Origin of the sequence: Dyella marensis, from assembly GCF_900112865.1 — a bacterium.
Classification (GTDB): domain Bacteria; phylum Pseudomonadota; class Gammaproteobacteria; order Xanthomonadales; family Rhodanobacteraceae; genus Dyella_D; species Dyella_D marensis_A.
Map to the genome: position 1 here is coordinate 173,015 of NZ_FONH01000001.1, position 114,810 is coordinate 287,824.

Below are 114,810 nucleotides of genomic sequence, written 5' to 3' on the forward strand. Positions count from 1 at the left end.
AAGCCATCGCCGACAAATGAGAATCTATCTCATTTGGAAAATGGATGTCCAGATGGGCTCGCTTGAAGACGACGTATGGACACTATTGATGGTCGTGGAGCGCAACCGGTGCTTGCTTGCTCGAAGATCGAATCGGAAATGATTCCTTGGACATGGCCATGCTGCTTGTGCCGCGGAACGTCACCTGGAACGAGGCAATCGTCATGCCGAGCGCAGAAAAACCGCGTCCCGTGCAGGTCGCGAATGCGTACTGTGGCGCCTGCACGCCTCGGCGCTCGGGCATTTTTGCAAACGCCTGGACCTGTTTCAGGCCGCCCGCACCAGTGATTTCACATGGCCACCACATCACTGAATTTCCTGGCCAGGAAAAACGTGATGCACCTCACAAGCGATCCGTGCTCCTGGCCCGCCCCCTGCATATTTCACATCGAGGCCAGCAGCCTCGGCTTTGCAGGGGAAAACCACATGGAACAGATCGTCGAATGCCTGATTGCCGGAGGACCGCAGCACGGACTGGTGCGCCGGCAGCTGTGGGATCCGGATTGCCCGGCGCCGCCGGTGCTCGCCTCGGTCGACGGCGAGCTGTGCACCGCCGCGGCCTGTCGTCCCGCCGGTCCATGCAACAACCGCTTCCTGCTGCTGCATCCGCACGCGACGGGCTCGGAAATCATCTCGATGATGGCGGTGCTCAACGGACAGGCCTGCAGCGCCTACATTTCCGTGAAGCATTGAGCGATGCGCACGACGGCTCAGGCCGTCATGTGCATCAGCACCGCCCGGTCGATCGCCTGCATCAGTTCCGCGCGGCCATAGGGCTTGGCCAGGCGCACCACGTTCCCCGGCAGATCCTTTGGCGTCTCCGCATAGCCCGAAGCCAGGATCGCCGGCAGTTGCGGCCACTGCGCGCGCACCTGGGCCAGCAGCTGGTGACCCGGCACGACGGGCATCATCTGGTCCGTAATCAACAGGTCCACCTCTACACCGCCGAACAACGCCTCGAGGGCTTCGTTCGCGGACGATTTCTCGTAGGTGAGATGGCCCATGTCCTCCAGCACCGCCGCGGTGGTGGCCAGGATCAGCGGATCGTCGTCCACCAGCATCACGCGCAATTGCCCGTTGCGCGAAGGCTCGTCCATCGGCGAAGGCGGCGTTTGCGAAGGCGCTTCCGCCGGCGCCACCGGCAGCCAGATCTCGGCCCGCGTGCCCTTCCCCGCTTCGCTGTGCAGGACCAGCCGTCCGCCCGACTGCTCGGCCAGCCCGTGCACCATCGACAGGCCCAGGCCGGTGCCCTTGCCCACGCCCTTGGTGGTGAAGAACGGCTCGGTGGCGCGTTCGAGCGTGGCCGCATCCATGCCCTGCCCCCGGTCGGTGACCGACATGCAGACGTAGCGTCCGCTCGGCAGGCCCACCGCATGTCCCTCGCCGACCTGCACCGATTGCGCGGCCAGCGTGATGCGCCCGCCGGCCGGCATGGCGTCGCGAGCATTCATCACCAGGTTGAGGATGGCCAGCTCGAACTGGTTGGCATCCACCATCACGCGCTCCAGCGAGATCGGAAAAGCCAGGTCGACGCCGACCTGCGGCCCCAGCGAGCGCTCCATCAGGCTGACCAGGTTGCGCGTCAGCGGGCGCAGGTCCAGCGCCGCGGGCTTCAGCTCCTGCCGCCGCGCGAACGCCAACATGCGCCGCGTCAGCGTGGCGCCGCGTTCGGCGCCGGACAGCGCGTTGTTGAGCAGGGCCAGGCTCTGCGGATCGTGCTGCAGGCGGCGGATCAGCAATTCCAGGTTGCCGATGATCGCCATCAGCAGATTGTTGAAATCGTGCGCCACGCCGCCGGTGAGCTGGCCGACCGCTTCCATCTTCTGCGCGTGGAACAGCGCCTCGCGGGTCTGCGCCAGTTCCTGCTCGGCCTGGCGCTTGGCGGTGATGTCGCGGGTGATCTTGGCGTAGCCGATGTGGCGGCCGCGATCGTCCAGGATGCGGTCGATCACGATATGCGCCCAGAAACGGCTGCCGTCCTTGCGCACGCGCCAGCCTTCGTTCTCAAACCGGCCCAGCCGCGCGGCCGTGGCCAGGCCCCTGGCCGGCAGCTCGCGTTCGCGGTCCTCGTCGGTATAGAACGTGGAGAAATGCTTGCCGATGATCTCGCGCGGCAGGTAACCCTTGATGCGCTGCGCGCCGGCATTCCAGCTGGAGACCTTGCCTTCCGGATCCAGCAGGTAGATGGCGTAGTCGGTGACGCCCTGCACCAGGATGCGGAACTGCTCCTCGCTGCGCCGCTGGTTTTCCGCGGCCTGCTTCGCCGCGGTGAGGTCGCGCGTGAGTGCGGCATAGCCGACCCGGGCGCCGTCGTCGCCGTAGGCGGCATCGATCACCACCTGCGCCCAGTAGCGGCTGCCGTCCTTGCGCAACTGCCAGCATTCGGTCTCGAAGCGGCCCTGCTGGAGGGCCTTGACGAGGATTTCCGCGGGCAGTCCCAGCGCGCGGTCTTCGGGCACGAAGAAAGTCTCGAAGGGCGCGCCGAGGATATCCCGCACACCGTAGCCTTCGCAGCGCTCGGCCCCCTGGTTCCAGCTGCGCACCGCTCCCTCGGTGTCCAGCATGTAGATGGCGTAGTCGATGACTGGGTCCACTGGCGACCTGTGCGGATTCTCTTCGTTAGGGGCCTGGAATCGGCAACGGGCCGTCCCGTGCAAGCCACAGCACGGCAGCCTAGATATCGCCAAGTGACAGCAGCGTGACCCATCCGCCCCGCCCCGATCGCAGGCTTCGCTCGGCTCGAGCGTGCCGGACCATGGCAGGCCATAGTTCACCGGAACGCCCGCAAGCGCGAACATAGGCGTTCCATTCCCGGAGCCCAGCGATGCCAGCGTCCGCCCAGCCCCTCGTGCATGCCCCCCTCATCGCCTTCGACCTCGGCGAACTCGACGCCCTGCTCACCGGCCTCCCCGGCGACTTCCCGCCCCCGCTCTACCGCACCCTGGAAGAGCTGCACACCCGCCTCAGCGACTATCACCGCATCGCGGGCACCATCGTGCCGCGCGACGAACTCGCCGCACTCTACGAGGCCATCGTCGCCCCGCTGGACGAGGTGGAGGCGCAATCCCGCGCCCGCGTGCTGAGCGAATCGATGGAGCACTGGTGCCACGAGGTGAACCGCCAGATGACCCCGCTGCGCGAGGCGATCACCGGCGAAACCACCGATATCGCGGCATTCGACGACGAAGGCTGGGACGCCTGAGCGGGCGGCGCAGGTTTTTTCGCCCAAGCTGACTGCCAGCGAAATCCTGCCCTGGAGCCGGCCCGTTTTTTTGACAGCCCCTTCACTGCACATTTCAAAAAGTCCGCCTTCGCGCGTCTTGGCTTCCGTTCAAGCGGCTTGGACCGGAATCGTCATGAAGGCAGCAGCACACGAAGGGTGGATGGACGAGGTCGGCGCGGCGGTAGCGCCCCGCGCCGGAGCGCTGTTGCTGCTGCGCTCCTTCCAGGGCCGCTGGGACCTCGGCCACGCACCGGCGCCGCACCGGGTCCACGGCTTCCTCCGCTACACCCGCCACAGCCTTGCGCACCTGCCGCGCCAGCTGGCCTGGCTGCGTTTTCTCGATGGCTCGGAGGCGATGCGCCAGGCCGTGCGCGCCGATCCGGGCCTGTACGGCCGCTGGCACGTACCGTTCGTTTCGCGCGAACTCGGCCCCGCCGCGCGCCTGCGCATCCTCGAAGCGCATTACCGCTTCCTGCTCGAACGCTTTCCGCCGCGCCTGCGCGACAAGCTGCTGCGCGGCCACGACGTGCGCATCGGCACCCTGCGCCTGCGCGACGGCGCGCCGATCCACCTGCACCTGCGCAAGCCCGCCGTGCGCGCGATGGGCGAGCTGGGGCTGTACCTGGTCACCGGCGACAAGGAGGTGCTGTCCTCCTGCACCTTCACCTTCGGCGGCGAGGAAGGCCTGCTGATCGGCGCCATGCAAGGCGCCTGGTCGTTCCTGGGCCGCGGCCCGATCCGCGCATTCACCCGCGGCAGCCACGGCGTGCGCCCGAAGAACCTGCTGCTCACCCTGATGCGCGTGCTGTCGCGCCTGTACGGCATCGAACGCCTGCGCGGCGTCGCCCATGCCGCCCATCCGTTCGCCACGCGCATCCAGGCCGACTACGACGCCTTCTGGCTGGAGAACGGCGGCGCCCCCGGCGAAGACGGCTTCTACGAACTCCCCCGCTTCGGCGCCCGCCGCCCCGTCCGCCTCCTGCCCAGCAAGCGCCGTTCCGCACGCCGGCAGCGCGAACAGTTCCTGGACGAGGCACGCGCGATCTTCCTGCGCGCACTGGACTGGCGCCGCCCTTCGCAGCCATCGCCGGAAGGCCGGCGCAATGCCACGCGCATTCCGCCACTGGCACTGCGGCCGCGGGCCTGGGCGTAAGCGATCGCCAGGCGGCGTCAGAAGTCGTACACCCCAGTCACCATCGCCATCCGCCCCTCGCGCACCGGCACGAAGCTCTGGTCCGCATTGACCGCATACAGCGTGCGGTCGAACAGGTTGCGCAGCCCCAGGGTCAACCGCCAGCTGTCGCCGTAGTAGGTGACGTTGGCATCCACGCTGGCCTGCCCGGGCAGATCGAAATAGCCGCCGCCCTGCAGCCGGCCCACGCTGCGGCTGCGCGCGGCGATGCCGGCGGCCACGCCCCATGAACGCAGCGGTTCGCGCTGGAAGCGATAGCTGGCCCAGGCGCTGAGCAACTGCCGTGGCGCGGCCACGGGTTGCGTGCCGTCGTCGTTGCGGATGTGCGAGTTGGTGTAATTGAGCACGCCCTCGAGGCCGCGCGTGATCTGTCCGGCGAACTCCACTTCCAAGCCGTGGTTGGTCTGGCCGGGACCTGGCGTGGCGAAATACGGCGGCTCCGGGGCGATGTAGTCGACGCTGTGGTCCAGCGTGATGCGATACCAGGCCAGGTTGAGCCGCGCACGATGCTGGAACAGCTCGATGCGCGTGCCGGCTTCCCATTGGCGCGACTTCGCCGGCGGCAGCGGCTGGCCGTTGTCGCCCAGCAGCGAATTGGCCTGGAAACCGGTGGTGTGGTTGGCGTACAGCGCCACGTCCGGTGCGAGCTTGAACAGCACGCCGGCCTTGGGCACCCACTGGTCCTTGCGCAGGCGGCGCGGGCTGCCGTCGGCCCACGAGGTCGACAGCTCATATGAAGTGCGGCGCAGCGCCAGCAGCACATCCCAACGTTCGCCCAGGGCGATCTGGTCCTGCAAGAACAGGCCGGTCTCGGTGGTCCAGTCGCCGCCGCCGAGCGTCTGCACGGTGGTGGCCTCGTCCGTGCTCACCCGCGCGCTCGGCAGCATCGCATCGGCAAACAGGTTGTACGACTGCGACGGACCGGTTTTCAGCGTGTCGCGCTGGCGATCGCGGCCCGCCTTGGTGCGCGCGTAGTCGACGCCGAACACCACGGTGTGCGTGGTATTGCCCTGCTCGAACACGCCGGTGAGGTCGTTCTGCAAGGTGTAGAACGCATCCGAGTAGCGGAAGCTGCGCGCGGTCGCGTCGACGTCGCCGGTGAGATAGCCGTCGGTCAGCGACCAGCCCTGGCCGCTGGTGCGCTGCTTCACGTACTGGCCGCGGCTGCGGAAGGTCCAGTGGCTGTCGAGGCCCTGCTCCAGCGTGAACACCGCGCGGTTGGTGCGATAGGTGGAATGATCGCCCGGGTTGCCGGGCAGGATGCCGTAAGGCGACATCGCCGCCAGCGAATCGCCCAGCAGCACGGTGTGGTCCGGGCCGGGCACGCGATTGGTGACCAGTTCGTAGCCGAGGGTGAAGCGCGTCGCGCCGCGCTCCCAGCCGAGCGACGGCGCCAGGTACGCGCTGCGCTGGCCGCGATAGCCCTGCGCGCTGCGGTCCGCATGGTTGCCCGCGGCGACCAGGCGATAGGTCCAGCCGTCGTCGTGGCCGATGGCGCCGGCCAGGTCCAGGCCCAGGCGCGCGCCGTCGTAGCGGCCCAGCGACCAGCTGAGCTGGCGCACCGGATCGCTCTGCGGCCGCTTCATCACCACGTTGACCAGGCCGCCGAAGTTGTTGTTGACCGAGGCGTCGCCGAGGATCGCCTCGGGCCCCTTCAGCACTTCGATGCGCTCGATGCCGATCAGCGGCGGCAGGTCCTCGGTGCGCGCCACGCCGTTGGGCATGCCGTCGGTCATGCCGTTGCCGGCATTGAAGCCGCGGATGCGGAACAGCGCCGGGCCGTCGAAGCCGTCCATGTACTGCACGCCGGCGACGTTGCGCACGGCGTCGGCCACGGTCAGCGCCTGCTGCGTGTCCATCAGGTCGCGCGTGACCACGCTCACCGACTGCGGCACCTTGGCCAGCGGCGTATCGGTGCGCGTGGCGGCGCGGGTGGAGTCGGCCTTGTAGCCGACATCGCCCAGCAAGGTGCCCTGCACCTGGATCGCCGCGAGCGAGGCGACGATCGGCACGCTGGGCTTGGCCTCCAGCAGGCTGCTGCGGTAATAGCTGGCGGCCACCGGCATCGGGCGGCGCTTGACCACCACCGTGCCGGCGTCGACCGCCTCGTATTCCAGGCCGGTGCCGCGCAGCAGCGACGTCATGCCCTGCTCCAGCGTCAGCGCGCCCGCCGCGCCCTCGCTGCGCAGGTCCGCGATCGCCTCGCCGGCGGTGAGCACCTGCACATTGGCCTGCTTGCCGAAGGCGATCAGCGCGCCGGACAGCGGCTGCGCGGGAATGGCGAAATCCACCGTGACGCGCGGCGGAGCCGGCGCGGCCGACGCGGCGGCGATGGCGAGCGACAGCGCGAGGCCGCCGCCGAACCATGAAAGCGCACGCCGAGCCATGCGGTGTGGATTCCCCCAGGAACTCTCTTAAAGATCGAAGTCTGGCATGGGCGTGCGCGGACACCAAGGCCGCTGATGTGAAGAGCGCCGCCAAGAAACGCACGGCCGCAGCGGACAGGGGCTGCGGACGGGTAGCGGAGGCGTGCGGTCGCAGCCCTTCGCCGGCGGGGAGTTGGCGAAGGCACGCTCGCGTTCCATCCAGACCAAAGGCGCGGCGTGGACCGGCACCTCCGCTACCCGTCCGCAGCCCCCGTGCGAGGCGGCTGCGCTCAATGCAACTGCGCGCTCGACAGCACCACGTGGTCGCCGAATGCGCTCACCTGCACCGGGAAGACCCGCGGCAACGCCTCCACCCAGCGATCGATCGCATCGACCCGCACCGTGCCGGTGAAGGTCAGCGCGCCCACGCGCGGATCGGCGATCTGCACCGGGCGGCGGCTGTAGCGGTTGATGCTGGCCACCACCACGAACAGCGGCTCGTTGACGAATTCCAGCCGGCGTCCGCGCCAGGCGGTGGCGTCCTCCACCGCGATCGGGCCGATCGTCATACCGGCCCTGGGGTCGTACAGCACCTGCTGGCCCGCCGCGGCTTCCAGCGCATCGGTTGCGCCCGGCTGGCTGACCCGCACGCGGCCCTCGGTGACCGCGACGGCCACGCGGTCGCCGGTGCGGCGCACATTGAAAGCGGTGCCCAGGTCACGGATCAGCACCGGCCCGGCCACTACCTCGAACGGCCGGCGCTCATGGGTGACGTGGAAGAACGCCTCGCCGTCCTTCAGCTCGATCTTGCGCAGGTCGTCGGCATAGCTGGCGGTGATCGCCGAGGCGCCGCCGAGCGCCACGCGCGTGCCATCCGGCAGGTCCAGGTCGCGGTTCTGCCCCACTTCGCTGGCATACGGCTGCGGCTGCGCGCGATAGACGCGGTCGAGCATGCGCCCGCCGAGCACCGCCACCAGCAGCGAAGCCGCCACCGCGCCGATCCACAGCGGCCAGCGCACGTGGCGCTCGGCGGCACCGGCGAATTCGGCGACGAAGGCCTCGCGTGTGTGAATGTCGGCCTGGCCCAGCCGCTGGCCCAGCCGGCCGACTTCCTCGAAAGCGCGGGCGTGGCTCTCGTCCTCTTCCATCCAGGCCAGCCACTGCTCGATGGTGGCGTCGGAGGGATCCTCGGCGCGCAGGCGCGTCCACCACTGCGCGGCGGCCTGCGTCGGGCGATCGCCCGCGCCGGACAAAGTCATGGCCATCATGGCGTCTCCGAGGGTTGGATACGCGCGCGGCAATGGGCCAGCGCGTTGCTGACGTGGTAGCGCACCATGCGCTCGCTGAGTTTCATGGTCTGGGCGATGGCGCCGAAATCGCGCCCCTCGATCACGTGCATCACGAATGCCTTGCTGGTCTTGGCCGGCAGCTCCCGCAACGCCGCGCGCACTTCGCGCCACTGCTGCAGCGCCGAGGCGTGCTGTTCGGGAATGGGCTGGGCGAACCAGTCCTCGTCCGGCGCGTCGGCCGGCGCATTAGCGCGCACGGCCCGCATGCGCAGGCGGTCCACTGCCAGGTTGGCGGCGATGCGGAACAGCAGCGCGCGCGGCGCGGCGATGGGGTCGGCATCGCGCATCGCCAGCATGCGCACGTACACCTCCTGGGCCAGCTCCTGCGCGTCGGCGCGGGAGTTGAGGCGGGCCTGCAGGAAGGCGACCAGGGTGCGGTTGTGCTCGCGGAACAGCGCGGCGATCTGCGCGGCGCGATCCTCCGCGCCGGGCGCGGGATCCGCCGGGGCGACATGCCGGCCGGGGCTATCCATGCGCGGCTCGGCCATATTGAGAGGGTCTGGCGGTGTTCAAGGCACGGAACGTCGGTATGGCGGTGGAGAACAGCCTAGACGTTCGGTCCGGAGAATTTTGAAATGGAATGCCTGGGGCGCATGGCGCAGGTTGGGGTGAGCGCAGCGAACCCCAACAGGGCGTTGGGCTTGCCGGCCCGTTGGGGTTCGCTGCGCTCACCCCAACCTACGCGTGCCTCTCAGGCCCGGCTCCGCGTCCGGGCGGCCTTCTTCGCGGTCGTGCTGCGTTTGCGCGCCGCCGTCTTCCTCGTGGCGCTCTTGCGCGTGGCCTTCTTCGCCGTGCTCTTGCGCCCGGACGAACGCTTCGCCGTCCGCGTCTTCGCCGCCTTCTTCGCGGCCGCCGAACGCTCCGCCGCCCCCTTGGTCCGCGCGCCCTTCTTCGCCGCCGCCGAACGCGACGAGGCAGGACGCTTCGCCGCCGCCCGCTTGCCCTGCCTGGCCAGTGACTCGTGCGATGCGGCCGAGTGCCCTTCCCGCTTCAACGCCTGCTTGGTCGCGCGTGAACGCTTGGCCGAGGTCTTGTGCGGATGCTTCGCCGCACGCGCATCCTGCGCCGCCTTCTTGCGCGTGGATTTCTTCGCGGTCTTCTTCGCCGGCGCCTTCACGCCGGCGCGGCGCGCCTTGGACAGGCCGATCGCGATGGCCTGCTTGGCCGAACGCGCGCCGTGCTTGCCTTCGCGCACATGCTCGATCTCCTCATGGACGTATTCACCGGCCTGGGTGCTGGGCGCCTTGCCTTCGCGCTTGTCTTTCGCGGCGGCTTTTCGGGTTTTTGCCTCGGGCATGGCGATGATCTCCACGGATTGAGAAGTGCCGACCGGTGTAGGACACATGCCGTCGACATCGGGTCGACATCGCGTCAAACCCGTGCGTGCAACGCATATCTGTTCAGTCTTGCAGCGTGTCCGCACGTGTGATGAGCGCACGCCATGCGCATGTACTTCTTTCACGCTCGCGAAAAATTTGCGCGATGCAAACACCGCGCGTTGCAGGCTAGGCACGCCATGACACCGTTCGCCCAGGTGGCACGGATGTTGCGGCGACGAAAGCGCGCGCTGCTTCAAGGCAGGCGCGATCCCCCTTCGGCCACAGACAGAGAGAAGCCTAATGACCTCCAAAGAGACAGCAGGACAAGCCATGCCTCTTCGCGGTTTCGCGCGGATGGACCCACAGCGGCAGCGCCAGGTGTCCTCGCTCGGCGGCCGCACGGCCCATGCCCGCGGCAGCGCCCATGAATTCACCAGCGAGGAAGCCCGACTCGCCGGTCACAAGGGGGGCAAGGCGGTCAGCGAGAACCGCGAGCACATGGCGGCCATCGGCCGCATCGGCGGCCGGCGGCTGCGCGCACAGCGGGAATCGCAACCGTCCTGAGCATCCTCAGCACGCCCCGGCCATCCCCACCCACGACGGATCGGAGAGCGTCATGCCTAAACGCAAGTTGTTCCTCTCGGTCCTGGCGTCGACCGTCCTCGCGCTGGCCTGCCCCTGGGCAGCCAGCGCCAGCGAGGGCTCGGCCACCGACCAGGCCTTTCTTACCCGTGCCGCCGCCGACGGCAGCGCCGAAGTAGCGCTGGGCCAGCTGGCACTGCAGAAATCCGCTTCGCCGCAGACCAAGCAGCTCGCCCAGCACATCGTCGACGACCACACCAAGGCGAACGAGCAGCTGGTCGCCCTGGCGCGGCAGAAGCAGATCACGGTCGCGCCGGAGCCCGATGCGGCCGCCAAGCAGAAGCTGGACAAGCTGCAGAAGCTCGATGGCGATGCCTTCGATCGCGCCTATGCGCAGGCCATGGTCAAGGATCACCAGCAGGCCATCCAACTGTTCACCAAGGCCTCGACCGGCGCCACCGACAAGGACGTGAAGCAATTCGCCGCGCAGACCTTGCCGGTGCTGCAGGACCATCTGCAGATGGCGCGCCAGCTGCGCCAGGCCGGTCGCGACGACCAGATGCAGGGCACGCCTGGCTCGCCGCGCTCGCCCATGCAGGAAACGCCGTCCTCGACGCAGCCGCCCAGCGCGCCGCCAAGCGGACCGCCCAGCAGCGGCCACTGATCATCTCTAGCCATCCGGCCGGCGCCTGCGCCGGCCTTGGAGAACGTCATGAAGCATCGTCACCAGCATCCCTCCTACCAGCAGCGCGGCGGCTACGGCGTGCATGACGAGGAGTGGCGCTACGGGCAGCGCGGCGGCGGCCCGTGGCAATCATCCGGACGCCGCGAGCAGGGCCAGAACCCGCAAGGGCGCCGCGCCGGTCCCAGCCAGCGCGACTACGACCGCTATGGCCCGCAAAGCGATTACCTGTCCGCCACCGCCGAAGGCTATGGCGACATCGACGAAAACTACCTGCCTCCCGCCTGGGACGAGGCCGGCCCGCAGCACGGCGGCTATCGCAATACCTTCGCCAGCGACACCACCGGCTACGGCTATGGCAACGAGCGGCCGGCGCCGTCGCGCGAACGCTGGCAGGACGACTATCCGCGCGGCTTCGCCGGCTACGGCAACGATCGCGAAGGCCGGCTGCAAGGTCCCTACGGCACGCGCCGTGACTATGGCCAGCGCGAATCCTTACGCTTCGGCCAGGGCTACGGCTCGCCGTCCGGCGGCGCATCCTGGGGCGGTCCGCGCTGGAACGATCCGCAGCATCGCGATTACCAGGCCGACTACGGCCGCCGGCAATACGCCCGCAGCCCCACCGATTTCATGGACGAGCGCTATCCGTTCGGCCGCGACTACGGCGCCGGCCCCAGCCACTATCGCCAGGGTCCGAAGGGCTATCAGCGTTCCGACGAGCGCATCAACGAAGACGTGTGCGAACGGCTGTCCGAAGATCCGCACATCGACGCCAGCGAGATCGAAGTCAGCGTACAGGGCGGCGTGGTCACCCTTACGGGCACGGTGCCTTCGCGCTACATGAAGCACCTGGCCGAAGATTGCGCGGACCGCTGCTTCGGGGTGAAGGACGTGGAGAACCGCGTGCGCGTGCAGCAGCAGGATCATCGCGACGAAGAGCTGCGCAGCAGTACCGCGGGTGCCGGCACTTACGCGGGCACCGCTCAAAAGCATTGACCAATGCTCGTCATTCCGGCGCAGGCCGGAATCCAGTGACGGCAGAATTCGATGGTCGCCAGAACGCTAAGAAGCGACCCCATGGAGCGAACCGCTCCATCTGACGCATCGCCACTGGATTCCGGCCTACGCCGGAATGACGGCCAAAGGTGAGGACGCCCCCACCACTACGCATCGATCCGCCAAGACCTTTACTCCGTCGCGGTGCGAAATCACCAACAGCATCGTGCCGGGCAGCTGGCGCTTGAGCATCGCCAGCACGTCGATCTCCGCCGCTGCATCCAAGGCCCCGGTCGATTCGTCGAGGATCGCCAGGAACGGCTTGCGCAACAGCACCTGCGCCAACAGCAGGCGTTGCAGTTCGCCGCCCGACAACTGGCTGGAACGGTCCCGCAACGCGATGTCCAGCCCCTGCTCGCTCGCACGCAAGCGCCGATCCAGGCCCACCGCCGCCAGCACCTCGTACATGCGCTCCTCGCTGGCCAGCGGGTCGGCCCAGCGCAGGCATTCGCGCACCGTCGCCTGCCATGGCCGCACATGCTGGCTGACAAAGGCGGCATGCCGCGCATAGCGGCGATACGCCGCAAAATCGAGCACGCGATCGCCGATCCGCGCGGCGAATTCGGCCGGTTCGATCAGCCCGGCCATCACATCGGCAAGGCTGCTCTTGCCGGCACCGGAATCGCCGGCGATCAAGGTCAGCTCGCCCGGCGCCAGCACCACGTCGCGCACCTCGTCGCCATGCAGCGCCACCGCCGAGCGCACCCGCTCGATACGCAGCGTCGCGCCCGCCGGAAAGCCTGCGGGTGGCCCGGCCGCCACCGCATCTCCCGCCAGCCCCGCATAGCGCCGCCACAACTCGAACGCCGGCGCCGCCGAGCGCAGCTGCCGGAAACTCTGCCGCGTCGACACCAGATACGGCAGCAGGCGCCCCAGCAGCAGGCTCACCGCGATCAGCGCGGCCTGCCCTTCGCCCTGCAGCCGATGCGCGAACACGAACATCGCCGCGATGCCCAGCGCCGCCAGCAGCTCCAGCCACAAACGCCCGGACGCCAGCATGTCCTGCTGATGTTCATAGCCGCGCGCCAGCTCGCGCGTCACCTCGGCATACGCCGCCTGCTCCACGCCCTCGCGGCCGAACGAGCGGATATGCCGCAGCCGCCGCGGAAAATCCTCGCTGAGCCAGAACAGCCGCGTCAGGTCCGCTACGTACTTGCGGCTGACCCGCGCCTGCTCCTGCCCGCGCGAACGCGACACCAGCACGCCCAGCGCCGCCAGCAGCGGCACGGCCAGCAGCAGCGGCGGCGAGATCCAGAAGGCGAAGGCCAGGCTGATCGCGCAGGTGAGGCCGGCGACCCACAGCTGCAGCAGGCCGCTGAAGCCCTGCATCATGATCTCGATGTTGTAGGTGAGCACGTTGGCGATCTCGGCCGAGGTCGCATCGGCCAGCGCGGCCAGCGGCGCGTGGATCAGATGCCCGTGCACGCGGCGCCGCAGGTCCGCGCCGTAGTCGCCGGTCAGGCGCGCGGCCAGCAGCGAGGACCACCAGCGCAGTCCTGCCAGCGCCAGCGCAGCCGCAAAAAAAGCCGCCGCCTGCACATCCACGCCGCGGCGCAGATCGAAACCGCTCTCCACGCCCGACGTGCCCAGGCTGACCAGCGGCACCAGCAGCACCGCCGCCAGGCTGCCGGCCAGCGCCGAGGCCACCGACAGCGCGACATAGACGGCCATCTGCCAGCCATGCCGGCGCTCCAGCGTGCCGGCGAAGGCATCCGGCAGCAGCCGGTCGACGAAGGCGCCCGCGCTCATGCGTCCAGCCAGGCCGACAACGCGGCCACCGCAACATCCGGATGCCGCGCGCGTGCCAGGCGATACGCGCCCACGCGGGCGCAGCGCCGGCAGAACTCGGCCCATCCGGGCAGGCCGGCCGCATAGGGCTGGTCGGCGGTGAGGCGCGCGATGGCCTCGTTGGGGGATAAGGGCGTCAGCAGACGCTCGGCCGGCTGGTCGCTCAGCAGCATCACGCCGGCAAGTTCCAGCGGCGCGGACGCCAGCTGTCCACGGCCGTCGCGCAAGTCGATTTCGTATTTCTCGGCGCCGCTGCGGCGGCGGATGGTCGGCGACTGCCGGATCCATTCGCGCACGCCTTCGTCCTCGACGAAGCGGCAGGCGTCGTCCTTCACGTGCAGGTAGTTGGCGACACCGCTGGCGAGCAGATGGCTCGGCTCCACGAACACCGCATCCTCGGCCAGGAAATCCAGCCCGCCCAGCAGGCTGTGCAAGGCCAGCGTGGACTTGCCCGCGCCGCTTGCGCCGAGCAGCAGCACGCCGCGTCCGTCGCGTCCCACGCAGGCACCGTGCAAAGGCACCAGGCCCTGCGCGCGCTGCGCCAGCACGAACACCGCGAACTCGATCAGCTCGTAGCGCACGTGATACGGATGGCGCGCCAGCATCGCCGGTGAGGCCACCACCAGGGCCTTCCTTTGCGCCGGCGCGATCATGGCGTAGTGCGCCGCATCCATCACGCCGCCGAGCAGGCCGGCGCCCGAGCGCATGCGCACCGGCGGCGGCGCTTCCAGGCTCGCCGCATCGACGTGATCGGCCAGGCGCAGCTCGATGCGCAAGACCGGCCCCGGCAGCGGAAAACGATGTTCCGGCAGGTCGCCGTACGCGGCCTCGATCAGCGCCAGCCAGGCCTCGTCGTCCGCCTCGAAGCGCACCTCGGCGCCGAGGATGCGCTTGCTCACGGCATGGCGCCGCGCGGCCCGCTCGCGGAAAGGATCGATCGCGTCGTCGCACGGCGCGGCGGGCGCGGCAAGGGCCAGGTGGGTCAAGCGAAGCTCTCCGGGTTCGCGCGGCGCGATGCGGTCCGCATGTCGCGTGAGTGCCGCCGGGGCCGCGGAAAGTTGCCGCAGCGCCTTGTATGCGACGAGCGCAACCGAACCGGCATGGCGCGGCACTCACGCCCAGCGACAACGGAACGCCGCGTCCGCGCGGCCCGCTCCCCGGCGACCACAAGGCCCCACCCTCATGCTCAGAATCCAGGTCAGCCATTCCTACTTCCTGCGCTACGACCGCAAGCAGTGGGAACGCGGCAAGCCCTATCCGCCCCTCGCCACCCTGCAGGTGGCCTCGCTGCTGTGGGACCTGGGGCATGAAGTGAGCCTGTTCGACGCCATGCTCGCCGACGGCGTGGAGGACTACGCTGGCTCGCTGACCGCGGCCTCGCCGGACGTGGTGGTCATCTACGAGGACAACTTCAACTACCTCACCAAGATGTGCCTGAACCGGATGCGCGAGGCGGCCTGCCAGATGATCGCCGAGGCCCGCGCCCACGGCGCCCGCGTGATCGTCGCCGGCTCCGACGCCTCCGACCACCCCGAGGCCTTTCTCGCCGCGGGCGCCGAGGCGGTGCTGGTCGGCGAGGGCATCGCCGCCCTGCTCGAACTGGTCGGGCGGCTCAACGAAGACCTGCACATGGATATCGCGCCGTGGACCGCGGGCCTGCCCGGCGTCGCCGCGCTGGCCCAGGGCCAGCAGCGCCTGACCCGGATCGGCGCGCAGCCGCCGGATCCGCGCCTGGGCGGGCATCCGGCCTGGGACCTGGTCGACATCGAGCGCTATCGCGCGCTGTGGCAGGAGCGGCACGGCTATTTCAGCCTGAACATGGCCGCCTCGCGCGGCTGCCCGTTCCGCTGCCACTGGTGCGCCAAGCCGATCTGGGGCAACCACTACAAGCAGCGCGGCCCGCGCGACGTGGCCGAGGAAATGATCTATCTCAAGCGCGCGTACGGGCCGGACCATATCTGGATGGCGGACGACATCTTCGGCTTCCACGTCGACTGGGTCGCCCAGTTCGCCGAGCATCTGCGGGAAGCGGACGGCTCGGTGCCGTTCACCATCCAGACCCGCGCGGACCTGTCCAGCGACCGCATGGTCGCGGCGCTGGCCCAGGCCGGCTGCGCCGAGGCGTGGATCGGCGCCGAGAGCGGCAGCCAGGCGGTGCTGGACCGGATGAACAAGGGCACCACCATCGCCGAGCTGATCTGTGCGCGCGAGCGCTTCCGCCAGTACGGCGTGCGCGTCGGCTTCTTCGTGCAGCTGGGCTACCTGGGCGAGCAGTTGGAAGACCTGAAGGCCACGCGCGCGCTGATCGAGCGCGCCGCGCCGGACGATATCGGCGTGAGCGTGTCCTATCCCCTGCCCGGCACCAAGTTCTACGAACAGGTGAAGGCGCAGTTGGGCCGCAAGACGCATTGGCAGGACAGCGGCGACCTGGCGATGATGTTCCGCGGCGCCTACGACAGCGAGTTCTATCGCCGCGTACGCGATCTGCTGCACGAGCAGGTCGTGCTGCAGAAGGCGCATCCGCGCAACCATCCTGAGCAGGATGCGCATGCGCTGGCGGACCTCGACATACGCTGGGACGCCCTGATGGCCGAGGAACACCGCTATCGCCGCGCCGACGCCACGCCGGCGCACGACCTGGCCCTGCCCGCCGGCCGCACGGCCAGCGCCTGAGCGATGCCCGTGCTCACCGTTCCGTCCGAACACCTGTCGATGCCGCCGCCCGCACCGCTGCCTCCGCTCAAGCAGGTGCGCGCCGGACTGCGCCGCGCCACCGAGGCGCTGGCGGAGGAGCTGGCTCTGGTCCGTCCCGGCGGCGTGCTGCCGCAGTGGAGCGAACTGGAATGGCGGCTGGCGTCGGCGGCCGCGGTCGCGCACGGCGTCGCGCCGCTGCTGCACCGCTTCTCGACCTGGCAGAAAGTGGAATGGCGCCGCTTCCTGGATCGCCAGCGCCAGCATGTCGCCGAGCGCCATTTGCGCATCGAGGCGCTGCTGCGGCGCGCCGATGCCCTGTTCCGCGCCGCCGGCGTGCCTGTCCTCGCCCTCAAGGGGGCGGCCCTGCACGGCCTGGGGCTGTATGCGCCGGGTGACCGCCCGATGGCCGACATCGACCTGCTGGTGCGCGTCGGCGACGCGGACCGGGCGGCGGCGCTGCTGGGCGAACTCGGTTATGCCGAGACCTTCGCGCAGTGGAAGCATCGCGTGTTCAAGCCGGTCGAGGGCGGCGCGGTGGCGGGCCTGGGCGAGCATCGCGACACGCCGGTGAACATCGAGCTGCATACGCACATCCACGAGCGCCTGCCGACCTCGATCGTGGACATCACTCCGCAGGTGTTCCCGTCCTGCCCGCGCCCGGGCCTGAATCCCTATCCCTCCAACGGCGCGCTGATGAGCCACCTGCTGCTGCACGCGGCCGGCAATATCTGCGGCCGCACGCTGCGCCTGCTGCACCTCAACGACATCTCGCTGCTGGCCACGCGCATGACGCTGGCCGACTGGGAGGTGCTGTGGTCCGCCGGCCCGCCGTGGTGGGCGCTGCCGCCGCTGCGGCTGGTGGCGCGCTATTACCACAACGCGGTGCCGGCGGCGGTGCTGCGGAAGCTGCGCCGCGATTGCCCGTGGTGGCTGCGCGCGGCGTCGCGGCAGCAGACGCTGACGCGGGTGTCGTGTTCGGATCTGTGGCTGCAGGCCTTTCCCGGGATCGAGTGGTCGCGCACGCCGCTGGAGGCGTTGCGCTATCTGCGCCATCGCTTCGTGCCGGACCAGGAAAGCCGCAAGGAACGGCAGGACATGGTGCGCACGCAGTTGTACCTGCAGGGGCAGACCTGGGTGACGCGCTCGCATGGACGAAGGCTGCTGCGGCGGCTGGCGGGGGCGGTGCCGCGGATGGATACGTTGTATGTGGTGCGCAAGGCGCTGGAGACTGTGGATTAACACCAACGTCTGGTGATGAATCCTTCTCCCTCCGGGAGAAGGTGGCGGCAGCCGGATGAGGGTGCGGGCGGAGCGGTGCACATCACTCTTGCGCTCCGCCCGAACCCTCACCCCAACCCCTCTGCCGAAGGGAGAGGGGCTCTAAGTGAGGCTCCGATACAACGCCTCGAACCGCTCCCCCGTATAGACCGCATCCTCATCCAGTGCCCGACGCTGCGCCTCGCGCGCCAGGCGCAAGCGCAGCTCCTCATCTTCCAGCACCTGCCGCATCGCCGCCGCCAACGCCAGGTGATCGCCCACCGGCACGGCAAGCGCCGCCATCGGCGACCACTCGACAAGATGTCCCACCGCCGTGCCCACGGTCGGCACGCCAACGACGGCGGCCTCCAGCAATACCAGCGGCCCGGCCTCGTGCAGCGACGACATCACCAGCAGGTCGGCGGCCTCCATCAGCGGGCGCAACTCGCGCTGGGTCCTGAAGCCGAGGAAGTGCACCTGTCCGTCCAGCCGCAGCTCACGCGCCAAGCGCTGCATCTCGCCGTCGAGCGTATCCACGCCAACGATGTCCATGCGGAACGGCACGCCTTGCGCCGCCAATGCCGCCAGCGCGCGCAGCAAGGTCGGCTGGTCCTTCACGCGATTGAGGCTCGCCACATGCAGCAACCGAGCCGTTCCCGGCTCACGCCGACGCGGTGGCAATGGCGGCCACGCCGCTATGTCAACGCCCAGCGGCAAACGTTGCGCTGCCACGCCCAGCGCCTGCAATGCATCGAGGATCGGCGCGCTCGCCGCCGTTACCGCGGCGGCCGCGCGCAAGGTCACCGCTTCGCGCACGCGGCTGATCCAACGCTGCCGCCCGCCATAACCGATCGCCGGCAACGCTATCAATTCGCCGCCGGCGATATGCACCAGCCCCGGACGCCGCAGCAGTTTCGCCGCCGTGATCGCGACCAGGCTGCAGGTGCCCGAGAAGATCGCCTGCACCGCATCGAACGGCGCGCGCCGGTGCTCGGCCGCGATCGCCGCCACCGCGCGCGAACGCTGCCGGCCATCGCCGATGTTGTGGATGGTCGCGCCGCGCAGCGTCCAGGTCGCCGGCTGGGGCTCCTGGCGCAGCACGAAGACGTGCACCTCGTGGCGTTGCGACAACTGCCCGATCAGCGCCAGGAAGGCGGGAATGACCCGCTCCTCGCCGCCGCGATCCACACCGCCGGGGAGCACCAGCGCCAGCTTCATGCGGCCTCCCATGCTGCTTCCCCCGGTCGCCCCGCCAGCAGCGCCGCGTAGGCCTCCGCCCAGCGCCGCCCCACCGCCGCGAACGACAGCTCCGCCTCGAAATGCGCACGCACGTCCGCCCGGGTCGGGCCGGCGGTGGCCATCGCCACCAGCGCGTCCGCCAAGCGTCCCGTATCGCCGCACGGCCACAGCCGGCCGACGCGGCCCTCGCCGGTCAGCGCGCGGAAGGAAGGAATATCGGTCAGTACCGGCGTCGCGCCGCAGGCCATCGCCTCCAGCGCCGCATAGCCGCAACTCTCGGCGCGCGAACCGCTGACGAACAGGTCGGCGGCGCGCTGCAGAGTCTGCACCTGCTCATGCGGCACGCGGCCGAGCAGGTGCACGCGCCCGGTCAACCATGGATCGCGCGCGATCCGCGCCTGCACTTCATCGAGCAACGGCGCGCTGCCATACGCACACCACAGTTGCAGGTCCGGCAGGCGCCGCGCAGCGAGCGCCACGCCGTCGAGCACGGCCAGCGGATCCTTGCCGGCAGCCAGATGGCCGACCCACAGCACACACGGATAACCATGCAGACCCGTCGCATAGCGCGCCTGGGCGCGATCGCCCATGCTGAAACGGCAGCTGGATTCGGGTATCGCGAACACCCGCAGGCCCGGCTTGAACAGCTTCGCGTCCACGAACGGCTGCGCCTGCGCCGGCGCGGTGAAGGCCACGCCCGCGGCCGCCGCGTACCAGCGCCGCCACTGCGCGCGCCGCCACCAGGGCGGCGGACGGTTGGCGTGGTCCTGCAGCAGGATCGGCAGCGATGGCAGGCGCCGGGCTAGCGCAAGCGCCTGCGGCGCGAAGTTAAGTCCATGCACATGCGCCAGCTCGGCGCCAACCCCGGCGAGTGCTGCAGCAAGGCGCCGGCCCCCTTCCTTGCCGTCGAGCGGAAGAAAACGGTAATCGACGCCATCGCGCACGAACTGCGCCTCGCGCATCGAGTTCTGGATCACCGACACCCGCACGCCGGCCGAGGCGACCGCATCGGCCACATCCGCCAGCGTGTGCCAGTGCGTCGGCAGGTGCTCCGGCTCGATCTCCGCCGGCGCCTGCACCAGGTTGAGCTGGGCGACGTGCACGCGCGCGCCTACAGGCTCGACACCTGCGGCATGCGCAGCTTCACCCAGCGGTTGGCCAGGTCCAGCTCCCACGGCTGGTCGTAGCGGCGGTAGCGGTAGCGCCACGAGGCCATGGTGCGCAAGCCGTGCTTGGCCCAGCGCGGCGTGCGCATGTCCTGCACGGTGGGATAGCGGCAGCGCAGCACCGTCACGAAATCGTGGATGCGCTTGCGCAGCTTGTCGGTGAGCCAGGGCGCGTCGGCGTGGCAGGCGTAGTCCACCCACTGCGGCTGCGCCCATTCTTCCGGCGTGGCGGGAAACACCACCGGCTCGCCGTTGAGATCCAGCAGCGGCATCGACGCGCGCTTGCCGCGGTCGGTCTCGTGCTTGGCGCTCTCCGGCAGCGGCGTGTAGATGTAGACGATGATTTCCGAGGCAGGGTTGATCCGCTTCAGTTCGCGGATGAACTCGAAGGTGTGTTCGGTTTCTTCCTCGGTGTCCACCGGCGGCGCCACCATGAAGGACAGCTCCGGAATCACCCCGTTGCGCCGGCACAGCTCGGCCACCTCCAGCGTCTGGTCCGGCCGCGTGCCCTTGCGGATTTCCTTGAGCATCTTGCCGCTGGGCGATTCGGCGCCGATGTAAGCCATCTTCAGGCGGCTCTTGCGCACCAGCTTCCAGGTGCTCTCCGACAGGTTCAGCAGCGCATCGGCGCGCGCATAGCACCACCACGGCATCTCGAGCTTCGCCATCACTTCCAGCAGCGGGATCATCTCCACTTCGCGGTCGAAGAAGTTGTGGTCGAAGAACTGCACCGAGTCCGCGCCCAGCTCGTACTTCAGGTATTTCAGCTCGCGCTCCAGCCGCTGCGCCGCCGGCAGCGCCGTGGCGCCGCCGAACATCGCGTTCACGCCGCAGAAGGTGCAGCGGAAGCGGCAGCCCAGCGCCGCCTGGTGCCCGGCGGTGCGCCGGCCGAGGAAGGTGCGCGCCAGGTACTGGCGCGGGTCGCCCAGCTTGTCGTACGGCAGCTGCAGCGCGGGATCGCCGGGCACGAAATGGCGGCTGGGGTTGTGCACGTGTTCGTCGCCGCGCTTCCACGACAGGCCGGCGATCTTCTCGATAGGCCCCTGCCCGCCCAGCGCACCGACCAGCTCGGCCATGGTCTGCTCGCCTTGCGCGCGGATCGCGTAGTCCACGTACGGCGCGGCCAGCGCGGTGTCGGTATACAGCGTCGGGAAATAGCCGCCCCACACGATCGGCACCTGCGGATGGCGTTGGCGGATCGCCTGGGACAGCTCGATCGACGGCGCCAGCTGCGGCCCGCCCATCACGCTCAGGCCCACCGCATCCACGCCGCCCTGGTCCAGCGCGTGCAGCGTAGTGCGGATGAAATCGCGATCGACGTTGCCGTCGATGACGCGGCTGCTGCCGCGACGGTCCAGCGCCGCGGCCAGGTTCAGCAGCGCCAGCGGAAAGCGTGCGCTGGAGCGCGAGGTGATGGTGGGGTTGATCAGCAGGGTATGGGGCATGGCGTGGGCGCTTCAGTACCGGCGCAGGCGAAAGACCAGCGCCACCGGCACGTGCAGGGCGATGGGATCGAAATGCGCGCCGGCGGGAATGTCGGCGGGATCGAGCATGGGTTCGCGCACTTCCTCGATGACCAGGTCCAGCGCCGCGCAGGCGCGGTGCCAATGGCTGTACAGATGCGGCGTATGGCGCGCGGCATAGCGCTCGCCGCCCGCCTTGAAGTCGCGCAGCCAACCCAGCGCATGGCCGGTCGGATGGAAATCGCTGCACAGCAGCGTGCCGCCGGGCCTGGTCGCACGGCGCAGCTCGGCCAGTGCGCGCGGCAGGTCCTCGATATGCCCGAGCACCAGGCCGCTGACGGTGAAGTCGGCCCAGGCATCGTCGACAGGCAGTTCGACCACGCTGCCGCGCAGCAGGCTCAGTTCGACTTCCGGGCGCAGCTCGGCCAGCTCGTCATAGGCGCGATCGAGCATCGGCACCGACAGGTCCACGCCGGTGAGGCGCGTGGCGCCGCGGCGTGCGGCGTGGCGCAGGTAGCGGCCGCTGCCGCAGCCGGCATCGAGTACCGCGTGCTCGCGCAGATCGGCCGGCAACAGCGCGAGCATCGCGCGCTCCTCCGCCTGCATCACCGGATTGTGCGCATGCGCCGGATAGCTGGCCGCCCACAGCGCGTAGGCGGCTTCGGGTTCGAGGATCAGCGGGCGCGTCATGCCTGCGCTCCGGCTAGCCGGGCCGGCGCGGACTCGGCAAGCTCCAGGCCCGGTTCCAGCGTGAGCAGCGCGGGATCGGCCAGCGCCTGCGCCAGCAGCTTGGGGCGGCCATCGAGCATCACCGGCACCGCGGCCACGCCGGCCGCGTCGAACCAGTCGGCGAAATCCGGATCGGCGATGCACGGCATGCCGAGGCGCGCCACCGCGCGCAGCTCGGCGCGGCTCAAGCGCACCAGGCTGTCGGCGGGCGCGCCGCCGGTATCCGCCACGATCACCAGGTCGGCGGGGGCACCCGGCACGAGCCGGCCATGCAGCGGCAGGCGCAACACGTCGGCGCTCTGGTACGTCGCCAGCGCCAGCAGTTCGGCGCTGCCGAGGCCGCCGACGACCGCGGCGACGCACAGTTCCTCCAGCAGGTCGCGCGCGCCGCTCAGGCGCGAATCGCTGCCCAGCGCCAGGCGTCCGGCCGCCTGCAGGCGGCGCGGATCGAGCGTGCGCCCCAGCAAGGTCAGATTGCTCGACGGGCACCACACCACGGACGCGCCGCAGGCGATCACCTTGTCGATGTCCTGCTCGCCCAAGCCGACGCCATGCGCCATCACGGTGCGCGCGTCGAGGCAGCCCAGTTGCTCCAGTTGCGCCAGCTCGCCCCGCGCCACCGCATCGGTGCCTTCGGCCAGGTGGATCAGCCAGGGCGCATCCGGCGGCGTCGCCTCGAAGCTCGCGCGCACCGGCGGACCGAAGGCCCAGCCCAGCGCATAGGCCCAGCCGTGGCCGCGCAGCAAGGTCACCGGGAAATCCGCCGCGTCCAGTTCGGCATGCCAGGGATCGTGGTGCGCCACGCAGGTGACGCCGGCCAGCAGGTTCTTCAGTGCACCGTGGCGCAGCCGCAAGGCCTTGGGCGTCTGCAACGCGGCGGCCACCGCCGGCTCGCGGAAATGCGCCTGGAACGCTTCGATCCAGGCATAGCTGTTGGGAAACGGCTGCTGTCGCGGCAGCGGCGGCACCGCATTGACCTGCAGGTGCTCGTGCGCGTTGACCAGGCCGGGAAATACCAGGTGGTCGCGCACATCCAGCGCAAAGCCGCGCGCGGATGGCGTGGCGGCGATGCGCCCGCCGCCGAGCGCCAGCGGCGCGCGCGTGGCGACGCCCATGTCGATCACCGCCGCGCCATGCAGGATCGCGTCCACGGGCTCAGCGCCGGCGCATCACGATCAGGAAGTGATCGCCCATGTCGCGCAGCAGCGGCAGCGCGCCCCAGCGATCGTCCAGCAGTCCCAGCCGTTCGTAGCGCGCCGGGTTGCGGCGATAGCGCTCGACCAGGTACGGCGGCGGCATGAACAGGCTCAGCGCGCGATAGTCCTCCAGGGCGAAATCGTCGGCGAACGCGCGGTAGAACTCGCGCGGCAGGTAATAGCGCGTCCAGATAGTGTGGCGGTTCATGCCCACCGCGGTGGCGCCGCGCGCGGCGCGCACGGTCGCACGGCGGAAACGGCCGCGCCGCAGATAGTGCGCGACCTCCCACGGGCAGATCCGGCCGATCACCGAGAACACCAGCGCGCCGCCCGGCCGCACCAGGCGCGCGCATTCGGCCGCGACGGCGGGCAGATCCAGCGCGCAGTTGAGCGGGCCGAAGTTGGAATACATGCCGTCGAACGGACCGTCGAACCGTTCGCCGGAGCCGTCCGCGATGCGCTCCAGCTGCTGCACGCCGATATGCGCGGCGTGCACCTCGCCTTCCAGTCCTGCTGCCGCGGCGCGCTCGCGCGTGCGCTCGACCATGCGCGGCGACCAGTCGGTGGCCAGCACACGGAAACCGCGCTGGCCGAATTCCACCGCATCGATGCCGGTGCCGCAGCCCAGGTCCACCAGCCGCGAGCCCGGTTCGAACAGGCGCTGCACCGTGTCCCACAGAGTCAGGCGCATGCGCTGGATCAATTCGTTGTTGCCGCGCGGGCCGTCATAGTCGGCCGCGACGCTGTCGAAAGCGCGCTGGGTGTCGAGCAGCCGTGCCTCGTCGAGGGCGGCGGGGTCGGCTTGATGGGGACTGCTCATTTCCAACGTGGATTCTCCTGACTGACCTCTGCGGTGCACATCACTGTTGCGCTCCGCCCGTACCCTCACCCCTGCCCCTCTCCCGGTGGGAGAGGGGTTCACCTCATCGTTCCAAATTGGAATCCTTCTCCCTCCGGGAGAAGGTGGCGGCAGCCGGATGAGGGTGCGGGCGGAGCGGTGCACATCACTCTTGCGCTCCGCCCGTACCCTCACCCCTGCCCCTCTCCCGGAGGGAGAGGGGATCACCTCACCGTTCCAAAGTGGAACCCTTCTCCCTCCGGGAGAAGGTGGCGGCAGCCGGATGAGGGTGCGGGCGGAGCGGTGCACATCACCCTTGCGCTTCGCCCGTACCCTCACCCCAACCCCTCTCTCCCACGGGGACTACCTTCGGGTCGCCGAGGAGAGGGGCTTTAACGTAAGTGCCGTTCACGCACTCATCGGTTGCCTCGCCCGCCGCCTCGCATCCAGCGCCACCGCCACGAACAACCCAAGCCCCAGCCCGCCCAGCAGCCCCACGCCCAGGATCAGCACGCGGTTGGGCGCGACCGGATGGTCCGGCTGGTAGACCGGCCACGGCATCGAGGTGGCGAAGGTGTAGTTCGCGCTCAGCCGGGCCACCAGGTCGGCGCGGCTCTGGCGCAGCTCGCGCACCTCGGTCTCCTTGCCGGCCAGCAGCAGGCCGGCGGCGACGGCGTTGTCCTTGCCGGCGGCGGCCGTGCGCTGCAGCTCGTCGCGCTCGGCCGTCGCCGCGCGCAGATCGTTCTGCACTTCGTCGAGGCGTTCGCGTGCCTGCGCCAGCGGCTCCTGCTGCAGGCTGCCGTGCACCGCCTGCAGCCGCGTCACCGTCGCCAGCACCAGCTTTTTCGCCTGCTCCGGCGAGGCGGCGCGCACGCTGAGCTTGATCAGGCCGGCATAGAACGACGGCTCGGCCTTGAGGCTGCCGCGGTAGGCGCCGGCCTCGGGCGACTTCGGCGCCAGGCCGACGCCCTGCACCACCTCGTCCTGGAAGGCGCGTGTCTGCAGGCGTTCCAGCACGCGCTGGAACGGCTCGGGCCGCGGATCCTGCCCGGTCGGCGCGGTGCCGACCTGGCCGACCTGCACCCAGGCGGTGGCTTCATAGCGCGGCTTGGCGAGGAAGGCGTAGGCGACGGCGAGCGCCAGTACCGCCAGCAGCGCGATGGCGAAGCCGCGCCACTGGCGCAGCAGCAGCCGCCACAGATCGATCAGATAGATTTCGTCATGGTGCATGGTGGTCCACTCGGGGCAGCGGGAAAGGAACCGGCCGTTGCGGCAGCCAGGCGGCGAACAATTGCATCAGCAGGCACAGCGCGATGAAGCCCGCGCTCATGAAGGTGTAGGCCTGCGGCGCGAACGGCGCCATCGCCGCCACGTAGGCCATGCGCAGGAAGATCAGCAGCGAGAACAGCGAGGTGGACGCGCGCAGGCGCCGCGCGCTCCACACCAGCATCGCGTACAGCCCGAGCATCGCCGCCACCGCGCCGGCCGGGCCGAGCGCCAGCAGGAACGGGAAATACTCGGTGCCCACATTAATGGTGGGCGAATCCAGCGGGATGCCGGTGCCGGCGGTGGCGATCGAGCCGCGCAGCGGCACCACCTGGTTCAGCAGGAAATCGGCGTTGTGATAGCCCTTGGCCAGGATCGCGGCGAAGTTGTACGGCCCCGCGGTGAGATACAGCAGCAGCCATTTGATGCCCGGCGGCGATTCGCGGTACAGCGCGCCGAACGGCAAGGTCACGCCCTCCAATGGCCCCGAGCGCAGGATGCCCAGCGCCGCGAACAGCACCGCGCCGACCAGCCCCAGCAGCAAGACCGTCGGCCACGGCAGGCGCAATTCGCTGCGGCGCCGCATCACCAGCACCAGCGCCACCGAGAACAGGCTGGCGAAGATGCGGTTGCGGTCGATCACCAGGATCGGAAACACGATGCCTGCCGCGACCAGCGCATAGCGCAGGCCGCGCTGGCGCACACACAGCAGACCCACCGGCGGCAGCACCCAGCACCACGCCGACAGATGCCGGATGTGCTCGCGCCCGCCTTCCATCTGCGCATAGGCCGAGGGCTTGTCCAGCAGCGGGATCGGGAACAGCGCCAGGTCCAGTACGCAGAACAGCGCCACCAGCGCGCAGAACGCGAACGCGACCAGCGCTTCGCGCGTGCCGGCGTACTCGCGCACGGCGATGCGCTCGAACGGCGGCAGGCGCACGCCGCTCAACGCATCCAGCGCCAGCATCGCCAGCGCCGCGGCGATCAGCAGCAGCACGCCGTCGAGATAACCCTCCGGCAGATCGTAGGTAAGCAGCGTCGCCCCGCAGGCCAGCAGCATCGGCAGGCCGAGATAGGTCGAGGGGCGGCGCAGCAGCGCTTTCATGCCCGCTCCGCCTCCGGATGCGCGGACGGCAGCCGCATCCTCGACACGCCGCGCAAGGCCAGGCAGGCCGCCATGCGCAGCGCCACGCGCAGCGGACGGCGCTGCAGGAAGGCGATCTTGGCGCCGATGTAGTGCGCCTGCGCCTTCAGCAGCTGGCGGTCCGGGCCGTCGAACAGCTCGACCCGGCGCAACGCCACCCGCCGCGACTCGGCCAGGTTGGCCACGCGCGTCGCCACGTGGCGGGTCTTGCTCAGGTTGGCATCGTGCAGGCGATAACCGCACACCGGCAGATCGATGAAGCCCAGCGCATCGCGCGCCACCAGGCGCAGGAAGAAATCCCAGTCGTCGATGCGCAGCTCTTCCGTCCATCCGGCGATGGCGCCGGGCGCGGTACGGCGCAGCAGCGCCACCGGCCCCCCGATCGCCCAGTGGCGGATTACCGCGCGGCGGATGCCTTCGTCAGTGGCGTACTGGCGCTTGTCCACGCGATGCAGGCCGCGCATGCCGCTGTCGTGCAGGCGGTTGCCGTAGCAGTCGACCACCACCGAATCGCCGACCACCGCCCACTTGCGCGGATGCGCCTGCAGATAGCGCACCTGCGCCTCCAGGCCGCCGGGCAGCAGGAAATCGTCGCTGGCGCCGAGCTTGAGGAAATCGCCGCGGGCGAGCGAGGCCAGCTCGTTCAGCGTGGCGGCCACGCCACGGTTCTCGCGGCGGCGGAAGATCACCGGCAGCTCGCCTTCGTGCCGCGCGATCCACTGCGAAATCTTGCCGGCGGTGCCGTCGACCGAACCATCGTCGACGATCACCAGCTCCTTGGCCGGATACGGATCCTCCAGCACGCTGTCCAGGCAGCGCAGCACGAAGCGCTCGTGGTTGTGCGCGGGGATGAGCACGGAGACCAGCGGCCAGCGGCCGTCGATCGGGGTCCGTTCGCTGCCCATGGCTACAGCCTCCTCAGGTAGCGCCGGGCCACCAGCAGGTTGAAGAAGAGATAGAACAGGTAATTCAGCGCGAACGCGTAGACCGCGCCGGGCAGCCCGTACCAGCGGGTGAACACGAACACCAGGCCCAGATAGCTGGCCGCGAAGACGAACTCCGACAGCACGAACAGGCCGGTCATGGCCTTGGCCAGCATCAGGTAGGACAGCACGAAGGAGCCGATCTTGATCACGTCGCCGATCAGCTGCGGCCCGTACAGCGCATTGGCCGCGGCGAAGTCGGCGCTGAACAGCGCGCGCGTGACCCATTCGCGTGCCACGTATACCAGCAGCGCCAGCACCGCCGCCGCCGGCAGCAGCTGGCGCCAGGCCTGGGCCAGTTCGCGCTTCAACTCCTCGCGCTCGCGCACCGCGGCCAGCCTGGGCAGGTAATAGACGTTGATGGCGGTGGTGAGGAACAGCAGATAGGCATCCGACACCCGCGTCACTGCCTGCCAGTAGCCGACCTGCTCCCAGCCGAACTGCGCGGCCAGGTGGTCGCGCACGGCGATATTGACCAGCGGCGCGCACAGCGCGGAGCTCAAGGTCATCAGCGAGAACGTCGCCAGCCGCACGATCATGTCGCGGTCGAAACCGGCGCGCAGCATGCCCGGCCGGAAGTCCGGGCTGCGCCACCAGGCCGGCAGCCCGATCGCCAGCCACAGCAGCTGGCCCAGTACCAGCGCGAGCAGCGCGCCGTACAAGCCCTGCTGCCAGGACAGCCACGCCGCCAGCGCGATGCTCAGCGCCGAACCCACCACCTGGATGAAGACCAGCCGGCGCACGTCCATGAAGCCGTTGATCACCGCCAGCAGATAGTTGCTGAAGGCGATGCCGACCTGGGCGAAGGCCAGCACGCGCAGCAGGCTTTCGTAGCGCACGTCGTCCAGCAGCCACAGCGCGAGCTGGCGGCTGAACAGCAGCGCCGCCAGCCCCATCAGCACCGCCGCGCACAGCGCATAGCCGAGCGCCGCGCGCAGCAGGCGCGCCAGGCGTTCCGGATCGTCGCGGTATTCGGCCACGTACTTGACGATGGCCGCGCTGATGCCGCCGCCGGCGAGCACCGCCAGCAGCGACATCAGGCTCATGAACTGGCCCAGCTTGCCGACGCCATCCGGCCCGGCCGCCCACGCCACCAGCTTGACCACCACCAGGCCGGCGACCAGCCGCGCGGCAGTGCCGATGGCGCTGTACAGGCCGGCGCGCGCGATGTTCATGCGTTGCCCTTGAACGCGCGGCAGGCGGCGATGACGCGTTCGACCGCGGCCTCGTCCAGCGCCGGATTCAGCGGCAGGCTCAGCACTTCCGCGTGCAGCCGCTCGGTCACCGGCAAATGGAGGCGATGCCATTCGGAATAGGCGGGCTGGCGGTGCGCCGGCACGGGGTAATGCACCTGGGTGTGGATGCCCCAGGCTTGCAGGTGCCGCTGCAGCGCGTCGCGGCGCCGGCAGCGCAGCACGAACAGATGCCACACGTGCCCGTCCTCGCGCGTCACCTGCGGCGGCGCGATCGCCGGGTGCACGATGCCTTCGCGATAGCGCCGCGCGATGCGGCGGCGGAGCAGGATCTCCTCGTCCAGGTGGGCGAGCTTCACCCGCAGCAGCGCGGCCTGCAGTTCGTCCAGGCGCGAATTCACGCCCTGGAACAGGTGGTGATACTTGGTTTCCGAACCGTAGTTGCGCAGCGCGGCGACGCGGCGCGCCAGCGCATCGTCGCTGGTGGTGACCGCACCGCCGTCGCCCAGCGCGCCGAGGTTCTTGGTCGGAAAAAAGCTGAAGGCCGCGGCATCGCCGAAAGCGCCGGCCTTGCAGCCGTCCAGCGCGGCGCCGTGCGCCTGCGCCGCGTCCTCGATCAGCAGCAGCCCGCGCCGGCGCGCCAGCGCGGCCAGCACCGGCATCTCCGCCAGCTGGCCGTAGAGATGCACGGCGATGACGGCGCGCGTGCGTGGACCGATCGCCAGCTCCACCCGCGCCGGGTCCAGATTGAACGTCACCGGATCGGGTTCGACCGGCACCGGCACCAGGCCGCTCTGGCTCACCGCCAGGAAGGTGGCGATGAAGGTGTTGGCCGGCACGATCACCTCGTCGCCTTCGCGCAGCACGCCCAGCCCGATGTAGGCGCGCAGGATCAGCGCCAGCGCGTCCAGGCCGTTGCCCACGCCGAGCGCGTGGCGCACGCCGCAGTAGTCGGCGAACTCGCGCTCGAACGCTTCCAGCTCGCCGCCGAGGATGTACCAGCCCGAATCGATCACGCGCGCGGCGGCGGCTTTCAGCGCCTCGGCATAGCGCGCGTTGACCGCCTGCAGGTCGAAGAACGGGACGCTCATGCGAGCACCCATTCGTAGAAATCGTGCACCGCGGCGCGCGCGCCGAAGCGTTCCTTCTGCGCCACCAGACCGGCGTTGAGCACCTGGCCGGCCTGCTCGGTGGAAATGCCGAAACTGAAATGGCGCTTGTGCGCGTAAGTGCGTTCGATCAGCTCGCCCAGCAGCAGGCTCAGCGCATGGCGTTGCCGGCCGGACTCCGAGGCGGCCAGGTATTGGGTGTGCACCGCCGGACCCAGGTCGTAGACCAGCGCCGCGGCCAGCAGTTCGTTGTCGTCGGCGACTTCGTGCAGCACGATCTGTTCGGGAAAGCGGCCTTGCAGCAGGCGCAGTTCCGCCAGCGTGTGCACCGGTGCGGCGTCATGCCTGGCCAATACCTGCACCAGCAAGGCATGGAAGGCGGCGAGGTCGCCGCCCGTGCGCACGGCCAGGCCTGCCTTGCGCGCCTTGCCGATGGCACGGCGCCGCTCCTCGGTGAAGCCGGGCGGTTCGCGCAGCGCGATCACCGACGACAGGTCGCGCCGCACCAGGCGCGCGCCGAGCCGGTGCAGCGCGTACAGGTCTTCTTCGGCCGGATAGGCATGGAATACATGCGGCACCGCCTTGTAGAGCAGCCGCCGCGCACCCTGCTCGTGGTAGTGCGCGCCGATCCGCTCGAACGCTTCCAGCGCCGCCTCGGCACGCAAGGCGTGCGAGCTGATCAGGCCGGCATAGGTGAGCCCGCCATGGCTGCTCACCTGCTCGCCGTCGCGGTTGGCGGGAAACACCGCCACCAGTTCGCCGTCCTTCTCGACCAGCAGCGAGGCGTCCTCGAAACGCCCGGCGTGATAGTCCATGTAGCCGCGCCGGTGCAGCAGGTTGCCGTTGCGCGAGCGCGCCACCAGCGCATCCCAGGCCGTGGCGTCGACGGGCGCGTAGGGCCTAACCGAGAGCATGAGCGCCCTCCCCGGCCGTGACGATGCGCAGGTCTTCGTCCAGTGCGGCCTCGGCCAGGCCGAAGCCGGCCTGGCCCATGTCGTTACCGTTGTAGAACATCAGCAGCCGGCGGCCGTGGCGCAGCAGCGCCGGATAGCACAGCGCGCGCGCATCCCAGCCGTCCCGCGACGGCTCGATGCCGAGCGCTTCGTCGTGGCGCTCCCACTGCACGCCGTCGTCGCTGAAGGCCACGCCGGGCTGATAGCGGCCGGCGCGATCGCCCCAGGTGAAGTACATGACGTAGCGGTCGCCGAAGCGATACACGCGCGGCCGGCCGATGCGGTATTCGTCGCCGCCGGGCAGCAGGCAGATGCGGTCGCCGCGCGGGATCGCGCTCAGGTCGCGGGTCTCGGCATAGCAGATGTGATAGCGCGGGAACGGCCGGCCGCCGATCGATTCCCAGTCGTCGCCCACTGCATACCAAAGGCGCCACAGGCCGTCGTCATAGTGCGCGCTGTGGATCGCGGCGATGGTGCTGCGGCGTGGCGCGCGATCCAGGATCGGCGTTTCCTGCACGCGCTGGAAACGTTCGCCGCCGTCGGTCGACAAGGCCAGTCCGCTGAAAGCGAGGAACTTGGCCTTGGCCACCTGCTGGAAACCCACGTAGAACAGATGCAGCCCCCCCGGCGCGGCGACCACGTCGCCCAGGATCATGCCGTTGTCGTCGAAGCAGCCGCCGCGGCCGATGTCCAGCACCGGCCGCTTGCTCACGCCCAGCACGCGCGTCGGTTCGTCCGCCGCCAGGTCGGCATAGCCGAGCCGGCTGACGCCGTCGCCGTCGCGAAAGCCCGCGTAGACGCGGATGCGCTCCTCGTCGAGCAGCCAGGGCGTGGGCGTCAGCGCGGAATGGCGCATCCAGCCGCCCACGCCGTGGCGCGCGGCATCGAATACCAGGCCGCGCTTGGTCCAGATCTGCCGGTTGCGAGCGGGCATGCGCGCTAGAACCTCACGTCCAGGCTGGACTTGTCCGGCAAGGCGCGCGCCGGCGAACCCACGTAGACCTTGCCCGGCTCGGTATCGCGCACCACCAGGGCACCGGAGCCGATCACATTGTCCGCGGCCACTTTCACGCCGTCGTTGAAGGTCGCGTTGACGCCGACGAAACTGCTTTCGCCGATCTCGCAGAAACCGGAAATCACCGCGTGCGAGGCGACGAAGACATGGTCGCGCACCACCGTGCGATGGCCGACGTGGTTGCCGCTCCACAGGATGCAGTTGTTGCCCACCCGCACGAACGGCTGGATCACGTTGTTCTCGAAAATAAAACTGTTCTCGCCGATCTCGGCGTTGCGCCACACGAAGGCGTGGCTGCTCACATAGCTGGCAAAGCGGTAGCCCTTGCCCTTGCCATCCAGGTACAGGCGCGTGCGCAGGCGGTTGAGGCCGGTGGCGGGAATGGCCACGAACAGCTCCGCCTCGCCCGGGGCGTAATGCGCGGCAAGGTCTTCGTAAGCCAGCACCGGCCGTCCTTCCAGCTCGGTCTCTCTGAGGTAGGCGCGCTCGACGCTGAAGGCGACCACGTCGTAGTCGCTGTCGTGCTCGAAATACTCGCAGGCGATCCGCGCCATCTCGCCCGCGCCGACCAGCACCAGCGGCCGGCTCATGCCACCGCGCCCCCGAGGCGGTGGAAGCCGTTGGCCTCGCGCAGGAATTCGTCGTAGTCGGTGATGTAGTCGGCCGGATCGTAGAACTGGTCGGCCAGCACCATCAGCACGCAGTCGTCGCTGAAGTCGTACAGCTCGCGCCAGACCATGTCGCCCAGCAGCAGGCCCTGGGCCGGATCGTTCAGCACCACCTCGACCGGCCCGGTGCCGTCGTCGAGCAGGATGGTGACCGAGCCGCGCACGGCCACCGCCAGCTGCTTGAGGCGGCGGTGCGCGTGACGGCCGCGGTGCACGTTCGGCTCGGTGGCGTACACGTAGTACACCCGCCGGATCTCGAACGGCACGTTGCGCTCCTGTTCCAGCGCCACCAGCATGCCGCCGTGGTCGCCGTGCTTCTGAAACTGGATGCGTTCGATGTCCATGGTGGCTGGCTCTGCGCTCGTGTGAGTACGACCTGTTCGAGGCTGAGTGCCGGTGGTGAGGGGAAAGGTTGCGAACGCTTCCCGCAGATGACGCAGGTTGGGGTGAGCCGCAGGCGAACCCCAACCTTGCGGAGCATGGACAGGCTCAAGTTGGGGTTCGCCTGCGGCTCACCCCAACCTATGCCAGCTTGCAACCTTTCTCGATCCAAGCGGCACATACGCCGCAGACACGACGCGCGGGGATCGCTGGATGGGTTCGAGGTACGAGGACAAGGCGGACATGGCGATGCCGGGCAGCACGCCCGCCATCGCAAGCCAGGACAAGCACGAACCGATCTCCCGCCCGCGCGGCATGGCGATCCTCCACTGGACCACGGTGTTGCTGCTGATTGCCGCGGCGGCGTTCGCGCTCACGCGTGACGAGGTGGCCGGCCGCGTCGCGCGGCAATGGCTGCTGGAAGGCCATCGCCATACCGGCCTGCTGGTGCTGTTGCTGGCGGTGCTGCGCATCGCGCTGCGTTTCCGCGGCGGACGCCTGCCGCAGGTCATTCACTCCAGGCTGGTACGCATCGCCGCCTGGCTCACCCATGCGGCGCTGTACCTGATCCTGCTCGGCCTGCCGCTGCTCGGCTGGGCGCTGAGCAATGCCGAAGGCAAGCCGGTGTACCTGTTCGGCGCCGTCCTGCCCGCGCTGGTCGCCGAGGACGAAGACCTCGCCGACGCCTTGCTGGTCTGGCACCAGGATGTCGCCTGGGCCCTGCTCGCGCTGGTGCTGCTGCATATCGGCGCGGCGCTCTATCACCACTTCGTGCGGCGCGACGACGTGCTGCGCTCGATGTGGCCCTGGCGTTCGCGCTGACCGCTCGTTGCAACCCCCTCTCGCAACACCACCCCTCGAAACATCAAGGAGGTTTCATGCTGTCTCTGCCGTACCGCCGGATGGCGCGCCGGACGCGGAACATGACCGTGCTGTACGGCGTGGGCGCCGCGTTCTCGCTGGCCTGCACCACCGCGCAGGCCATTCCCGTGTATGCCCGCCAGACTGGTTCCGCCTGCGCGGATTGCCATGCGGGCTCTTATGGTCCCGCGCTCACGCCCTACGGCATGCGCTTCAAGCTCAACGGCTATACCGACACCGACGGCAAGGGCTTCAAGCTGCCGGTGGCCGCGCAGTTGATCGGCACGCGCAACGTGCCCGCGCGCGGCGAGAGTTCCAACCGGCTCACCGAGGCGGACGTCTATCTGGCCGGCCGCCTGACCGACCAGGTCGGCGGCTATGTGAAGGTGAGCAGCAATAACGATGGCCACAACCGCTTCGACACCAAGCTGAGCGATGTCGACCTGCGCTTCGTGGCGAAGGAGCTGAAGCTCGGCGGCAAGGACCTCACCCTGGGCGTGAGCGTCAACAACAACCCCGGCTTCCAGGATCCGATCGCCGCCCTGCCCGGCGCCTCCTCGCTGGGCCCGCCCGGCGTCACCGGCACCGTGCTCAATCCGTCCAGCCCGAACGCGCCGGCCAACCGCGTGATCGGCGCTACCGTGTACGGCCTGTACGATTCCCGCTGGTACGGCGAGGCGGGCACCTACAACTCGCTGCAGCGTTCCACCCAGGACCGCCTGGGCTACAACCCCAATGGCGACCCGGGCAAGCTGCACGACACCGGCTACGTGCGCTTCGCCTACATGCGCGACCTGCGGCGCCAGTTCTTTTCCGCTGGCGTGGTCGCGCTGAGCACCAAGCGTGAGCTGCCGCGCACCGGCGGCCCGAAGGACAAGCTCACCGACCTGGGCTACGACCTGACCTACCAGTACCTCGGCAACCGCGAGCACATCGTGCAGCTGAGCTACGTGAACATCCTGGAGCAGCGCAAGTACGGCAGCCTGCCCACGCCGCTGGCCAAGCCGCGCGGCACGGTGCACGACCAGGTGGCGACCGCCGCCTATACCTTCAAGCAGAGCTATACCCTGCTGGTCTCGCACATGGTCAGTACCGGTTCGCGCGACGACGGGCGCTTCTTCCCCTATGGCGTGCCGAACACCACCGCCAACCTGATCAGCCTGTACTGGGCGCCGTTCGGCAAGGACGACTCGTACACCGCGATGGCCAACCTCAAGCTCGCCGCCAACTGGTTCCGCTTCACCCGCTTCAACGGCGCCAGCGACAACATCTTCGGCGCGCCCGGCACCAATGCGCGCGACTTCAATGCTTTTTCCATCACCGCCAGCGTGGCGTTCTGACCCGGATGACGACGCGTGAAGACTTCCAGCCTTAAGCGAAACTTTCGCAATCTTGCCCTCGGCGTACTTGCCTGCGCCTGGATGACTGCCTCGCCGGCCTTCGCCGGCGATGCCTCCGCCGGCTCCGACGTGTTCAAGAGCGAATGCGCCGAGTGCCACAGCATCAAGGAAGGCCGCAACAAGAAAGGCCCCAGCCTGTTCGGCGTGGTCGGCCGCAAGGCCGCGGCCGTGCCGGACTACGAGTACTCGGATGCATTGCGTGCGCAGTCCGCGTGGGTGTGGACACCGGAACAACTGCACAGTTATCTCGGCCAGCCGGCCAAGCGCGCCAATCCAGGTACGAAAATGAAATACGATGGGCTGAACGATCCAAAGCAGCTCGACGATCTCATTTCCTACCTGGGCACGCTCCACTGACGACATCGCTCGCCGCGCCATGCAACACCTCGCCGCTACGCTGGGCCCTGCCCGCCGTGGCGGCGATCTGCATGGCGCTGCCGCTGCATGCGACTACCGTCGGCGGCGGCACGCTGGGTGGCGGCATCGCGCTCAGTTCGCAGCTGGTCGACCGCGGCCAGGCCGTGACCAAGGCCACGCCGATCCTGCAGGGCCTGCTGTCGTGGACCACGCCGGACGGCTGGGCGCTGGGCGTTTCCGCCAGCGCGCAGGCGCGCACGCCGGGGCGGATGGTCGAGGCGATGGGCCAGCTGTCGCATTACTGGACGCTCTCCGACGACTGGTCCATGCAGGCCGGCGCGATCTATTACAAATATCCGGCCAGCAGCCGCTTCTTCGACCGCAGCGAAGCCGGCCTGCACTGGAGCTGGCGCGACGTGCTGACCGTCGGCGTCTCGGCTACCCACTTCACCCACGCCGACCATGAGCGCACCCGCGGGGGCGCCGACGCCAACTTTCATTGGCCGCTGACCGACGAGCTGTCCCTGTCGCTCGGCGCCGGGGTGGCCAAGTCCTATTTCGACCCCTACCCCTATTACCGCTACGGCCACGCCGGCCTGGCCTGGACCCGGGGCGCCTGGCGGGTCGAGCTGGACCGGGTCGCAGCGGATGTGAAGACGCCCCGCTACTGGCGCTCCCGCTCCCCCGAGGCGGAACCCTGGGTGGCGACCGTGCTTTGGTCCTTCTGACCGACTTGCGGCGGGTCGCGACCCGGGCGCAACCTTTTACCGTCCACCCGGCACCCATGACGACAGCCCCGCCGCTTTTCGACCGGTGAACTGACGACCATGAACGAAGCCGACATCGAAGCCGACGCCACCGACCGAGCGCTGCTGCAGCGCATGGCGGCCGGCGATCGCGTGGCGCTGGCCACGCTGTACCGCGGCTACAACGGCCGCCTGGGCCGTTTCCTGTCGCGCCTGACCCGACGGCCGGACGTGATCGAGGAAGTGATCAACGACTGCTTCTGGATCGCCTGGCAGAAGGCCGGCACGTTCCAGGGCGATTCGCGCGTGTCCACCTGGATCATGGGCATCGCCTACCGCTGCGGCCTGAAGGCGCTGCGCCAGCACGGCGACGAGCCGATCGAGGACGACGCCCTGTACGGCGACCGCGCGCCCAGCCACGACCCCAGCGAGGACCACGAGCTGCGCGACTGGCTGGGCAAGGCGCTGGACCGCCTGACGGTGGACCAGCGCGTGGTGCTGGAGCTGGTCTACGGCGTGGGCCATTCGCTCAACGACGTGGCGGTGATCATGCAGTGCCCGGTCGGCACGGTGAAGGCGCGGCTGTTCCACGCGCGAGTGCGCTTGCGCAATGTCTTGCCGGATCTTGCCGGCGAATCCTCAGCGCACGCCGGAGGTGCGCCATGACGTTTTCGATCAACGCCAGCCGGGATTGCGCCCGCGCCTGGGAAGCCATGCCCTGGGTGTTGCAGGGCCACGCTACGCCCGAGCAGGCGCAATGGCTGGACGCCCACCTCGCACAATGCGAAGCCTGCCGCGTGGAATACGCGCAGCAGATCCGCCTGCGCGATGCGCTGTCGCTGCCGGCCGATGTCGCGGTCGACGCCAACGCGGGGCTGAAGCACCTGCTCGACCGCCTGGACGCGCACGACGCCGAAGCGGCACTGCCCGCAAAGGCGCGCACGCACAACAGCTGGCTGCTGCGCGGCCTGGCCGCCGCGGTGGTGCTGCAGGCGCTGGGCATCGGCATGCTCGGCCTGAAGCTGTACCGCGAACAGGGCGCGGCCGACTACCGCACCTACAGCAGCCAGGACGCGGCCCCCGCGCCGGCCGGCGCGATCCGCGTGGTCCCCGACGCCGCCATGAAAGTGGCCGACTGGAACACGCTGGTGCATGCGCTGCACCTGCAGGTGGTGGGTGGACCCAACGAGGTCGGTGCCTACACCGTCGTCTCGTCCGGCACCGCCACCACCCAGGCCGAGGTGGTGCGGCAACTGCGCGCCGCGCGCGGCATCCGCATGGCCGAGCCGGTGGCCGCCGCGCCGTGAAGAAACTGCCGCGCGCCTGCTTCGCCGCCGCCATGGCGCTCATGCTGAGCGCCTGCGCTTCCGCGCCGGCGGCGTCGCTCGGACAACGTGCTTCGACGCCGGCGGCGTCGGCCGCGGCCTCGATGGACAGCCGGCGCGACATCGTGCTGGCCGTCGCCAATCCGCTCGATCCGCCGGGCACCCACGCCGGCTCCAGCCTGGTCGGCTATGTGCCGCCGGGCCATTACGGCGCCGGCCAGCGCGCGGTCTCGCAGCTGGACGATCTCAAGCAGCACTACGGCCTGCGCGAAGTGGTCGGCTGGCCGATCAAGGCGCTGGGCCTGTTCTGCATCGTGGTGGAGCCGCCCGCGGGCGCCGATCGCGATGCGCTGCTGCAGGATCTGGCCAAGGACGGGCGCGTGAAGCTGGCGCAGCCGCTGCAGAACTACGAGGTCTATGCCGACCCGCCGCAGCAGGGCGCGCACAAGTACAACGATCCCTATGCGGACCTGCAGCGCGGCTTCGTCGAAACCGACGCCGCGGTCGCGCATGAGGCCAGCCAGGGCGGCGGCGTGCACGTGGCCATCGTCGACACCGGCGCGGACCTGACCCATCCGGACCTGAAGGGCCGCATCGCCGACACCCACAATGCGGTGGACGACGACCAGGCCGCCTTCGACGGCGACGCGCACGGCACCGAAGTGGCCGGCATCATCGCGGCGATGGGCGACAACCACCAGGGCATCGTGGGCATGGCGCCGAAGGCGCAGCTCAGCGTCTACAAGGCCTGCTGGTATGCCGACCGCAACGCCGGCGCGCGCTGCAATTCCTTCACCCTGGCCAAGGCGCTGGCCGGCGTGCTGGACACGGATGCGCGCGTGGTCAATCTGAGCCTGGGCGGACCGGCCGATCCGCTGCTGGGCAAGCTGCTGGACGAGCTGCTGCGGCAGAAGCGCATCGTGGTCGCCGCGCGTCCGCCGGATGGCGACGCCAACGGTTTTCCCGACAACTCGCCGGGTGTGATCGTGGTGCGTTCCAGCGCCAGCACGCCCGCACCGCCGGGCGTCGTCAGCGCGCCTGGCAGCGACATCCTCACCACCCAGCCCAATGGCGGCTACGACTTCACTTCCGGTTCGTCGATGGCCGCGGCGCATGTCACCGGCATCGTGGCCTTGCTGTTGTCGATCGCGCCGGATCTCGACGCGGACTCGATCCGCAAGCTGCTCCTGCTGGACGGCGCCAGGCCCGACGGCCTGCACCAGGTAAACGCAGCCGTGGCGGTGCAGGCCCTGCGCACTTCGCTGCGCCACGCAGGATCGCCTTGAACGTCGGCGCGCTGCCGTAGCGCGCGCCGCGGCCCCTCCTCACCGCGCAGCGGCCCGAAATGACATGGCATGCGGATGCCAGCCGATTTATTCGTATGCGCCTGCGCGTTGTCGCATGCCCCGGGGCATGGCGCCATGCGTGCGACACCGTCGCGCGCATGCTGCGCGGCCTGCGCGTTGCGCACCTCCTTCCCCAATCAGCGCCCTTCTCATGACGACCACTTCCCGCCGCCAGTTCCTGCAGTTGTCCGCCCTCGCCATGGCTTCGGCTGCCGCCCCCTGGGCCGATGTCCACGCGCGCGCGCTGCCCAAGCCGGGCTTCCCGCCGCTGCCGGCGCACCGCCCCACCGGGCAGGAAGCGTTGGAGCGCCTGCTGCAGGGCAATGCACGCTTTGTCGCCGGCAAGGGTTCGGCCGCGTGCCGCACGCCGGACGATTTCGCCAAGGTCGCGCAAGGCCAGGCGCCGTTCGCCGCGATCATCGCCTGCGCCGATTCGCGCACCGCGCCGGAAATCATCTTCGACCAGGGCGTGGGCCAGCTCTTCACCGTGCGCGCGGCGGGCAATGTGGTGGCCGGCAGCGGGCCGGTGATGAAGGGCAGCATCGAGTACGCGGTGGCCGAACTGGGTGTATCGCTGATCCTGGTGCTGGGCCACAGCGAATGCGGCGCGATGAAGGCCGCCATCCAGTTCCGCCACGAACAGAACAAGCCGGCCGGCGCGATCGACGACCTGCTGGAACTGATCTATCCCGCCGTCGACCAGACCGTCGAGCAGGACGAAGAACTCAGCGGCAAGGCGCTGCAGAAGCAGGTCACCTACAACAACGTCAACAACGGCGTGCAGCGCCTGCGCGGGCTGGAGCCGATCATCGCGCCCGCCGTGCGCTCGGGTTCGTTGATGGTGGCCGGCGCGGTGCACGACCTGGCGACGGGCGTGGTGACCGTGTGGCCGAAACTGTCGTGACCGGCCGTCAAGCCGATTCGCCGATGGCATAAGCCACCGCGTCGGCCTTCAGGGAAAGCAGGATCCTGGAGGCCGGCAGGTAGGCGCAGCGCACCGCATCGCCCCTGCCCACGCGCATGAAGACCCGCTCGGTCACGGCGAAGTGTTCCCGCTCCTTGCCCGGCGGCACGGCAATGCGGATCGAATAGTTCATCGCACCCGCCTTGCCGCGCAGGGCGCTGCAGGCGTCGACGATGCCGTCGACGACGATCTTCACTCCCAGCGCAAGGTCTTCGCTCACGAGACGGGCCCGGCGGCGCAGCAGCCACAGGAACAGCATTCCCGCCGGCAACAGCGTGACGCCGAGCATCAGCAGGACCCAGCCGGCATGCTCGCGCCGGTGCCCGAGGAAGGGACCGAACAGCCCTGCGGCGAGAAACAGCACGCCCATGACCGCCATCAGACTGGACACGGCGATCAGCGTGCCGCGCGCGACGCGCTGCTCCGACCAGTAGGCCCCGACGGCTTCTCGCTCGCGCGGCGTGACTCGCACGCGCCTGCCGTATGCGTCGATGCCGGGTATCCGCTTGCGCTCCATGCCGCTATCCCTCGCCGGCCCGTTGACCCGGGCGGCGCGCACCATGACATGCGCGCCGCAGCTCGACAAGCCGCGCTAGAAATTCACGCGAAAACCCGCCGAGGCGCGCCAGCCGCCGGCCAGCGCATCGGTCCGCGAAGCGTGTCCCGCTTCGGCGTAGGCGCTCCAGGTCAGGCCGAACGCGACACGTCCGCCCAGCGCCACCTCGCGGGTGGTGGCATGCCGCGCCGGCAACACCAGCGGCAGCGAGCCGCCGTCGAGCGAGGCGGTGAGGTCCGGGCGATCGCCCACCGTATGCACCACCGCCACGCGCGCATAGGCATCGCCGGTCAGCGTCGGGCCCAGGAAAAAGCTCTGGCCGAACAGCACGCCGGCGCGCGACAGGAAGGTGTGGTTGCGGTCCGCGTCGAAACGCACGCGGTTGCTGGCCGTATAGCCGATCGCACCGATCGAACCGTACGCCGCCTGCACCTGCGGCTCGATATAGCCGCCGTGTTCGCCGCGGAAGCGGCGGCCCGCACGCACGGACACGCTGGAGGCGCGCGCATGGTAGCGGCCCGAGGTCACGCCGAAGGCATCGCGCGAGGTGTAGCTGTCGCTCAGCCGCCCGGTGCGCGCCGTCGCATCGGCGAACCAGCCGCCGCCGGCATTCCAGCTGCCGTAGATGCCGACCGAGTCGCCGCGCAGGTCGGCACTGCCGTTCTGCAGGTGGGCACGCGATTGCGCATGCGTGTACACCACGCCGATGGTGCTGCGGCCCTGGTCGGCATCCGCGCGCCACTCGGCGCCGGCGCTGACGTTGCTGGCGTCCTGCCGGTAGCTGCGGCCGTCGGCGCTGTCGCCCTTCAGGCTGCCGCTGTCGGTGTCGGCCCAGAACGCCGAACCGGTGGGCGCGTCGTCCAGGCGCAAGGCTTCGCTGCGACGGGAGACCGCACGTTCGTCGATCTGCCAGAGGTTGGACAGGGCGAGCATGGCATCGCCGGCCACCAGAACGCCGGTGGCCGGCGTGATCGCGGGTAGGCCGGAGGCATCGGTCGCGACCGTACCCGGGGAGGTCGAGGCGCTACCCGAATTGGCCGGCGATCCGCTGCTTGTGGTGCTGCCGTTGCCGGTGTTCGTTCCGGTGCCGGTGCCGGCATTGGTGCCGGTACCCGAACCCGTACCGCCGCCCGACGTGCTCGATCCATCGCCGGCGATGTCGATGCCGCCCAGCAGGATCTGCTTGCGGTCTGCGCTAAGGCTCACTCGTGGCGTGTAAGTGAAACGCACCAGGGCGTTCTGATACGTGCCGCTCCATTGGCCGGACAGCCCCGCCGCCGCGAGGAAACTCGCCGTGCCGCTCGCCGCCGCGCTGGCGTCGACGATCACGATGGGGCTGGCGGACAGGATCGAGGTGCCTTTCTGCAGCGTGCCCGCGTTGATCCACGAGGTATCGTCCAGCACCGGGTCGTAGGCAATGCGCACGTTCTGCGTGCCCTGTGCCGTGAACGAGGCGATGCCGCTGCCGAACACCAGCTTGTCCGCCGTGCCGTTGCGGACGTCGCTGAGCAGGGTGAACGCCGCGCCGTCGGCCAGGTTCACCGACGCGCCGCTGCCGGCGCTGCTGCCGACCTGCAGGGTGCGCAGGCTGTACGCCGGCACGCTGCCCGGCGCGAACGTGCCCCAGCTCGCGGCCAGGTCGATCGCGCTGCCGCTGCCCACGCTGAGGCTGCCGCTGCCGAAGTCGGCGGCCAGCGCGCCGCTGCCATTGGCGATCCAGCGCGCGCCGTTGTTCACCACCAGGTTGGTGGCGCCGACGCTGCCGTCGGTATCGGCCAGCACCAGGCCATTGAGCCAGGAGCCGGACGTATCCAGCTTGAGGTCGAGCGTGCCGGTGTAGCCGCCGCTGTTCGAGCCGGTCAGCACATCGCCCTGGATGGTGACCGCGTGGCCACCGCCCTGGTTGATATTGGTCGTCGCCGACGAGGCGGCACCGGGCCGGGTGACCACGCCATAGTGGCTGGCCGCCGTCGAGCCGGCCGCCTTGGCGATCGACAGCGCCCCGTTGAAATCCGCCGCACCGGTATTGAGCACGCCGTAGGTGGCGCCGGCCTTCTCCGACACCGTGATGTCCACGTCGCTCACGGCAGTGAACGACATGCCGTTGCGGATGCCGTAGGCCGAATGGGTGCCCTTCGTGCCGGTCGGCAACAGCCGTGCGACGGTGCCGGCGGTGGCCAGCGTCATGCGGCCGTTGTTGTCGATGCCCAGCACATCCGAGTCGCCCTCGAAGGTGCCGTTGGTGGCGGTCACGGTCAGGTTGCCGTCGAACCGCATGTAGCCGTTGCCGCCGTTGCCGCCGAAGTTGTAGGCGCCGACGGTGTCGCCGAAGCGGTTCGGACCGCCCTGCACCGTAATGGTGGCGTCGCCGAAGAATTCGGTCTTGGACAGGCGATGGCCGGCGTTGACACCGAAGGCGGTGCGGTTGCCCAGCGCCGTGATGGTGGTATTGCCGCTGACGCCGATATAGCCGTTGTTGCGGATGCCCATCACCGTCGAGCCGCGGGCGATCGCGTACAGCTTGAGGTTGCCGCCGATCTCGGTACGCGTGGACACGCTGGGATTCCAGATGCCGTTGACGTTGTCCGAGGGGTAGATACCGCTGGCGGTCAGGTCGACGTTGCCGCTGACGCGCAGGATGCTGCGGCCGTCGCCCATGATGGCGTAGTTGGTGTTGTTGCTGTCCGACTCGGCGGTGAGGTTGCCGTTGATGGTGATGCGGCTGCCATTGCCGGTGAGATAGATGACGCGGCCGTAGCCGGGCGTCGTCGCATGCAGCGTGGTATCGCCATTGATGGTGATGCTGGCGAAGTCGTCCGCCCACAGCGCATAGGCATTGCCGTAGATGCTGCCGTTGGCCTTGGAGTTCTTGTCGTTGACGCTGACGCTGATCGGCCCGTTCACGGTGACCGATTTCGGATCGGACTGCGGGCTGGACGCATAGATGCCCACCGCACTGCCGCCGGTAGTACCGGTGGCGGGCACATCGCGGGTGGCGTTGATGGAGACGTTGCCCGCGGTGGCGTCGATCACGGTGGACGACGACGACGAGGTGACGCTTACGCCGGTCACTTGCGTGTCGGCCGACTCCACGTTGATGGAGTCGCCACTGGCCAGCACATAGGTCGGCGTGCCGCCGTTGCTGGTGATGGTGTAGCCGGGGTTGTAGCCGCCCGTGCCGCCAGGCGCATCGTTGCTCGCCACGCCGGTGACCGGCTGCGTATAGACGGTGGCGGCGGCTTCGGCCGGCACCACCACGCTGGTCAGCGCCACGGCGACCGACAGCGCCAACTCGTGTTTTCTTGCCTGGAGCATGGCCCCGGCGCCCCCTTGCTTGTCCTGCGTCTTGCGCATGGTCTCGGTTCCGCCACCGATAAAACGTTGGACAAAGCACGCCATGGCTGGTCATTTCGGGCCAACCCGTGAACGAGCTTCATCGTGGACGGCGCCACCGCAGGCACCGCGTTGTCGTGCTGTCGGCGCAAGCCCTTGCGAACCAGCGGCACGTCCCCTGTAGAACGCGGTCGACGCTTACTCAACGGTGGCTTAAGTAGCACATCGCGTTGGCCAAATGCGCCGGCGTAAGTGCGGGCGTGATTCCAGTCACGCAGCGTTTTTCAGTGCGGTGAGCGGGCGCACATCCCGTGGAAAACCATAAAGCGTGTGGCAGATATCGAAAAGCAGTCGCGGGGCAGCGGCGGCACCGGGTTAGAATCCCGGCTTCAAGGAGCTTCTCGCCAAGGATCGACCATGAAGACACTCGCGCTTTCGTTCGCCACCCTCCTCCTGCTCGCCGGCTGCGCCGGCGGCGGCAGCGTGGACTTCTCCGTGGACAACCCCACGGATGCGCCGCTCAGGCTGAAGATCGACGGCGCCGACTACGAGATCGCCGCGCACCAGGCGAAAGCGCTCGCGCTGAAGGCTGGCGAACACAGCCTCGAGGCGCCGGCCACGGGCCCGCTGAAGTTCATCGTCTATGCCGGGCGCAAGGGCGGCTTGATCAATCCCACGCTGAGCGACTACGTGATCGTCAGCGAGACCTATGTCACCGAGGCCTCCAAGGCGAAGAACTTCATGCCCTCCGGCGGCGGCGCCTTCCAGCTCGACGGCGTGGCCTTCGACGGTCCGTTCCGCCACGTCGACGGCCTGTTCATCGACAACGACTGGCGCTTCGGCGTGCGCGAGGCGTTTCCCGATTCGCTGCGCGGCTACGATGCCGGCAACGGCGGCAATATCTTCCGCAAGATCTTCACCGCACCGGATTTCGTCGCCTATTACGAGCAGCGCACCGACCAGCCGGGCTTCTTCGAGAAGAACCGGCTGCATGGCACACCGGCCAGGCGCGGCCTGCCCGCACCCGCGCCGCTGCCGGAGTTCGCCGACCCGGCCACGCAGGCCGCCTCGCTCAGGCTGCGCGAGCTCTACGCGCAATACCTGCGCGCCACCGATCCGGCCGAACAGAAGCGGCTGCAGGACCAGTACTACCCGCTGATCTCCGCCTTCACCGCCGCCACCGCGTCGCTCGCCGCCACCCGCCCGGTCGCGGAGAACCTCAAGCAGAACGAGTTCGTGCAGCGCACGGGCGAGATCTTCGGCTGGTCGGCGCGCGTGGAAAACTGAAGCGTCCCGTGACGGTCCTGATCCGCGCCGCCACCGAACAGGACCGGCCGGCCTTGCGCGAACTGTTCCTGCAGGCGCGCAAGGCCACGTTCACCTGGCTCGACAGCGCGGCCTTCGCGCTGGAGGACTACGACGGCCAGACTCGCGGCGAGCGCGTGCTGGTGGCCGAAACCGGCGATGGCCACATCGCCGGTTTCGTCGCGCTGTGGGCGCCGGAATGGTTTATCCATCACCTCTATATCGACGCCGCGCGACAGCGCCAGGGCATCGGCCGCGCGCTGCTGCAGGCGCTGGGCTGGCCGGACCAGGCATTGCAACTGAAGTGCCTGCGCCGCAACGAACCGGCGCTGGCGTTTTACCTCGGGCTGGGTTTTGTCGAGATCGGCCAGGGCCGCGGCAGCGACGGCGAGTACGCGCTGCTCGCCTCCCGCCGCGCGCAGCCGCTGGCCTGAGCATCAGGCGACGCGTTGCGCGATCCGGCGCAGCGCCGTTTCCAAAGAGGTGGCCGCCCGCCGCGGCACGCCCTCGAAGGCGATCCAGCCCTCGTTGAAACCGTCGAGCATGCGCATGCGCGGCTCGGGGTGGTGCGCGCCCTGCTGGCGAAACAGCGCCTCCCATTGCCCGCGCGGAACAGCCGCCGCGCGCACCGGATGCCCGAGCACCGCGGCATACGCCTGCGCGATGTCCTCGGCGCCGTAGCGCCGGGGGCCTTCCAGCTCCTGGACCAGGCATCCGTCCCAGCCGCGCAGCAGCAGCTCCGCCGCCACCGCGCCGATATCGTCGACGGAAACCATCGGAATGCGGTGATCGATGGGCTGAAGGAAGCTGTGGATCACGCCCTCGCGTGCGCCCGGCAAGTCCCACGCTGCGTTTTCCATGAACCAGGCCGGGCGCAGGAACGCTATCGGCATGGGCAGCCGGCCCAGTGCCTGCTCCATCAGCCGCGCATTGTTCAGCAGGTTCGGCTCGGCCACGTGCGCACCGACGGTGGAAAGGAACAGCACCCGTCCCGGTCGCGCCCGCTCGATGGCGCCGCGGAAGCGCTCCGCCAGCGCGTGGATCTGCGGAAAACCCGGTGCGGGATCGTAGTCCGGCGGCATCATCAGGAACACGCCGTCGACGCCGGTGAAGGCGCGTGCCAGCGCGGCCTCGTCGTCGTAGCCGGCCAGCGCCACCTCGCAGTCCATGGCGCGCCAGCTTTCTCCTTTGGCCGCGTCGCGCACGACGGCGCGCACCGCGGCGCCTTGCGCGAGCAGCGCACGCGCCACCGCACCGCCGACCTGCCCCGTCACTCCCGTAATCGCATACATGTCGCGCATCTCCCGAAACAGGCGGCGCAGTGCCGCGTCGGGCTGCATTGTTCGACTTCGCCTTGGCTGCGGCGATAACATGAGTGTCATTACATCCATGACTCCTACGCATGAGCGGATTCGACGAACGCACCTTGGCCGGCCTGCGCGTGTTCTTCGCCGTGGTGGATGCCGGCAGCTTCGCAGGCGCCGGCGAACTGCTGGACATGTCGCAGCCCGGCGTCAGCCGTGCCATCGCGCGGCTGGAACAGCGCCTGGGCATCCGCCTGTTCGACCGCACCACCCGCGCGGTCGCCCTCAGCGAGGAAGGCCGCCGCTTCCACCGGCAGGTGACGCCGGTGCTGGCCGAACTGGAGGAAGTTGTCGACCAGGCCGTGGCCGGTGCGGTCGCAGTACGCGGCCGGTTGCGCGTCGGCCTGCTCGACCCGCTGTTCGCGCAACTGCTGCTGGCGCCGCGCGTGGAAACCTTCCTGGCGCGCTATCCGCAACTGCAGCTGGAACTGCTGGTGCGCGACCAGCCCGGCGACCTGGTGAGCGAAGGCATCGACCTGGCCATCCGCTTCGGCGAACCGCCCTCCTCGGCGCTGGTGGCGCGCAAGCTGCTGGAAACGCGCGTGCTTACCGTCGCCTCGCCCGCCTATCTGCGCCGCCACGGCCGGCCCGCCACGCCGCAGGAACTGGGCGAGGACCGCCATGCCTGCATCGATTTCCGCGACCCGGTCAGCGGACAACCTTATGCCTGGGAATTCCATCGCGGGCGCAAGCGGCTCAGCGTGCCGACCGGCGGGCGCCTGGTCGTCAACGACGTCGGCACCATGCTGCATGCCTGCCTTGCAGGCTATGGCGTCGCGCAGATGATGTCGCTGGGCATCGGCGAATTCCTGGCCAAGGGCAAGCTGGTGGAGCTGTTTCCGGATTGGCCGGACGAGCGCTTCCCGCTGTATGTGTTGTACCCGTCGCGCAAGCAGCTGCCCGCGAAGACGCGGGCATTCGTCGATTTCCTGGTGGAGCTGTGCGGCGCGGGCTAGCCGCGAGGCCCCGCACCGGACCGGCGATGCGCCTCGTCCATGCTCATTCCAGATGTTGAACAAGTCCTTTCGATGTCCCATGAATTGGAAAATTCAGGAGGAGTCTGGACGTCCTCTCGTCCAGCCTTTCCTCCCCCTACTTTTCATGGATAAGTTTTCTCATGCTCCGCTTCGTAGCACCGCTTCTCATCGCCGCGCTCGCACTGGCAGGCTGTACTGAATGGGTCCAGCGGGGAATTTCGCCTCAGCAGCGCGATCGCGAACTGGCCGCCTGCAAGGCGGATGGCTTTCGCAAGGTGCCTGTTGCCGAAGTCGTCGTGACCAATGCCAGCTATTACGAATTCTCCAGAGAGGTCTGCCACACCCAGAAGAATCGCAAGACCGGCGAGAAGTACAAACGGTGCGACTACACGCCGGGCTATTGGACGCCTCCCACGGAAAGCGTGGTCGATGCGAATTCCGACGCTCGCGATGCCATGGAAGACGATTGCATGTATCGCCGCGGCTATATCAAGAAGTAGCGACGCACCTGCTGCGTAACACCGCGGTGGCCAGCCGATGCAAGCGGCGGCCTGATCCCCGCTCCGGCAGGAAGCAGGCCGCCGCCTGGGGATCAACGATAGGCCTCGATCGCCGCCTTGATCAGCGCCAGGTCGTCGCGCATGCCGTAGTACGGCGGTGCGGAATAGCCGAAGCGCGTGATCACCAGTCCCGCCGAGGGAACCACGTAAATGCGCTGGCCCATGGTGCCGCTGGCGTAGAACCCGTCCTTCGGATAACCGGAATCGATCCGCCACTTCGCCTCTTCGCTGCGCCCGTCATTGGTCCAGAAGCCCGCGCCATACGGTGAGTCCAGGGTGGAGCGGCGCGACCAGTCCTTCCAGCCTTCCGGCAGCACGCGCTTGCCGTCCGGCGCGATGCCGTCGCGCAGGTACAGCCAGCCCAGGCGGGCGTAGTCGCGGGCGCTGGCATAGACATAGGTCGAGCCGACGAAGGTGCCGGCACCGTCGAACTCCATGGTGACCTCGCCCATGCCCAGCGGCCCGAACAGCTCGCGCCGCGCGAACTCGCGCAGGCCGGCGGGGCCGCCGCCTACCACGCTACCGATCCTGCGCGAGAGCAGCACGGTGTCCGCCGAGGTGTATTCGAAGCTGCGGCCCGGCGGTTCCTTCGCCGGCTGCGCGGCAGCGAAGCCAGCCATGTCGCCGTGCAGGAATTCCATCTTCGCCACGGGGCTGGAGGCCGATTCCGCCTCTTCCACCGCCAGACCGCTGCGCATGCGCATCAGGTCTTCCAGCGTGATGGCGCGGCGCGGATCGTGCTTGTCCTTCCATTCCGGCGGATTCAACGGCTCGTCGACGCGCAGCTTGCCTTCGCGCACGAGGATGCCGAACAAGGCATTGGTGAAGGACTTGGCGACCGAGAAGCTCAGCAGCGGCGAGTGCTCGTCGAAGCCGTCGGCGTAGCGCTCGGCCACGACCTGGCCGTCCTTGACGATCACCACCGCCTTGACGCGCTTGACCGGCTGGCCCGGATGCTCGGCGAAAACCTGGTCCAATGCGGCGGTGACGATGGGCTTGCCGGAGGCGATGCGTTCCTTCGGCGCAAAGCCATCCGCCGCCGGCGCGATCGGCGCTTCGGCAACCACGGGCAGCGGCCGGTCGCCGGGGAGCACCAGGCGGCAGCCGTAGCCGGGCGTGTAATGGGCGCGCGCCAGTTCGCGCAGCTGGCCGGACACCTTGACGTCGCCGGTATCGCGCGCGACCTGCACCTTGAGCAGGCGGCCGAAGTTGCCAAGCACCGGCATCACCAGCTGTTCGAAGGTCTGGTCCGGATCCTGGCCGCCGACAAAGGTCATCGAGCAGACATGGTGGGCGGCGACGCCGGCGGCCACCGGCAGGATCTCGCTCAGCTGGGTGGCGCCATAAGCGCCGGCGGCCAGGGCGATGGCGCCGAGGCTGCCGAGAATGATGGGTTTCTTGCGCATGACGGTCTCCGTTGGGTGGAGAGAGTCTGCAAAAGCGGATGGGACGAATGAGGGCGACCTGGGACGAAAGCCGGGGCGGCAGGGACGAACCCGAAGGACTGAACCAAGCTCTGCTGTCGGATCCCGGCAAAGGGCGCAGTCTGCGAATAATCCGGTTTCATGACTCGGCGTGGATTGACTAGTTTCGATGCTTTACCAGCCACGCGAACAGATCATGCGCATGATCGAAAACACCTACGCCGCTCACTGTGCAAGCCGCACGCTTTTTATCGGGATGCTCGCCTTGTCGGTTTCATCATGGGCCGCGGGACAGGACGCCAAGTCCCCAGGCGCGCCAGGCAAGCTGAACCTGCAGCTTCCCCCGCAGCGGATGAGCGTGCCTTCCAGCGTTGCCGTGAAAGATCCGGAGTCTGATCGCACGGATGTCGAGGCCCCGCTTCAAACCTCGCAAGACACCATGCGAAATGCTCCGCGGTTCAGCTTCACCGACTCGAAGGAACCGCACCCGTCTTCGGTCACCGAAGCCGAACGGGCGCTGCGAGCCCATAAAGATCTATTCGATCGTCAACCGGACTGCCCGACGCCATTCGGCTCCGTGTCATCGTCTACCGACGCTTCCAGCCAAAACCGGCTCCCCAACTGCCGAACCTGGCGCAAGCCGGCGAACACCCGCTAGGCGGATCAGCGCCGTTTCCTGCTCGAAGCCTCTGTCTACAGAGACATGCCTGGCGGCAGCTGCTCCAGGTAACGCTTCGTCCAGGTCACCCGCGCCCCATCGCGCAACAGCAACCGCTTCTCCCCATCCGGCCACGGTTGCACTTCACGGATGGCATCGATCTGCACCACAGTCGAGCGATTGACCCTCAGGAAGCGCGAAGGATGCAGTCGCGCCAGCATCGCCTCCAGCGTGCCGCGCAGGCGCCGCGGCGCGCCGTCGACGAAGACCTGCAGGTAGTTGCGGTCCGCTTCGATGCGATCGATGCGCTCCACCGGCACCAGCTCGGCGGCATCTCCCACCGGCAACAGCAAGCGCTCCAGATAACGCGCAGGTGGCGGCGCGCTTTCGAGCAGGCCATCCACCCGCGCGCCGACGCTCAGCGACGGCGCCACCTTGTCGCACAGGCGGCGGATCGCCGCCTGGAAACGCTCAGGCCCCACCGGCTTGAGCAGATAGTCGAACGCATGCACCTCGAAGGCGCGCACGGCCTGGTCGCCATGCGCCGTGACGAACACGATCTCCGCCGGCAACGGTTCGCCCAGTGCCTGCAGCACGGCGAATCCGTCCATGCCCGGCATGCTGATGTCGAGAAACACCACGTCGGGATGCTCGCGCTGGATCAGCCGCACCGCTTCGCGCCCGTCGCCCGCTTCGCCAACCCACACGACACCCTCGGCCTCGGCGAGGTAGCGCCGCAGCTTCGCGCGCGCCGGCGCCTCGTCGTCCACCACCACCGCGCGCAGAGTCATGTCGCCTCCCAGCGCCGCGCGGGCAGCCAGACGGTGACCACGCTGCCGCCTTCCGGCAGCGCTTCCAGTTTCACGCCGGCATCGTCGCCATAGAGGTGCCGCAGGCGCGCGCCCACATTGCCCAGCCCGATGCCGTGACCGGCGCGCGCCGCGCCACCGCCGCCGTCGCGTATCCGCAAGGTCAAGCGATCCGCCTCGCGCGCCGCCTCCACCCGCACCAGGCGATGATCGCCCTGCCCGCCGTGCTCGATGGCGTTCTCCACCAGCGGCTGCAGCAGCAGGAACGGAATGCGCAGATCGTCCAGCGCGGCATCGCCACGCACGTCCGCATCCAACCCTTCGCCGAAACGCGCGCGCTGGATATCCATGTACAAGCCCAGCAGCTTCCATTCGTCCGCCAGGCGATGCTCCTGGGCGCCGGCCGACAGTGTCGCGCGCAGCAAAGAGCCGATGCGCGAAAGCATTTCGTCGGCCACGGCGGGCCGGTCGTACATCAGCTCCGACACCGCATTGAGCGTATTGAACAGGAAGTGCGGATTGAGCTGCAGGCGCAGCGCCTCCAACTGCGCTTCGGACAGCGCCGACTCCAGCTGCGCGGCGCGCAGCTCGCGTGCACGGCTTGCCCGATAACGGTCGAACAGCCACAGGCCGACGGCGATCAGCACATAGAAGAACAGCTGCGTCGGCACTTCCATCGCATAGCGCCACGCCGTCGGCGCATAGTCGTCGGCAGGCAGCCCCGCCCAGCCGAAGACCAGCAGGCGCAGTGCGATCATCAGGCTGGTCTGCGCCACCGACAGGCCGGCGAACACCGCCGCATGCCACAGCAGCCGCCACCTGCGCGCGCGCAGCCAGCGCAAGGCGTAGAACACCGGCGGCAGGAAGGCGCCGAAGCTCAGCGCGCCGGTCAGCTCCTCCATCAACAAGGGCGCGACCGGCGCGACGTGGTGATAAGCCACCCCGACCAGATAGCGGTTGAGCGCACGCATCGAGCCGATCGCCACCAGCAACAGCACCCACAAGGCGAGCGCGTACCGCCGCCACACCGACGGCGTCACGGCCGCGTCGCCCTGCCCGGTCGCCATGTGCAGGTCAGTCCGCTGCGGCCTTGGTCTCGGGCACCACGGTCAGCACGATCTTCGACGGATAGGCACCGCCGTGATGCACCGCATTGTTGGCGATCACGCCCGCCGCCTCGTCGAAGTTGTTGCCGCCGGTGTTGAGGTTGCGGTCGAAGCGCGGGAAGTTGCTGCTGGACACCGCGATGCGCAGCTTGTGGCCGGGCTTGAAGTAGTAACTGGTGTCGATCGGCTGGAACGTCACCGGATACACCTCGCCGGGCTTCATCCATGCCAGCGGCTTGTCGTAGCCGTTGCGGTAGCGCATGCGCTGGATGTTCTCGGTGATGTTGAAGGCCTGACCGTCGGGCTGCACGTCGATCACCTTGAAGGTGAAGTCGGTGTCCTTCGCGCTGGAGGAGACATGGAGCGTGACGGTGATCGGCCCGCTCACCTCGGTGCCCTGCGCGAACGGCTCAGTGTCGTACACCAGCACGTCGTTGCGGGTTTCTTCCTTGCGCTGGTCGTAGGAGCCGAACTTCACCGCGTTGCCCTGGCAGCAGCCGCCACCGCCATAGGTCATCACCGGATTGGCCGGGTCGTAGACGAACTGGTCCGGATGATCGTCCGCGGGCGCCTGCGCCACCAGCTTGCCGTCGCCGTACAGGGTGTTGGCCTTGCCGCCGCTGGCGAAATAGAACTCCCGGGTGGTGGCGCCGGCCGGCGGCCAGGTCGGCGACTTCTTCCACTCGTTCTTGCCCATCAGGTAGTACATCACCTTGGGCTGCTTCTTCACCACGTCGCTGTCCTCGCCCTTGAGGAAGCGGTCGAACCAGCCGAACACCAGGGCGTTGTAGTCGTAGCGCGCATCGCCCATGTCCATGTCGCCGACCATGGTGTGCTCGGCAGCGCGGGTATAGGCGCAATGCAGCACCGGCGCGATCACCGCGTACTGCTCGTCCGCCACCGCCTTCGGCGCGGTGCGGCGCACTTCGTTATACGCGGCCAGGTTGGGCGACACCGACACGTCGAACCAGCTCATGAACCACAGGCCCGGCTTGGCGATCTTCAGGTTGTCGTGCCACAGGCCGCCCTTGTACCAGGCTGGATCGTTCGGCGCGCGTGCGATCATGTTGCCGCCGGTGGCCACCGGCATGCGCGTCTCGAAGATGCCCGGCGGGCCGTTGACGGCCTTGATGATGTCCTGCTCCGGCAGGTGCCAGAACGCCTTGTCCCAATCCACCGGCGGCATCTGCGGCGCCAGGTCGAAGTAGCGCGAGGCATTGACCAGCTCGGCCTGGGTGGTGCCCGCCGGGAAATTCGGGCGCACCTGGTTCTGGATGCCGTAGTCGTAGATCCAGGCGATGAACAGCATCTGCACCGCGCCGCCGCGGTACCAGTTGCCCTGCTCGTAGTACGGCCCCACCCGGCCCACGCCGGCGCCGAAGCCCTGCACGTTGAAAGTGGCCAGCGCCGGTTCGTTCTGCGCCACCACCGCCATCTGCCACTCGGCGGTGGACGAGCAGCCGGTGGTGCCGACCTTGCCGCTGGACCACGGCTGCGAGGAAATCCAGCGCACCGCATCCACGCCGTCGGTGACCGGCGCGCCGAGGATGTCGTAGTTGCCCTCGGAGAAGAAATGGCCGCGCTCGTTCATTTCGACATAGGCGTAGCCGTGCTTCACCGCATCCAGCGCGCGCGTCATGTCGCGCGGCGCGCCGAGCTTCACGTCCCAGTAGTTGAAGTTGTACGGCGTGCGCGAAAAGATCGTCGGCACCTTGCCCGCGCCCTTCGGCCGGTAGATATCCGCCGCCATGCGCTTGCCGTCGCGCATCTTCACCATCACCTTGCGATCGACCACCGCCACTTCTTCCAGCGACTTTTCGGTGGCGTTGCGCTTGGCGATCTGCTCGGCCTGGGGGTCCTTGGCCTGGGCCGCCGCCGCGAACGGCAGCGCGAGACAGAAACTGGCGGCCATGCCGCCGAGGATCGTGGGCAGGTGCTTGCGTAGCATGCGGGTTTCCCCTGGGGACGAAGCGGCGACTATACGCGAGGCCGGGAGGTGGGGGTTGTGCGCATGCACATCATGGTCGTGCGCCGCCTTCCGGCGGAAACGTCCGCGCGAACGGATCGAAGCTTGCGGTCCGACGACATGGGCGTCCTCCCCTGCATCATGGAGAGCGAAGGAAACCATGCCTTGCCACATCAATGAAATGGCGAAAAATCGCTATTCGTCGGTACTCGCTCGCATCGGCATCAATCCTTGTAGCGCTTGATCATGTCGCTCACCGGCGTCGGCGCCGGCGCACGGCTCGATATGCCGTGCCATAGCCTGGACAAGCCGGAACGGTTGTCGAACAGCGCATTGCCTTTGGCGATCGCGTCGTCGGTGTCGCCGGGCTTAGCCTTCGAGTAGTCGGCGCGGGCCTTCAGCCCATGCTCGGCACGCAGCATGTTCTCCGACGGGTTGAACGCGCCGCGCGGCGTCCTGCTCAGGCCGACAGTCTCGAATTCCTCCTGCAGGTGGTTGGTGTGCTGGACCACGTTCATCAGGTGCTTGCCGAAGGCGGCGTTCTGGCTCGGCTCGACCTGCGCACCCAGCGAGACCGGATCGGTGAACAACGGATGGTTGGCCTGGTTGATCTGCGGCACGCCCACCGCCTTGCCATGCGCCAGGCGGTGCGCATGCACCATCTCGTGGCCCAGGCCGATGAAGCGGTTGAATTTCGCCTCGTTCGGATCGATGCGCACCTCGCTGCCCCAGCCCTTGCCTTCCTTGCCGTCGAAGCGATAGCCCTGCTCCAGGCCGGGTGCGATATGCGGCGCGTTCATGTTCGAGGTGTCGGTGCGCTTGGTCGAACTGATATAGACCTTGGCGTTGTCGCCGGCATGCGCGCGGTTCTGCGTCACGCGCGCGTCGATCTCCTTCATCATCTGATGGCCTCCCGGCTTGCTCATCAGGGTGTGCATGGAACGGCGCGCATCGGCGGCCAGGTCCGCGAATGCGCCGGCATCCTGTCCGGCCGCGCGCTTGACGTGTACGTTGTCCAGCCCGCCGTGCACGCGCACTTCTTCCACTCGCTTCAGTTTCTGCTTCTGCGCCTGCAGCAGTTCCGGTGTGAACCCGGCGCGCGGCGAACGCACCAGGGCCGGCACCAGGCGCTGCTCGCGCTTGGCAATGACCGGCGCAACGCCGGTACGGTTGGCTTCGGCCAGCTTGCTGGCCACCCGGTTTCTCAGACTTTCCTTGGGCATGTCCGGCTCCTGCTTGGTGGTCTGCTCACAGTCGCGTGAACGTCAGCTTGTGATAGGTGCGCGTGTTGTTCGCGCGGTTCTTTACGCTGACCATGTAGGTGCGCCCGGTCGGCCTTCCTTGCTGGTCGAACTCCTCGCGCATCACCAGGCCGCCGCGCTTGGCCGTGGGGCTCTTGTCGTTCGCCGCGGTCACGGCCTCGATCAGCCGGCCGATGCGGTTCTCGATACGCTTGTGGCCGCTGGTGTTGATCCGCTTGGTTTCATTGATCAGGTTATGCGCATTGCTGGGGCCTCCGAAAATGTCCGGCACCAGATGCGATTTGTGCCCGCCGCCAGGCGGGGCGAAAGCGGGATTGAGCACGCCGATAGGCGCCAGGTCCGCGCGCTTGGCGCGTGGCATGCGCCGGCGCAGCGAGGCCGATACATAGGTCTTGCGGATGCCGCCGCCCTGGGCTGCCGGGTAGTTCTTCTGCCGATGCCCGAAGCGCGGCACGCCACGCGCCAGGTTAGCCTTGGTCTTGAACGCGCCGTATTCCTGCCTGGTGCTGGCGGCATAGTTGATGCGCCCCACATTGGCATTGCCGTCCTTGACGAAGGACCAGGTCCAGTTGGAGTTCTGTTTCTTGGGCATGACAGTTCCTCCGGTTCAGCGTGATCGGAAGGCGGCGGCTCAATGTCCCCGGCTGTTCTGCGGCGGCGCCACCGGCAGCATGCGCGCGTCGCTGAGCGCGCGTTGCCGGCGTCCCGGGGTGGTCTTGGCCGCCATCTGGTTCAGCGACTTGGTGGTCAGGTCGCGCGTATCCGATTCCACCGATGTGTTCACCGGCGGCGGCACGGCCTTGTTGTGCACGTCGCTGCGGAATGCCGCCATCGCGTCGAGCGGCTTGTTGGCATTCGCCTTCAGGTAGCTGCGGATCACCGGCGGCACCAGGCCTTCCAGGCGCGCGTCCTTGTTCATCACCGAGCCGACTTCCCATTTCTTGCGCTCGCGCTCTTCCTGCACGTGGGCGACCAGGTTCCTGAAGTGCTTCTTCTTGCGCAGGTCCTTGTTGCCGGTCAGCGCGGCATAGCGCGGCGTCGGCAGCGCCTTCACGTGCGGCCGGGCCAGGTTGAGCCGGGTCGACGGATCGGACATGTGCTTGATGGTCGCCAGCGTGCCCATGATCAGCGTGTCCTGGAAGGCATTGGGCGAGGTCGCATCCTGCCGCGTCTTGTCCACCGCCAGTTCGCGCTGGCCGTCGCGCCCGCTGCCCGGCGTGCCGTTGCCGTGGCCTTCGGTGATCGCCGCCTTGGTCCCGCCGACCGCCGCGGACTTGATCGAGGGCGTGTGCCCGGCGATGGGCTGCCAGCTGCCCACCGCGGCGCCCACCTTCGGCGGCGGGTTGTACCAGACCAGGTCGGCGGTGCGCGAGCGGTTCTCGAACACGTTCTTGGCCTTGCGCTTGCTCATCCCGTTCCAGAGCGAGCGCGTCTTCAGCAGGCGCGTGGCGACGTGTTCGTCCAGGCCGATGCCGACGAAGCTTTGCTGGCCGCCGGGGCGCGCGGTCAGCTGCTGGCTGGTGCGCACGCGGATCTTGCGCGTGTACTGGCCGCCGCCGCCCTGCCGGATCCACGGCACCCAGGCCTTGCGCAGCTGCTTCATCTCGGTCCTGAGCGCCGGCGTCAGGCCCTTGCGGGCGAGCCTGCCCAGCTGCTGCTTCTGCAATGCGGGTTTGCCCGCGTTCTTGAAGCGCCGGGTATTGCGCGCCTGCATGTGCAGATGGGCAGGTGTCGGCTTGTCTTTGGCGGGCTTGGACGGCATGGGTATCTCGTGAGGTGATTGCCTGCGGCAGCCGGAACACGCCGGCTGCCAACGGACGGACTCAGATCGGCCTGAATTCCAGCTTGTGATAGCTGCGCGAGTTGTTGTTGCGGTTCATCACGCTCACCATGTACAAGCGCCCGGTCGGTTTCCCCGCGGCGCTGTAGGTCTCGCGCACGATCAAGCCGGCGCGATTGCGTGTCGGGCTGTTATCGCCTGCCGGCGTGCCGGCCTTGATCAGCTTGGCGATGCGGTTCTCGATCCGCTTGTGCGCGCTGAGATTGATCCGGCTCTTTTCATTGACCAGGTTCTGCGCATTGCTCGGGCCGCCGAAACGGTCGGAAGCCAGATGCGCCTTGTGCACATTGGCCGGCACGTAGCCCGGATTGACCACGCCGATGCCGGCCAGATTGTCACGGGCGGCGCCGGACGGCCGCGTGCGCAGTTTTGCCGACACATAGACCTTCTTGATGCCGCCGCCCCCATGGAAGCTGCTGCGCTGGGCGAAGCGATTGACCCGGTTGAGGTTCGCCCTGCCCTTGAGCTCCCGGTACTTGGCCTGGGTGGTCGGCGTATAGAGGATCCGACCGATCGTCGTACCGTTTTCTTTGATATCTCGCCGTGACCATGCAGGCATGTCGCGTTCTCCGTATCGATGGACGTCATGCGTCCGCTTCACCGCCGAGCAGCTCGAAGATCTCGATCCGCCCGCCTCCTTTCTGGAACACCTCCCGATACAGCTCCGCCGCATTCAAGCCGCCCCACGCCACCGCGCGGCGGATCAGGTACGGCACGGGGCTGTGCGGCTCCACCTGCATCAGGTAGTCGCCGATCTGCGCCAGCACCTGGTAGGCGCGTTCGCGCTCGCCGAACAGGTCGCCGGCCGCGTGCGGTTCGCCGTCGTCGCCTTCCTCTTCCATGTCTTCGTCGACATGCAATGCCGCGGCCGGCGGCAAGGCGGCCGGACCGCGCCGCGTCAGCTCGCCGCGCAGCAGTGCCTCGATGCGCGCCAGGAACTCGTCCAGCCGACCCAGCGAAGGCGTCTCCGATCCCAGCCGCTCGCGCAGCGCCTGCTCGAACGCGGCCATGGCAGCGCGGCCTTCGCCCAGCATGGCGTGGCGTTCGCGCAGCTCGGCCGCGTCCATGCGTGCCAGCAGGCCTTGCAGGTCGTCCAGGGTGGCGGCGTCCTGGGCTTCCTCGGGCAGGTTGCCGTTCACCGCGCGCATGCGCTCGTGGTAGTGCGCCAGTTCCCACTGCGACCAGCTGGCGACGTGGTCGTCGTCCTCCACCAGGGGCAGCAGCGCAATGGTGTTGAGCAGTTTCTCGTTGATCCAGCGCACGATATTGCAGCGCGCGTCGTAGCCGTCGCCGTCGCCGCGCGGATGCAGGCCGTCCCACCATGCCTCGCACAGGCCGCGCAACAGCACGAAGCCCGGCATCAGCGCGGCATAGCCGCCTTCGTGCAGTTCCGCTTCCAGCATCCACGCGGCCAGCTGCAGATCCTTGCCCACCGTGTCGAGCATGCCGGCCGCCAGCTGCGACACCTTGGGCCAGTTGGCGCGCCGCGGCTCGGTGGCCCAGGCACCCATCGGCAGGCTGACGTCGTCGCTCTGGCGCAGCTGCTGGATCATGCGGAAGCTCATGCTGCCGCGCGCCGCCACGCCCGCCGGCTGCGGACCGTCCAGCGGCGCCAGCAGGCGCGCCAGCGGGAGGCCGAGGCGACGCTCGAAATAGCCGCCGTCGTCACAGCCCGCCGCCGCTTCCGCCGGCGCGGCGTCCATGCTTCTGGCTTGCGCGTACTGGCTCATCGTTCCATTCCTCGGTTCACCACAGCACGGGCGCTTCGCGCGGGAACGCGGGCGCCTCCAGCGGCACCGGCGCCTTGGTGGCGGGGTCGGTGCCGGAAAGTTTCAGGGTCAGGTACAGGTCGGCCTGGTCCGTGGCCTTGGTGTCCTTCGGCGCGCTGCCGTCGAGCACCGGCACCTGGAAATGCAGCAGGCGCTGGCCGGGATCGAGCGCGCCGCTCTCCGGCGGCGCCGCATGCGCATCCAGCCAGCGCAGCAGCGCCCACGAGCCGCCGGTCTCGAAGATCGCGTGGTAGCCGCTGGCGCGCAGTTCCGCCTGCGCGGCGTCGGGCACCGGCATGTAACGCGAGCGGTCGGCCCATTGCAGGTCCAGCGACAGCGGCGTGCCCACGGCCCAGGCGAAGCTGTCGTCGGCACCCGGCCAGGCCGCGCCCTGCGCGCCGCCCGCACGCAGCGTCCAGCCGATCAGCTGGTTGCTGATCGGCGAGCGCTCGGGCATGGCGCGGAAGCCCACCTTCAGCTGGATCGGCAGGCTCTGCGGCTGCGCGGAGAGATTGCCGCCGAAGAAGCTTTCCACCGCGTCGAGCTGGTCGAGGAAGGCCTTCATCTTCGCCGCGCGCGCGCCGCTCGCATGCTGCAGCCAGGCCTTGAGCTCGGGCTTTTCCTTGGCGTAGTAGACGAAGAACGCCTTCACCACCGCCGGCGATACTTCGCGCGAATCCACCGGGCCGAACGGATAGCGTCCCGCCAGCTGGTTGTTGAACAGCATGCCGATGCGCGCGTAATGCAGGTCGGAACTGGCCTGGCCGCGGCCCGAACAGGCCGCCCTGGCCAGCTTCTCCATGTCGCCGCGGCGCGAGGAGAACAGGTCGTTGCCCACCGCCGGCGGCGTATACGCCGCGAGCGTGGCCTCGCAGTTGGCGTAGGTCAGGCTGGCCAGCTGCTTGAGGAAGAAGTCGTTGAGATACGCCACCTGCCCCGCCGGATCGGCGAACTGCACGGCGCGGTTCAACTCGGTGATGGTGCCGCCCCAGTACGTATCGACCTGGATATTGATGCGCTGGCTGTTGTTGACGCCACGGGTCTGCTTGAGCAGCGTGACGAATGGCGCCGCGTAGCGCGACAGCACCTCCGCGCGCTGCAGCTGGCGGTCGAGATAGTCCTGCAGCACCGGCACGCTGCCCAGGTCGAACAGCGGCGTGCCGTCTTCGCCGCTGCCGCCGGGCGCCGGCGGATCGTACAGGTGGCTGGAGGAGGCCAGCTCCGACACGTCCAGCAGCATGCTGGAGGCATAGTTCTGCGCGCACTGGCCCACCTCGTCGGCGAGCGTGCCGAAGCCGAGCTGGCGCATGCGCTGCTGCGCCTGGAGCAGCGGTTCGACCGTGGCGGCGAGGCTGGAGCTCTCCTCCGCCAGTTCGTGGTCCAGCTGCGAGGTCGCATCCAGCCCGGTATCGACCGCCTGCACCTGTCCGCGCTGGTTGCGCGCCAGGTTGTCCTGCAGCGCCAGCTGCAGCTGCGCGCGCGCGATGCGTTCATACAGCGGCTGGTCCGAGCGGTTGCCGGTCTGCTCGATCTTTTCGTGGCTGGCGAATTCCTGGTACTCGCGCAGCTGCGCCAGCACTTCGTCGAACGTGCTGGGCCGCCAGCCGCCGGCCGCGCCGTTGCAGCTGTACTGCTGCGGCGACTTCACCTGCATGAAGGCGGTGCCGGCCAGCGTGTGCAGGCCGTCGACCTCGCGGCCCAGGCCGGGGCTGATGCCTTCCAGCTGGTGATTGCTGGGATTGACCACGAACAGCGCGCCGTACGGCGCCAGCGTCGCGCTGCGCAGGCTGTCCACCGCCGGCTGGTAGCAGCTGTCCAGGTCGAAATAGCCCAGGGTGCTGCGCAGCTCCGGATCGTAGCGGTGGTTCTTGATCAGGTGCTCGATACCCGGCGCGATCTCGTCGCCCATGCGCGTGCACGGATTGTCCTGCGGCGTGCTCAGCAGCCAGCTCTTGTGCACCCAGGCCAGCCAGCTGTTGAAACCGCGCAGGGTGTCCAGCAGCGGCGGCCGGCCTTCCTGCAGGGTCGACAGCAGCGGGACGCCGTCCGCCGCACGATGCAGCAGGTCGCGCTCGGCCTGCGCGGCCATGCGCTCGAACTGCTTGCCCAGCCGTTCGCGCAGCTCCGGCGAAATGGCCGGCGGATCCGGGTAACTGGCCGCGGCCAGCGAATCGGACAGCGGGCTGTCGCGCCTGATCGTGTCCGCCGGCAGCGCGCTGCCGTACAGGTACTCGGCCAGCGCGCCGAAATCCAGCAGTTGGCCGCCCCGGTCCATCGAGCCCGGCTGCGCGATGCGGTCGAAGCGCACCAGGTTGTCCTCCAGCGCCGACAGCTGGTGCAGCTGGCGCTTGAGCTGGTCCAGGTAATCGGCATACACCGCATCCGGCGCCGCCGCGTTCTCCGATACCTTCAAGGTGGCGGCCGACAGGTCGTCGATGCGCTGCGTCAGCTTGCAGGCCATCGAAGGCAGCACCACCTGCTGCAGTGCATTCCTCGACACCACGTCGGTGATGCCGTGGCGGATGCGGCCGTCCACCCATGAAAGCGGAATCGCCGCATAGCGGGTGTCCTCGCTCAGCGTAGTGATCTGCGCGATCAGCTTGTACACGCGGTCCTGGTCCAGACAGCCATGCTGCGCCAGCGACTTGCTGTTGAGCTGGATGTTCAGCAGCGTGTCGCGCAGGCCGCCCGCATGCCGGTTCACCCGCGAGGCGCTCCACGGCAGCGCTACCAGCAGTACCGCGGCGAGCACGATCAAGGCCAGCTGCAGCCGGCGGATCAGCCGGTTGCGCGCCAGCAGCCCCTTCTGCGTGCGCTGCGCCAGACGCTGCTCGGCCAGTGCCTTGTCGCGGATGAAGCCCTCCACGAAGGACACGTCCTTGCGCGGCGCGCCCGTGTCCGGCAGTTCGCCCGCGCCGACCACGCCGGTGAAGTACAGGCCGCGGCAGAACGAGCGCGTCTCGTACACATTGGTCTTGAACAGCGTGCCGAGGAAATCCAGCGCCGGTTCCTGCAGGCTGCGCATGTGCTGCGGAAACAGGAAGAAGCCGTCGACGTCGTCGATGTGGTCCCGGCTGGTGGCCGCCTCCAGCACTAGGCTGCGCATGCCTTCGATCACCTTGTCGAAGGCCTTCGGCACCCAGTCGGCCGGCAGGCCGTTGTCGTCCAGGGTGGAGCTGGACCAGCCGACGATCTGGCTGAGCAGGCGCTTGTCCTGCGTGCGCCAGAAGCCGTCGAAGCCGGGCACGGTGTCGCAATGGCTGAACACCACGTACACCGGCAGCGCGTAGGCGAAGGCATCCTGCAGTTCGTGGATGCGCGCATAGGCATAGCGGCCCATCGCGGCGCGCTGCTCGGTCGTGGCCGCGCACAGGCGCGCGGCGGAGATCACCCACACGATGCCATCGAGCGCGCGGTCCGGGCGCAGGCTGTCGATATCGGCCAGCATCTCGCTCCAGCGTGCATCCGGCGTGGCGACGCCGCCGTTCGCGCCGGCGGCCGGTTTCAGCGGCTCGCCCAGCACGCTGTCCGGATCGATCAGGATGCCCTTCTCCAGGAACAGCCACTGGCTGTTCGGCACGGCCTGGCTGAGATAAGCCTCCTGCTTCGCCTCGCGCTGGTGCGTGGCACGCTGCAGGTCCGCCGGCAGCGAGGCGGCGAGGCTGCTCTTGCCGTCGCCGGGGAAGCCCATCAGCAGCACCCAGGAGCTCTTGTAGCGCCAGTCGCGCCGCGCCCACAGATAGCGCAGCGCGCGCTCGATCACCGCATAGCGGCGGCGCACGCTGTCGCGCAAACGCACCCACCAGCCCTGGCCGTCGCGATTCCGCGCCGGCCGCGCGGCGATGCTCTTGGAGCGCGCCCGCCACATCAGCCAGGCGATCAGCAGGAAGGCCAGCGCGGCCAGCACCGCCAGCAGCAGGAAGGCGGGATCGAACTCGCCGGCGCCGGCGGCGGTGCTCGAAGCGGCAGCGGGCGCGGCGGCCGGGCTCATGTCGCGCCACCCTGGATCGCATCGAGCAGCGACCAGGTCAGCAGCAGCCATACCAGCGAGGACAGCACCAGGTAGATCGCCGCGCCGTAGGCCGCGGCGCGCAGCCATGGCGCCAGCGCGATGCGCGTGTTGTCGCGGTCGGACACCACCGTGTAGTCGTAGGCCTGCGGAAACGCACGCGCCTCCACGCTGCCGAGCTTGCGGCCGCTGGCCAGCGGATACAGCCGCGCGCGGTACTGGCGCAGCTTCTGGCGCCCTTCGGCGCCGCGGTACATGCCCTGGAAGCCGAGCTGCATGGCCAGCAGCAGCACCGCGGCGAGGTCCGCATCGAGCGAGGTGCGCTCGCCCGCGCCCATCAGATCGTCGACCAGCTCGAAGAAGCGCCGCCCGGCCACGCGCGAGCGTTCCACCGTGTATTCCAGCAGGTGCTCGGGCCAGTGCTCCGCGCCGGCCCAGTGCAGTTCGAGGATGAAGATCTCGTCGGCCAGCGCCACCATCGCGTAGCGCGCGCGCCGGTACGCCTCCAGCTCCGCGCCGGTGGCCGCGGCCTGCACGTCGCGCGACTGCCGGTCCAGCACGGCCAGCAGGCGATGCGCGATGCGCTCGACGGTCTGGTGCGCCGCCATCTCCCCATGCGGATCGCCCGGCTGCAGCAGCCGGACCAGCTCGCCCTTCTGGATGGCGAGCTTGACCTGCGCGACTTCCTCGTAGAACGCCGCGAAGCGCCCCAGCAGGAAGTTGGAGGAGGCGACGTTCGCGCTCATGGCCGCGCCGGGGCTCCTTCACGCGGCAGGTACAGGGTGATCGCCGCCGGCACGTGCTCGTCCGGTTCGCCCAGGATGGTGAAGGTGTGGCCTTCGCTGATCAGCGGCCGCGCGGCGCCGTCCTCGCCCTCGATGGTGGCATTGGCCACCTCGTAGACGAAGGCGCCGGGGCGCAGGTTGATCGCCGCGACCTGCGGCGGCGTGGCTTCCTTGATGGTGGCGCCGGGATAGCGGCGGCGCACCAGCAGGTAGATCAGCTCCTCGTTGGCGATGCGCGCGCTGCCCAGCCACTGGCTCATGGTCGCCGCGTTCTGGCCCGCGCGCGGGCTCAGCTCGATCAGCAGCTTGCCGGTGTCGATGCCGCGCGGCAGCTGGATGCGGAAGCCGGAGGCGCCGACGCGCTGGAACTCCAGCACGCGGAAGTTGGCATTGAGCCGGTTGAGCTGGTCGCGCACATAGGCGATCGCACGGGTGAAGCCCGGCATGCAGTCGTCGTGGTCGTAGGCGCCCAGCACCGGCGGCGGCGGCGCGCCGGGCGTGGCGGCGACGAAGCCGACCAGCTGCGACAGGCCCAGGTACAGGTCGGCCGGGTGCGTATTCGGCGACTGCAGCATCACGTCGAAGGTCGGCATCGCCATCACCAGATGGCGCGCGGCCTGCACCTGCGCGCTGCTCTCGCTGTCCAGGCGCGGCTGGCCGCGGTCGTCCAGGCGCACGCCGAGCAGTTCGCGGTATTTTTTCCACAACAGCTCCGACAGCGCGGCCAGCGAACGCTGCAGGCCGGTCTCGCCCTGGAACGCCGACGCGCCGACGTTGAGCATCGGCGGATGGAACGGCGCCAGGTGCACGCCACGCGAATCGCCATACAGCTCCAGCAGGGGCACCGAGCAATAGCTCTTGGCCACGTTGTCGCCCGCGGCCAGGCTGAGCTTGGGCCGCATGCGGTCGACCACGATCTCGTCCTTGCCGGTGTTCTCGTCCGCCTCCAGGTTGCCGCGCTCGATGGTGTAGCGCTGCATGTCGCCGATGTCGCTGGCCGCCCCCTTGCCGCGCACCGGCACGCGCAGGTGCACGCGCACCTGCTTCTGCTGGTTCCAGTCGGTGCCGCTCAGGTCCAGCGACAGGGCGGCCGGCGCGAAGTGGCCGGGATAGTCGATCACCAGCCCGTCGGTCATCACGCAGCGCAGGCGCTGGAATACCACCCGGCCCTTGGACAGCTCGGTGGGATCCAGCGCCATGTCCAGCACGCCCCAGGCATGCGGTTGCAGCATCACCATGCGCCGGTGCAGCAGGTTGTTCCAGTAGATGTCGTTCTGCTGGAAATGATGCGGCGACAGCAGCATGCCCTCCGACCAGGAGACCGGCTCGGGCAAGGTATCGAGGGTATCGACAGTCGCGTTCATGGCGCTGGCCTCGCTGGCAAAGTCATGGCTGCTCCGTCACCGCGAGCTGGGTAGCCTGCAGCCACACCACCGCACGGCGGAACAAGGTGAGATCGGCGCGCGGCTGCCCATCCGCCGTCAGATAGTTGGCGAAGGCGTACACGCCTGTCGCCTTGCCCGCGCGTTTGGGCAGGAGCACCTGGTCGACCACCTGCGCGGGCGGAATTTCCAGGTGCACGATATCGATCGACGGCCCGAGTCCATTGATCAGCGCGGTCTTCTGCGCGAACCACTCCGGGCCGGTCTTGGGCAGCATCGCGGCATTCTTGCTGTCGTAGAGAAACACCAGGTCCAGCTGCACTGCCGAATTGAGGTTGGCGCCCGGCGGCGCGGCCACCCGCACGCTGGACAGCGTGGTGGTCGGCGTGCGGCCGAGCAGCTTGTTCACCGAGCCGCAGCCGGCCAGCGCGGCCAGCAGCAGGGCAAGCACCGCGACGAGGGCAACACGGCCGCGCATCAGCTCAGCACCATCACGGTGACCTGCGCGGGCGTCAGCGACACGCCGACCATGTTCGGCAGCAGGCCGTTCTGGCCGACCAGGCCGAGCATGTGCGTGCAGGGAATGCCGCCCATGAACACCTTGAAGCTGCCCAGGATCGAACGGAACGGCCCCATGAACAGATGCGAGACCACCCCGCCCTCCGCGCCCGGCTGGTCGCCGTTGCTCAATGCGCCGACCGTGACCAGGTTTTCCGCCAGCCCGCCGCCGACGATCACCTCGAACTGCGCGGGGATATCGGCGAAGGACAGCGCGATATTCGGGAACGGCATCGGCGTGGGCACGCCCAGCACCGGCACGAAGCACACGTCCGGAAACGCCAGATTAAGCACGCCGAGATTGGTGTTGACGAACATGGCCTCACCCCAGGCTGATGCGTTCGGCGTCGATCTTGGCGTCCTGCCGCGCCGTGATCAGGGCCTGCTCGCCGTGCAGCCGCAGGAACTGGCGTGCATCGAGCAGGAACTGATCGACCTGGCCGACATAAGTGCGGGCGGTGTGCACCAGCGACTCCGCCGCGCTGGCGAACAACTGCCGCGCGTTGAGCGAGAGCGTGCCCTGCACCGCCGTGACTTCCACACCCTCGCCGGCACGCAAGGCAATGCTGCGCGTGGCGGCGATATCCACTTCGGCCTGGCGGATCGACACCGCGTCCGCGCCCGGCACGGCCAGCGTGGCGCGCCCGCCATCCGCGCGCGCCAGCACGTGCAGCACGAAACATTCGCCGTCGGCGGTGGCGACCAGCAGCACGCGGTCGCCCGGCTGCGGCGTGACCAGGCAGGACACCGCCTGGCGCGCGGAGCGGCCGTCGTCCAGGCGCCAGGCGTCGCGGCCGGCGCTGTCGCGGATGGTGGCCTCGAACCACGCGGGAGCGGCCAGTGGAGCGGTTTTGGCCTGCATCGTTTTGGCTTGGCGGGCGGCGAACATCAGGACATCTCCAGGGCAAGGGCGCGGGCCTCGGCGGCGAGGCGGGGCTGCGAGGTACCGCGCAGGCGACGGGTATGCGCCGCGCTGAAATCGGCGTCGACGAAACGGGTGTGGTGGAAGCTGGCATGGTCCAGCCGCGCACGGTGGAAGCGCAGGCGCTCGCCGCTGGCATGGTCGAAGCGTGCGTAGGCGAACATGGCCTGGCCGAAATCCACCTCGGCCAGACGGGCGTGATCCCACACGCTGCCGGGGCCGCGCGCGCCGGCGAACGACACCTTGCGCAATTCGGCGGACTGGAACAGCGCGCCCTCGCAGGAGAGCCCGGCCGCGTCCACTTCGCTCCAGCTCGATTCGAGCAGCAGCGCGTTGTCGAGCTTCGCTGCGCGCAGGCTGGCGCCGGCCAGCACGGCCTTGCGCAGATTGGCTTCGCGCAGGTCGGCGCCGTCCAGGCGGGCGCCGCTGAAGTTCGCGCCTTCCAGCAGGCAGCGCTGCAGCACCTGGCCGCGCAGGTCCATGCCGTCGAAGCGGGCGCCCTGCAGCACGGCCGACTGTGCGACCAGTCCGCGCACGTCGAAGTCGCGGAAATCCACGCCGGGAAGCACCGCCTGCGCCAGCGTGGCATGCGCGAGCCCCAGCCCGGCCAGCTCGCATTGCGCGATCACGCTGCGGTGCAGGACGGCATGCGCGAAGCTGGCGCCACGCAGTTTCGACTGGGTGAAGGCCGACAAGGCTATCTCGGCCTTGCTCCACGTCGAGGCCGGCAGGTCGACCTGGGTGAACGCGCATTGCTGCAGGTTCGCGCCGTCCCAGCGCGCGCCGTCCAGCTTGCAGCGCGTGAAGCTGCACGCCTCCAGCGTCGCGCCGCCGAAATCGGCTTCGCGCAGGTCGCACTCGATGAAGTTGACATGCTGCAGGTGTGCGCCGTGCAGCCGCGCGCCACGCCAGATCGCCTGGTTGAACAGCAAGGAGGCAAGCGCGCGCCCGCTGCCGTCGAGCACGCCCAGGTCGATGCCATGCACCGGCCGTCCCAGCACCTGCAGGCGGGCGATGTCGTCCCAGCCGAGCACGGTTGCCGCGCTCATGGCAGGCTCCGCCCCGGTTCCAGGCGCACGCCTTCCAGCCGCGCATGGTCGAAGCGGGCCTCGGCGCATTCGGCCTGCACGAAGTTCGCTTCGCGCAGGTCGGCCTCGCGGAAGTCCGCGCGGCGGCACATGGCCTGGTAGAAATCCGCTGCTCCCGCATGGCAGCCGGTGAGCTCGCCGCCCATGAACAGCGAACGGTAGAACAAGGTGCGTTCGAGCACCGCGTGGGTCAGCCGCGCGCCGCTGAAATCGCATTCGCGGAACTGTCCCTCGGCGAGGTTGGCATCGGTGAGATTGGCGCCACGCCAACTGCTGTGATCGGCGCGCACGCGCTGCAGGTCGGCGCGCGACCAGTCCGCGCCGCCACCGCCCTGCACGCGGGCCAGATCGGCGCCGGCCCAGTGGCTGTCGGTGAGGCGGCATTCCATCAGCACGCTGCGCGACAGCGCGGCCTCGCGCCAGTCGCTGCCGGCCAGGCTGGAACCCAGCGCCACCGTGCGCTGCCAGGCGGCATGCGCCCAGCGGCTGCCGTCGGCCTTGGCATGCAGCAGCACGCAGTCGGCCAGCGTGGCGTGTTCGAGATTGGCGTCTTCCAGCACGATGTTCGGCGCGATCCAGCGCTCGAAGCGCGCGCCGGCCAGGTCCGCGCGGCTCCAGTCCGCATCGCCGGCCTGGGTGCCGGCGAAGCTGGCGCCGCGGAACACCGCGCCGCGCGCCCGCGTGCGCGCCAGGTTGGCGCCGTCGAAACAGGCGGCGGCAAAGTTGGCGGCGTCCATGGTGGCGCCGGTCAAGGCCACTTCGCTCAAGTCCGCGCCGTCGAGCTGGGCACCACGCAGGTCCGAGGCTTCCAGCAGGGCGCCGCGCAGATCGGCGCCGGACAGCATGGCGTTGCGCAGATCCGCGCCGGCCAGGTCGCAGCCGCGCAGCGAACCGCCTTCGCGCACGCGCAGCAGCAGCCATTGCCCGATCGCCGCGGCCACTTCCGGTTGCAGCGGCAGGCCGGGCACGCTCGGCTGCGGCGAGGCCAGGCGACCCTTGCGCTGCAGTTCCTGGATCTGTTCGACCGCTACCGGCGGCACGCCGGCCAGCGCGCCGAATTCGCCCAGCGCGCCTATCGCACCGCCCTGCCCGGCGGCGCGCGCCAGCGCTTCCTCGGTGCTGGTCGCCGCGGCGGGCGGCGCTTGCGGCAACGGCGCGAGCTGAGCCGCGGCTTCCTCGCGCTGCGCCTGTGCCTGTTCGCGCGCCTCGCGGCCGATGCGGTCGACCGCGTCGAGCGTGGCGCCCAGGTCGAAATCGCCGCGGCGGATTTCCGCGGCGCTCGGCACGGGCAAGTCCACCGCCAGCGGCGCGGGCGGCGGCGGTGGCGCGGGCATGCCGGCGGAGGCTTCGAATTCCGCGGCCAGGCCCGCCTCGCGCGCGGCGCGCGCGGCCTGGCGGCGCTGCTGTTCGTCCTGCACCTCGGCGTGCCGCGCGGCACGCAGCACGGCATCGGGCTCGGGCGTCAGTTGCGCTTCGTTGAACACATGGCGCGCGGCGGTATCGCGATTGAGCCGCAGCGCCAGCACCTCGCCGTAATGCGACAGCGGGCGCGGCGCGTCGGCGGCGTATTCATAAGCCACCATCAGCGCTTCCACGTCCAGGGCGAGGCTGTCCTCCACTTCGATTTCGCCGCGGTGGATGGTCACGCCCAGCTCGGCGTCGGGGAAGAACCACACCGTGTCGAAGGACAGCGCGATCTCCTGTGCCGCATCGGCGGGCTGCCCGGCGCGGTGGGCGAAGGCGCGCGGCCGGAATTCCGGCAGGTGGCCCTCGATCACCGGCAGCCGCGGGTGCATGCCTTCCAAGCGATACGGCTCACCGCCGGCGAAGAAACCCTCGATGCGCTGGTCCAGCGGCGCGGCGTTGAAGAACTCCGGGTGGGTATCGTCGGCCAGGCCCGGATAGGTGTCGCTGCGCCAGCGCCGGCCGTAGCTGCCGATCCACTGGCGCCGCGGCGTCCAGCCCACGTCGAGCTGGCCGAAACCGGCCGGCGCGTAGCGGCGCCGCGGTCCACGCACGGGACGCTGCGGATGTTCCAGGTTCGGCATGTCGCCGTGGTTGCGGCCGAAGAACGCCGCCAGCGGATTGCGGGCATAGCCGCGGCCTTCCGGATTGGCAGGATGGCCTGCCCCGCCATAGGCGCGATTCCAGGTCAGCGGCATCTGGGTGAACGGCAGCGGCTCGGTGACCTGCAGCCACGGCAGCATGCCGTACATCCATTGGCGGTCGCCGACCACGCGCAGGCGCTTGTCCACGCCGGCCACGCTCAGCCGCACGGTCTGCTCGGTCACCGCCAGGCCGTTCGCCGCGTATGCGTTGCCGGCCAGCAGTACTTCGCCGCGTGTCTTGGGCATCAGCTCGTCCAGCGGCCGGCCAGGCGGCAGCGCGCTCATCACCTTGCGCCATTGCAGGTTGTCGCGCAGCAGCGCCTCGGGGCGGCCGCCCAGCGCGAAGAAGCCCAGCGTCGCCACCAGCAGGCGGTCCCTGCCCTGCCAGCGGTACGGGCGATGCATCAGGCTCAGAGTCATCGGTTTGACGATCTTCATGCGCGCCTCATACGTAGATGTAGACCACCGGGATCGACACGCTCAGGCCGACGATTTCCATCGAGATGCGCGCGCCGGCGATGGTCATCGACGCGCCCACGCCGGTGATGTCCACCGTGGTGGACATGCCGTGGATGCTCATGCGCGTCTCCTCGTCGGTGACGCTGACGTCGGTGCTCTCGCCGGTGACATTGATGCCGGTGCTGCTGCCGGTGACGTTCATCCGCGTGGTGCTGCCCACCACGCCGATGTCGGTGCTGCTGCCGGTGACATTGATGCCAGTGCTGGTGCCGGTGACATTGATATTGGTGCTGGAACCGGTGACGCCGGTCTGGCTGCTGGTGCCGGTCACCGAGATCGATTCGCTGCTGCCGGTGGCCGAGATCTGCTCGGAGATGCCGGTGACCGAGGTGTTCTCGCTCTTGCCGGTCACCGAGGTATCGGTGCGTACGCCGGTCAGCGAGACCTGGTCGGCCAGGCCGGTCAACGCGACGCCGGCGCTGCGGCCGGTGGTCGACATCGAGGTGGTCATGCCCAGCGTGTCCACCGAATTGTTCATGCCGGTGGTGCTGATGCTGCTCTGCATGGCCGTGGTGGTAACGTTGTTCACCACGTTCTGCGTGGTGATGCGCGTGGCGGTGCCGGCGATCTCGTCCTGCGAATAGGTATCGCCGGTGATGGTGCTGTAGCTGGTGCTGTTGCCGATCGTGCTCTTGCTCCAGGTCACCGCCGCTTCCATCGTGTTGTAGGTGCTGCCGTACGATTCGGAGCGGCTGAGCAGGCCGCTGGCGCCGTCCTCGGACGTCGAATAGCTGTAGCTGGCGCCCTGCGAATAGCTGGTGTCGCGGTACTGCCCGCTCTCGTAGGCGCCGTTGACGATGCCCACCGCGCGATCGAGGTTGTAGGCCGAGTGCAGGCCGTAGCGGATGCTCTGCCCGTCGCCGTAGCTGGTGGAGTAGTTGCTGCCGACATGGGTATTGGCGGTCCAGCCCGAGGGCGTCACCACCAGGCTGCCGTTGGGCGCGATCAGCTGCTGCACCTCCGGCAGTTCCGACTCGTCGCTGGCGCGCGTCACCAGCACGGTGGCGCCGATCTCCGGCACCGTGTTCATGCTCGCCGACAGCTTCACCCACACCGGCTGCGACGGCGCGCCGGGGCTGGAGAACTGCACGTAGACGCCCTGCGCCATCAGGTACGGCGGCGCGGCCTGGGTGTCGCGCAGGCGGCTGGTGGCCGGATCGAAATTGGCCGGCTCGTAGTAGCGCCAGTCGGTGGGCCCGCGCCCGGCCATGTCCACCACCTTGGCCAGGATGCCGCCCTGCTGGGTGTCCTGCACCGAGAAGGCGGTGAGCATCGCCGCCGCGTCGGTGGACTCGAACTGGTTGGTATAGCCGCCGTCGGCGGTGGCCTGGTGGGTGACCTTGCTCAGCACGAAGGCCTGGTTCTCCAGCGACGGACGCACCGGCGCCGGCGAGACGCCTTCGGCCATGTCGCCGCGCATGCTGAACTGGGTGCCGACGCGGAACGCCGCGCAGGTGCTGCTGCCGGTCAGCTGCCGGCCCGACGCGGCCAGGGTGGAAGCGGTGGTGCGCACGTATTCGCGCACGGTGCCGCTGCTCATGCCGTACTGGTAGGTGCGGTACTGGTTGAACGGCAGTTCGCCCGGGTCGGCCGGGGTGAATGCGCCGAAGGTCTGGAAAGTCGGGATCGGATCCTCGTCCGGCGCGTTCTCCTGGTGCGCGAAGCGGCCGTTGACGCCGGTGCTGGTCAGCGACTGCTGGTAGCTGTACTGGAAGACCAGGTCGTCCTGCTGCAGGCCCAGCTCGTCGATCGCGCTGTAGGTGTAGCGCAACGGGCGTTCGAAGGCCTGCGGATAGGCCGGCCGGTTGGCGAACACCACGGTGTGCCCGTTGCCGGTGTGCTTGAAGTAGTAATAGATGTGCGCCTTGGACATCATCCGACGCAGGAATTCGAAGTCGCTCTCGCCGGCCTGCAGCCAATCCTGCACGCGCGCGATGGCGATGTTGTCCTCGCCCGACACCGCGTCCAGCGAATAATCGATGTAGTGCTTGCGCATCAGGTCCGCGATCACGTCGCGCACGCACATCTGCGCATGCACCTCGTAGCGGTTGGTCAGATTCAGCCGCCACAGCGCCGGCTTCATGCCGATGCGGTACACGCCCGGCTCGTCCATCGCGAAGGAACCGACGATGCCGTTGTAGAAACTCATCGACGGCGCGTTGCCGGTGCGCAGCGCCTGCGCGAAGCGCGCGGCGGCGTCCGGCGCCTCGCCGCTCATCGGCCGGTTGAGGCCGACCGTGACCGGGCGGCCGATCAGCGCGTCGAAGCTCAGCGGCGGCGTCAGCTTCGGATCGGTATTGCCGCGCAGCTGCAGCTGGAAGTCGAACGGCTCGGATACCGATTCCTGTCCCTCGAAGGACAGCAGCCGGAAGGTCTCGTCGCCCAGCCAGCGATTGCCCGACAGCGCGATACCGCAGTGCAGGTACAGCAGCGGCGAATCGGACTCGCCCTGCCGCCCGATCGGCTGGATCGCGGTGCGCCCGGCGGTATCGGTCGGCAACGCGCTCATGCGGCCTCCTGCAGGTCGTCGGCGCGGATGGTGAAACTCACTGCGCGCGCGCCGTCCGGCCGGCCGTTCACCCAGGCGGTCTGGCCCAGGCGCAGGCCATGGCCGCTGCCGAAGCCGGCCAGCCGCCGCGGCTTGCCCACCCACGCGGCCGGGATATCCGCCTCGTTCACCTCGATGGTGACCACCGCATCGACGTGGCGGTCGAACAGGTAATGCACCATCGCGGCCAGGCCGCGGTAGCCGGTGCCGAACTGCGCGTCGTGCGCGCCGCCCGGCAGGTGCGCGCGATCGGGCAGCAGCAGGCACAGCCGCGCGTACGACACCGGCCCGATGCGCAGGCCGACCGCGGCGTGGTTCACCCACACCCGGCGCCCCAGCGGCGCGCCGTCGCCCAGCGTGCGCCGGCCCAGCAGGGTGCGGTCGCGCGCCTCGATCCCGCGCCACGCACCGACCAGCGCCTGTACCTTGACCGGTGCCTGCAGATAGACGCTCAGCACCAGCTGCGCCTGCGCGGCGCTCTTGCGTCCGTTCGCGACCAGGCCGGCCAGCGCCAGCAGCGCGCGGCGCGGCAGCGGCACGCGGCGCGCGAGGATCGCCGCGCCCTCCCCCTCGAACGCCGACAGGCCCATCAGCGCGCCGGCCGCATCGGCCTGGCCGGTGTGCTCCGGCCGCAACGCGTCGAACGCCGGCACGCTCGCCGCCTTCAGTTCATAGCGCAGCGTGCTGAGGCGGTGGTTGAAGATGTCCAGGAATTCCGCCATCGCCGGATCGCGCTCGGCCAGACGCTGGCGCGCCCAGTCGGCGAAGCTGTCCGGCATCGGCCCCAGCACGCCGGACAAGGCAAAGTTGGCGACGAACAATTCCAGCCGTGGGTCTTCCGCGGCGAGGTGGCGTTCCTCGCGCAGGCGGCCCTTGGAAATCTCGCTGCCCGGGAACACCGGCGACATCTCGCCGCGGAAGCGCAGCCGCGGCGACACCGCGCGGGCGCCGTCGCGGCGCGCGTTCGCACCCCGCCGGGGCCACGACTGCAGTCGTACCCACTGGAAGAAATCGAAGCTGGCCGGCCGCCGCAGCAGCCGGTCGGCTAGAGGCTCACCTGTGCGCCAGTCAGGGGTGGCCATGACTTGAGCTCTCCTCGGCGGTCGGAAGATTCGAGAATCAGTTCGATGACGGTATTGACCTCCGCATACAGCGCCAGGAAACGGTGCAGCACGCTGCCGAACAACACCGCGCTGCCGCCTTCGAAATGACCCAGGTCCACCTGCAGGCGCAGCTGCAGGCAATCGACGAAGCCGCGCCAGGCCTCGCGGCGCGGCATGCGCTTCTGCACACGGCGGGTGGACATCGCGCGCAGGCCGTCGATCTGCCGGTAGCCGGTGAGGCTGGCCGGCCCCACATGCAGGCGCAGCATGTTCTTCAGCACCGGCGGGCCGCGCTGGCCGTCGACCAGCGACAAGTGATTGAGCGACAGCTGCGAGACCAGCGCCCACGGCCGCTCGCCGACCATCTGCGGCGGCTGGTTCGGCGTGGGCTTGCAGGCCACGCGCAGTGAGGCGACCGGACCGGCGCCTTCCAGGTACAGCACCGTGCCCACCAGCAGCTGCGACGGCAGGCGGCGGTTGGTGCACAGCGCGGTGCCGCCGATCATTTCCTCCGCCGGCAGCACCGGATCGAATTCCGGATCGAGGAAGGACACGAAGGTTTCAGTGCCGTGCACCGCGCCGGTCTGGTTGACCTCGCGGCGGGTGGCATAGAAGTAGTCGATCTTGTCCAGCCGCTGCATCTCGTCCAGCGCGAAGTACGGCGCGATCGGGCGCGGGCTGCGGTCCGGGCGGATCGAGACCAGCTCGTCCAGGCTGTAGATCTCGCAGTAGCGATGGTTCTGCTCGTCGGCGACCAGGCGGTATTCGTACTGGCGCTGGTCCAGCACGAAGGGCTCGATGCGCTGCGGGAACAGGTTGATCAGCGGCAGGCAGTTGAGCCTGAGCAGGTGGCGGTCGTAGTGGTGGTCCTTCGACGGCGGCACGTCGAGCAGGAACAGCAGGTCGAAGTCCTTGTCCACGCCGGACAGGTCCATGCCCGCCACGTCGAAGAACAGGAATTTCTGCGGGAAGGCGAAATATTCCTGCACCAGCCGGTAGCCCGGATGGGTCAGCGGATTGGCGCCGAGCACGGCTTCCTTGTCGTCGAAGCCGCGCCACTGCAGCTGGGAGGCATCGAGATAGCGCAGCTCGCCGGTGGCGCGCACGCGCACCGCCATGCGCACCAGGTGCATGGCCAGGCCGTCGTACAGCGAATAGGCCAGCTTGTGGTCGGCGTGGATGCAGAAGCGCAGGAACGGCAGCTTCATCGCATGCACCGGCTCCTTGCCCATGCAGCTGACGGTGGCGCTGAGGATGGAAGCGGTGCGGGTATCGGCCGGATCCAGCGGATAGGCGTTGGCCGCCATCGATTCTACGTGGGTCACTTTCAGCGGCCACAGCGGCGTGTCGTAGCAGGTGCGGAAGCGGCAGCGCACCTGCTGGCCGAATTCGTTGGTGGCCAGCGCGTAGACATAGCGCCCGCGCTCCAGCGTGGCGCCGTGGGCGAAGTTGGCGCCGTCCGGACGCACCTCGATCTCGCCCACCAGCATCGACGGCAGCGGCGCCTCCAGGTGCGGATACAACAGGCTCATCAGCGCGTTGGGCAGCACCGCCTGGTCGGTCTCGAGCTGGTAGCGCAGGCGGCCCGCCATCCAGGCGAAGGACTGCACCAGCATTTCCACATGCGGATCGCTGCTGCGCCCGCCGCTGAGCTCCAGCTCCTTGGCGATGGCCGGAAAGGACGCGCCGAAGTCCGCGGCCTCGTCGCGCAACGAGGCCAGCTCCTGCTCGAACCACATTTTCAGGCGGGGCACATCGGCATTCATGCCAGCTCATCCGGGCAAGGCAGTTCGAAACGGAAGGTGCTCGGCTGGTTGTCCACCTGCACGCTGCCGTGCACGACCAGGGCGTAAGGCTTGAGCGCCCGGCCCGTCGCCAGCCATTCCAGCCGCGGCGCGCGCAGGCGCGGTTCGAAGCGCGCGATCGCCTCCAACAGGCGCGCGCCGAAACGTTCATGCTCGTTCATGCCGATGCCGGTATCGACGATCGGCGGCATGCCGAAGTCGCACACCCGCGCACCGCCCAGGCCCACATAAGGCCGGCATTCGACGATGCGCTGGATCTGCGCGGCGACCGCACCGATCGGATCGAACGGCGGCGCCTGTCCCATGTCCGGCTCGCTGCGATTGACCAGCCGCTCCATCAGGAATTGCACGACCATCCCCCGCCCGTATGACTCAACACCACAAATGGAACCCTTCTCCCTCCGGGAGAAGGTGGCGGCAGCCGGATGAGGGTACGGGCGGAGCGGTACACATCACCCTTGCGCTCCGCCAGACCCTCACCGCAACCCTCTCCCCGCTCACAAATTGGTAAACGGGGGAAAGGGGCTCAAGCAGCTACGCTCAACTGGTGAACTGACCGATCGGACGGTTGCGCGCGATACTCCAGCCCGCCGCCAGGTTGCCCGAGGTGTTCATGTCCGCCTCCTGCACCGTGTAGGTCCACAGCACCTCGGTGAAGTTGAGCTTGAACTGCTCGGTGGGCATGTCGTCCGGGTTGGACTGGAACTGGATCTCGCTGATGATCGCGTCGCGCAGCTCGATGGTCAGGATGTTGGCGGTCTTCTCGCCGGAGTTGCGCGCGATGTAGATCTTGGTGGGATTCTTGTCGCCCTTGCCCAGCGGCTGTGCGCGCAGGCAGTACTCGTAGAACTTGACCGAGGTCTTGTCCACGTACTTCACGCAGGTGAACTCGGTGATGATCGGGCGGCCCGAGGTACGCGCCGAATTGCTCACGTCGGTGGTGATCTGCTGCTTCATGCCCTGGTGCACCGAGACCAGCTCCAGGCACTGCCCGAGCTTGAGCACCTCGTCGCGCCACTGGTCGTCGATCAGGCTGCCGCCGCCTTTCCAGCCGTTGGGGCCGCCGAAGATCGACGAATCGCCGGGTTGCAGAAGTATGAGGTCCATGGTTGCTCCAGAGGCTTAGGTGGTGGAATCGACGGGCTGCGCGTGGCGTCAGCCCGCCGGCAGATCCGCCACCAGGCGAATCGACGTGGTGAGTTCTTCCAGCTGGAAATGCGGCTTGATGAACACCGTGGCCTTGTACGAGCCGGGCGAACCGGGCACGTCGGTCACGGTGATCTGCGCCGCGCGCAGCGGATAGCTGGCCTTCACTTCCTGCGAAGCGTTGTCGTCCAGCAGCACGTACTGCGCGATCCAGCTGTTGAGATATGCCTCGATATTGCCGCGGGTGAGGAAGGCGCCGATCTTCTTGCGCATGATCACCTTGATGTAATGCGCGAAGCGCGAGGCGGCCAGGATGTACGGCAGCATCGCCGAGAGCTTGGCGTTGGCGTTCGCCTCGTCGCTGATGTACTGGCGCGGCAGGTTGGCGGTCTGGCCGCCGAAGAACGCGGCCTGCCCGGTACCCTTGCAGTTGCACAGCGCGATGAAGCCCAGGTCGTTGAGCTCCTTCTCGCGGCGGTCGGTGATCGACACCTCGGTCGGGCAGATCATGTTCACCAGGTCCGCGTCGTCGCGGTAGGTGAACACCGGCAGCCCGTCGACCAGGCCGCCGCCTTCCACGCCGCGGATCGCCGCGGTCCAGTGGTACAACGCGAACGAATGCGTGATGCGCTCGGCCAGCGCGTAGGCCGCATTGCCCCACAGGAAGGCGTTGTGGTCCGGGCCGTCGGCGCCGGTCACCGTCTCCTCGTAGCGCAGGCCTTCGGCCGGGCGCGCGTCCTTGCCGTACGGCAGGCGCAGCAGGATATGCGGCAGCGCCAGCGCGACGTAGCGCGAGTCCTCGCTGCCGCGAAACTCCATCCACTGCGCCAGCTCCGGCGATTCGAACAGCTGGCTCAGGTCGCGCGGCTTGGCCAGCTTGTCGAAGCCGTCCAGGCCGAACAGCCCCGGCGCCGCTGCCGCCAGGAACGGCGCATGCGCCGACGCGGCGATCTTGGTCAGGTTGGTCAGCAACGACATGCTGGCCGGCGAATGATCGAACTCGTAGCCGCCCAGCAGCAGGCTGTACGGCGAACCGCCGTAGGTGCCGAACTCGGCCTCGTAGATCATCTTGAAGATGCAGCTCTGGTCGAAGTCGGCCGCCTTCTCCAACTCCTTGCGCAGGTCGTCCATGCTGGCGTTGAGCACGCGCAGCTTGAGCAGGCGGCCGGTCTCGGTGCGCGACACCACGTAGAAGAGGCCGCGCCAGGTCGCTTCCAGGTCCTTGAACGACTTGGCATGCAGGATCGCATCCAGCTGCTGGCCGATCTGCACGTCGATGCCGCCGGCGCGCTCGTCCATCAGGCCGTTGGAGCCCAGCGCCACCTGGGTGAGATCCTTGTTGCCCAGCGGCACCAGGACCTCGTTGGAGAAGCGCCCGGCCAGCCGGCGCGCCTTGCTCAACGGATCGATCGCCAGGAAGGCCTGCTGCCGCTCCGCCGCCAGCGCGGCCTGGCGCTTGGCCAGCTCGCTCGCGGCATCGGCCTGCGCCTGTGCGGTAAGTGCGGCCGCATCGGCATCGTTCTTGGCCTTGGTCGCGTCGACCACCGCCTTGTTGGCGGCGGCGATCGCATCGTCGCCCTTGGCCTTGCCGGCGGCATCCTGCGCCTTGGCCAGCGCGCCGGCGGCGTCGCTCGCCGCCTTCTGCGCGGCGGTGGCAGCATCCGCGGTGGTCTTGATGTTCGCGGCCGCGGCATCGGAAGCCGCCGCCGCCGCATCCGCGGCCTGCTTTGCCGCCGCCGCGGCTTGCTGGTTGCCGGCCATCTGCGCGGCCAGCAGGCTGACCAGGGCACCCGGAATAGCAGCTCCCGCCGCGTTCGCCGGCGGATTGTCCTGCGCGTCGACCTTGGCGTTGACCCAGTCGTCCGGCAAGGTCGTGGCGAATGCCGTCTTCAGCGCCGTGATCCCCGCACCGTCGGTGGTCGCCCGGTCCAGCAACGCACCCAGCGCATCGTTGCACTCGGCCATCGACTGCAGCGAACGCAGATCCGCCCGCGCGTCGTAGCGCTGTCGCAAGCCAGGCACTGCGTTGACCACCGCCAGCGGCTCGAAGTCCGACAATGCATTGAAATGCAGTTCGCCGGCCAGGACCTTGCCCTCGCCCGCGATGGTGTCGGCGATGCCGTTGAGTTTGATCATGGGCGAGCTGTCGGCCAGGATCTTGTCGAACGACTCGGCATCGATATCGCGCATGCGCCGGTCCTTCAGCGCCGGCAGCACGCTGGCGTCCAGCTCGCCCGACAGGTTGGCGAACATGCCGACGATGAAGGCCAGCTCCACTTTCTCGCTCGAGCCGCCCGTTTCGACGTCGTACGTGATGCGCACGCGCGGCGGCCGCACGCGCAGCAGCTTCTGTTGAATGCTCTCGACAGTCATGTACAGGCCTCGTTTCGGTGGGCGGCTGCAAAGTCCCTTGTCGCTATCGAACGCTGCCGCACGCGTTGCGGTAGGGACTAATCAAAAGGCGTGCCAACTGGGGAAGACCGCGATATGGCGCCACTTTCGCCCGACTTCCGATCGCTGAGGGAGGATCCGGGCGTGTGGCTTCGCACACGGTCGGCACGAGGCATATCGCCTCGATCGACGGCAAACGCTTTGAACAGAAGGCACAAACCGGATCAGCCACGCGGGTGGGAGAAAAAACTCACGCCCGTGGGGAATCGCACATGGTTCGATGAACGGACCCGCGCCGCTCTTTTCCGTACCGCGATGATTGGAGATGAGGACATGCACCAACCAAGTCGGACCGCCATCGGTTCAGATGGCGGGAGCGCTGAATCATGGACGACTCCATTCATAGCGAACGGAACCGCTGAGCCAGCTTCCAACGGCAGCCATCCAGCAGAGCACATCCATGTATCGCCCTACATCGAGCAAACAGCTTTACGCGTATCTCCTGGCCTTGCTGGCCCTTGTCGCGCAACCATGCCTTGCCCAGGCAGACGTCGTGTATCGATTCGACACCAGGCCACCGGAGCAGATATTCGCCGAAGGTTTTGCACCGCGGGGAAGCGATCTGAGCCTGGTCGACCACTGGAGATACAGCTCGTCCGCAAGATCGGGATTCGTCGGAACCACGGACCGCCATTCCATCGCGCTCGAATTTGCCGAGGCCTATTTTCAACGCACGGGAACCAGGCGAGGCTTCGTCTATCGCATAAGCGCCAATCAGCACTTCTACAGCGTTGCACTCAGCGCAGAGGATCTTCTTCAGCGCATGCGTGCAGCCGGCGCGCAGACAAGCCACCGTCGATTTGCTCAGACGCTGCGCGATGGCCTGGAGGCTTTCGGCTGGGAACGCGAGTACGTCAGCGACCGGGCCATTCCCGGCACGATGATCGCCGCGGCCACCGAAGTGACGGGAACCTCGCTTGCCGGCGGACGAATGAGGATCGACGAGACCGAACCACAGGACAATCCCCATTTCGTCATCACCGGCACGCATGCCAACACGGGTCCGTACCCGATGACGTGGCCGGCCACGGACTATCCATCCTCGTCGTCCGAGACGGAAGCATCGAGCGACGATGAAGACGACGGCGCGGTGGGGCCGCCCCTTGCCGGCGATGTCCTGGCCGTCGCCGGCCCGAGCGGGTATATGCATCCGGGCGTGTTTCCAGGCTGCGATGCATCGCCGCACAAAAGAAGCATCGGGTCCAACCATTGCCCGAAGCTTTCATCGATGGTCAACGTATCGAAGCTCAGGCGGATAACACTCATTCTCCTGGCGGAGGACGGACCATTCCCTGGTTACGGTCACGATGAACTGTAAAGGCAGTTGCGCAGACCGGCGTCCTGACAGCGCAAGCCGAACGGAACGAAACCTATCGACCGCGTTTTGGAAGGTCACGCCAATACGGGCGACATGTGATGCAACGAATCAGATCAAGCAGACTCGCGCGCTCATGGCTGATCGCATGGCTCGCCATCGCCCCGTTGCCATGCCTGGCTCAGCAGAAATTCGTCTACCTCGTCGATATAAACCCTCCGGAAAGGGTTTTTACCGCAGCCATGACGCCACCAGGAACCAATCTCAACATTTTCGATCTCGTCGCCCACACACGCGATGAGGGCTTTCTAGTGACCGTGGACAGCATGGACAGTGCCCGCTGGGTTGCCGAAGACATCATTTCCAGATCTGATCTTGGCCGGATCTTCATTTATCGAATCCGCGCCGACGAGCACTTTTACAGCTTCAACTTGAGCGTTCAGCGCCTATGGGAAGTCGCCCGCGAGATGAACGCGCGCTGGACCTTTCCTTTCATCCTCAGATGGCTGGAGGGAGTGGACTGGATGCGCATGCACATAACCGATCGAATTATCCCGCCAAGCGCGATCGCCTCGGCCATTGAGATTTCGAGGCCAGACTCGTTGCCGCACACGCCAACAGTGATGCACGCCGCCATCAGCAACGACCTATACATCGATGCCGACACTCAAGCGAGTCTCGAGGCTTATGGCGAGCAGGCATCAGTGGAACCCAGGTTCCGCCCATCGCCGAATTCGTCCTGCCGTCCCACCAGGCCGTTCCGGCACGATGACAATGACGACCACGAAGGCGCGATCGGGCTGACCTGCGAGGACGATGTCCTTGCCGTGGAAAGCCCTTACGGTTACGTCCCTCTCAGCGTCATCCCGGATTGCGCCGCCTCGCGTCGCAGAAGGAGTCTCTCACAGCCACCATGCAAGCCCTTGCCCACGATCAATCTGTCCAGGCGCGCACGGGCGCTGAACATCCTGATTCTGGATTGGACATGGAGTCCGTCGAACGGGAGACACGACGAACTGTAGCGACGAGAATGTCGAAGGCCGCGGCAGACAAGCGCACGTCAATCGCCTCTGCGCCGTAGCCGCCAGATTTCACGCATACCGAGGCGGCGGCACTCTATCGCCCCTTCTCCTTCCAACAGCTTCAACGCTTCAATGACCAGATCGAGCGGCACTTCGAATCCGACAGGCCGCAGCCACCACTGCTGAATCCCCTCGGCCGAATCCGCACAGCCAGGACTCGCCGCCAGATGGCGAGCGATCGCATCAGCCACGACACGTACGGAATGACCAGTCACTCGCCCGCCCCGCCCGGTGGATGGCATCACTCGCCCGAATCTTGCTCCTGTCCGGCTACGGAAGCGAGCCGGTACTTGCTCACCAGCTTGCTGAACGCGCTGCGGTCCTGCCCCGCCATCCGCGCCGCCTGCGTGATATTGCCCCGCGCCCGCGCCATCGCCGACGCCACGTAGCTGCGCTCGAAATCCGCGATCGCCCGCGCCTTCGCCTGCTTGAATGCCGCATCGTCGCCCGCCCCGACCGGCGGCGCCGCCAGATCCTGCGGCGGCCCGCCCTGGATCAGCGCCCCTTCGCACATCAGGTACTCGCGCTGCACGAAGTGCTCCAGCTCGCGCACATTGCCCGGCCAGCTATAGCGCTGCAGCGCGGACAGGAAGGACGGATCGAAGCGCTTCGACGACGTCTGCGCGCCGTACTGGCGGTTGAGTCGCGTGAGGAATGACTCCGCCAGCTCGACCACGTCGCCGCCGCGCTCGCGCAGCGGCGGCATCACCAGCGGCATCACCTTCAGGCGATACAGCAGGTCGCGGCGGAACTGCCGCGCCTTCACCAGCTCGTCGAGGTTGGCATTGCTTGCCGCGATCAGGCGCACGTCGGTGCTGCGCGTCTGCGTGCCGCCTACCCGGCGATAGGTGCCGTCCTGCAGGAAGCGCAGCAGCGAGGCCTGCGCCTTCGGCGAGAGCGTGTCGATCTCGTCGAGGAACAGCGTGCCGCCTTCGGCTTCGCTGACCAGTCCAGGCGACGCCTGGCGTGCATCGGTGAAAGCGCCGCGCTCGTGCCCGAACAGTTCGCTCTCCACCAGCGAATCGGCCAGCGCGCCGCAGTTGACGGCGATGAAGGGTCTCGATGCGCGCGCACTCAGATAGTGCACGGCCCTTGCCCCAAGCTCCTTGCCCGTGCCGGTTTCTCCGCCGATCAATACGGTCACGTCGAACTTCGCGATACGGCGTATCTGCGCAATGACGTGAGCGAACTGCGGCGAAGATCCAAGCAAGTTGGACTCCGCGATATCGACCATGACGCCCCCTGTGCGGGGCATCGCGTCCTTTGCTCCATGCGACTCCCCGGACCGCCGATGTTGCCCCTCGCTGTCCGCGACCGCAATATGCATCCGCCAGGAAGTGTCATCGCTGCAGCGCGCCATCCCGGCTAAATGTCTTTTTCATGTGAAGACGCATCATGCGTTGCGATCGCGGCAGGGGGCCGTCCATCGATGTTCGCCAAGCTCGGCCTGATCTTGCTGATCCTGTTGTTCGGCGCGCTCGCCTTTGCCGGCGGCATGATGGCGCCCGATGGGTGGCGCGCGCCGATGCAGGAGATCGCCGCGCGCTGGCGCGATCGTCCCGCGATCGTCCTGCCGCATGTTCCTGCGCCATCCGCATCCACCGCCGCGCCGGCCGCGGCGGCGAGCGCGGTGTCTACTCATGCTCTGCTCGTGACCAGCGACGTGGCCGCGGCGGCACCTGCGGCGGGACAGCCCGCGTATGCCCTGCAATTGGGCCAGTTCATCGATGCCGGCGACGCGGATGCGCTCGAGCGCCAGGCGCAAGGGCTGGGCCTGCCGTTGCAGCGCATCGCCGCCATCGACCCCGATCACGCGGCCTGGACGGTGCTCGCCGCGGGCCGCTTCCCCTCGCCTGCCGCGGCGCAGAACGAAATGCCGCGCGTGCAGGCGGTGCTCAAGCTGGCCAGCACGCCGGTGATCCGGCTGCCGGCGGGCAAGCCTTCATCGTGAAAAGATGCCCGGCCGCGCACGCGACGGGTCGCGCCAGCCGGCTTCGCCCAGCGTGGACACGAAGCAGACGGCGATCTGCGACATGCCTCGGGAGGTAAAGAACACGCGCCTGGTGGCGGATTGCCGGTCCGGCGTGATGAACCAGCGCTCGTCGCCGGAAGCCAGGCCCCAGGACGACACGCGGCATACCCACAGGTCGGCGTCGCCGCGCGTATCGACCAGGGCTACGCGCACTTCCGCCTCGCCCATGGTGTCGGTCACAAAGATGCGTGCCATGTCTCCCCCTGCGCCAGTGCACTGTGCGCGAAGGCGAGACATTGCAGTGCGCTGCGGTTGACGTCAACCGCAAGCGCACGTGACAAAACGAACTTCACACCGCTCAGGCGAATTGCGCCGCATGCGTGCGCGCCCACTCATGGAAAGAACGCGGCGCCGCGCCGGTGATCCGCTCCACCGTCTGCGTCATCGCCCGCCCGCGCCCATCGCGCACCGCCTCCAGCGATTGCGCGACGCCACGCGCGATGCCTTCGGGAATGCCGGTGGCGACCATGCCCTGAATGGCCTGCTCGATGCTCACGTCGACGCTGCGCACGGTGCGGCCGAGCAGGCCGGAGAGGATCTCCACCTGCTGCGGCACGTTCAGCAGCTCGCCGCCGGTCAATTCCAGCGTCTCGCCGGCCAGTGCCGGATCGAGTAGCGCGCGCACCGCCACCGCGGCGATATCCTCCGGTGCGATCATCGGCGCCTTGCCGGTGCCCATCGCGTTGTAGACCACGCTGTCGGCGCGGATCGACTCGGCCCAGCGCAAGGTGTTGGACATGAAGCCGGACGGACGCAGGACGGTGGCGCGCAGGCCGGACGCGTGCACGACCTCCTCGTTGGCACGCTGCATCCGGCCCAGCTGGAACTGCGCATCGCCGGCAAGGATGGTGGACAGGAACACCACGCGCGGCGCGCCGCGGGTCTTGAGTGCCGCCAGCAGCGCCGGCAGGTCCGGCGGGTTCGGCCCGGTATTGAGGAAGACCGCCTTGGCGCCGACCGCCGCTGCGCCCAGGCTGTCGGGACGGCCAAAGTCGCCGGCCGCGATCTCGACGCGCCCTGCCAGTTCGCCGAGCTTGCCCGGGTCGCGTGCGAACACGCGCACCGGATGACCGGCGTCCAGCAGTTGCCGCGCGATATGGCCGCCGATATTGCCGCTCGCGCCAGTGATCAGATACATGTCCATCGCCTCGTTCGGGTTGGGGGTGCGAAGACGATAGGCGCCGCCCTACAATGGAACAATCCGGTGTTTAGCAACAATCTGTTGCACAGGCGCAACAATCATGATCGACCTCAATGAGCTGCAGTATTTCGTGCAGGTATCGCAGGCACGCAGCTTCACCGCGGCCGCGGCGCACTTCGGCGTACCCAAGTCCAGCGTCAGCCGCGCCATCGCCGGCCTGGAACAGCGCCTGGGCGTGCGCCTGATCGAACGCACCACGCGCAGCATGGCGCTGACCGAAGCGGGCGAGATCTATCTGGAGCGCTGCCGCCGCGTGATCGAGGAAGCGGAATTGGCCGACCTGTCCATCGGCGCCATGCAGGCGGTGCCGCGCGGCCGCCTGCGCATCGGCGCGCCGGTGGCGTTCGCGCGCTTCATGCTCGGCCCGCGACTGGCCGAGTTCGCGCGGCGCTATCCGGAACTGCGCGTGCAGCTGCAGATCACCGCCGGCGAATCGACGCCGCAGCAGGCCAACCTCGAAGTGCTGATCCGTCCCGGCCCGCTGGAAGACTCCTCGCTACTCGCGCGGCCGCTGGCGACGATCCCTTTGGGCTTGTACGCCAGCCCGTCCTATCTCAAGCACTGCAAGCTGCCGAAAACGCCGGCGGACCTCAGCCGGCTCGACGCACTCATCACCGCCTGCGGCCCGCTCGGCCAGCCCGCCGAGCACACCGTCTGGCGCCTGCAGCGCGGCAACGACACGCAGGAGGTGCGGGTGGAGGCGCGCCTTTCCGTGCCCGATCCCACCATCAACCACCAGCTCGCGCTGGATGGCGCCGGCGTGGCGATCCTGGCGCGGCACGGCGCGGAAAAAGAGGTGGCGAAGAAGCGGCTGGTACGCGTGCTGCCGGCGTGGGAGCCGGAACCGGTGGAGCTGTTCGCGCTGTATCCGGCGCGCTTGAATTCGTCGCCGAAGGTGCGGGCGCTGCTGGAATTCCTGCGCGACGGCGACCGCTAGACCAGGCCTGCGCTCAACCCGCGCCATCCTCCTGCCAGCGCAGCACGCTGTAGTCCAGCCCGCCCTTCAAAGCCGTCACCCGATAGGTGACGATCACGCTCGCCGCCGCACCCTGCCCGTCCGCCGCCGACGCGACGATCGTGCGCACCAGGCTGCCGCGCCAGGCGCCGGCCGGCTGCCCGTTCGGCAAGGTCGGCGGCGGCATGTTCGTGGCCTGCAAGACACGCATCGCGACATAACGCTCCGCCCGCGCCAGGTCCATGTCGGGCAGGCTGGCCAGCACCAGCGGCGGCGCCAGCGCAGGCACCGGCTGCGGCCGGCGCGACCACACGGTGATCGCGGGCGCGAGCCGGCGGTACAGCGCAGGCGTCATGCCGGGCACCGTCTGCAACTGTTCGGGCGTATCGAACTCGCGATAGCGCGGCCCCGCTGCCTGCCCGGCTTCCGCATAGCGCTTCGCACTCTCTTCGCCGAACAGCTTGGCGCCGGCGTCGCGCGCTTCCTGGATATTCGCCGCCAGCCGCGTCGCCGACGCCTCGTCCTCGCCCGCCGCCACGAACAGGCGTTGCAGCTGGCGCGGATCGGCGGCGTTGATGTCGATCTTGCCAAGTTCATCCTGGATGCGGATCTCCACCTCGCGGCGCTCGATGCGCAAGGTGTAGCGACGGCCGTCGCCAACCCAGCGCCCGCCGCTGCGGCTGACGCTTTCGGCCAGCGCACGCATCGCGCCCGCCTCGGCGAGATAGCGCAACTGCACGCGGCTGGAGAGATAGCGGCTCTGCAGGGATTCGGTGCGCGCCATCGTGGCGAAACCGCCGAGCAGGATCGCCAGCAAGGTGCAGGCCCACAGCACCACCAGCAGGGCGATGCCGCGTACGTTCCGGCGCGGTGCGAAACCTTGTGCTGTCTTCGTACCGCTCATGGCTTCGAACTGTCCGGCAAGGCTTTCGCCAGCGCCCCCACGTTGATCGCATAGGGGTTCTGGCGGATCGGCGCCTGCAACCAGAGCCAGGCGGTGGCATCGCCGCGGCCGGGCCTGTCGCGCTCGGGCTTGTCACGAACCAGCTCGATGGTCACCAGTTCCGGCATGCGCCCGGCGATATCCCAGCGATCGCGCCACTGCGCCTGCGCGCCTTCGCGCTCGCGGCCGTAGTAACGGAAACGCCCGCCGCGCATGCCCTCGGCGAGCTGCTCGGGGGCGAAGCCCACTCCGGCGCCGCCCGGAGCCAACGGCGCGCTGCCCAGCTCCAGTTTCCATCCGCCCTTGCCGTCGTCCACCAGCGCGAGCGCCTGCAACTGCGGGCCGGCACGATCGAGATAACCCGGCAATGGCGCGACGAAGCGCATGCTGCGCGGCTCGCCTTCGAACACCACGCCGTTGTCCTGCGCATCGCGCTTCCACGGCAGCGCGCGCGCCTGCATCAGGTCGCGCCGCAGGAACTGCTGCAGCGAACGCGCCTGGTCGTTGCGCTCCAGCGCGGCGGAACCCGTGTTCACCGAGCGCGTCGCGGTCTGGATACCGTAGAAGACACCGAGCAGCAGCAGGCTGAGCAAGGCCAGCGCGCTGAGTACCTCGAGCAGGCTGAAACCACGGACCGGACGCGTCACGGCGTGCTCCGCCGCGCCGTGCGCAAGGTCGTGTAGGTAAGCTCGCGCGGCCGCCTGGCATCGCCCCACGACACCCGCAGCTCCACCTGGTAAAGCAGCAGCACGCTGTCGGGCGGCAAGGCGTCGTCGCGCCATGCGGCGATGCGAAGGTGCCAGCGATAGTCGCGGTCGAACGCTCCTTCGCGCTCGCCCGGCACCAGCGGTTCGGCGATACCCAGCGCATCGAGCTTGCCCTGCGCCAGCATGTCCGCGCGCGCCGTCTGGCCGAGCTTGTCGGTAAGGCTGAGCGAGGCACTGGCCACGCGCATCAGCGCGGCGACCGCGATCGCCAGCAGCAGGATGGCAGCGATGGTTTCGAGCAGGCTGAAACCACGCAGCGCGGACCTGCGCCGCCGCGACGCATCGTTGCGTTTCCCGCTTCCCCGTGCCCGCTTCATGGCCTCAACCTACCCCTTCCACATGACAGCCAGACGCGCAAAAAACGCGGGAGAGGCAAGCCTCTCCCGCGCGTTCCACGGCAGGTGGAACAAGGACGATCAGTTGATGACGCAGCCGTCGATCTGGGTCTGCGTGATCGGCGCGGTCAGGAACGCCAGGCCCGTGCCGGCGCCGATGGTGCCCGTGGCGGCGACGATCGAGCTGTTGTACGGCGCGCCCAGCAGCTTGCGCACGTCCGCGGCGTCCGTGCCGTTGCCCTGGCTGTTGCCCAGCAGGTAGGACACGGCGACGATCGGATAGCCCGAAGCCGGGGTGGCATAGGAATCCGGCTTCACCAGGGCGATGCAGCTGGTGCTCGGCGCGCCGGCGATCGCGGCGAAGGTCGGACGGCCGGTGTTCGGATTCACGCCGGTGATGGCGTTGTTGTAAGCCACGTCGGAGCTGTTGATGGTGATCTTGTGGGTGGTCGCGTCGCCGAGGTCGGCCGCCGGATCCTTGCCGTTCACCAGCGCCACGTTGCCGGCGACGGCCAGCGCGTTGGCGGCTTCGGCATAGCCGATGTAACCGTCGGTGGCGCTGTTGACCACGGTGTTGACGACGTTGGCGTTGCCGCTCTGGCCGGTCCAGGAAGCGCCCGGCAGGCTGTACAGCGAGACCGCGGTGGCGAAGGCCTGGTCGGTCTTGAAGTGCACCGCGTTGGTACCCGAGCAGTTGGCCGACAGGAAGTTGCTGAAGCCGAAGCTGGTGCCGCTGCCATCCGAACGATAGACCACCTTGATGGTGTTGCCCGCCGCCGGGACGGTCACGCCCAGGCCGCTCCACGTGGTGATGCTGCCGTTGAAGATGCCGCACACCTGGGCCGTGGTCAGGTTCAGCTGGGTGGCCAGGTTGTCGTTGCGGTAGACGATGGCGATGCCGCCGGCGACCGCCGGGAACTGCAGCGGACGGCTGCTGCCGCGGTTGCTCACATAGTTGCTGTAGTCGGTCGCCGACAGCGGCGAATCCGAACCGGCGAAGTTCGGCTGGGTCAGCGTGGTGCGGTTGACGGCCGCGTTGGCGGCGCCGAAATCCGTCGGCGACGGGCTGTCAGCGCACTGGCCCTGCACGCTGGTCAGGCCGGCCAGCACGTTCTTGCCCGCGCCGCTGCCGGTCTGGCAGTAGGACGCCGACGTGCCGGTCACGCTCTTGTAGGCACCCAGCAGGGAGTTGGCATCCGGCGAAGCATTCAGGCGATGCGTCACATCGCCGACGTAGCCGACGGCCGGCAGCGTCGCGCCACCGCCCACCTGGATGGCGGCATGAGCCGAGGAAGCGGCGGCAAAGGCCACTACGAGGGCGCCCGCAAGCTTCTTCATGCGGGTATTTCCATTGAACCCGAAGATCATGACATACCCCTACTTTGAAAATACCTCCGGAGTGGAGGCCGGGGATTTTTTACAGCGCTGGAATGACGCACCGATTAAAACCACAAGTAATCAAAAATTTCTTTCCGATGACTCGATTTTTCCAAATAATCCAAATGACACAGCCGCAGACTTAATCGACATTCTCGTCACGCCATGCATACGCCAGCCTGCGGCGCGCACGAAAAAAGCGTGATCACGCTCGCGCATCGAATTCGTGCAGCATCGACACCACCTCGGGATCGAGTTCGCGCTCTTCGCGCAACGCGTGCAGATCGGCCCGGCCGAGCTCGCGCAGCACGCTGCGCACCGAGGCCCGGCGGCCTTCGCGGCACCAGACGTTGAAAACGCCCACCAGCAGCGCCGCCGCGCTGTGCATGCCGTGCTCGCCCGGCGTCGGGCGGCGACGCAGGCGCGACTTCAGCAGGTAGGCCAGGCGTGCGTTGAGCGAGGCGATCGGCGATTCGCTGATCTGCCGCACCAGCTCGGAACTGCATTGATCGATCAAGCGTTCGGCCAGTTTTTCCTGGCGCGCCTCGAGCAATTGGCGCAATGCCTCGGATAATGCGAAAGCCCTGCCTCGGCCAGGCTGCTGCACGGTTATTTAACTCCCTGTCGAATGGATTTTCCCTAAAGCTCCGGACAAAACCCCGCCAGGGCGTTTCCACGATGGAAACGCCCGATTATGGGTAGCGCTTATCGATTTATTCGGCCAGCCGCCTGCGCTCTTCCGGCGTCAGCTGCTGCCTGGCCCGCGAACTGAGCATGCCGCCGCCCAGCACCTGTACCGGGCTGCCCGGATCGTAGCTGCGCGACGCGCCGCCGTTGCCGAGACTGGCGCTGCCATCGCCGTAGCCCAGCACCTGCACCGAGATCACCGAAGGCAGCTTGCTGCGCGCATCGTCCTGCTGTTGTTTCGCCATGTCCTCGGCGGCCTTGCTCACCGCGCCGGCCGCGGCGTTCGCCGCGTTGAGCGCGCCGACGTTGACCGACTGCGCCACCGGTACACCGGTCTTCTCGCCCTGCACCTGGATGTTGTCGGCGTTGACGACCCGTGCCGCCGCCACGATCAGGTTGCCCGACACGCGGATGCCGGCGTCGCCCGCATCCACCGTGCCGCGCGGCGCCACCAGGTACACGCTGCCTTCCGGCGCACCCGGCACGGTCTGCAGCGTGGCGATGCCGGCGCCGCTGACCTGGCCGCGCGCATCGAGGCGGCACCAGGCGTCGATCGTGCACAGGTAGGTCGGCGGCGGAATCTCCGCCGTGGTCTTGGCACCCTGGCCCGCGTTGATGTCGCCGTTGGAACTCCACAGCACCAGGTCGCCGCCTTGCTCGGTGAACACGCGGCTCTGCGCCAGCAGCACGCTGCGGTCGGTGAACATGCGGATGTCGCCCTGCTCCAGGGTCAGCACGCCCATGGTGTTGGGACCGGCCTGCACCTTGCCGCTGCTGTCCGTGATCACCGGCGGCGCCGACGCGCTGCCGAGCAGGGCCTGGCCACCCGGGCCAAGCACGGTGATGTCGCCGCCCTGCTGGGTCTGGATGGTGGTGCTGCGCAGGTCCAGGTCGCCGGTATCGACAGTGTGCTGCGCGCCGTTGAGGCCGCCCTGGCCCGAGCCGTTCGCGGTATAGCCCAGGCCCGCCGGGAACAGCGTGTCGATCGCGGCATAGCCGCGGGCGTACTGGCTGAAGTAAGGACTGCTCTTGTCGTTGTAGTCGGCACCGACCTTGGCGAGGATGGCGAACAGCGCCTCGGACACGAACTGCCGCTGCACGTAGTCCGGCTCCTGTGCGAACAGGCGACGCGCATCCTGCGGCGTCAACTGCACGGTGAGCTTGTCCTGCGCATAGCCGGTGTCCACCACGCGGCCGGCGACGCGGCGCTGCATGAAGTCCACCAGCTCCGGCATCAGGCTGTCGACACCATCGGCAGTGGCATCCACATAGCGCGCCATGAAGTCGGCGGTGTCCATGCCCGGCGCGATGCCGAACAGCACGCCGACGTCGGCGCCGGCATGCGGAAGATAGGGATTGAAGCGGTTGCCGATCGCCTCGATGCCGGTTTCGCCATTGCCGCGGATCGTGGTGTTGCCGGCCAGCTCACTCTGGTTGGTCAAGGGACCCACATGGCGTCCCGCCTCGACCAGCAGACTGCCGGGACCGCCCAGCAGCAACGCGGGCGCGAGCTGGTAGGCGCCCGGATCGTCCGCCCGCGGGCGGAAGGTCTTGCTGACCGGCATGTCGTAGATGTCGCGGCCGGCGGCGACCAGGGTGACATCCGCATCGTGCGTGTGCTGGCCGATCAGCGCCAGATTCACGATGTCGCGGCCGGCGCGGATCAGCGCCGGCTTGGCCGGCGTCAGCTGGACCGAGCGATAGGGAAATCCGGAGGCCGCGGTCACGCCGTCGACGATGTCGCCATGCAGCGCATACAGGCGCACCGGCTGGGTGTCGTTGCCGTGCAGCGGAACCATGGCATGCAGCAGCACGTTGTAGGGACTGTCCAGGCTGTCGATGTAGCCCATGCCCCACAGCGCGCCGAAGCTTCCGCTGTCGCCCTGCGGATGCAGCGGCGACGGCAGCAGGCTGGCCGGCCCGTCGATCAGGCCGAAGCCGGAGCTGTTTTCGCCGGTGAGCAGCTGCATGGTGTAGACCTGCTGGCTCAGCGACAGATTCTGATCGACCAGCAGGCTCAGGTTGCCCTGCGCCGACGGAAACAGCGCGCCGGCGCCGCGGACATCGATATTGCCGCCCAGCGCGCTCAGGCCCAGCGTGGCAGGCAGGATCGCACCGGGGTTCCTGACCGCGTCGGCGGCGCCGTAGTCGAACAGCACGCCAGGCAGGCTCAGGCTGTCGAACACCACGTTGCCGGCGACCGAGACCGCCTGGAACGACGAGGCAGCGCTGTAGCCCTGCGCATCGGTGCGTCCGGCCGGCAGGACGCTGGCAATGTCGGAGCCGCTGCTCGCATCGGCCAGCACATAGGAAGGGTTGTAGACGCCGCCGATGTCCGCGCCGGCGCGTGCACGCACGTCGAGCTGCGCGTCCTGCAGGGCGAACAGCGTCGATACCGGCGTGGACAGGCCGGCATACGGGCCGCTGGAAGACGCTGCCGTGAATCCGAAGTCGGCGCCGATCGCCCCGCCCGCCTCGATGCTGCCCTGGCCCTTGGCGACGAAGTAGCTGCCGCTGAGGATGTCGCCGCCGGCGCGCACATCCAGATGGCCACCGCCGTAGGTCGTCACGCCCTGGCCATCCGGATCGGCCTTCCAGGTGGTCGGCAGCGAGACCGACAGCTGGCGGATGTCGCCGCCCGCCGTCACCGCCACGTTGCCGCCGGCGCTCATCACGCCCTGGCCGAAGTTGGCGAAGTTGATCGACGAAGCCGAGCCGTCCGCCGCATTGGCCGTCTGCATCCACGGCCACCAGTACTGCGAGACGTCGGTGCCGGCGGCCTTGGTGGCCGAGCCGTCCGCATCCACCACCTGCTGGATGGCGTTGATGTCGCCACGCGCGTCGAGGCTCAGGTCGCCGGCATGCTCGGGATTCACCTGCCCGGTGCTGAGCATGGTCGGCATGTTGGCGAGCGAAGAGATCCAGTTCGGCCGGATCACCGACACGCGGGTGTCCGTGCCGGTTCCCTGGGCCGGCGCGCCGGCCGTGTAGATCACTGCGGGCGCGGCCGTGTCCAGCCAGTTCAGGTCGCCGCCGCTGGCGATGTCGATCGAACCGCTGCCGGTGCGCACGGCGGTGGGCAGCAGCACGGCCTTGCCGTTGGTGGCGCTTTGCTGTCCTTTCGGCGTGTCGGGCGTAAGCGTATCGACCACCGCGAAGTGGTTGTCGAGATTCACATCGCCCGCGCCGGCCACGGTGGTGAGCGGATCGACGGCATCCACCTGCGCGCCCGCCACCAGCCGGTACGAGCTGCTGGAACCGCCCAGCAGCGTCGCCGAGGCCAGCGAGGCCGGGCTGCCCAATGAGGGCATGTTGGACGGACTGTTGTTGGCCGCGCTGGCGGGCACCGGTACCTTGGTCGGGTCGCCCGAGGACTTCGGGTCGGACTTGGGCGCGAACGGCGCATAGAACAGCTGGCTGCCGGCGATGTAGTTGCCGACCTTGTTGGCCACGTAGTTGAAATAGAGGTCGTGGCCGTTGACGTAGACCGCGTAGTCGGCGGTGTACTTGCTGTAGTCGCTGTCCACCGGCAGCAGCAGCGGCGACGGCGTGTTGAGCCGCTTGGCCACCGGGTTGGTGGCGAAGTTGGCGGACAGCCACGCCTGGTAGGCGGTCGCATAGTCCGCGTAGGCGCTGTACGCCGCCGGGTTCGGCGCCACCAGCGTGGTCGGGTTGTAGACGTAGAAACCCTTCGCCGTCGGCCCCTGGAACCGGTTGTACGCATAGGCCCAGGACGTCGTATCGCTGCCATTGCCGACCTGGCCGATATAGGACTCGTAGTTGGCGTAGTAATCGCTCGACTGTCCCGCCAGCGGCGCCTGCAGCGCCTGGTAGTACGGATCGCTGGCGATGCTGACGGTGCCGCCGCCGGGCGTGTAGCCCTGCGCCGCCGCGCCGTCGCGCAACTTGACCGTGCCGTTCCACAGGCCGTTCGCATCCAGGTACTGCTGCGAGACCTGGTAGTCCGCCAGCGCCTTCGCATAGGCCGGATCGGCGGGATCGGACTTGGGCGCGAACGGCGCGTAGAACAGCTGGCTGCCGGCGATGTAGTTGCCGACCTTGTTGGCCACGTAGTTGAAATACAGGTCGTGGCCGTTGATGTAGACCGCATAGTCGGCGGTGTACTTGCTGTAGTCGCTGTCCACCGGCAGCAGCAGCGGCGATGGCGTGTTGAGCCGCTTGGCTACCGGGTTGGTGGCGAAGTTGGCCGACAGCCAGGCCTGGTAGGCGGTGGCGTAGTCCGCATAGGCGCTGTACGCCGCCGGATCCGGCGCCACCAGCGTGGTCGGGTTGTAGACGTAGAAACCCTTCGCCGTCGGCCCCTGGAAGCGGTTGTACGCATAGGCCCACGACGTGGTGTCGCTGCCATTGCCGACCTGGCCGACGTAGGCCTCGTAGTTGGTGTAGTAGTTGGCGGTCTGGCCGGTCAGCGGCGCCTGCAGCGCCTGGTAGTACGGATCGCCGGCAATGCTGACGGTACCGCCGCCGGGCGTGTAGCCCTGCGCCGCCGCGCCGTCGCGCAGCTTGATCGTGCCGGTCCACAGGCCGTTCGCATCCAGGTACTGCTGCGAGACGTTGTACGCGGCCAGCGCGTCGGCATAGCCATTGTCGGACACCGGCGGGGGCGGCACCGGCGGATCGGCCAGCGTGGCGCCGTTGTTCTGCTGGTAGAAGCCGTCGGTGATGCTGGCCTGGATATCCAGGTCGCCCGCGGCGCGTACGGTCAGCATCGGCGCCATGCCCTGATAGCGGTAGGCCAGCGCGATGCTGCCGTCCGGCTGCGTGGTGCCGGCGGCGAGGTTCCAGTTGGTCAACACCGCGATGTCGCCGCTGCGCGTGCCGTCGGCCGGATTGACCAGCTCGATGCCGGGACGCAACTGCAGGTTGGCGATGCCGGCGTAGCGATCGCCGAACGCATAGCCCGGCTGCTGCACGTAGCGCATCAGCGTACCCGCGCCCTTGCTCGCGTCGCCGCCGATGTAGCCGTAGAAGCCGGCATGGTCGGCATTGGCCTGCTTCGGCGCGAAGTAGTTGTTCTGCAGGTATTGCTTGAGCTGCGCGGCGTCCGCCGGCGGCGGCAGGATCTTGCCGCTGGCATCGGTCCAGGTGCCGTCGACCAGGGCCGGCGTACCGCCGCCGGTGTTCGTCGCGTACCAGCCGGCCGGATCGATCAGGCCGTCGAAGTGCCTGGACGGATCGGTGGCAGCATCCTTGGTGCTCCAGCGCGCATACGGCTCCAGCGTCACCACGCGCGCACCCTCGATGCCCGCGCCGCCGCCGTCGACCGCGATGCGCACGTCGCCGTTGGCGAGCAGCGGCGCGCGCAGGCTGACCGAACCGCCGGAGAACGCAGCGGACGAACCGCCGGATACGTCGATGCGCGCCTGCGGGCCCAGGTGGATATAGCCCGAGTCGGCGTACTGCACGTTCTGGTAGCCGTACTGGCCGTTGAGCGTGCCGTCGCCGGTGCCGCCGGTGCCGATCGCCACGTCGCCGCCGCGCTGGGCGGCGATGCTGCTGGTGGCGATCAGGCTGCCCGTCACGTCGACGCCGCGCTCGCCATACAGCTCGATGCGGCTGCCCGAAGGCGCGGAGGCATCGACGCTGCCGTCGATCGCCACGGTGCCGGCGGCAGCGGTGAGGAATACCTTCTGCGCGCGCAGCGTGCTGCCGCTCGACAGGTGCAGGTCGCCAGCACCGGTCGTGAGCTGGAACAGCCCAGTAGCGCCGGCGGACGCCGCCATCCGCGCCGCCGCATCCAGATCCATCGCGGTGCCGCTGCCCAGGGTGAGATAGCCGCCGCGATATCCGCCGACGGCCTGGCCGCGCAGGGTGCCGGCCAGCGCAAGCGACGCACCCGCCTCGGCATCCAGGCTGCCGGCATCGCCGCCGCCCGCCGCACCGGAGAAATCGAGCGTGGCGCCCTGCGCAAGGCTGATGCCGCCATGCTCGGCCAGCAGCGTGAGCGTGCCGCCGGACGCGTAGGTGGTGGTGTCGAAGAAGGTCTTGTTGATACCGCCGACGGTCAGCAGCGCGCCATCGCCGATGGCCAGGTCGCCGCGGGTGGCATGCACGTCGAGCTTGCCCGCGGGCGCCGCGATCGTAGTGCCGATCGATACGCTGCCGCCGCTCAGGCTCAGCGCACCGCCCATGTGCCCGGCCGGCATCGCCGCGGCCGTGCCGCCGACGCGCAAGGCGCCGGTGGTGGCCAGGGTGGTATCCGCGCCGTCGCCGGCAAGCAGCCATGGCGTGCTGAGGTTGACGTCGAGGCTGCCGAAGTCGAAGCGCCCCGTGCCCTGCCCCTGCATGCCCTGGGTCGCGCTGGCGGAGAAACCGCCGAAGCCGCGCAGGCCGGTGTTGCCGGCGCCGAAATCGACTTCGTTAGCATGCGCCACGAACTGGCCGCCGCCGGCGGTGAATACGCCGTTGGCCGCGCCGAGGTCGTTGGAGAGACCGAGCCTGCCGGCTTCGATGTCGACCGTGCCGCCGTCGCTGGCGAAAGCGCCGGCACTGAGGTTGAGATCGTGCGCCAGGTCGATGCGCACCGCGCCGAGGAAGTTCATGTCGCCGCGGCTGCGCAGCGTCACGCTCTGCGCGCCGCGCAGCAGATTCAGCGTGTCGCTGCCGATGACAAAACCGCTGGCGCCGGCCGGCGCGATGGCGCCGTTGCCGAGGAAGGTGATGAGGTTGCTGTTGGCATCGATCGCCTGTGCCGACAAGGCCGCGGACGCATCGATCGAGGTGTTGCCTGTGGCGTCGAGGGTAAGCGCCGCACCGCCGTCGATGCGCGCGCCCGCGGCGATCGTCAGCGCGCCGCCGGGGTGGCTGGACACGCTGTTGCGTACGATGTTCGCCGTACCGTTCTGCGATACGCGCAGCAGCGCGCCGTCGCCGCTCACCGCCGCGATCGGCTGGCCATTGGCATCGGTGCCCGCGACCGCGCCGAACACCAGCGGCAGGCTGCCCGCGCCGCTGGCCGGTCCGGTCGCACGCAGCACGCTGCCGGAATCGAGCAGCACGCCCTGCGCGCCGGTCTTGGCGCCGCCGTTGGCGACCAGCAGGATTTCCGCACCTTGCAGCGGATGCGCCGCATCGTTGGACAGCACCACGCTGTCCGCCACCGCCGTGACGCGATCGCCGTCGCCGCCGGTCTGGCGCGTGCCGCCCAGCAGCAGGCTGCCGGCGCCCAGCGTGCTCAGGCCATCGGCCGAAAGCGTGAGATAGCCATCGCGCGCGGCGGTGCCGGCGCCGACGACCTGGATCGCCTGCGCCGCGATATCCACCTGCGAGCCGCGGCCGCCCTTGGCCGGCGCCGCGGTAAGCGAGGCGCCGAGGTCGAGCGTGCGCGTCGCCGCCAGCGTCAGCCGCCCGGCATCCGCCGCCACGGCCGGCGCGACCTTGCCGGCCTTGTTCGCCAGGTTGGCGAAGAAGCTATCCGCATCGCTGCGGTTGTACTGCGAGTACTGCTGCCATACCTGGTCCGACTGCACCAGGAAGGTGGTGTTGCGCGCATCGCGCGCGCCGCTCAGCGCATCGGCGAAGTAACCGCTGATCGCCAGCGTGCCATCCGCCTGCGTCGCGTTCGCGCCCAGCACGCTGTCGCGCGCGCCGGTGTCCTGCACCACGCGGTAGGCGCCCGGCAGCGTCGCGTAGCGCGCCGGCAGCAGCGTGTAGTAACCCGCCGGCAGGCCGGGCGCACCGGACAGGTACACCGTCTGTCCCACCGCCGGGCCGGCGCCGCCCTGCTTGGCGAAGGCTGCGTCGTACGCGGCCACCGGCGCGCTGTAGCCCGGCAGGATCGCGTAGATCGCGCGGCCGTCCGCGTACTGCGGGACCTGCGTGCCGGAGGTGCCGTTCTGGTAGCTGGTGCCGTACTGCGCCAGCACGTCGCGCGTACCGCCGGTGCCGGCCACCCACTCGGAGGCCTGCAGATGGCCGCCGCCGGAAAGATCGATGCCCGCGCCGGCATCGAGTGCGAGATCGGAACCGTTGAGCATGATCTGCTTCGCCGGCGGCGCGGTGAGATCCGGCGTGTCGGTGGTGAGGTCGGCGCTGTAGCGCCACTGCACGCCGTCGATGGTGCTGCCGTAGGGCACGGTAATGCCATCGAGCGATACCGAGGTAAGGCTGCCCGGCGCCAGGTGCACCGACTGCGTGGCGACCAGCGGGAACAGTTTCGGATCGGCGCCGAGCGCCGTCGCCTGCGCGGTCGCATCGGTCACGCCCAGGATCAGGCTGCCGGACGGCGCGCGCAGCGTGCCCTGCTGTTCGATGTGGTTGGCGCTGAGCAGCAGCGTGCCGCCCGCCGACAACGGTGTATTGCCCTTGCCGTTGGGCAGGATGCTCAGCGTGGTGTCGATCGCGTTGCCGTTGGCGTCCGTCAGGCCCGCGCCGTTGGCCACGATGGCGAAGCGGTAGTCCGTGCCGGGATAAAGCTCGGCCGCCTTGAACTGCAGGTTGCCGGTGCTGAACAGCAGACCGGGCCGCGGCTTGCCGTTGGCATAGGCGAGCAGTGCGGGCGCCTGGAAACGCACATCGCCGCTGGATTCGAAATCCGTTTGCGCCCAGCGCTGCAGATTCAGCCGGCCGCCGATGTCGATGAAATCCGCCTGCACCGACAGCTTGCCGTCGCCCGCCAGCGCAACCGGCGCTGCCGTCGGCACCACGCCGCCGGTGAGGTTGACATACGGCGCCTCGATGCTGACCTGGCCGTTGCCGCCGGCATAGCCATGGGCAACTGCGGACATACTCGTAGCGCCCGCGGGCAAGGCCTGGATCGCCGGCGTATCGGCGATGAAGGCGCGTCCCAGCGACAGGTTCACGTCACCGGCGAAACCCAGCGGCACGGCGAGCGGGAGATCGGAGGTACCGTTCTGCGACGGATCGGGGCCGATCGCCAGCGTGGCGATGCCCGAACCGGCGAGCCGGTCCACCGCGAAACGCAGCACGCCCGCAGGCGCTGCGCTGTCGATCGCGCCATCGGCCAGCGCGCCCTGCGGCAGCAACAGGCCCGACTGCTGGATCAGCACGCCGCTGGCCTGCGGCGCGCCCGGCTGCCCGGAGAGACGGCCGAGGCCGAGCAAGGTGAGCGTGCCGCCTTCGGCTTGCGTCGCGCCGCCGTCGGCCTGCAATTGTCCATCGAAGTACAGGCCCGCCGCGGCGGCGAGCGTAACGTTGCCCGCATCGCTCCACACCGGCGTGCCCAGGTAGGCGATAGCCTGGCCCAGCCCGGCCGGATGGCGGGTCGGCAGGTCGAAGCGGTCCGCCACGCCGGAGACGTCGATGCGGCTGCCCTGCGCCGCCACCACATAGCCGCCGCGCCCCTTCAGCGTGACGCTGCCGCCGTCCAGCGCGACACCGGTGCGCGGCACCTGCGGCGTACCGTCCGGACCGGCCACCGCAGCGGCCCATGGATCGAGCAGGACCGTGCCGGATGCATCCAGCACGGCCGCGTCGCCCAGCCATACACGCGCAGTCAGCGGCGGCAGGCCTGAAGGACGCGTCAGCGCATTAGTGGAGACATCGATGCTGCCGCCATGCGCGGTGAGCGCACCCAGCACGGTGGCGGCCTGCGTACCGGCCAAGGCGATGCTGCCGCCGGCGTCCACTGCAATGCCGGCGCCTTCGCCGACGCGCACCGCACCGCTCACGCCGGCGTATTGCGGCGCGCCCTTCGACGGGTTCTGCGGATCGATCGACCAATCCAGGTACTGGCCGGCGCTGAGCGAGAAGCCCGGGCCGGCGCCGGTGGTGCGCGTGACATAGCGATGATAGGGATCGAGCGCGCCCACCGTGGCATAGACGCCCGCGGGATGCGCCGCGTCGGCCGCATACAGGTCCGCGCCGGTCGGCGCGAGCAGCAGCGCCTGATAGTCCGGCAGGAAGTTGTCGCGCGCGACGCGCACCTGCGTGCCCGGCGCGACGATGCCATCGGTGATGGCGGTGAGCTTGTAGCGGTCGAAGCCCTGGCCGGCGAAGAAGCCGGGATCGAGGTACAGGCCATTGGCCAGCGGCATGGCCGCGCGATCGCCGCCGACCTGGATGTAGTTCGCCTGCAGCGACAGCGTGCCGCCGCCGCTGAAACCATAGCCCAGCAGCTTGCCGTCGAGGCCAAGCCGGCCGCCATCGAGCCGGTCCGGCTGCTGCTCCTGCGTGCTGGCGTTGCCGTAGGTGACCAGGCTGATGTCGCCGCCGTGGCCTGCCGGCACGCCGTTCGCCATCAGCACCTGCCTGTCGGGCTGGACGTAGCCGCCGCCGGAGACATCCAGCGTGCTGCCTGCCTGCAGCAGCACGGAACCGGACAAGTCCTGATTGGCGGCGTCGTGAGCGATGCTGGCGGCGAGGCTGATACTGCCGCCGTTGATGTAGCGATCGCCCGTGCGCTGGTCGGCGGCCAGGCCGCCGTCGTTCACCCACAGGCCGCGCGTGCTGAGCGCGGCGCCGTTGCCGACGGTGATGTCCGGACGCAGCGTGCTGCCGTCGTTCGCCTGCATTGCCGGCGTGACCACGCCGGGGCCGACCGAGACCAGGTCGATCGAACCGGCCGGCGCGCTGATCTCGCCGAGCACGGTGACGCGGCTGGCGCTCAAGATGACGCTGCCGCCCGGCTGCACCGCAAGCGTGCTGCCGGCCTGCTGCAGGATCTGCGTGCTGCGGTCGCCGGTGGACAGCTTCACCGTGGCGAAGCCGCCGTCGCTGAGCATGCCGGTCGAGATCGGCAACCACCATTGCAGGTTGGCGTCGTGGCCGACGTCGGACGGTTGCGCGGCGAGCGCCGCGTCCCATGCGGTATCCGCATCGAACGCGGGCGCCAGCTTGTCCAGCATCAGGGCGGACTGCTGCAACAGCAGGCCCGGCGTGTAAGTGAAGCGCAGGTCGGTCGCCGCCGCGGCCGGCAATTCGAAATCGAAGCTGCCGCCGGTGGGCTGCCTGCCCTGCTCAACCTGGTTGCGGCCGGCATAGGCCTGCGCGCTCACCTCGCCATCTAGCACCAGGGCGTGCGAGGCCTGCACGTCCAGCGTGCCGGCATTGCCGCCGGCGATGAAACCCGGATCCCAGCGGCGCGAGCCGGCCAGCATGCCGTTGTTGTAGGTCTGGCTGATGCCCCAGCGCACATGGTCCTGCGTGTACTGGCCGGCGAAGCCGACGTAGGTCATGTCCGGATCGGCGGCGGCGATGTCGTACACGCGGCCGTTGGCACCGAGCAGGTTGGGCGTTTCGATCCAGCCGGCCTGATACGCCAGGAAACCGCCATTGAGATCGAGCTGCGAACCGGAGCGCAGGATCACCTCACTGCCGTACAAGGACACGTTGCCGCCCTTGGTCATCAGCTGGTCGACGGTGCGCGGCACGTTGTCGACGTAGCCGGCGACATTGAGGATAGGGCTGCCCACCCAATCCAGGCCGTCAGCGCGCGTGCCGCTCTGCGTGCTGTCGACCAGCACGTTCTTCTGCGTGTACAGGAAGCCGTTGCGCAGCAACGGCGAGTTGGCCAGTTCGTTCTGGCCGATGCGCGATACGTTGACCAGCAGCGCCGACATCGGCAGCACCACGTTGGCCAGGCCGGAGACGTCGATGATCGCGCCGTTGTCCACGTAGACGCGGCCGGCGGTCGGCGAGACGTCGCCCGTATAGGCATGCGCCGCGATGCCCACCGCGGCACCCGGCGCCTCCAGCAGCGAGCCGGACTGCAGGTTGACCGTGGCGCCGTCCAGCGACAGCGCGCTGCCCTTGAATGCGGCGTCGGCCGCCGCGCTCGACGAAGTGGTCGCGCCGTCCTTCTCCGGCAGCACCGCGGTGACTGAGCCCGGCGCCAGCACCAAGGCACCGCCGCGGGTGAAGGACGGATTGCCGCCGGTACCATTGGCCTGGTCGCGCGCGTTCAGTTCGATGCTGCCGGGATAGGCGACGCTGGTCGACGCCAGCGCCACGCCGGCCTGCGTCACGTCGTGGCCGAGCATGTGCACGCTGCCGCGGCGCGCCTGCACCAGGCCGGTGTTGAGCACGCTGCCGGCAGGGCCGCCCGCTCCCGAACCGTCGTTCAAGCCGGCAACCTGCAGCGCGCTGCCGCCATCGGCGCCGGCCGGGTTGTAGAAGGCCGTGCCGCCGGCCAGGATCGCCTGCCCGTCGTCGGCCACGATCGTGCCAGCGTTCGACACGTGCGGCGCGGCCACCAGGGCGAAGCCCTGCTTGCCGGTGGTGATGTTCGCGCCCCGCTCGATCACCACGTCGTGCGCACGGCCATCGGTAAACACGCCGCCGACCAGGAAACCGGTGGACGAGGCGAGGTCGGAGATGCCGCCGTTGAGGAAACGCGCGTTGCCGGTCGCGACATCGCTGCTGAACAGGCTCAGCGAACTGGCCAGCAGCGAATGCGTATTCACCTGGCTGCCCGCGCCGAACAGGATGCCGTTGCGGTTGAGCAGGTAGACCGAGCCCTCGGCCTTGATCCGGCCCAGGATCTGGCTGGGCGCGCCGCTGGGATCCTGGATGCGGTTGAGCGCAATCCAGTCGTTGTTGCCGTTGGACTGGTTGCCGCCGCTCTGGTTGAAATACAGCGTGGTGTTGCGGCCGACGTTGAAGCTGTCCCAGGTGAGGATGGCCTTGGACGAGGTCTGCTTCACTTCCACCGTGGTCTTGCCGGCGGCGGCCGTCTGCACCGGCGCATTGGCGTTCTGCCACAGCGCGGGATTGCGCACCACGTCGGCGGCGACCTGCAGGCCGCCCGCGGCGATGCCGTCCGGCACCGGCGACACCAGCTGTTGCGCGGCCTGTTGCGCGGCCTGCTGCGCGGCCTGTTGCGCGCTCAGCTGCGCGGCCACCGCCTGCGCGGCCTGGTTGAGATGGGCGATGGACTGCTGCACCACACGCTGCTGCAACAGCTGCGGCGCGTTCTGCACGGAAAGATTGTTCGGCACCGGCGCCGGCGCGTTGCCGGTCGGCGCACCTGCCTGTCCCGCCCGCTGCGCGGCGAGCCAGGCCTGGCTCAGCACGGGCGGATTGCCCGCATGCGCCTGCATCGCCGCACCCATCGCCAGCGCCGCGGCGATCCATTGCGCCAGCGGGCGGCGTCCGGGGACGCTGCGTGGAGAGATGCCGCCTGCCTTCGCCGAATCGACCGCCTTGATCACGCGTTTGCCTCGTTAGCTTTGTCGCACGGCGCGCGGCCGCGGCTCTTCCGGTTAGACCTTCACGGAGCTGAAGGACTGAACTGGTGTCATGGAAACTTCATATGGCCGGCTGGATTGCTACGTATCGTCACGTCAGTGGCCATTGACCGCCCCCGGCGGCAGCAAGCGCGGATACGTCGGCGCGGGCCGCTGCGGCAACACGCCATGGCCCAGGTTGGAGCCCATGCGATGTTCCAGCGCCGCCGCGTTGTATTGCCCCGCCTGCCGATTGGACGGCTCGCCAACTACTGCGTCGAGCATCGGTGGCGGCGGACCCGCTGGCTTCTTTCCGTCGCCGCTCAATTGCCGGCTGAGACAGTCGTATGTCAGCACCGCATGCTGGTTGACACTTACATCGACGCAACTCTCCTGCTGCGCCCACGCATCCGATGCCACCAGGCAACCCCACGCGACCAGCATGCGGGCTGCCCGGGCATTCACGGCTGCCGCCCTGCCGGCGCGACGTAGCGTTGCTCATACAGGCGATCGCCATACGCCTGCGCCGCGTTCTCCAGCTTCACCCGCGCCGACGCGGCGAACGGCTGGCGTGCCCCGATCACCGAGCCCATGTCGATATGCACATAGGCGTCGAGAATCTCCTGCCCCACCTCATACAACTTCTGGTTGCGTGCACTGCAGGTGCCCAGCGCCTGCCTTGCCTCGTCCAGTTGCGCCTGGGCCGCACCGTCGCGGCCCTGCTGCTCCTTCAGCTTCGCCGTCGCGTCGGCGTTGTCCTTGCGCGCCTGCTGCAAGGCCGCCTCGGCCTGTTGCCGCGCACCGCGCTCGGCGGCCACCGCCTTGCCGTCGCCGCCCGCGGCACGCAGGCGCGCCAGCTCGGCCTGCGCCTGCTCCAGCGCCTTGCGTGCCTGGTCGCGCTCGCCCTCGATGCCGGCCTTCTGCGTCTGCCAGGAGGCCTGCTGCCCCTGCAGTTCCTGCAGCTGGCCGCGTGCATCGCGCAGCTGCATGCGCAGCTGTTCTTCCAGACTCTGCCCGAACGCGCCCTGGGCCAGCACCAACGCCGCCATGGCGACACCCGTACGTATCACGGTCTTCATCGTCGCCTCCTTCAGAACTTGCTGTTGATCTCGAGCTGCACCACGTCGATCGACAGCGGCGGCCCGAACACCTGCTTGGCACTGAAATAACGCGCGGTCAGCCAGGTGCGCTCGGCAATGCCGTAGTCGGCACTGACGATGAAGCCCTTGGCATTGGTGCCGCCCAGGTGGAAGTTCGGATCGGTCAGGCCATCGAGCACCGCATCGGGCTGCAGGTACTTGTAGCCGAACGCCAGGTTCCAGTCGTGCGCCTTCATCGGACTGGGATTGCCCAGGATGCCGCGCACCAGCCAGCCCACCGGACCGCTCTTGTACGGACCGGACTCGCTCGGCGAACTGCTGGCCTGGTAGTTGTTGACAGGCTGGCCCAGGCCGTCCGGATAGCGCTGGAACGCATCCTTCGCGTGATAGGCCAGGTTGCGCACGTAATCGGCCTGCACGCGCACCGGCGTACTGCCCATGGCGAAATCGAACTGCGTGGTGAGATTGAGCAGGTGGTAGTCGTAGGCCAGGCCCACCAGCTGCGGCTGCGCGTAGTTACCCAGCGACGAGGGATCCGGCACGATGTTGCGCAGCAGGAACACCGAGTTGCCCTTCTGCATGTACCGCGGCGCGTCGTCGTCGGTGCTGCAGAAATTGATGCCGGTGTAGATCGGGCAAGGCTCGGACAGGCGGCCGCGCATCTTGTCGTAGTAGTAATAGGCCAGCGCGGCGCTCCAGCGCATGTCTTCGTCGATCTGCCAGTGCGCACCCAGCTGCACCGCCGACAACCACTTCTGGTCGCTGCGGTTCTTCTGGTAGCCGAAGGCCTGCGAGGGAGTGTCGTTGCCGGCGTACTGGAGCGGGAACGCGCCGGCATTGACGAAGCCGTCGATATCGCTGGCCAGCTTCCAGTGTCCCTGCCCGACGATGCCGTCGAAATTCAGCTCCGGCGAGTAGATCAGGTCGGTGACGAAGAACGGATTGGCAAAGCGGCCGGCGGTGAGCGCGCCCCACTCCACCGGTTGCCAGCGCAGCCAGGCGCGGTCCAGCCACAGGTTCTTCTTCGACAGGCCGCCGCCCAGCGCCTGGGTGGTCGACACCGGGTTGTTGTCGTTGCCCGAACCGATGCGGATGCCCGCGGCGATGGTGTCGCCCAGCTTCACGTCCACGCCCAGGTGCGCCTGGATCGACAGGATGTTCGGGCGGTTCTGCTGCGAGTTGGCGATCGGCGGATTGACGCCGCGGCCGATCTGGTTGACATCGAACGGACCGCCGCGGTTGAGCGCGGCGTAATCGATAAAGTAAGGCGAATTGCCGCGGCTGAAATAACGGCCCTCGTCGCGCACGCGGATGTCGCCGGACCAGGCGATGCGATCCAGCCATGCCGGCAGTGCATCCGGCTGGGCCCAATGCTCGCTGCGCGCCTGCGCGATCACTTCCTGCTTGACCTGCTCGCGGATCTCGTTGCGTACGCTCTGCGGCACATACGGCACGCGCACGTCGCCGGGTTGCGCGCCGTCGTTGGCGGCGGCGAGCGACGACTGGCTCGCCTGCGCCTTCTGTGCCTGCGTCGCTTCGGCGTTCGCCTCGGCGATCAGGCCATCGGCGTCGGCCTGGGTGATCAGGCCCTTCTTCACCATCAGGCGGATCAGGTTGATGGTGGCGTTCGGCGACGGCGCGGCGTTCTGCGCCAGTACCGCCGGCGCGGCGCCGGCCAGCAGCAGGCCGATCGCCAGGCACAGTGCGCGTTGCTTGGAAAACCTCGAAACATCCATGATCTGCTCCAAAGAAAAGAATGGCGTGCTCATACGGGTCGCCTGCCGCGGATGGATGCGCGCACGGGCATGCTCAGTCGCGGCGGCGGCGGCGTGTCGATGCTCAGGCCGCGCAGCACGTCGAGCAGCGCTTCGTCGGTGGCGGGCGCGCCGCTGGGCGCGAGCATTTCGGCGCGGGTGATGCGGCCGCTGGGATCGATCCACAGGCTGACCTTCACCTCGAACACCAGGCGGCGCGTGCGTTCGTCGCGCTGGATCGCCTGCTGCAAGGCATAGCCCAGGTACTGCTCGTACGAGGAGCCGCCGACACCGTTGCCGCCACCGGCGCCGACCATGCCGCCGCCGTCGCCCGCACCGATGTTGAAGCTGTCGTTGCCGGCCTGGGCCGGACCATTGATGGTCACCTGCTTCGCCAGGTCGGGCGCTTTCGGCGCCTCCACCGGCTTGGCCGGCTCGTCCGGCCTGGGCAGTTCCTGCTTGACCTCTTCGAGCTTCTTCGGCTCGGGCGGCTTTTCTTTCGGCGGCGGCGGAGGCGGCGGCAGCGGGGTGATGGTCGGCACGCGCGGCGCCTCGCGGCGCACGCCGACCTGGTGGCCGGCGAAATGCCAGACCAGCGCGCCGACGAGCAGCACCACCGCGGCACCGACGATGCGGCCGCGCCAACGCTTGGGGTTTTGACCGGTGGCGTTCATCGCGATCCCGTCAACCGCCGGTCGGCGACTTGCCGGTGACCAGTCCCACCTGCGACAGGTCCAGCCGGCGCAGCAGGTCGAGGATGTCGACCACCTTCTGGTACTGCACGTTGGCGTCGCCCTTGACGATGATCGGGAAGTCCGGCGTCAACGCCTTCTGCGTGCGCAGCCGCGCCTCCAGCTCGCCGATGCTCACCGGGAAGGCATCGAGGAAGATCTGCCCGCTGTCGGATACGGTGATCGCCTTGGTCTGCGGCTTGGCCAGACTGACCGAAGCGCTGGCCTTGGGCAGGTTCACTTTCACGCCCTGCACCGAGGCGGTGGTCATGATGATGAAGATCACCAGCAGCACATACGCCAGGTCCAGCATCGGCGTGATGTTGATGTCATCGTAGGGCTTTTCGTCGTCCTGTACCTGCATGGCCGCGCCCTCCTCAGGCCGCCGCGCCGGAATCGGCGTCGCGGTGCAGTTCGGCCAGGCGGGTGACGAATTCGTCCACGAACACCTGCATGTTCGCGGTGACCGCCTTGTTGCGCGTGAGCAGGTAGTTGTAGCCGAACAAGGCCGGGATCGCGACGAACAGGCCGGCCACGGTGGCCAGCAGCGCGGCGGCGATACCGGGCGCGATGGCGTTGACGTTGACGTCGCCCGCCGCGGCGATCGCCGCGAAGGTGATCATCACGCCGACCACCGTGCCGAGCAGGCCCAGGAACGGGCCGCCGGAGATGGCGATGGTCAGCATCACCATCGAGCGCGCCAGCTTCTGGTTCTCGCGCACCAGGGTGGAATCCATCACCGCGCGGATCGCCTCGATCGATTCGGTCGCGATCACCAGGCGGCCCTTGGCATCCTTGCGGCGCCACACTTCCTTCTTGCCCACTTCGTAGAGGCGATAGAGCGAGGAACCGGCCAGGTCGCGCGCCGCGCCTTCGTCACCCATGCCGAGCAGATCGGTGCCCAGGTCGCGGAAGCGGGCCAGGAATCGCTCGTTGGCGTTGGTGACGCCGCTGACGTAGCGGCCTTTCTGCCACATCACCACCCACGAGATCGCCGCCATCACCAGCAGGATGCCGATCACCAGCCAGGCATCCGCGGTCACCGACTTGACGATGATGCCGAAGTAGCCGAAGCCGGCACCGGATTTCTTTTCGTCTTCGCCGTACTGCACCAGCTTCGATTCGGCGCCCTGCGACAGCGCGTCGATGCCGATCGCGACCGGCGCCCGGGCCACGCGCGACAGGCGCACTTCATCCATCAGGCCGAGGAAGTTGGCCAGCGCCGCGCCCTGCCCGGCCGCCTCGCCGCCCAGCGTGGCGGCCGAACCCAGCGCCGGCATCGCGGCGGCGAGGGTCGAATACTTCTGGCCATTGACGTAGACGGTGGCCTGCTGCGCATCGAAGCTCACCGCCAGCTGCGTCCACTGGCCGGCCTTGAGCGGCTCGCCCGCGGCGCTGCGCTGCGCACCCTGGCCGGCATTCGCTTCGACGTACGGCGCGCCGCCGTCGAGGCCGATCACCACCGAGCGACCGTCCTGGCGGCGCACATAGATCGCCGTCGGCGTGGTCGGCAGCGCATCGAGCTTGATCCATGCGCTGAAGGTGAAGGCACCACCAGCCGCTTCATTGAGCGAAGCGCTGGAGGGCAGCGTCACCACCGCGTTGCCATCGAAGCGCGCGGCCTTGCCGACAATGCCGCCGTCCACCGGCAGCACGCTGCCCGACTGCGCGTTGTTGGCATAGGCGGTGGCGTCCTTCGGCGCGCCCGCGGCGGCCTCCTCGAAGTGATAGACCAGGGTGTGGTCGGCGTCGAACGCGGCGGCGCCGCTGCTCTGCGCGGTGGCCTTGGCGTTGCCGTAATACATCCAGATGGTCTGCCTGGCGTTGGCCGGCAGCTCGCTGACGTCCACCCACACCTGGCCCACGCCCATCACCGGATCGAAGCTGTCGATCTGGTAGTTCAGCGGCGTCTTGCCGTCGGCGGCGATGAAACGCAGGTCGGCGCCGTCCTTCGCCACGCCGTCGAACTGGAAGTTGCCCGGATGCAGGCGGACCAGCACCGGCACACGGCCGGGCGATTGCGGCAGCGGCGCGCCGGTGGTGCTGGTATCGAGCGTGATCGGTTTGCGGAAAGACCAGTCGTCGTTCCACCAGGCCGCCTCGGCCGCCAGCGAAAAGCGCGGCAGGCAGGCCAGGCACAGCAGCCACGCAAGGATCAGGTAACGCATCGTCATTGCACCCCTAGAAGAAAAAGTGAGCCGTGTCATCGCCGCGCTCCTACAGCCCGGCCTTGAGGCTGAACAGCCAGCGCCCGTCGTGGGCGCGCGTGCGCGAGCCGTCCTTGAGCGGCCAGGCGTATTCCAGTTCGCCGTTGATGGTGTCGAACAGGGTGAAGCGCGTGCCCAGGCCCGTGCTGAGCAAGGTGAAGCGGCCGCGCTGCTCCGGCAGCGGATCGATCAGCAGGATGCGCGAGCCGTCGAGGAACCCGTGGAAGCGCCACTCGTTGACGTACTTGCCGAACCACGAAGCCACCGAGGGGCTGCGCAGCTCCACCGAAGCCGAGCCGCCGTTGTCGCCGGTGTCTTCCGCCGACAGGAAACCGCGCACGCTGTTGGCGCCGCCGGCGGCGAACTGTTCGCTGGAGACCAGCGGCGAATCGGCCAGCTGTCCGCTGGCGCGCAGGGCCAGCGCATAGCCGCCACCGAGGGCACGCGTGTAGTTGGCATCCACGCGCAGGTAGGCGAAGTTCTGCCGCGCGTTGTAGCGCTGGTTGTCGAATGCGAGCCGGCCGCTGCCCGCGCCGCGCGTGCCGAAATTGCCGGCGATGGACAGGCCCAGCGAGGAGTTGTCGCGCGTGCGCTGGCCGGTATAGGCCACCGTCAGCGGGTAGTAGGTGATCGGCACTGCCTGCTGCTGGTCGCCCAGCGTCAGGCGCTGATCGAAATGCTTGCGCGCCACGCTGACCGAGAAGGACTGGCCGTAATCGCCGAGGGTCGGCAGGTTGCGGATCGCCTGCAGCGATACCGCATTGCCCTTGCCCAGCACAGTGGTGCCGCCAAGCGTGTTGGCATTGCTGTTGGACTTGTAGCCGGAACCGAGCAGGCTCCATTGCCTGTCCAGCGGCGCCAGGTACGACAGTGCATACACCTCGACCGCGTGGCGATCCTGCGGCGCCACGATATAGGTGGCGGAGACCGTGTGCCCCAGCTGCCACAGGTTGTCGTAGCGGACGTTGCCGACGGCGCGCAATACGGGCGTATCGGCGCTGTGATCGTTGTTGACTTCCAGGCTCGCGTGCAGCGGATAGCTGTCTTCCACCTTGAGCGTGACATCCATGGTCTGCGGCAGGCTGCCGGGCTTGAGCAGCGGCACCACCTGCTGGCCCGGCTGGCGGTTCACCTGCGCCAGCTGTTCCTGCGCCTGGTTGAAGTTCGGCACGGTGCCTTCGGCCAGCGCCGGCACCGCCTCGCGGATGGCCTCCGGCGAGTGGTAGCGCGAGCCTTCCACGCGCACGCGGCCGATGCTGTTCTCGGTCACCTTCAGCAACAGCACGCCGTTGCGCACCTGCTGCGGCGGCACTTCGACCGTGACCGACTGGTAGCCCCTGGCCTGATAAATCTTCTGCAGTGCGTCGCGCGCGGCATGCACGTCGTCGAGGCTGCGCTGCGGACCGAGGAAGGGCTCGACCGCCTGCTCGATATCGACGGCCTGCAGCAGCGTATTGCCGCGCACCAGGTATTCGTTGACCTCGAAGCGCGCCGGCGCTTCCGGTGCGGGCGCGGCCGCCTGCTGCGCGTGCGTCGCGCTGCACACCAGCGCCAGCATGATGGCGAAGGCCAGCGGTCGGCGGCCCCTCATCGCGACGCTCCGGTCCATTCGGTCGTCCCTGTCCTCATGTTCCGGTAGCTAAACCCCGATGCGTAACCGGATCGCGACAGATACATGTCCGATCCGAGGCCGGCTCCGCCGGCGGGCCGTCCAGACGGCCGAACCGCTTCGACAATCAAACGCACACCATCCCCCGGGGCGCGCCATGCCGGCCGCGCCCATAGCCCGATCGAGATTTCCGGCGCGCCTGCGGCGCACCGGGCGAAGAGATTCCGGTGGGCATCCCAGCCCGTGCCGACTTCCTTTGCCCCTTAGACGGAAGGCTTTCGGGGGAACTGAACCTGCGTCACGAAAAATTCATGACGGGGGATGTTTCGGCTTGTTTGCGGCGGGGAGTGACATGGGAATGTCATGTGCGTGGACATGCTGGACGCAATTTTCACTTGTAGGTTGGGGTGGAAACCCCAACACGGCGCATCGAGGCGCACGGCAACGTTGGGGTCAGCCTGCGGCTCACCCCAACCTACGCCTGGTGTGCGGGTCAGCTCAGGAGGACGATGCCGCCCGGCAGTTCGGTCACATGCGCGCCGAACGCTTCGCGGATCAAGGTGGCCGCGTCGGCCAGCTGGTTCAGGGAGAACCGCGCCCGCACCATGCGTGCACCCAAGGCATCGTTGGTGAGCACCAGGCGACCTGGCCGGTAGCGGTTGATCTCCGCCACCACGTACGACAACGGCCGGTTGTCGAACACCAGTACGCGGCGGCGCCAGGCCATCGCCTGATCGACGTCCACGGGCACCGGCGCCGTCATCTCGCGCGCCCCATAGCTGGCCTGCTGTGCAGCACCCAGCGCTTCGCTGCGGCCGCGGTAGTCCACGCTGACCGAGCCATCGAGGGCCGTGACTTCGACGTCACCGCCAAGGCAGCGCACATTGCATTGCGAACCGGGCTTCGCACGCAGGCTGCCCTTGGCCGCCCACACGGTGAAATCCCCTGCCCCGTCGGCCAGCTGCAACTGGATCTCGCCATCCAGCAGCTCGATGCCCGCGAGCTTTCCATCGACCTTGTGCAGGTTGAACGCGGTCTGCGTATTCATCTCCACCGTCACGCCCGGCGCCACCTGCACCGAGCGCTGCTCGCCGGTGGCGGTGCGAAAATCCGCCGCCATGTCGGAGATGCCCGGCCACAGCCGGAACGGCGGTTGCGCCGCCAGCAGCGCGGCGGCCGTCGCCGCCACCGCACCGCCCAGGAAAGCGCGGCGGCTCATGCGGCGCGGTGCCACGGCAGGCGCGCGCTCGCGTTGCGCCAGGTTGGCGGCCGCGGCGCCGAGGCGCTCCCACATCAGCCGCGTTTCGGCAAAGGCGCGCGCATGCGCCACGCTCTGCGCGACCCAGCTGCGGAAGCCCTGTGCGTCGGCCGCGGTGGCGCGGCCGGAAGTGAGCAGCAGCAGCCAGTCGCGCGCCTCGCGGTGCAGCGGCGAATCGTGGCTGAGGCTGGCGGAATTCGGTTCCATACCCTTCAAGACGCTTTTCCGGCCCCGGGACCGAACCGTTGCACCACGCGGCGGTCCAGGCGCTCGCCGCAATGCTCCAGGGCCTTCTTCAGCTCCTTGCCCACCATGCGCACCGAAATGCGGAAACGGTCGGCGATCTCCTGCTGCGGCAGGTCATCCACGCGCGCGGCGATCAGGATCTCGCGCTGCCGCACGGTAAGCTCGCCCAGGGCATGCTCCAGCGCGGCGATCTCGATGCGGGCGTGGGCGATGCGTGCCGGATCCAGCGCGTCGTCGGCGATATGCAGCAGGTCCTGCACCTCCTCGCCGGTGAGATAGCGCGAATCGGCCTGGCGCTGGTCGGCGGCGACGTTGAGCGCCATGCGGAACAGATAGCCGGCCGGATTGTGCGACACCGGCGAGCTGTCGCCGAGGCGCTCGACGCGCAGATAGGTTTCCTGCAATACGTCATTGACCAGCTCGTCCGAGCCCAGCCGCCGGCGCAGCCGCTTGCGCAACTCCGGTTGCCATTCCAGGAACAGGCCCATCAACGACATCGACGACGAAGTCATCGCAGCTCAGCAGCGGGCCGGACGCGAGGCGTCGGCAGGCAGCAGCAACAGGGTCAGCGGTTGCGCCAGTCCCGGCGGCGGTGGATCCACACGCAGGCCACCGAGCACCGACTCGACCGCCTGATCGCGTTCGGCACGGCCGGTGCTGCCGAGCAGGCGCAGTCGATGCACCTCACCCGAGCCGTCCACCCATACCTGCAAGGCCAGGCGATATTCGCCAGGGCGCGTCAGCGGCGTGCGGCAGAGCGCGGCTTCGACGGCGGCCTGCAGGGCGGCGCCGTAGCTGGCGACCAGCGTGTCGGCGCGTTCTTCGACAGGGGGCATCGGCGCCGCGCCTGTCACGTCCCGATTGGCATCGACCGAGGGCATCAGCGTGAACGCCTTGTCCGAGGTGTAGCGCTCGCGCAGCCCCGTACCTGCCAGCAAGCGGCGCAATGCATCTTCCGGCGTGAATTCGCCGCGCGCGCCGGGGGACATGCGCCCCACCAGCAAGCGCTCGTCGACCAGCAAGGCCTGTCCCGTCACGTCGCTGAATGCCCTCACCGCACTGCTCAAAGGCTGCGGGCCGATGTCGAACGACACCAGCCCGCGCGCATCCTCGGCCGGACCCATCTGCGCCTGCTGTCCCAAGGCATGGCCCGTCCCCCCACAAAACCCGCAAGCAGCCAACAGCACCCACCTGGCGTACTTCATAGACCGATCTCCGGATCGCCGGTCGGCCCGACCTCGCGCCGGGTGAGGCTTTATACATCGGCTACACGGGGGGGAGGCTAGCAGAGGGTTGTGTCAGTTCTGTAACTAACATGCGTGTGGCAGCCCGCAGGACCATAATGTTTAACTGTGGCGACTTAATAAACTAGCATTTCAACCCATTTGGCACAGTAAACTAACAAGAAGACCAATAAATGCGCATGTCAGCACGATGAACAAAATAACTACCACCCCCTCGAAAATCCATCCATCACCATCTTCCTCATCCGAGAAAAACCATCAAACATGTCATTAATAATTAGCCCCCTAACCCCATCGGAGATAACAATCAGACCACGCGCCTCATCATAATCAACAGAGACCATCTTGGAATATTCCATTTTTCTTATAAAGAAGGCGCCATAACAAATGCCATCAGATATAAATCTCACATTGAATCTCGACATCCACAAACCCGCAAAATGACACGCAAAAGCTACAGACCACAGCACGAAAAATATCGGATCGCTCAGTAGGCCCGAGGGTGGCTTACCGAGCTCCGCTACCGTCAAGAAAAACAATAGTAACGAAAAAATAACGCAAAGCACAAGCGTGCGTACACATACGGCATCCCGGTAGCGGAAGACACTATCATTTGCCACAACCACGGGAGACGTTATCCTTTTCAAGATTGAAGTAATTGAAGCTGACAAAAATATAATCAACGCGAAAAATATAACCAACAAGGACAGGGCCTCCATCAATCTTCGCAACCGCAACCACCGCCATAGAGTTTTTCTAGCGCCGCTTGATCATTATCTATCGCCGTTGCAGTAACACCCGCCACGCCACCAAAAACAGAGCTAACCCCCGCGCTCACCACCTGACTCACCTTGCTGGCATAGCCGTATGTTGCGCGGTAGATATCTCCAATCTCTCCAGCGCCATCCCCCAAGGGACTGGCGACCACTGCCATTCCCACGCTCCCCCAGCTTTTAACGCACCCTTCGTTGGATAATTGCCGAAGTGCCTCCACGCCACCGCTAAACGCCATCCTTCCGCCATATCCAAGCCATGCCCCCGCTCCTCCCCCGGCAAGGCTAAGGCCATTAGTCAATCCCGCGAGGCCGCCGACAGCAGCCCCGGCACCGATATCCCTCCATAGATTTCCATCGCGATCACCCGAAAGGTATCCAGTAATCCCTCCCCATATACCTCCAATGACCAAGCCTGCCACAGCGGAAACAGGATCTTGACCATTGCGGTCAATATAGTTAAGTGGGCTACCAAAAGAATAAGCAAAGAAATTCGCTTGCCTTCCACCAAAACCCAGTGGATCCTCACTAATAAACCGCCCCATCTCGGGACTGTAGTATCTCGCACGGTAGTAATAGAGCCCCGCCGTGTCCGCCTCACGACCAGTGTACTGATACGGATTTGTATAACCAGTACTTGTATCGCTTGATGAGATGTTGCCGTACGGATCATAGCTATAACGCTGACGAATTTCGCCAGCCGAATTGGTTAACCCAATCGTACTACCCAGCATATCCGTTAGAAAATACAATCTCCCACCTACATCGTTACGCGCAAAACGCTCATCGACCCCTGGTCCAACAAGA

Annotated in this window: 96 protein-coding genes and 1 pseudogene (1 of these 97 running past the window's edge); 26 read left to right on the top strand and 71 right to left on the bottom strand. The window is 68.4% G+C overall.

Going from position 1 to position 114,810, the window contains the following annotated elements:
• Window positions 1-82 precede the first annotated feature (82 nt).
• The gene (locus BM172_RS21950) at window positions 83-346 is read right to left on the bottom strand and encodes a hypothetical protein (protein ID WP_143096406.1); all 264 of its coding nucleotides are present in this window, start codon (window positions 344-346) and stop codon (window positions 83-85) included.
• A gap of 119 nt (window positions 347-465) precedes the next feature.
• On the opposite strand from BM172_RS21950, the gene BM172_RS00670 reads away from it, so the two are divergent.
• The gene (locus BM172_RS00670; RefSeq protein ID WP_051548428.1) at window positions 466-732 is read left to right on the top strand and encodes a hypothetical protein; all 267 of its coding nucleotides are present in this window, start codon (window positions 466-468) and stop codon (window positions 730-732) included.
• 17 nt (window positions 733-749) lie between these two features.
• On the opposite strand, the gene BM172_RS00675 is transcribed toward BM172_RS00670, so the two are convergent.
• The gene (locus tag BM172_RS00675) at window positions 750-2,633 is read right to left on the bottom strand and encodes a hybrid sensor histidine kinase/response regulator (protein ID WP_051548429.1); all 1,884 of its coding nucleotides are present in this window, start codon (window positions 2,631-2,633) and stop codon (window positions 750-752) included.
• Window positions 2,634-2,887: 254 nt separating this feature from the next.
• Here BM172_RS00675 and BM172_RS00680 point away from each other — a divergent pair, with 254 nt between their 5' ends.
• Complete coding sequence (locus tag BM172_RS00680; RefSeq protein ID WP_143096407.1) at window positions 2,888-3,241, top strand: hypothetical protein; 354 nt, start codon at window positions 2,888-2,890, stop codon at window positions 3,239-3,241.
• Between the two features lie 154 nt (window positions 3,242-3,395).
• Window positions 3,396-4,415, top strand: a complete 1,020-nt coding sequence (locus tag BM172_RS00685) for a VirK/YbjX family protein (protein ID WP_081805076.1) — start codon at window positions 3,396-3,398, stop codon at window positions 4,413-4,415.
• 17 nt (window positions 4,416-4,432) lie between these two features.
• Here BM172_RS00685 and BM172_RS00690 read toward each other — a convergent pair whose 3' ends face one another.
• From BM172_RS00690 to BM172_RS00705, 4 genes and pseudogenes are all read right to left on the bottom strand, one after another.
• On the bottom strand, window positions 4,433-6,841 hold the full coding sequence (locus BM172_RS00690; RefSeq protein WP_051548431.1) for a TonB-dependent siderophore receptor: 2,409 nt from the start codon (window positions 6,839-6,841) through the stop codon (window positions 4,433-4,435).
• Between the two features lie 269 nt (window positions 6,842-7,110).
• A complete protein-coding gene (locus BM172_RS00695; RefSeq protein WP_090423517.1) occupies window positions 7,111-8,088 on the bottom strand; it encodes a FecR family protein in 978 nt (325 codons plus the stop codon).
• Window positions 8,085-8,642, bottom strand: a complete 558-nt coding sequence (locus BM172_RS00700) for an RNA polymerase sigma factor (RefSeq protein WP_026634194.1) — start codon at window positions 8,640-8,642, stop codon at window positions 8,085-8,087. The genes BM172_RS00695 and BM172_RS00700 overlap by 4 nt, the downstream gene beginning before the upstream one ends.
• 350 nt (window positions 8,643-8,992) lie before the next feature.
• Window positions 8,993-9,466 (bottom strand): annotated as a pseudogene (locus tag BM172_RS00705) (DUF6496 domain-containing protein); the annotation flags it as partial.
• Between the two features lie 322 nt (window positions 9,467-9,788).
• Here BM172_RS00705 and BM172_RS00710 point away from each other — a divergent pair.
• From BM172_RS00710 to BM172_RS22645, 3 genes are read left to right on the top strand one after another with little or no spacing between them, the layout of a single operon-like run.
• Window positions 9,789-10,052, top strand: coding sequence for a stress-induced protein (locus BM172_RS00710; RefSeq protein WP_177218762.1), 264 nt, complete (start codon window positions 9,789-9,791; stop codon window positions 10,050-10,052).
• 52 nt (window positions 10,053-10,104) lie between these two features.
• A complete protein-coding gene (locus tag BM172_RS00715; protein ID WP_051548432.1) occupies window positions 10,105-10,734 on the top strand; it encodes a DUF4142 domain-containing protein in 630 nt (209 codons plus the stop codon).
• A gap of 48 nt (window positions 10,735-10,782) precedes the next feature.
• The gene (locus BM172_RS22645; protein ID WP_051548433.1) at window positions 10,783-11,748 is read left to right on the top strand and encodes a BON domain-containing protein; all 966 of its coding nucleotides are present in this window, start codon (window positions 10,783-10,785) and stop codon (window positions 11,746-11,748) included.
• 126 nt (window positions 11,749-11,874) lie between these two features.
• Here BM172_RS22645 and BM172_RS00725 read toward each other — a convergent pair whose 3' ends face one another.
• Window positions 11,875-13,557, bottom strand: coding sequence for an ATP-binding cassette domain-containing protein (locus tag BM172_RS00725; protein ID WP_026634196.1), 1,683 nt, complete (start codon window positions 13,555-13,557; stop codon window positions 11,875-11,877).
• Window positions 13,554-14,582: a phosphoenolpyruvate carboxykinase (ATP) gene (locus tag BM172_RS00730; protein ID WP_081805077.1), complete on the bottom strand. Its 1,029-nt coding sequence runs from the start codon at window positions 14,580-14,582 to the stop codon at window positions 13,554-13,556. The genes BM172_RS00725 and BM172_RS00730 overlap by 4 nt, the downstream gene beginning before the upstream one ends.
• A 196-nt stretch (window positions 14,583-14,778) precedes the next feature.
• Between BM172_RS00730 and BM172_RS00735 the strand changes: the two genes are divergently transcribed.
• Both BM172_RS00735 and BM172_RS00740 read left to right on the top strand, forming a co-directional pair.
• A complete protein-coding gene (locus BM172_RS00735; RefSeq protein ID WP_026634198.1) occupies window positions 14,779-16,269 on the top strand; it encodes a B12-binding domain-containing radical SAM protein in 1,491 nt (496 codons plus the stop codon).
• A gap of 39 nt (window positions 16,270-16,308) precedes the next feature.
• Complete coding sequence (locus BM172_RS00740) at window positions 16,309-17,529, top strand: nucleotidyltransferase family protein (protein ID WP_035322914.1); 1,221 nt, start codon at window positions 16,309-16,311, stop codon at window positions 17,527-17,529.
• Window positions 17,530-17,670: 141 nt separating this feature from the next.
• Here BM172_RS00740 and BM172_RS00745 read toward each other — a convergent pair whose 3' ends face one another.
• The 15 genes from BM172_RS00745 to BM172_RS00815 form a co-directional block, all read right to left on the bottom strand.
• Window positions 17,671-18,765, bottom strand: coding sequence for a glycosyltransferase family 4 protein (locus BM172_RS00745; RefSeq protein WP_026634200.1), 1,095 nt, complete (start codon window positions 18,763-18,765; stop codon window positions 17,671-17,673).
• Window positions 18,762-19,889: a glycosyltransferase family 4 protein gene (locus tag BM172_RS00750; protein ID WP_026634201.1), complete on the bottom strand. Its 1,128-nt coding sequence runs from the start codon at window positions 19,887-19,889 to the stop codon at window positions 18,762-18,764. Before BM172_RS00750 ends, BM172_RS00745 begins: the two co-directional genes overlap by 4 nt.
• 8 nt (window positions 19,890-19,897) lie before the next feature.
• The gene (locus BM172_RS00755) at window positions 19,898-21,397 is read right to left on the bottom strand and encodes a B12-binding domain-containing radical SAM protein (protein WP_026634202.1); all 1,500 of its coding nucleotides are present in this window, start codon (window positions 21,395-21,397) and stop codon (window positions 19,898-19,900) included.
• 12 nt (window positions 21,398-21,409) lie between these two features.
• A complete protein-coding gene (locus BM172_RS00760) occupies window positions 21,410-22,105 on the bottom strand; it encodes a class I SAM-dependent methyltransferase (RefSeq protein ID WP_026634203.1) in 696 nt (231 codons plus the stop codon).
• Window positions 22,102-23,259: an amidohydrolase family protein gene (locus BM172_RS00765; RefSeq protein ID WP_051548485.1), complete on the bottom strand. Its 1,158-nt coding sequence runs from the start codon at window positions 23,257-23,259 to the stop codon at window positions 22,102-22,104. The genes BM172_RS00760 and BM172_RS00765 overlap by 4 nt, the downstream gene beginning before the upstream one ends.
• Window positions 23,260-23,299: 40 nt before the next feature.
• On the bottom strand, window positions 23,300-24,160 hold the full coding sequence (locus BM172_RS00770) for a class I SAM-dependent methyltransferase (protein WP_026634205.1): 861 nt from the start codon (window positions 24,158-24,160) through the stop codon (window positions 23,300-23,302).
• Between the two features lie 426 nt (window positions 24,161-24,586).
• A complete protein-coding gene (locus BM172_RS00775; RefSeq protein WP_026634206.1) occupies window positions 24,587-25,408 on the bottom strand; it encodes a Wzz/FepE/Etk N-terminal domain-containing protein in 822 nt (273 codons plus the stop codon).
• Window positions 25,398-26,549, bottom strand: coding sequence for a hypothetical protein (locus tag BM172_RS00780; protein ID WP_026634207.1), 1,152 nt, complete (start codon window positions 26,547-26,549; stop codon window positions 25,398-25,400). Before BM172_RS00780 ends, BM172_RS00775 begins: the two co-directional genes overlap by 11 nt.
• Window positions 26,546-27,493, bottom strand: coding sequence for a glycosyltransferase family 2 protein (locus tag BM172_RS00785; RefSeq protein ID WP_051548434.1), 948 nt, complete (start codon window positions 27,491-27,493; stop codon window positions 26,546-26,548). Before BM172_RS00785 ends, BM172_RS00780 begins: the two co-directional genes overlap by 4 nt.
• A 2-nt stretch (window positions 27,494-27,495) precedes the next feature.
• On the bottom strand, window positions 27,496-28,746 hold the full coding sequence (locus tag BM172_RS00790; protein WP_026634209.1) for an O-antigen translocase: 1,251 nt from the start codon (window positions 28,744-28,746) through the stop codon (window positions 27,496-27,498).
• Window positions 28,743-29,855 carry a DegT/DnrJ/EryC1/StrS family aminotransferase gene (locus tag BM172_RS00795; protein WP_026634210.1) on the bottom strand — a complete coding sequence of 371 codons (1,113 nt, stop codon included), beginning with the start codon at window positions 29,853-29,855 and terminating at the stop codon, window positions 28,743-28,745. Before BM172_RS00795 ends, BM172_RS00790 begins: the two co-directional genes overlap by 4 nt.
• Complete coding sequence (locus tag BM172_RS00800; protein WP_026634211.1) at window positions 29,852-30,787, bottom strand: GNAT family N-acetyltransferase; 936 nt, start codon at window positions 30,785-30,787, stop codon at window positions 29,852-29,854. Before BM172_RS00800 ends, BM172_RS00795 begins: the two co-directional genes overlap by 4 nt.
• Complete coding sequence (locus tag BM172_RS00805; protein WP_026634212.1) at window positions 30,774-31,760, bottom strand: glycoside hydrolase family protein; 987 nt, start codon at window positions 31,758-31,760, stop codon at window positions 30,774-30,776. The genes BM172_RS00800 and BM172_RS00805 overlap by 14 nt, the downstream gene beginning before the upstream one ends.
• Window positions 31,761-31,765: 5 nt before the next feature.
• Window positions 31,766-32,431 (bottom strand): acetyltransferase, encoded by a 666-nt coding sequence (locus tag BM172_RS00810; protein ID WP_026634213.1) that lies wholly within the window; start codon window positions 32,429-32,431, stop codon window positions 31,766-31,768.
• Window positions 32,428-32,853: a sugar 3,4-ketoisomerase gene (locus BM172_RS00815; protein WP_026634214.1), complete on the bottom strand. Its 426-nt coding sequence runs from the start codon at window positions 32,851-32,853 to the stop codon at window positions 32,428-32,430. The genes BM172_RS00810 and BM172_RS00815 overlap by 4 nt, the downstream gene beginning before the upstream one ends.
• Before the next feature lie 352 nt (window positions 32,854-33,205).
• Between BM172_RS00815 and BM172_RS00820 the strand changes: the two genes are divergently transcribed.
• The 8 genes from BM172_RS00820 to BM172_RS00855 all read left to right on the top strand — a co-directional run bounded on the left by BM172_RS00820 (window position 33,206) and on the right by BM172_RS00855 (window position 39,829).
• Window positions 33,206-33,712, top strand: coding sequence for a cytochrome b (locus tag BM172_RS00820; RefSeq protein WP_026634215.1), 507 nt, complete (start codon window positions 33,206-33,208; stop codon window positions 33,710-33,712).
• 56 nt (window positions 33,713-33,768) lie between these two features.
• Window positions 33,769-35,091: a hypothetical protein gene (locus BM172_RS00825; RefSeq protein ID WP_026634216.1), complete on the top strand. Its 1,323-nt coding sequence runs from the start codon at window positions 33,769-33,771 to the stop codon at window positions 35,089-35,091.
• 81 nt (window positions 35,092-35,172) lie between these two features.
• Window positions 35,173-35,508, top strand: coding sequence for a c-type cytochrome (locus BM172_RS00830; RefSeq protein WP_026634217.1), 336 nt, complete (start codon window positions 35,173-35,175; stop codon window positions 35,506-35,508).
• 71 nt (window positions 35,509-35,579) lie between these two features.
• Window positions 35,580-36,236, top strand: coding sequence for a TorF family putative porin (locus BM172_RS00835; protein ID WP_051548436.1), 657 nt, complete (start codon window positions 35,580-35,582; stop codon window positions 36,234-36,236).
• A gap of 99 nt (window positions 36,237-36,335) precedes the next feature.
• A complete protein-coding gene (locus BM172_RS00840; RefSeq protein WP_026634218.1) occupies window positions 36,336-36,920 on the top strand; it encodes an RNA polymerase sigma factor in 585 nt (194 codons plus the stop codon).
• Window positions 36,917-37,561 carry a zf-HC2 domain-containing protein gene (locus BM172_RS00845; protein ID WP_026634219.1) on the top strand — a complete coding sequence of 215 codons (645 nt, stop codon included), beginning with the start codon at window positions 36,917-36,919 and terminating at the stop codon, window positions 37,559-37,561. The genes BM172_RS00840 and BM172_RS00845 overlap by 4 nt, the downstream gene beginning before the upstream one ends.
• Window positions 37,562-37,593: 32 nt before the next feature.
• A complete protein-coding gene (locus BM172_RS00850) occupies window positions 37,594-38,865 on the top strand; it encodes a S8 family serine peptidase (RefSeq protein WP_051548486.1) in 1,272 nt (423 codons plus the stop codon).
• Between the two features lie 211 nt (window positions 38,866-39,076).
• Window positions 39,077-39,829: a carbonic anhydrase gene (locus tag BM172_RS00855; protein WP_035322797.1), complete on the top strand. Its 753-nt coding sequence runs from the start codon at window positions 39,077-39,079 to the stop codon at window positions 39,827-39,829.
• 7 nt (window positions 39,830-39,836) lie between these two features.
• On the opposite strand, the gene BM172_RS00860 is transcribed toward BM172_RS00855, so the two are convergent.
• Window positions 39,837-40,406: a hypothetical protein gene (locus BM172_RS00860; RefSeq protein ID WP_026634222.1), complete on the bottom strand. Its 570-nt coding sequence runs from the start codon at window positions 40,404-40,406 to the stop codon at window positions 39,837-39,839.
• Window positions 40,407-40,481: 75 nt separating this feature from the next.
• Complete coding sequence (locus tag BM172_RS00865; RefSeq protein WP_143096408.1) at window positions 40,482-43,799, bottom strand: autotransporter outer membrane beta-barrel domain-containing protein; 3,318 nt, start codon at window positions 43,797-43,799, stop codon at window positions 40,482-40,484.
• A gap of 396 nt (window positions 43,800-44,195) precedes the next feature.
• Between BM172_RS00865 and BM172_RS00870 the strand changes: the two genes are divergently transcribed.
• A complete protein-coding gene (locus tag BM172_RS00870) occupies window positions 44,196-45,065 on the top strand; it encodes a hypothetical protein (protein WP_026634224.1) in 870 nt (289 codons plus the stop codon).
• Between the two features lie 8 nt (window positions 45,066-45,073).
• Window positions 45,074-45,517, top strand: coding sequence for a GNAT family N-acetyltransferase (locus BM172_RS00875; RefSeq protein ID WP_026634225.1), 444 nt, complete (start codon window positions 45,074-45,076; stop codon window positions 45,515-45,517).
• 3 nt (window positions 45,518-45,520) lie between these two features.
• Here BM172_RS00875 and BM172_RS00880 read toward each other — a convergent pair whose 3' ends face one another.
• Complete coding sequence (locus BM172_RS00880) at window positions 45,521-46,423, bottom strand: NmrA family NAD(P)-binding protein (protein WP_428844750.1); 903 nt, start codon at window positions 46,421-46,423, stop codon at window positions 45,521-45,523.
• 62 nt (window positions 46,424-46,485) lie between these two features.
• Between BM172_RS00880 and BM172_RS00885 the strand changes: the two genes are divergently transcribed.
• Together BM172_RS00885 and BM172_RS00890 are read left to right on the top strand one after the other, a co-directional pair.
• On the top strand, window positions 46,486-47,403 hold the full coding sequence (locus tag BM172_RS00885; protein WP_026634227.1) for a LysR family transcriptional regulator: 918 nt from the start codon (window positions 46,486-46,488) through the stop codon (window positions 47,401-47,403).
• Window positions 47,404-47,564: 161 nt separating this feature from the next.
• A complete protein-coding gene (locus BM172_RS00890) occupies window positions 47,565-47,924 on the top strand; it encodes a hypothetical protein (protein WP_026634228.1) in 360 nt (119 codons plus the stop codon).
• Window positions 47,925-48,016: 92 nt separating this feature from the next.
• On the opposite strand, the gene BM172_RS00895 is transcribed toward BM172_RS00890, so the two are convergent.
• Window positions 48,017-49,390, bottom strand: a complete 1,374-nt coding sequence (locus BM172_RS00895; RefSeq protein WP_035322798.1) for a serine hydrolase domain-containing protein — start codon at window positions 49,388-49,390, stop codon at window positions 48,017-48,019.
• A gap of 214 nt (window positions 49,391-49,604) precedes the next feature.
• Here BM172_RS00895 and BM172_RS21955 point away from each other — a divergent pair, with 214 nt between their 5' ends.
• Window positions 49,605-50,066 carry a hypothetical protein gene (locus tag BM172_RS21955; protein WP_143096409.1) on the top strand — a complete coding sequence of 154 codons (462 nt, stop codon included), beginning with the start codon at window positions 49,605-49,607 and terminating at the stop codon, window positions 50,064-50,066.
• A 35-nt stretch (window positions 50,067-50,101) separates the two neighbouring features.
• On the opposite strand, the gene BM172_RS21960 is transcribed toward BM172_RS21955, so the two are convergent.
• From BM172_RS21960 to tssC, 22 genes are all read right to left on the bottom strand, one after another.
• Window positions 50,102-50,857: a LytR/AlgR family response regulator transcription factor gene (locus BM172_RS21960; RefSeq protein ID WP_026634229.1), complete on the bottom strand. Its 756-nt coding sequence runs from the start codon at window positions 50,855-50,857 to the stop codon at window positions 50,102-50,104.
• A complete protein-coding gene (locus BM172_RS00905) occupies window positions 50,854-51,942 on the bottom strand; it encodes a sensor histidine kinase (protein WP_051548437.1) in 1,089 nt (362 codons plus the stop codon). Before BM172_RS00905 ends, BM172_RS21960 begins: the two co-directional genes overlap by 4 nt.
• A gap of 7 nt (window positions 51,943-51,949) precedes the next feature.
• Window positions 51,950-53,929 (bottom strand): CocE/NonD family hydrolase, encoded by a 1,980-nt coding sequence (locus BM172_RS00910; protein ID WP_035322801.1) that lies wholly within the window; start codon window positions 53,927-53,929, stop codon window positions 51,950-51,952.
• 242 nt (window positions 53,930-54,171) lie between these two features.
• Window positions 54,172-55,170 carry a M91 family zinc metallopeptidase gene (locus tag BM172_RS00915; protein ID WP_081805078.1) on the bottom strand — a complete coding sequence of 333 codons (999 nt, stop codon included), beginning with the start codon at window positions 55,168-55,170 and terminating at the stop codon, window positions 54,172-54,174.
• A gap of 25 nt (window positions 55,171-55,195) precedes the next feature.
• A complete protein-coding gene (locus tag BM172_RS00920) occupies window positions 55,196-55,801 on the bottom strand; it encodes a DNA/RNA non-specific endonuclease (RefSeq protein WP_026634231.1) in 606 nt (201 codons plus the stop codon).
• Between the two features lie 39 nt (window positions 55,802-55,840).
• Window positions 55,841-56,971, bottom strand: coding sequence for a hypothetical protein (locus tag BM172_RS00925; RefSeq protein ID WP_026634232.1), 1,131 nt, complete (start codon window positions 56,969-56,971; stop codon window positions 55,841-55,843).
• Window positions 56,972-57,032: 61 nt separating this feature from the next.
• Entirely contained in the window at window positions 57,033-57,608 is a 576-nt protein-coding gene (locus tag BM172_RS00930; RefSeq protein WP_026634233.1) for a DNA/RNA non-specific endonuclease, read from the bottom strand.
• A 25-nt stretch (window positions 57,609-57,633) separates the two neighbouring features.
• Entirely contained in the window at window positions 57,634-58,779 is a 1,146-nt protein-coding gene (tssA, locus tag BM172_RS00935) for a type VI secretion system protein TssA (protein ID WP_081805079.1), read from the bottom strand.
• 16 nt (window positions 58,780-58,795) lie between these two features.
• On the bottom strand, window positions 58,796-62,809 hold the full coding sequence (locus BM172_RS00940) for a type VI secretion system protein (RefSeq protein WP_026634234.1): 4,014 nt from the start codon (window positions 62,807-62,809) through the stop codon (window positions 58,796-58,798).
• Window positions 62,806-63,573 carry a DotU family type IV/VI secretion system protein gene (locus tag BM172_RS00945; RefSeq protein ID WP_051548439.1) on the bottom strand — a complete coding sequence of 256 codons (768 nt, stop codon included), beginning with the start codon at window positions 63,571-63,573 and terminating at the stop codon, window positions 62,806-62,808. The genes BM172_RS00940 and BM172_RS00945 overlap by 4 nt, the downstream gene beginning before the upstream one ends.
• Window positions 63,570-64,976 carry a type VI secretion system baseplate subunit TssK gene (gene tssK / locus BM172_RS00950; protein ID WP_035322803.1) on the bottom strand — a complete coding sequence of 469 codons (1,407 nt, stop codon included), beginning with the start codon at window positions 64,974-64,976 and terminating at the stop codon, window positions 63,570-63,572. Before tssK ends, BM172_RS00945 begins: the two co-directional genes overlap by 4 nt.
• 22 nt (window positions 64,977-64,998) lie before the next feature.
• Window positions 64,999-65,472, bottom strand: a complete 474-nt coding sequence (locus BM172_RS00955) for a hypothetical protein (protein ID WP_035322805.1) — start codon at window positions 65,470-65,472, stop codon at window positions 64,999-65,001.
• Window positions 65,472-65,870 carry a DUF4150 domain-containing protein gene (locus tag BM172_RS00960; RefSeq protein ID WP_026634235.1) on the bottom strand — a complete coding sequence of 133 codons (399 nt, stop codon included), beginning with the start codon at window positions 65,868-65,870 and terminating at the stop codon, window positions 65,472-65,474. Before BM172_RS00960 ends, BM172_RS00955 begins: the two co-directional genes overlap by 1 nt.
• A gap of 4 nt (window positions 65,871-65,874) precedes the next feature.
• The gene (locus BM172_RS00965; RefSeq protein WP_026634236.1) at window positions 65,875-66,414 is read right to left on the bottom strand and encodes a DUF3540 domain-containing protein; all 540 of its coding nucleotides are present in this window, start codon (window positions 66,412-66,414) and stop codon (window positions 65,875-65,877) included.
• A 26-nt stretch (window positions 66,415-66,440) separates the two neighbouring features.
• Window positions 66,441-67,523: a pentapeptide repeat-containing protein gene (locus tag BM172_RS00970; protein WP_026634237.1), complete on the bottom strand. Its 1,083-nt coding sequence runs from the start codon at window positions 67,521-67,523 to the stop codon at window positions 66,441-66,443.
• The gene (locus BM172_RS00975) at window positions 67,520-70,108 is read right to left on the bottom strand and encodes a DUF2169 family type VI secretion system accessory protein (protein WP_051548441.1); all 2,589 of its coding nucleotides are present in this window, start codon (window positions 70,106-70,108) and stop codon (window positions 67,520-67,522) included. The genes BM172_RS00970 and BM172_RS00975 overlap by 4 nt, the downstream gene beginning before the upstream one ends.
• Before the next feature lie 7 nt (window positions 70,109-70,115).
• On the bottom strand, window positions 70,116-72,698 hold the full coding sequence (locus tag BM172_RS00980) for a contractile injection system protein, VgrG/Pvc8 family (RefSeq protein WP_035322808.1): 2,583 nt from the start codon (window positions 72,696-72,698) through the stop codon (window positions 70,116-70,118).
• On the bottom strand, window positions 72,695-73,819 hold the full coding sequence (tssG, locus tag BM172_RS00985) for a type VI secretion system baseplate subunit TssG (RefSeq protein ID WP_081805081.1): 1,125 nt from the start codon (window positions 73,817-73,819) through the stop codon (window positions 72,695-72,697). Before tssG ends, BM172_RS00980 begins: the two co-directional genes overlap by 4 nt.
• Window positions 73,783-75,606 carry a type VI secretion system baseplate subunit TssF gene (tssF, locus tag BM172_RS00990; RefSeq protein ID WP_026634240.1) on the bottom strand — a complete coding sequence of 608 codons (1,824 nt, stop codon included), beginning with the start codon at window positions 75,604-75,606 and terminating at the stop codon, window positions 73,783-73,785. The genes tssG and tssF overlap by 37 nt, the downstream gene beginning before the upstream one ends.
• The gene (locus BM172_RS00995; RefSeq protein ID WP_143096412.1) at window positions 75,603-75,995 is read right to left on the bottom strand and encodes a GPW/gp25 family protein; all 393 of its coding nucleotides are present in this window, start codon (window positions 75,993-75,995) and stop codon (window positions 75,603-75,605) included. The genes tssF and BM172_RS00995 overlap by 4 nt, the downstream gene beginning before the upstream one ends.
• A 190-nt stretch (window positions 75,996-76,185) precedes the next feature.
• A complete protein-coding gene (locus BM172_RS01000; RefSeq protein ID WP_026634242.1) occupies window positions 76,186-76,752 on the bottom strand; it encodes an Hcp family type VI secretion system effector in 567 nt (188 codons plus the stop codon).
• Window positions 76,753-76,800: 48 nt separating this feature from the next.
• Window positions 76,801-79,164 (bottom strand): type VI secretion system contractile sheath large subunit, encoded by a 2,364-nt coding sequence (gene tssC / locus BM172_RS01005; protein WP_035322810.1) that lies wholly within the window; start codon window positions 79,162-79,164, stop codon window positions 76,801-76,803.
• Window positions 79,165-79,642: 478 nt separating this feature from the next.
• Here tssC and BM172_RS01010 point away from each other — a divergent pair, with 478 nt between their 5' ends.
• The gene (locus tag BM172_RS01010) at window positions 79,643-80,560 is read left to right on the top strand and encodes a scabin-related ADP-ribosyltransferase (RefSeq protein WP_026634243.1); all 918 of its coding nucleotides are present in this window, start codon (window positions 79,643-79,645) and stop codon (window positions 80,558-80,560) included.
• Window positions 80,561-80,658: 98 nt separating this feature from the next.
• Complete coding sequence (locus tag BM172_RS01015) at window positions 80,659-81,579, top strand: hypothetical protein (protein WP_143096413.1); 921 nt, start codon at window positions 80,659-80,661, stop codon at window positions 81,577-81,579.
• 38 nt (window positions 81,580-81,617) lie between these two features.
• Here the strand turns inward: BM172_RS01015 and BM172_RS21965 are convergent, their stop codons facing one another.
• Entirely contained in the window at window positions 81,618-81,830 is a 213-nt protein-coding gene (locus tag BM172_RS21965) for a hypothetical protein (protein WP_143096414.1), read from the bottom strand.
• A 50-nt stretch (window positions 81,831-81,880) separates the two neighbouring features.
• Complete coding sequence (locus BM172_RS01020; RefSeq protein WP_231504150.1) at window positions 81,881-82,894, bottom strand: sigma-54 interaction domain-containing protein; 1,014 nt, start codon at window positions 82,892-82,894, stop codon at window positions 81,881-81,883.
• 174 nt (window positions 82,895-83,068) lie between these two features.
• On the opposite strand from BM172_RS01020, the gene BM172_RS01025 reads away from it, so the two are divergent.
• Window positions 83,069-83,590, top strand: a complete 522-nt coding sequence (locus BM172_RS01025; RefSeq protein WP_026634246.1) for an SPOR domain-containing protein — start codon at window positions 83,069-83,071, stop codon at window positions 83,588-83,590.
• On the opposite strand, the gene BM172_RS01030 is transcribed toward BM172_RS01025, so the two are convergent.
• Both BM172_RS01030 and BM172_RS01035 read right to left on the bottom strand, forming a co-directional pair.
• Window positions 83,582-83,866 (bottom strand): 7(1) septoil knot domain-containing protein, encoded by a 285-nt coding sequence (locus BM172_RS01030; RefSeq protein ID WP_026634247.1) that lies wholly within the window; start codon window positions 83,864-83,866, stop codon window positions 83,582-83,584. The genes BM172_RS01025 and BM172_RS01030 overlap by 9 nt on opposite strands.
• Before the next feature lie 103 nt (window positions 83,867-83,969).
• Window positions 83,970-84,809 carry an NAD(P)H-binding protein gene (locus tag BM172_RS01035; RefSeq protein WP_026634248.1) on the bottom strand — a complete coding sequence of 280 codons (840 nt, stop codon included), beginning with the start codon at window positions 84,807-84,809 and terminating at the stop codon, window positions 83,970-83,972.
• Window positions 84,810-84,912: 103 nt separating this feature from the next.
• Here BM172_RS01035 and BM172_RS01040 point away from each other — a divergent pair, with 103 nt between their 5' ends.
• The gene (locus BM172_RS01040; RefSeq protein WP_051548443.1) at window positions 84,913-85,809 is read left to right on the top strand and encodes a LysR family transcriptional regulator; all 897 of its coding nucleotides are present in this window, start codon (window positions 84,913-84,915) and stop codon (window positions 85,807-85,809) included.
• A gap of 13 nt (window positions 85,810-85,822) precedes the next feature.
• Here the strand turns inward: BM172_RS01040 and BM172_RS01045 are convergent, their stop codons facing one another.
• The 4 genes from BM172_RS01045 to BM172_RS01055 all read right to left on the bottom strand — a co-directional run bounded on the left by BM172_RS01045 (window position 85,823) and on the right by BM172_RS01055 (window position 89,210).
• Window positions 85,823-86,731 (bottom strand): type II secretion system minor pseudopilin, encoded by a 909-nt coding sequence (locus BM172_RS01045; RefSeq protein WP_035322816.1) that lies wholly within the window; start codon window positions 86,729-86,731, stop codon window positions 85,823-85,825.
• Window positions 86,728-87,417 (bottom strand): prepilin-type N-terminal cleavage/methylation domain-containing protein, encoded by a 690-nt coding sequence (locus BM172_RS01050; protein ID WP_081805083.1) that lies wholly within the window; start codon window positions 87,415-87,417, stop codon window positions 86,728-86,730. Before BM172_RS01050 ends, BM172_RS01045 begins: the two co-directional genes overlap by 4 nt.
• Window positions 87,414-87,854, bottom strand: a complete 441-nt coding sequence (locus tag BM172_RS22700) for a prepilin-type N-terminal cleavage/methylation domain-containing protein (protein WP_026634251.1) — start codon at window positions 87,852-87,854, stop codon at window positions 87,414-87,416. Before BM172_RS22700 ends, BM172_RS01050 begins: the two co-directional genes overlap by 4 nt.
• Before the next feature lie 99 nt (window positions 87,855-87,953).
• On the bottom strand, window positions 87,954-89,210 hold the full coding sequence (locus tag BM172_RS01055; protein WP_026634252.1) for a substrate-binding domain-containing protein: 1,257 nt from the start codon (window positions 89,208-89,210) through the stop codon (window positions 87,954-87,956).
• 28 nt (window positions 89,211-89,238) lie between these two features.
• On the opposite strand from BM172_RS01055, the gene BM172_RS21970 reads away from it, so the two are divergent.
• Window positions 89,239-89,454 carry a hypothetical protein gene (locus BM172_RS21970; RefSeq protein WP_143096415.1) on the top strand — a complete coding sequence of 72 codons (216 nt, stop codon included), beginning with the start codon at window positions 89,239-89,241 and terminating at the stop codon, window positions 89,452-89,454.
• Here the strand turns inward: BM172_RS21970 and BM172_RS01060 are convergent, their stop codons facing one another.
• From BM172_RS01060 to BM172_RS01115, 14 genes are all read right to left on the bottom strand, one after another.
• Window positions 89,455-89,811: a hypothetical protein gene (locus BM172_RS01060; protein ID WP_143096416.1), complete on the bottom strand. Its 357-nt coding sequence runs from the start codon at window positions 89,809-89,811 to the stop codon at window positions 89,455-89,457.
• Between the two features lie 151 nt (window positions 89,812-89,962).
• Window positions 89,963-103,066: a filamentous haemagglutinin family protein gene (locus BM172_RS01065; protein ID WP_051548444.1), complete on the bottom strand. Its 13,104-nt coding sequence runs from the start codon at window positions 103,064-103,066 to the stop codon at window positions 89,963-89,965.
• A gap of 132 nt (window positions 103,067-103,198) precedes the next feature.
• Window positions 103,199-103,546: a hypothetical protein gene (locus BM172_RS21975; RefSeq protein ID WP_143096417.1), complete on the bottom strand. Its 348-nt coding sequence runs from the start codon at window positions 103,544-103,546 to the stop codon at window positions 103,199-103,201.
• Window positions 103,543-104,160 carry a hypothetical protein gene (locus BM172_RS01070; protein ID WP_051548445.1) on the bottom strand — a complete coding sequence of 206 codons (618 nt, stop codon included), beginning with the start codon at window positions 104,158-104,160 and terminating at the stop codon, window positions 103,543-103,545. Before BM172_RS01070 ends, BM172_RS21975 begins: the two co-directional genes overlap by 4 nt.
• Before the next feature lie 11 nt (window positions 104,161-104,171).
• Entirely contained in the window at window positions 104,172-105,917 is a 1,746-nt protein-coding gene (locus BM172_RS01075) for a putative porin (RefSeq protein ID WP_026634254.1), read from the bottom strand.
• 29 nt (window positions 105,918-105,946) lie between these two features.
• Complete coding sequence (locus tag BM172_RS01080; protein ID WP_026634255.1) at window positions 105,947-106,609, bottom strand: energy transducer TonB family protein; 663 nt, start codon at window positions 106,607-106,609, stop codon at window positions 105,947-105,949.
• A 10-nt stretch (window positions 106,610-106,619) separates the two neighbouring features.
• Complete coding sequence (locus BM172_RS01085; RefSeq protein ID WP_026634256.1) at window positions 106,620-107,030, bottom strand: ExbD/TolR family protein; 411 nt, start codon at window positions 107,028-107,030, stop codon at window positions 106,620-106,622.
• A 13-nt stretch (window positions 107,031-107,043) separates the two neighbouring features.
• The gene (locus tag BM172_RS01090) at window positions 107,044-108,834 is read right to left on the bottom strand and encodes a DUF2341 domain-containing protein (protein WP_035322932.1); all 1,791 of its coding nucleotides are present in this window, start codon (window positions 108,832-108,834) and stop codon (window positions 107,044-107,046) included.
• 49 nt (window positions 108,835-108,883) lie between these two features.
• On the bottom strand, window positions 108,884-110,464 hold the full coding sequence (locus BM172_RS01095) for a ShlB/FhaC/HecB family hemolysin secretion/activation protein (protein ID WP_026634258.1): 1,581 nt from the start codon (window positions 110,462-110,464) through the stop codon (window positions 108,884-108,886).
• 511 nt (window positions 110,465-110,975) lie between these two features.
• Complete coding sequence (locus tag BM172_RS01100) at window positions 110,976-111,947, bottom strand: FecR family protein (RefSeq protein WP_026634259.1); 972 nt, start codon at window positions 111,945-111,947, stop codon at window positions 110,976-110,978.
• A gap of 5 nt (window positions 111,948-111,952) precedes the next feature.
• Complete coding sequence (locus BM172_RS01105) at window positions 111,953-112,498, bottom strand: RNA polymerase sigma factor (protein WP_026634260.1); 546 nt, start codon at window positions 112,496-112,498, stop codon at window positions 111,953-111,955.
• Window positions 112,499-112,504: 6 nt separating this feature from the next.
• Window positions 112,505-113,110: an STN domain-containing protein gene (locus BM172_RS01110; RefSeq protein WP_035322819.1), complete on the bottom strand. Its 606-nt coding sequence runs from the start codon at window positions 113,108-113,110 to the stop codon at window positions 112,505-112,507.
• A gap of 323 nt (window positions 113,111-113,433) precedes the next feature.
• Entirely contained in the window at window positions 113,434-113,949 is a 516-nt protein-coding gene (locus BM172_RS21980; protein WP_143096418.1) for a hypothetical protein, read from the bottom strand.
• Window positions 113,949-114,810 carry the end of an RHS repeat-associated core domain-containing protein gene (locus BM172_RS01115; RefSeq protein ID WP_051548447.1) on the bottom strand. Its footprint extends 4,517 nt past the window's final position, so only the last 862 of its 5,379 coding nucleotides appear in the window; its start codon lies off the right edge, out of view — the gene reads right to left on this strand; the stop codon is at window positions 113,949-113,951. Before BM172_RS01115 ends, BM172_RS21980 begins: the two co-directional genes overlap by 1 nt.

Excerpts from the sequence above, each read along its gene's own strand:
- BM172_RS00840 (WP_026634218.1), top strand. The coding sequence starts at position 36,336 with ATGAACGAAGCCGACATCGAAGCCGACGCCACCGACCGAGCGCTGCTG.
- BM172_RS21950 (WP_143096406.1), bottom strand. The coding sequence starts at position 346 with ATGTGGTGGCCATGTGAAATCACTGGTGCGGGCGGCCTGAAACAGGTC.
- BM172_RS01020 (WP_231504150.1), bottom strand. The coding sequence starts at position 82,894 with ATGCCCCGCACAGGGGGCGTCATGGTCGATATCGCGGAGTCCAACTTG.
- tssF (WP_026634240.1), bottom strand. The coding sequence starts at position 75,606 with ATGAATGCCGATGTGCCCCGCCTGAAAATGTGGTTCGAGCAGGAGCTG.
- BM172_RS00755 (WP_026634202.1), bottom strand. The coding sequence starts at position 21,397 with ATGCCCCATACCCTGCTGATCAACCCCACCATCACCTCGCGCTCCAGC.
- BM172_RS00955 (WP_035322805.1), bottom strand. The coding sequence starts at position 65,472 with ATGCGCGGCCGTGTTGCCCTCGTCGCGGTGCTTGCCCTGCTGCTGGCC.
- tssC (WP_035322810.1), bottom strand. The coding sequence starts at position 79,164 with ATGACTGTCGAGAGCATTCAACAGAAGCTGCTGCGCGTGCGGCCGCCG.
- BM172_RS21980 (WP_143096418.1), bottom strand. The coding sequence starts at position 113,949 with ATGGAGGCCCTGTCCTTGTTGGTTATATTTTTCGCGTTGATTATATTT.
- BM172_RS00830 (WP_026634217.1), top strand. The coding sequence starts at position 35,173 with ATGACTGCCTCGCCGGCCTTCGCCGGCGATGCCTCCGCCGGCTCCGAC.
- BM172_RS00865 (WP_143096408.1), bottom strand. The coding sequence starts at position 43,799 with ATGCGCAAGACGCAGGACAAGCAAGGGGGCGCCGGGGCCATGCTCCAG.
- BM172_RS00915 (WP_081805078.1), bottom strand. The coding sequence starts at position 55,170 with ATGCCCAAGGAAAGTCTGAGAAACCGGGTGGCCAGCAAGCTGGCCGAA.
- BM172_RS00880 (WP_428844750.1), bottom strand. The coding sequence starts at position 46,423 with ATGCAGCCCGACGCGGCACTGCGCCGCCTGTTTCGGGAGATGCGCGAC.
- BM172_RS01000 (WP_026634242.1), bottom strand. The coding sequence starts at position 76,752 with ATGGACCTCATACTTCTGCAACCCGGCGATTCGTCGATCTTCGGCGGC.
- BM172_RS00850 (WP_051548486.1), top strand. The coding sequence starts at position 37,594 with ATGGCGCTCATGCTGAGCGCCTGCGCTTCCGCGCCGGCGGCGTCGCTC.
- BM172_RS01075 (WP_026634254.1), bottom strand. The coding sequence starts at position 105,917 with ATGGATGTTTCGAGGTTTTCCAAGCAACGCGCACTGTGCCTGGCGATC.
- BM172_RS00945 (WP_051548439.1), bottom strand. The coding sequence starts at position 63,573 with ATGAGCGCGAACGTCGCCTCCTCCAACTTCCTGCTGGGGCGCTTCGCG.
- BM172_RS00745 (WP_026634200.1), bottom strand. The coding sequence starts at position 18,765 with ATGAAGCTGGCGCTGGTGCTCCCCGGCGGTGTGGATCGCGGCGGCGAG.
- BM172_RS00970 (WP_026634237.1), bottom strand. The coding sequence starts at position 67,523 with ATGAGCGCGGCAACCGTGCTCGGCTGGGACGACATCGCCCGCCTGCAG.
- BM172_RS01055 (WP_026634252.1), bottom strand. The coding sequence starts at position 89,210 with ATGAAGAAGCTTGCGGGCGCCCTCGTAGTGGCCTTTGCCGCCGCTTCC.
- BM172_RS00825 (WP_026634216.1), top strand. The coding sequence starts at position 33,769 with ATGCTGTCTCTGCCGTACCGCCGGATGGCGCGCCGGACGCGGAACATG.
- BM172_RS00820 (WP_026634215.1), top strand. The coding sequence starts at position 33,206 with ATGGCGATCCTCCACTGGACCACGGTGTTGCTGCTGATTGCCGCGGCG.
- BM172_RS01045 (WP_035322816.1), bottom strand. The coding sequence starts at position 86,731 with ATGAGCGGTACGAAGACAGCACAAGGTTTCGCACCGCGCCGGAACGTA.
- BM172_RS00930 (WP_026634233.1), bottom strand. The coding sequence starts at position 57,608 with ATGCCTGCATGGTCACGGCGAGATATCAAAGAAAACGGTACGACGATC.
- BM172_RS00855 (WP_035322797.1), top strand. The coding sequence starts at position 39,077 with ATGACGACCACTTCCCGCCGCCAGTTCCTGCAGTTGTCCGCCCTCGCC.
- tssA (WP_081805079.1), bottom strand. The coding sequence starts at position 58,779 with ATGAGCCAGTACGCGCAAGCCAGAAGCATGGACGCCGCGCCGGCGGAA.
- BM172_RS00890 (WP_026634228.1), top strand. The coding sequence starts at position 47,565 with ATGCTCCGCTTCGTAGCACCGCTTCTCATCGCCGCGCTCGCACTGGCA.
- BM172_RS01110 (WP_035322819.1), bottom strand. The coding sequence starts at position 113,110 with ATGGGTCCGGCCGAGGATGCGCGCGGGCTGGTGTCGTTCGACATCGGC.
- BM172_RS01080 (WP_026634255.1), bottom strand. The coding sequence starts at position 106,609 with ATGAACGCCACCGGTCAAAACCCCAAGCGTTGGCGCGGCCGCATCGTC.
- BM172_RS00690 (WP_051548431.1), bottom strand. The coding sequence starts at position 6,841 with ATGGCTCGGCGTGCGCTTTCATGGTTCGGCGGCGGCCTCGCGCTGTCG.
- BM172_RS00835 (WP_051548436.1), top strand. The coding sequence starts at position 35,580 with ATGGCGCTGCCGCTGCATGCGACTACCGTCGGCGGCGGCACGCTGGGT.
- BM172_RS21960 (WP_026634229.1), bottom strand. The coding sequence starts at position 50,857 with ATGACTCTGCGCGCGGTGGTGGTGGACGACGAGGCGCCGGCGCGCGCG.
- BM172_RS01035 (WP_026634248.1), bottom strand. The coding sequence starts at position 84,809 with ATGTATCTGATCACTGGCGCGAGCGGCAATATCGGCGGCCATATCGCG.
- BM172_RS21970 (WP_143096415.1), top strand. The coding sequence starts at position 89,239 with ATGACATACCCCTACTTTGAAAATACCTCCGGAGTGGAGGCCGGGGAT.
- BM172_RS00860 (WP_026634222.1), bottom strand. The coding sequence starts at position 40,406 with ATGGAGCGCAAGCGGATACCCGGCATCGACGCATACGGCAGGCGCGTG.
- BM172_RS00965 (WP_026634236.1), bottom strand. The coding sequence starts at position 66,414 with ATGCAGGCCAAAACCGCTCCACTGGCCGCTCCCGCGTGGTTCGAGGCC.
- tssK (WP_035322803.1), bottom strand. The coding sequence starts at position 64,976 with ATGAACGCGACTGTCGATACCCTCGATACCTTGCCCGAGCCGGTCTCC.
- BM172_RS00925 (WP_026634232.1), bottom strand. The coding sequence starts at position 56,971 with ATGCCGTCCAAGCCCGCCAAAGACAAGCCGACACCTGCCCATCTGCAC.
- tssG (WP_081805081.1), bottom strand. The coding sequence starts at position 73,819 with ATGGCCACCCCTGACTGGCGCACAGGTGAGCCTCTAGCCGACCGGCTG.
- BM172_RS22645 (WP_051548433.1), top strand. The coding sequence starts at position 10,783 with ATGAAGCATCGTCACCAGCATCCCTCCTACCAGCAGCGCGGCGGCTAC.
- BM172_RS01040 (WP_051548443.1), top strand. The coding sequence starts at position 84,913 with ATGATCGACCTCAATGAGCTGCAGTATTTCGTGCAGGTATCGCAGGCA.
- BM172_RS00685 (WP_081805076.1), top strand. The coding sequence starts at position 3,396 with ATGAAGGCAGCAGCACACGAAGGGTGGATGGACGAGGTCGGCGCGGCG.
- BM172_RS01015 (WP_143096413.1), top strand. The coding sequence starts at position 80,659 with ATGCAACGAATCAGATCAAGCAGACTCGCGCGCTCATGGCTGATCGCA.
- BM172_RS00885 (WP_026634227.1), top strand. The coding sequence starts at position 46,486 with ATGAGCGGATTCGACGAACGCACCTTGGCCGGCCTGCGCGTGTTCTTC.
- BM172_RS00795 (WP_026634210.1), bottom strand. The coding sequence starts at position 29,855 with ATGAGCGTCCCGTTCTTCGACCTGCAGGCGGTCAACGCGCGCTATGCC.
- BM172_RS00775 (WP_026634206.1), bottom strand. The coding sequence starts at position 25,408 with ATGCACCATGACGAAATCTATCTGATCGATCTGTGGCGGCTGCTGCTG.
- BM172_RS22700 (WP_026634251.1), bottom strand. The coding sequence starts at position 87,854 with ATGAAGCGGGCACGGGGAAGCGGGAAACGCAACGATGCGTCGCGGCGG.
- BM172_RS01030 (WP_026634247.1), bottom strand. The coding sequence starts at position 83,866 with ATGGCACGCATCTTTGTGACCGACACCATGGGCGAGGCGGAAGTGCGC.
- BM172_RS00800 (WP_026634211.1), bottom strand. The coding sequence starts at position 30,787 with ATGCTCTCGGTTAGGCCCTACGCGCCCGTCGACGCCACGGCCTGGGAT.
- BM172_RS00670 (WP_051548428.1), top strand. The coding sequence starts at position 466 with ATGGAACAGATCGTCGAATGCCTGATTGCCGGAGGACCGCAGCACGGA.
- BM172_RS00980 (WP_035322808.1), bottom strand. The coding sequence starts at position 72,698 with ATGAGCGCGTTGCCGACCGATACCGCCGGGCGCACCGCGATCCAGCCG.
- BM172_RS00920 (WP_026634231.1), bottom strand. The coding sequence starts at position 55,801 with ATGCCCAAGAAACAGAACTCCAACTGGACCTGGTCCTTCGTCAAGGAC.
- BM172_RS00740 (WP_035322914.1), top strand. The coding sequence starts at position 16,309 with ATGCCGCCGCCCGCACCGCTGCCTCCGCTCAAGCAGGTGCGCGCCGGA.
- BM172_RS01085 (WP_026634256.1), bottom strand. The coding sequence starts at position 107,030 with ATGCAGGTACAGGACGACGAAAAGCCCTACGATGACATCAACATCACG.
- BM172_RS01100 (WP_026634259.1), bottom strand. The coding sequence starts at position 111,947 with ATGGAACCGAATTCCGCCAGCCTCAGCCACGATTCGCCGCTGCACCGC.
- BM172_RS01010 (WP_026634243.1), top strand. The coding sequence starts at position 79,643 with ATGTATCGCCCTACATCGAGCAAACAGCTTTACGCGTATCTCCTGGCC.
- BM172_RS01025 (WP_026634246.1), top strand. The coding sequence starts at position 83,069 with ATGTTCGCCAAGCTCGGCCTGATCTTGCTGATCCTGTTGTTCGGCGCG.
- BM172_RS00715 (WP_051548432.1), top strand. The coding sequence starts at position 10,105 with ATGCCTAAACGCAAGTTGTTCCTCTCGGTCCTGGCGTCGACCGTCCTC.
- BM172_RS00975 (WP_051548441.1), bottom strand. The coding sequence starts at position 70,108 with ATGAAGATCGTCAAACCGATGACTCTGAGCCTGATGCATCGCCCGTAC.
- BM172_RS00725 (WP_026634196.1), bottom strand. The coding sequence starts at position 13,557 with ATGAGCGCGGGCGCCTTCGTCGACCGGCTGCTGCCGGATGCCTTCGCC.
- BM172_RS00735 (WP_026634198.1), top strand. The coding sequence starts at position 14,779 with ATGCTCAGAATCCAGGTCAGCCATTCCTACTTCCTGCGCTACGACCGC.
- BM172_RS01105 (WP_026634260.1), bottom strand. The coding sequence starts at position 112,498 with ATGACTTCGTCGTCGATGTCGTTGATGGGCCTGTTCCTGGAATGGCAA.
- BM172_RS00940 (WP_026634234.1), bottom strand. The coding sequence starts at position 62,809 with ATGAGCCCGGCCGCCGCGCCCGCTGCCGCTTCGAGCACCGCCGCCGGC.
- BM172_RS00780 (WP_026634207.1), bottom strand. The coding sequence starts at position 26,549 with ATGAAAGCGCTGCTGCGCCGCCCCTCGACCTATCTCGGCCTGCCGATG.
- BM172_RS01095 (WP_026634258.1), bottom strand. The coding sequence starts at position 110,464 with ATGAGGGGCCGCCGACCGCTGGCCTTCGCCATCATGCTGGCGCTGGTG.
- BM172_RS00785 (WP_051548434.1), bottom strand. The coding sequence starts at position 27,493 with ATGGGCAGCGAACGGACCCCGATCGACGGCCGCTGGCCGCTGGTCTCC.
- BM172_RS00765 (WP_051548485.1), bottom strand. The coding sequence starts at position 23,259 with ATGGGCGTCGCCACGCGCGCGCCGCTGGCGCTCGGCGGCGGGCGCATC.
- BM172_RS00910 (WP_035322801.1), bottom strand. The coding sequence starts at position 53,929 with ATGCTACGCAAGCACCTGCCCACGATCCTCGGCGGCATGGCCGCCAGT.
- BM172_RS00805 (WP_026634212.1), bottom strand. The coding sequence starts at position 31,760 with ATGCCCGCTCGCAACCGGCAGATCTGGACCAAGCGCGGCCTGGTATTC.
- BM172_RS00960 (WP_026634235.1), bottom strand. The coding sequence starts at position 65,870 with ATGTTCGTCAACACCAATCTCGGCGTGCTTAATCTGGCGTTTCCGGAC.
- BM172_RS00770 (WP_026634205.1), bottom strand. The coding sequence starts at position 24,160 with ATGAGCAGTCCCCATCAAGCCGACCCCGCCGCCCTCGACGAGGCACGG.
- BM172_RS00845 (WP_026634219.1), top strand. The coding sequence starts at position 36,917 with ATGACGTTTTCGATCAACGCCAGCCGGGATTGCGCCCGCGCCTGGGAA.
- BM172_RS00905 (WP_051548437.1), bottom strand. The coding sequence starts at position 51,942 with ATGGCGACCGGGCAGGGCGACGCGGCCGTGACGCCGTCGGTGTGGCGG.
- BM172_RS00790 (WP_026634209.1), bottom strand. The coding sequence starts at position 28,746 with ATGAACATCGCGCGCGCCGGCCTGTACAGCGCCATCGGCACTGCCGCG.
- BM172_RS21955 (WP_143096409.1), top strand. The coding sequence starts at position 49,605 with ATGCGCATGATCGAAAACACCTACGCCGCTCACTGTGCAAGCCGCACG.
- BM172_RS00810 (WP_026634213.1), bottom strand. The coding sequence starts at position 32,431 with ATGAGCCGGCCGCTGGTGCTGGTCGGCGCGGGCGAGATGGCGCGGATC.
- BM172_RS00895 (WP_035322798.1), bottom strand. The coding sequence starts at position 49,390 with ATGCGCAAGAAACCCATCATTCTCGGCAGCCTCGGCGCCATCGCCCTG.
- BM172_RS00760 (WP_026634203.1), bottom strand. The coding sequence starts at position 22,105 with ATGACGCGCCCGCTGATCCTCGAACCCGAAGCCGCCTACGCGCTGTGG.
- BM172_RS01090 (WP_035322932.1), bottom strand. The coding sequence starts at position 108,834 with ATGCGTTACCTGATCCTTGCGTGGCTGCTGTGCCTGGCCTGCCTGCCG.
- BM172_RS00695 (WP_090423517.1), bottom strand. The coding sequence starts at position 8,088 with ATGATGGCCATGACTTTGTCCGGCGCGGGCGATCGCCCGACGCAGGCC.
- BM172_RS00870 (WP_026634224.1), top strand. The coding sequence starts at position 44,196 with ATGAAGACACTCGCGCTTTCGTTCGCCACCCTCCTCCTGCTCGCCGGC.
- BM172_RS00815 (WP_026634214.1), bottom strand. The coding sequence starts at position 32,853 with ATGGACATCGAACGCATCCAGTTTCAGAAGCACGGCGACCACGGCGGC.
- BM172_RS01070 (WP_051548445.1), bottom strand. The coding sequence starts at position 104,160 with ATGAAGACCGTGATACGTACGGGTGTCGCCATGGCGGCGTTGGTGCTG.
- BM172_RS00700 (WP_026634194.1), bottom strand. The coding sequence starts at position 8,642 with ATGGATAGCCCCGGCCGGCATGTCGCCCCGGCGGATCCCGCGCCCGGC.
- BM172_RS00710 (WP_177218762.1), top strand. The coding sequence starts at position 9,789 with ATGACCTCCAAAGAGACAGCAGGACAAGCCATGCCTCTTCGCGGTTTC.